Genomic DNA, 111503 nt, shown 5'->3' with positions numbered 1-111503 from the left:
ATCAGCGTCGAATCCACCCAGCCGCCGGCATAACCGGAGACGGTGCCAACGATCAGGCCGATCGGCGCCGAGATGACGGCGACGAGCACGACAACCAGCAGCGTCAAACGCGATCCGTAGATCAGCCGCGAAAGGATATCACGGCCCTGGTCGTCGGTGCCGAGCAGGAATTCACCCGTTCCCGGCGGCAGCAGCCGGGCATTGCGCAGATCGCCGACGACGGGATTGTGTGTGGCGATGATATCGGCGAAGGCAGCGATGAAAAGCAGCGCCACGATAATCAGCAGGCCGACGGCGGCAAGCCGGTTTGCGGTGAACTGCCGCCAGGTGACATAGGCGCGGCCGAGGCGCGCCTGCATCCGCGATTGCGGCCGGTCGGACAGCAGCCAGTCGCGGCGGCTCATCGTCGGCGATGGGCTGGCGGGAGCCGTCATCGGTTTCGCGTCCTCGGGTCGAGCGTCCGGTAGAGAAGATCGGACAGAAGATTGATGGCGATGAAAACCGTGCCGATGACGATCGTGCCGCCGAGCACGGCGTTCATATCGGCATTCTGCAGCGAGTTGGTGATGTAGAGCCCGATGCCCGGCCAGGAGAAGACGGTCTCGGTCAGCACCGATCCTTCGAGCAGGCCGGCATAGGAAAGCGCGATGACGGTGACGAGCGGCACGGCGGCGTTGCGCAGCGCATGGCCCCAGATCACCCGCGTTTCCGAAAGCCCCTTGGCGCGCGCGGCAACGATATATTCTTGCGACAGCTCGTTCAGCATGAAGCTGCGAGTCATGCGGCTGATATAGGCGAGCGAGAAATAGCCGAGCAGCGAGGCGGGCAGGATGATGTGGCGGAAGACGTCGTAGAAGACGTCCCATTGCCCCTGCCAGGCGCTGTCGAGGAGGTAGAAGCCGGTGATCGGCGTGAACGTATATTCGAAGACGATGTCGATGCGGCCGGGAAAGGCCACCCAGCGCAGCTGCGCATAGAAGATGACGAGCGAGATCAGCGCCAGCCAGAAGATCGGCACCGAGTAGCCGATCAGGCCGATGACGCGCACCGCCTGGTCGGCGATGCTGCCGCGACGCACGGCGGCGAGAACGCCGAGCGGCACGCCGACGCAGGCGCCGATCAACGTTCCAAGTGTGGCAAGCTCGATCGTCGCCGGCATGACGCGGCGGATGTCGACCATCACAGGGTTGGTCGTCAGCACCGAATTGCCGAAATCGCCGGACAGCACGCCTTTGACATAGATGTAAAACTGCTCATAGAGCGGCAGATTAAAGCCCATTTCCCGGCGCACACGCTCAACGACATGGGTGGGCGCGCGGTCGCCGAGAATGGCGAGCACCGGATCGATCGGCACGACGCGGCCGATAAAGAAGGTGACGGCCAAAAGGCCAAGATAGGTGGTGACGGCGGCGAACAGGAACCGCCCGATCGCCTTGGCGAGCGTGCTGGCACCGCCCTTGCGGGGCCGTGCCGCCACCTGTGTTGTTTCAATGGTGCTCAAGCGACCAATCCTGCCGGATCATTCCTTGGCAATCGGACCGACGAAATTGGTATCGAAGCTCGGACCCAGTTTGAAGTCCTTCAAATTCTTGCGGTAGCCTGCCACTTCGGTCTGCTGGAAGATGATGACGAAGGGGCTGTCGGCGAGGAACTTCCTTTGAATATCCTCGTACATGGCCGCACGCTTCTCACCGTCACGTTCCAGCAGCGCCGCCTTGGCTTGCTTGTCGAGCTCCGGCGACTCCCAGGCATTGCGCCATGCGAGCGTCTTCACCGTGCCGGCGTCGGAATTGTCGGGATTGCTGGTGAACGTATCGGCATTGGAATTCGGATCGAAATAGTCCGAACCCCAATTGCCGATATAGATATCGTGGGTGCGGGCACGATATTTGGTCAGCGTCTGTTTGCCGTCGCCAGGAATGATCTCCAGCTTCACGCCGGCCTGCGCCAGCGTCTGCTGCATCGATTCGGCAATGCCGGTCACCGGCTGGGTGTTGCGCACGTCCATGGTCACCGAGAATCCGTCCGGGACGCCGGCCTTGGCCAGCAGTTCCTTGGCCTTGCCGACATCGAGCTTGTAGGGGTTCTCGTCGAGCGCGCCGAGCTGGCCCTCCGGCAGGAAGGTCTGGTGGATCTCGCCGATGCCCTTGATCAGCGTTGCGCCGATCGCATCGTAGTCGACCAGATATTTGAAGGCTTCCTGGACTTCCGGCTTCTTCAGGTTCTCATTCTTGTTGTTCAGGCTGACGTAGTAGATCGTGCCCTTCGGCGCACTGGTCGTCGCCAGATCGGCTTTCTTGGATACGGCGTCGATGTCGCCGGGCTCGAGGTTACGGGCGATGTCGATATCGCCTGCTTCGAGCGCCAGCCGCTGGGCCGAGCTTTCCTTCATATAGCGGTAGATAACACGATTGAGCTTTGGCTTGTCGCCGTAATAATTGTCGTTGCGCTCCAGCACGACGACTTCGTTAGCCCGCCATTCGCGCAGCTTGAAGGCGCCGGAACCGGCGTAGCCAGTCTTCAGCCACTCATTGCCGAAATCATTGTCGTATTTGTGCTCGGCATCGGGCGTCACCGCCTTCACATGGTCAAGCACCAGTTTCTTGTCGACTACGGAAGCAACCGTCGCCGTCAGGCAGTTGAGCACGAAGCTCGGCGCGTAGGCCTTGTCGACCGTGAAGACGAACGTATTGGCATCGGCCGCCTTGGCTTTTTCGGTGACGTTGTCGCCGGTCAGGCCGAACTGGGTGAGGATGAAGGCGGGGCTCTTGTCGAGCTTGACGGCGCGCTCGAACGACCAGGCGACATCTTCGGCGGTGATCGGATTGCCGGAGGCGAATTTCAGGCCGGGTTTCAGCTTGAACGTATAGGTGAGACCGTCATCGGAAACGGTCCAGCTTTCGGCGAGATCGCCCTTCACCTTGGACGTATCGTTGAGGTCGAGACGAACGAGGAGGCTATAGGTGTTGGAAGTGACTTCGGCGGTCGAAAGCTCGAAGGCTTCGCCGGGATCCATGGTGATGATGTCGTCGATGGCAAAACCCTCGACCAGCGTGTCTTTGGGCGTTTCGGCAAAGGCGGCGGGGGCCGCCATCATCAGGAGCGAAAGGGCGGCTCCTGCGGAAAGCAGGCGGAAATTGCGGCTGAGCTTGGCGATCATCATGGTCTGTTCCCCTGTTCTTGATTGATTACGAAGCGTTTTGTCAGTCATATCCCATTAAAACTATTGTCCCTTTTCAGGGCGTCCAGAGGCGCGCGGCACTTTAGGCGTGGTCCTCCCGCCAAGCTTGCGCCAGAATACGAAGCCAATTTTCACGGGCAAGTTTCGTGAGATCGGCCTCACCATATCCAACCTCCCGGAGAGCAGCAATCAGCTTCTGATTGCCGGCCGCGTCGCCGATTTCTTCCGGAATGGTTGCGCCGTCGAAGTCCGATCCGAGACCGACGCAATCGATGCCGATGCGGTTCACCAGATAGTCGATGTGGCGGATCATATCGGCAAGCGGTGTGTCGCTGTCCGAGCGGCCGTCGTCACGCAGCATGGCCGTCGCATAATTGATCCCGACAAGCCCGCGGCTTTCGCGGATCGCGTCGAGTTGCCTGTCCGTCAGGTTGCGCGCGACCGGCGTCAGCGCATGCGCATTGGAATGGCTGGCAACCAGCGGCTGATCCGTCGTCTTCGCCACGTCCCAGAAACCCTTCTCGGTGATATGAGCAAGATCGATCAGGATGCCGAGGCGATTGCATTCCCGCACCAGCTCGAAACCGGCCTCGGTAAGGCCGGGCGCCGTGTCCGGCGACATCGGGAAAGCGAAGGGCACGCCATGGCCGAAGACGTTGTGCCGGCTCCAGACCGGGCCAAGCGATCGCAGTCCCGCTGCATAGAATACTTCGAGCGCCGAAAGGTCGGCGCTGATCGCCTCGCAGCCTTCCATATGCATGACCGCGGCGAACATCTCCTCCGCCATGGCGCCGCGGATGTCCTTGACCGTGCGGCAGAGACGCCAAGCGCCGGCCTGGTCGAGCCGCAGCGCGATCGCCGCCATTTCAGTGGCGATCGCAAGGGACGGAAGCGGATCAAGCGGGTCGGCCATCGGCGTGACATAACGGCCGTCGGCATCCGGATTGGCGAAGACGAGATCGCCCGATGGAATATAGATGGCGCAGAGACCACCGGACAGACCGCCCGCTTTCGCCCGGCGCGCATCGATATGGCCGACCGTCGTGCCGTCCGAAAATTCCGCGATAGGGTCGCTGCCGTCTTTTGAATGTGTCCAGAGTCGAAGGAGAACGTCGTTGTGACCGTCAAATACGAATTGCATCTGTCTTCCTGCACTGCCCCAGGCGGGCGAATGAAGTGGCAGAATAGAAAAGCTGACGGAATTCGCCATCTCTTTTTTTGAAAATCGGCCATCGGCGCGAAAACGTAAACGGGGGCCGAAGCCCCCGTAAAATCATGAATGATGCCGGCAGAGATCAGTGCTTGCGGCGCTTCTTCTGTCTGTAGACGTCGATCACAACGGCCGCGACGATGATGAAGCCTTTGACGATCTCCTGGTAATAGGCATCGATTCTGAGGAAGGTGAAGCCAGATGTCATGACGCCGAGGATGATGGTGCCGATGACGGTGCCGGTGATGCGGCCGACGCCGCCGGTCAGCGAGGTGCCGCCGATGACGGTCGCGGCAATCGCATCGAGCTCATATCCGACGCCCATGCTGGCCTGCGCGGTTTCGGCGCGTGCTGCCGTGACGATGCCGGCAAGGCCGGCGAGTAATCCGGCGATCACATAGACCTTGACGAGATGCGCCTCGATGTTGATGCCCGAAACGCGTGCCGCCTGCGGGTTGGCGCCGATGGCATACGTAAACTTGCCGTAGCGTGTGTAGCGTAGCGCAATATGGAAGATCAGCGCGACGACCAGGAAGACGACGACCGGCCAGGCCTTGGTGCCGATGAAGTGAAACTGCTCGGTGATGCCGGAAACCGGCTGTCCCTTGGTATACCACTTCGCCACGCCGCGGGCCGACACGAACATGCCGAGCGTTGCGATGAAGGGCGGGATTTTCGTATAGGCGATGAGTGCGCCATTCGCCAGACCCGCAGCCGCCCCGATCAGCAGGCCGACCATGATCGGCACCACAGCCGGCAGATCGGTCAGCGAGGGGAAGACTGCCCGTCCCCAGGTGGAGGACTGGGCGAAGCTTGTCGCGATCATCGCCGTCATGCCGACGACGGAGCCGGATGAAAGATCGATGCCGCCTGTGATGATGACCTGCGTGACGCCGACGGCGATGATGCCGATGACCGAGACCTGCAGGATCATGATCGTCAGACGCTGCGAATTCATCAGAAAGCTTTGGCCGATGAACATCCAGCCGAGCGCTTCATAGATGAGTGCTATGCCGACGAGCACGAGGAAAATGCTGAGCTCGGTCGGTAAGCGCCGCCGCCGTTGCCGGGTTGCGAGCGGAGCCGCGCCCTCTGCTGCCTTGGTACTCATGTCAAACCTCCCTTGGGCGATTGCAGACGGCGCATCACTGCGCAGCCAGCTCCATCACCTTGATCTGCGTTGCTTCATCGCGATTGAGGAAACCGGTCACGCGTCCTTCATGCATGACCATGATGCGGTCGCTCATCCCGAGAACCTCGGGCATCTCGGACGAGATCATGATGACTGCCACGCCGTTTCGCGCCATTTCGGTGACCAGCCGGTGAATTTCCGCCTTGGCGCCGACATCGATGCCGCGCGTCGGCTCGTCGAGAATGAGGATTCGCGGATTGGTGAGCAGCCAGCGGCCGATCAGCACCTTCTGCTGATTGCCGCCCGAAAGATTCTCCACGCGCTCGTACAGATTGGGCGTCTTCACCCGCAGCTTTTTCGCCATGTCTTCGCAGGTCGCCTCGATTGCGCCCTGCTGCACGAAGCCGCCCTTGACATATCTGTCCTGCAGAACGGCGATCTGCATGTTCTCGAGAATATCGAGGATCAGCAGACAGCCAGTGTCCTTCCGGTCCTCGGTCAGGAACGCCATCCGGTTGCGGATGGCCTCGGTCGGCGAAGAAATCGTCACCGGCTTGCCGTAGAGCTCGATTGAGCCGGAGCTTGCCGGCGTCACGCCGAAGAGCGTTTCGGCGACATTCGACCGCCCGGAGCCGACGAGGCCGGCCACCCCGAGAATCTCGCCGGCCCTGACCTCGAAGGAGACATTGCGGAAGACGCCGTTGAGGCAGAGATCCTTGACGGAGAGCACGACCTCGCCGATCGGCACCTCTTCCTTGGGGAACATCTGGGTGATCTCGCGCCCGACCATCATGCGGATGATGTCATCGCGGGTGACGTCGGTCGAGGCATGGGTGCCGATATAGCGGCCGTCGCGGAAGACGGAAAACTCGTCGGCGATCTCGAAAAGCTCATTCATCTTGTGGGTGATGTAGACGATGCCGATGCCTTGCGCCCTGAGGTCGCGGATAATGCGGAAAAGATGCTCGACCTCGCGCTCCGTCAGCGCCGAAGTCGGCTCGTCCATGATCAGCACGTCGGAATTATAGGAAACCGCCTTGGCGATCTCGACCATCTGGCGGTTTGCGACGGAGAGATACCGGACCTCGATATCGGGATCGATTGATATGTTGAGCCGGTCAAACAGCTCTTCGGTCATGCGATGCATCACGCCGTGATCGACGAAGCCGAAGCGGTTCTTCGGTTCGCGGCGGATCCAGATATTTTCCGCGACCGTCATGAACGGCATCAGGTTCAGTTCCTGATGGATCATGGCAATGCCGTTCTCCAACGCGTCGAGCGGAGATTTCAGCTGGATTTCGATCCCTTTCAGGCGGATATCGCCTTTATCGGGCGTGTAGATGCCGGCCAGGATCTTCATCAATGTCGATTTGCCGGCGCCGTTTTCGCCCATCAGCGCATGCACGGAGGCGCGCTTCAGCCGGAACTGCACGTCGTCGAGTGCGACGACGCCTGGAAATTCCTTGCGAACACCTTCGGCGCTCAACAGATATTCCGCATTCGGAACTGCGCCGCTTGCGCGCACGGCGGCCATGGTTGTCGGGCTGACGGCCATATCATCTCCTCCGGATACGGGCAGGCGAAAAGGATGCGGACAAAGCCCGCATCCCGTTTGGCGTTCGCCTCAGTTCTTGGTGACGAAGTCCTTGACGTTTTCAGGGGTGACGAGCTGGAAGGGAATATAGACCTTCTTCTCGACCGTTTCGCCCTTGGCGATCTTCAGCGCCGTATCGAGCGCGCCCTTGCCCTGGCCGGCGGCATCCTGGAACACGGTCACGTCAAGATCGCCCGCCTGCATGGCGGCAAGCGCGTCCTGTGTGGCGTCGACGCCGCCGATGACGACCTTGCTCATATCCTTGCCGGCTGCCTTCAGCGCCTGGATGGCGCCGATCGCCATTTCGTCGTTGTTGGAGATGACAGCGTCGAACTCGATGCCGCTGGAGAGCCAATTGGTCATCAGGTCGGCGCCCTGGGTGCGGTCCCAGTTGGCCGTCTGCTCTTCGACGATCTCGATGCCTTTGCACTCATCGGTCTTGATGACGTCATGGATATCCTGGGTGCGCATGCGCGCAGCCTGGTTGGAAAGTTCGCCCATGATGACGACGGCCTTGCCCTTGCCACCGAGAATGCGGCAAATTTCCTTGGTTTCCAGCGTGCCGGATTCCTGCTCGTTGGATGCGACGAAGGCCTGTTTGTCCGGCAGCGTGTCGACATTGACCGGCTGACGGTTGACATAGACCAGCGGAATGCCGGCATCTGCGGCGAGCTTCGACATTGCCGTCGTCGCATCGGTATCAACAGGGTTGACGATGATTGCGTCGACCTTGGAGGCGATGAAATTCTGGATCTGGCTCTGCTGCTTGGAAACGTCGTTCTGTGCGTCTTCGACCTGCAGCGTCACACCGCTCAGCGTCTTGGCGTAATCGGTCATGCCGTTGCGCAGAACGGTCAGAAAGTTGTCGTCGAACTTCGCCATCGAGACGCCGACGGTTTCTGCGTGAGCGGCCGCCGACATGACGAGCGCCATCGCAGTGCCCAGGATAAACTTTTTCATTTTACTTCCTCCACAAACGGTGCCCGGCTGCACCCTCCTCACGCCGGAGCCCCAGGCATTTGCCCTGAAGCCGCAATTCGCTCGTGCCGCCTCTCCCGCGGCGTCCCGTAAAAACGGAACAAACAAACCGTAAAATCTGCTCTTCGGAATATTCATTCCATTTTCTGCGAACGGCGTCAAGCCTCTTTAGCGGCGACGAGATATGGACCGGGCGCGCGATGCCACGGTGCCTTATGCCGGCACCTGCATTCGCTGCATTGCGGAAGCCCAAGGGAGCCTCCATCTATGAGGGGTCGAAGGCAGGTGTACCGTCGCAGGCGCCCTCGATCTCTCGCTGCGGCCTGATTATTTGAAGATTTTGGAGACAGGACAGATGTCCATTTCGATCTATCGCCTCACCGTTCCGATGTTCCAGCGGGGCCTCGCCAGCCTGAAAACCTACCTCGACAAGGCCGAAGCCTATGCGAGGGAAAAGAATGTCGATCCCGCCATATTGGTCGCTGCACGCCTTGCGCCGGACATGCTGCCGCTTTCCGGCCAGTATCAGCGCGCCAGCGACAGCGCCAAATTCACCCTGGCTCGACTGACCGGCACCGACGCCCCGAAATTCGAAGACAATGAAAAGACGTTCGACGAGTTGCGCGAGCGCCTGGCAAAGACCGAAGCCTATCTCGCCACATTTTCGGCGCAGGCGCTGGAAGGCGTGGAAGGCCGCCAGATCACCCTGCCCGGCAGCAGCGGCATCGTGCTTCCGGGCGAAGAATATGTCACCACCTTCGCGCTGCCGAACTTCTATTTCCACGTGGCGACCGCCCACGCCATCCTGCGCAATCAGGGTGCGCCGATCGGCAAGCGTGATTATCTCGGGTAAAAGAGATCAGGGCCGGCGCGTCACCGGCCCTTTTTCGGTCAACTCCGTATAGGCAAGCGTCTGATCCAGATGCTGCGCCCTCAGCGACAGCAGCTTTTCGGCATATTCAAGCCGGATGGCCGCATAGGCCGGATCCTCCGCGACATTGTTGAGCTCCATCGGATCGTCGCGAAGATTGAAGAGCAGCGGCGGCAGTGCGGCAAAATGCACATATTTGAACCGCGCATCGCGGATCACCGCGAGATTGCATTGGTTGGACCGCGACCGGAAATGCCGTTCCGCCTCGCCAGCGGCGATATCACGGAAATCAAATTCCCAGAACGCCGCATCCCGCCATCCCGGCTCGCTCCCGCCATTGACGAACGGCATGAGCGACCGGCCGTCGAGCCCGTTTTTTGCCTCGGTGCCTAGCTTTTCGCACAATGTCGGAAAAATATCCGCGGCGCTGGTGAAATCGTCGACGCACCCGCCTGCGGCACTGCTTGCGGGATCGCGGATGACAAGCGGAACATGATAGCTGCCGTCGAAGAAACCGCCCTTGCCGAGCGTCCAGTGATCGCCCGCCATCTCGGCGTGATCAGAAGTGAAGACGATAAGCGTTTTCTCCCAGGCCCCCGCACTCTTCAGCGCCTGCCAGATGCGGCCGAGTTGCGCGTCGACCTCAGCTATCATGCCGTAATAGATCGCACGGATCGCAGCGAAATCTCCGCCATTCCAGCCGCTGAGCGGCCCGGTGGCGCCGTGAATGAAATTGCCCTTGCCGGTGCGCGGCATGGCATAGGCGAGATAAGGATGACTCGCCTCTTCCGCTTGAGCGTTTGTCGCGCGCGCAAAAGCCGGTCCGTCACCCGGCCCGAACATGCGGTTGAATGGCTCCGGCACGGAAAACGGCGGATGCGGACGCAAAAAAGAGACATGCGCAAACCACGGCCCGTCCTGCTCGCTCATCCAGCGGATGAATTCGCCAGCCAGGAAAGCGGTCTGGGTCTCGTCGCGGGAATAGGCCGGCGCCGCATTGGAAATTTCGCCGGCTTGCGCACCGACGGGAATATGGATGTCGCGGCTGACTGCATGCGTGTGGCCACGCGACCTCAGCCAGGAGAGCCATTGTTTTTCATGCTCGGGCAGAAGCTGGCGTGCGGTAAAACCGGGCAACACGCCTTCATAGGTCGTCAAATGCGGGTCGGCCGCATCCATGCCGCGCGGATCGGGCGCCGTGTCGGTATAGCCGAACAGCGTCGGATCGTATCCCGCCCGCCGGGCGGCCAGCGCCAGATTGTCGAAGCGGGCATCCAGCGGCGAACCATTGCGACAGACACGATGGTTCATCTGGTAAAGGCCGGTATAGAGCGTCGCTCGCGCCGGCGAGCAGGGGGCAGCCCCGGCATAATGCCGCCGGAACAGCGTGCCTTCGCGCGCCAGCGCATCGATATTTGGCGTTTTCACACACGCATGACCGGCGGCCGACAGGCAATCGCCGCGCCATTGGTCCGCAGTTATCAGCAGAATGTTCGGTCTAGCGCCTTTTTCAATGCTGGTTGGATCTTGCATGCCAGTTCCAGGCGGAGCGGATGATCTCGGAGAGATCATATTGCGGCACCCAGCCGAGCACGTCGCGCGCCTTGTCGTTATTGGCGACCAGCGTATGCGAATCGCCCTCGCGGCGGCCGATATATTCGACCGGGAACGGCCGGTTCGACACGTCCTCGATCGCGCCGAGCAATTCCTTGACGGTCGTGCCGGTACCGGTGCCGAGGTTGAGCGCGACGGACTCTCCGCCCTTCAGGAGATATTCGACGGCGCGCACATGCGCATCGGCAAGATCCAGCACGTGGATATAATCGCGCACGCAGGTGCCGTCGCGCGTCTCGTAATCGCTGCCGAACACCTTGAAGCCCTGGCGGCGGCCGAGCGCGGCATCGATCGCCAGCGGGATCGCGTGCGTCTCAGGCTGGTGCCATTCGCCGATCCGGCCTTCGAAATCGGCGCCGGCGGCGTTGAAATAACGCAACACCACTGAGCGCAGGCTCTTATACTGGTCGTAATCGGCAAGCGCCTGTTCGACGATATATTTCGTCCGCCCATAGGGGTTGATCGGCACCTGTCGGTGCGTCTCGTCGAGCGGCACGCTCTGCGGCAGGCCGTAGGTGGCGCAGGTGGAGGAGAAGACAAAGGCGTTGATGCCGGCAGCCTGTGCCGCCGAAAGCAGCGTCAAGGTGCCGATCACATTATTCTCATAGAAGGAAACCGGATCCTTGACCGATTCGCCGACCTCGATCAAGGCCGCGAAATGCAGGATCGCCGCCGGCTTGTGCGTGGCGAGCACCTCGTCCAGCCGGGCGCGATCGCGAATATCGCCTTCCTCGGCCGGCCCCCATTTGACGAACTCGCGATGGCCGTTGGAAAAATTATCGAAGACGACAGGCTTGTAGCCCTTGTTCGCCAAGTCAAGGCACGTATGCGAGCCGATATAACCGGCGCCGCCGACCACAAGAACCGTTTCACCTGCCATACACCACCCTTGTTGTTTCTGAGAGACGGGAGAAACCTAGACGAGATGCGCCGCAATAAAAAGAAGGAAATGCGGCGGACGTGAATGGACACCGGTCCAACTCCGAACCGCCAGGCGCCCCGTAACGATTTGTGCCGGATCGGCAATTCGTGAATTATTCGCGTGATTTGCATAACGGCCCATTTTAAGGGCTTTCACACCACGTGATGCAACGGTCCGCACAATCAGCCAGGGAGCGCGTGAATGAGGAAGGCATTGGTCGTTTGGGGCGGCTGGCAGGGTCATGAGCCGGAGCAATGCGCCCATATCGTCGCCGATCTCCTGCGCGAGGTCGGCTTTGCAGTCGAGGTGACCGGCGATCTCGGCATATTCGGATCTCCGACGCTCGCGAAAGCTGATCTGCTGGTGCCGATCATCACTGGCGAAAAGCTTGAGAAGGATCATGCCCTTGGCCTGGTCGAAGCGGTGCGCGGCGGGCTCGGGCTTGCCGGCCATCACGGTGCGCTTGCCACTTCCTTCAAGGAAAGCGCGCCTTTCCGCTATGTCTCCGGCGTCACATGGGTCGCCCATCCCGGCAACATTATCGACTTCCGCGTCGCGGTCAGCCGTCAGGACGATCCGATCATGGAGGGCATTCCCGATTTCGACTACCATTCGGAGCAATATTACCTGCATTACGATCCCACCGTCGAAATCCTGGCGACCACGACCTTCACCGGCGCATACGATCCGGCGGCCCGCAATGTCGTGATGCCTGTTGTCTTCAAGCGCCATTTCGGCGCCGGCCGCATCTTCTATTCTGCTCTCGGCCATGTCGCGGCCGAATTCGACCATCCCTACATGCCGCTGATCCTGCGGCGCGGCCTCGGATGGGCCGCCCGCCGGTAGATTTGGGAGAGGCCACAAGGACGGCCGCTTGCCGGTCGCCCGCCTGCGCCATAACTTGCCGGCATGCCGGATCGCTTCTCTTTCGTCCTTGCCACTGCCGATCTCCTGACCGATATCGAATCGATCTTCGACGATTGTGTGGGGGGGCGGAATTGCCGCTGCGCCTACTGGTATCTTCCAAATGCCGATTACAAGGCGGGATGGGGTGAGTGAAATCGCAGCTGGTTTCGGGATCTTGTCACCTAGCCGCGTCCGCCGGGCATTCTCGGCTATCACGACGACGAGCCGGCCGGATGGTGCGGTGTGGCGCCGCGCGCGGTGTTCGACCGGCTGCGCCGGTCAAAACCCTTCACTCCGGTGATGACAGGCCGGTCTGGTCGATCAATTGCTTCATCGTCCGCAAACCGTTCCGGCGGCAGGGCCTGTCTCGTTTGCTTTTGAAACAGGCCGTCGAATTTGCCCGGGCAAACGGGGCTGAATGTCTCGAGACCTATCCCGTCGACCAGATCCGCGCGTCGGGGCAAGCGACCTTTACCCCGGAACGCTTTCGATATTTCTGGATGCCGGTTTCGTCGAAGTCGCAAGACGACTGCCGACGAGGCCGGTCATGCGCCTGGATTGCCGCTGACTATTTCGGCGCACGGGAATTGGCAATCGCCTAACGCGCCGCTTTCAGCTGCAGGCCGTTCTCAGCAGGGGGCACAACTCGCATCAGCCGCCCGGCGGCCTTCAGCTTCTCGATGAGATCGTTTCCGTCGGGCGAAGCCTTCGTCAGCTCCAGCTGCTCGAATTCCTTGAGCGCCTGCGCCCAATGGCTTTCCCCGCGCCCATCCGGCCGGCCTTCCGATTCCCACAGCGAATAAGCGCGCTGGCTGACCCAGGCGTCCTTAGTGTGACTCATAACCAACCCCAGCCGAAAAATTTGGAAGCAAATATCGATGGGCAACAAGGTGCCAAAGCGGGCTTTAGGAGTCGTTACGAGGCAGCGTTATTTTTTGGCTAACGGCCATGATTCGGCGAGACTAACCGCCGATAAAGTCATACGAATTCGCGATACGATATACTTGCGCCCGCCTCGGCACCGTGGACTGATTTGAATACCGGGTTAGGGTCGGCGCGAAACAACAGCGGTGACCCATGGCAGCAAAGACGACTCTCAACGCCAAGAATTTGGAAGCTCTCGGTGCACAACGTCTCGCCGAACTGCTGATCGAAATCAGTACCGGCAGCGCCGCCCATAAACGGCGGCTTCGCATGGAGCTGGCCGGTAGTCAGGGCAGCACCGAGGTCGCGCGTGAGATCCGCAAGCGCCTCGGCAGCATTGCACGAGCGCAGAGCGTCATTGAATGGCATAAGGTAAAAACCGTCAACGCGGACCTCGAAGCGCAACGATCCGCGATCGTCACCATCGTGGCCGCCGACGATCCGAAGGAAGCGTTCGATCTCATCTGGCAATTCCTTGCCGTTGCCGATTCGATATTCCACCGATCCAACAGCAACGACACAGCCTTCATCGAGATGTTTCATCAGGCATGCGCCGATGCCGGCGTCATCGCCAGCTCCGCGGGGATCGGTATCGATGTCCTTGCCGACAAGGTCTTCACTGCGTTGCAGGATAATGACTACGGCCAATATGACCCGCTGATCGCCGAGATGGTTCCGGCGCTGGGCAAGGAAGGCCTGGAACGTTTGAAAAGCCTCCTGGTGCAATGGTCGAACGAAGCGGAGGAGAAGCCCGCCGATGCCGACCGGGAAATTCTCGGCTGGGGCGGCAGCGGTCCGATCTACCAGGACGAGATCTATGCCAAAGATCGGCGACTGACGGCGCGCATGGCTTTGCAGGAAATTGCCGATGCCCAGGATGATGTCGATGCCTTCATCGCCCAGCAGCCGGAAGAGACCTTAAGGGCGCCGATGGTCGCGATCGCGATTTCCGACCGCTTGCTGTTGGCCGGACGCGCCGAGGAAGCATTGAGGATTTTGGACGGCGTCGATCACCGGTTCGAAATGCCTTTTGAATGGCAGGAAGCCCGCGCCGAAACGCTCGAAGCGCTCGGACGGAGGGAGGAAGCGCAGGCGTATCGATGGCAATGCTTCGAGCAGTCGCTGAACGTGGAGCACCTTCGCGCTTTCCTGCGAAAGCTCGCCGATTTCGACGACATCGAGGCCGAGGAGAAAGCATTCGCCTTCGCACACGGCTTTCCCGATGTTCATCGAGCCCTGGCCTTTTTCCTCGCCTGGCCCGCACCTGCCGACGCAGCCAAACTCGTCTCCAGGCGCCAGGCGGAACTGGACGGCGACCTTTATGAACTGATGACGCCGGCCGCCGAAATGCTGCAGGAGAAGCACCCGCTCGCGGCAACGATGCTGCTGCGGTCGATGATCGGCTTCGCTCTCGATTACGGCCGGTCCAGCCGTTACAGGCATGCCGCGCGCCACCTGGCGGAATGCGCCTCGCTCGCGCCTCATATCGACGATTTCGGCAGCGCCCTGCCTCACGATGCCTATATCGCCGAGCTCAAGCGCCAACATGGAACGAAGCATGGCTTCTGGAGCTTGATACGTTAGGCCGGATATGGCGATTTACGAACGGAAAGGACATCGCCATGAGGTGACTGACGCCACCTATGCCGAGAGCAGGCAGCGACGAGCGTTTGGCATAAGACCCATCAGAACGACGTTGTCCATGTCACATGGACAGCCTGCTATCATGTCTTCGGAATGAACCTGGGAAAACTGGAGCGGGCGAAGGGATTCGAACCCTCGACCCCAACCTTGGCAAGGTTGTGCTCTACCCCTGAGCTACACCCGCTCAATCCGCATCGGTCCGGGGTAGTCGTTGGACCGTGGGCGCCGCCTCGTGGCGACGGGCGCTATATGGCCTAACGGATTTTCAAATGCAACAGGGAAATGACGAAGAGAGGAAGAAAAATTCGTGCGGTCGCATGAGGCCGGCGGAAAGGCCGCAAATGTGGGGGGAGGGCGTCGGTGACGAAGATTGCCAAATGATGTGGACGGACTTAATCAGGACGCCTCGCTTTTCATCGCTACCAACGGATTGCCTGATGCCCGAAAACATGCCCAAGACGAAAGACGATCTGTTTGCCTTCCTCGACGGGCTCGGCATTGCCCATAAGACGGTCGATCACGCGCCTGTTTTCACCGTGGCCGAATCGGTTGCGCTGCGCGACGAGATCCCCGGCGGCCACACCAAGAATCTCTTCATCAAGGACAAGAAGGACAGGTATTTTCTCCTGACCGTTGAGGAGAATGCCGAGGTCGACCTCAAGCAGGTGCACACCATCATCGGCGGCTCCGGCCGGGTCTCCTTCGGCAGGGCCGAGAAGCTCATGGAGTATCTCGGCGTCATTCCCGGCGCGGTCACCGCCTTCGGCGCGATCAACGATACGGCAGGAAATGTCACTTTCGTGCTCGATGCCGATCTGATGGCTGAAGAGGTCGTCAACTGCCATCCGCTCGCCAACGATGCGACCACATCGATTGCAAGCGGCGACCTTGTCCGTTTCATGGAGGCGACCGGACATAAGCCGCTTGTCTTGAAAGTGACGTCCTGACATACGATTTTAGCGCTACAATGATGCCGGCAGGATCGGCGCGGCGGGAGATACCTATGAGCGGCAGCAACAACCCCTATAACGGTTCCTTCGGAAATCAGATGTCGGCAACGACAAGCTTCGGCGCTCAGCCTGCACCGGCGGCGGGCGGCAGCTATGTCACCGACACGACGACGGCGAATTTCGGTAAGGACGTCATCGAGGAATCGCGCAAACAGCCGGTGCTGGTCGATTTCTGGGCGCCCTGGTGCGGGCCGTGCAAGCAGCTGACACCGGTCCTGGAGAAGGTTGTCAACGAGGCCAAGGGCCGCGTTCGGCTGGTCAAGATGAACATTGACGACCATCCCTCGATTGCCGGCCAGCTCGGCATCCAATCTATCCCCGCCGTCATCGCCTTCGTCAACGGTCGCCCGGCCGACGGTTTCATGGGCGCGGTGCCGGAAAGCCAGATCACCCAGTTCATCGACCGGATCGCCGGACCGGCCGGCGCCGATGAGGCCGCCGAAATCGAAGCCGTTCTGGCGGAGGCGGCGGAACTGCTTGCCGCCGGCAACCTCAACGAGGCCGCGCAGCTTTACGGCGCCGTCATGCAGGCCGATCCCGAGAATGCCAAGGCGCTTGCCGGAATGGCCGAATGCATGATCGCCGCAAACCAGCACCAGCGGGCGCGCGAAACACTGTCCAATCTGCCGGAGGAACTCGCTAGAGATGCGGGCATCCAGGCGGTCTTGAAGAAGCTCGACCAGATCGAGGAGGCGCGCAAGCTCGGCGATCCCGTAGCGCTCGAGCGTGACCTGGCTGCCAATCCTGACGATCACGAAACGCGGCTGAAGCTCGCCAAGATCCTCAATGTCGAAGGCCGGCGCGACGAGGCGGCCGAACATCTGCTTCAGATCATGCGCAAGGACCGCGGCTTCGACGATGACGGCGCGCGCCGCCAGCTGCTGCAGTTCTTCGAGGTCTGGGGTTTCAAGGATCCGGCGACGGTTGCCGCCCGCCGCAAGCTTTCGGCGATGCTGTTCTCCTAAGATTAGAATATCGGCCCTTGCGTTTTCGGGCGGGGGCACCACATTCTCGTCAGAACGGGCATGCCCGTTTACAAGAATGCGGGACGGTTTCATGCAAGTCGGTAATGCCAGATACCTGAAGCCGGGCGATCTGCCCGATGCCATCGCCGTCTTCCCGCTGCCCGGGGCCCTCCTCCTGCCGGCCGGACAGCTTCCTCTCAACATCTTCGAGCCGCGCTATCTGGCGATGCTGGATGCAGCGCTTGCCGGAAACCGGCTGATCGGCATGGTGCAGCCGGCGCTCGGCGAACATGAGGAAAAGGGGCACGAACCCAGTCTTGCCACCGTCGGTTGCCTCGGGCGAATCACCTCCTTCGCCGAGACCGGCGACGGGCGCTATATCGTGTCGCTGACCGGCGTCTGCCGCTTCCGGCTCCTGGGGGAGAAGGTGACCAGCGATCCCTTCCGCACCTTCCGAATCGCGCCCTTCATCGCCGACCTCTCGGCGGAGAACGAGGAGGAGGCGGTCGATCGCACAGCCCTGCTCACTGCTTTCAAAGCCTACCTCGATGCCAACAAGCTGGAAGCCGACTGGGAAAGCGTCGAGCGGGCGAGCAATCTGACGCTGGTCAATTCGCTCGCCATGATGTCGCCCTTCGGACCGGCCGAAAAACAGGCTCTGCTGGAGGCGCCGGACCTGAAGACGCGGGCCGAGACGCTGATCGCCATTACCGAAATCGTGCTGGCGAGGGTCTTCGGTGACTCCGACACGGTTCTGCAGTAAACTTCGGCCATGGACGAAAAACTGAGCCGCGTCGATCCGAAACTGTTGGAGCTCCTGGTCTGCCCGCTTTCCAAGGGCCGGCTTTCCTATGACCGCGAGCACAATGAGCTCGTTTCGGAAAAGGCGCGCCTTGCCTATCCGATCCGCGACGGCATCCCGATCATGCTGGTGTCCGAGGCGCGGCGCCTCGACGAGTAGCGCTTTTCATCATTGTCTCTAATGCATGTCGCCCGGAAGCGTGCAACGGTTCCGGAATAACGACATGCATCAAAACGAGGGGCTAAAGCGCGTCGCATGAATCATATTTGACGCGACGCGCTTTAGATCGTCTGGCCGGTCAGCAGGCGGGGGTTGTCCTTCGCCGTCGTTCCGGCCGCCTGGCCGATGAAGAAGGATTTGAGGCGCGGCAGCCGGTCGACAATGCCGAGACCGACATCGCGGGCGACGCGGATCGGCATCGCGTCGTTGGAGAAGAGCCGGTTGAGCACGTCGGTCGTCACGCCCATGCGGAAGGTGTCGAAGCGCCGCCAGGTCTGATAGCGCTCGAGAATGTTGATCGAACCGATATCGAGGCCGAGACGATCGGCTTCCACGACGGTTTCCGCCAGCGCCGCCACATCCTTGAAGCCGAGGTTCAAGCCTTGTCCTGAAATCGGATGGATGCCGTGGGCGGCGTCGCCGGCAAGCGCGAAACGCGGGGCGACGAAGGCGCGGGCAAGCGTCAGGCCGAGTGGAAAGGCGCGCTTGTCGCCGATCACCTTCAGCGCCCCGAGCTTGTGGCCGAAACGGCGTTCCAGCTCTTCTTCGAAGACCAGCTCGTCGGCGGCGACCAGCCGGTCGGCATCATGCGTGCGCTCGGTCCAGACCAGGGAAGAACGGTTGTTCTTGAGCGGCAGGATGGCGAAGGGGCCGGCCGGGAGGAAATGCTCCTCGGCGCAGCCGTCATGCGGCCGCTCGTGCTCGACCGTCGCGACAATGCCGGACTGGCCGTAGTCCCAGGTGACGGTCCTGATGCCGGCGAGATCACGCAGCTTCGAGCGCAGACCGTCGCAGGCCACCACCAGCCGCGATTCCAGTATGCTGCCGTCCGAAAGCATGACGGTGGCATGGCTGTCCTCAGTTTTGAGCTCCGTCGCGCCGAGTCCGTGGCGGATGTCGATGCCGAGCCGTTCGCAGGCGCCCCGCAGGGCCGCGACCATGGCGACGTTCGGAATCATGTGGGCGAAAGGCCGGCCTTCGGCCACTTCGCCATCGAAAGTGAGGAAAACTGGGCGCACCGGGTCGGAGGTTCTCGAATCGGTGACGATCATCTTGGTGATCGGCTGAGCTTCCGGCTCGATCTCCTCCCAGATGCCGAAGATTTCGAGCATCTTCACCGCGGCGGCGATGACGGCGGAGGCGCGCGTGTCGTTCTTCCACGCATGCTCGGGTGCGGCCTCGACCACCGAGACTTTCAGATGCGGCGCTGCCTGCTTGACCGCAACGGCAGCGGAAAGGCCGACATAGCCCGCGCCCACAACCAGCATATCAAGCATCACGCCGCTCCCGTCCCTTGTGCCTCAGATGTGATCTATATAGATCATCGCCACTTCACTTCCTACCGCCGGGAGGCATACAAAATGACGCGCGAAACATCAGGGGCTTCGGCGATGGAGAGGCTGCTTGCGACGCTCGACCTGGAGCCGATCGAGGTCGACATCTTCCGCGGCCGCAGTCCTCAGGCCGGCTGGCAGCGGGTCTTCGGCGGGCAGGTGATCGGCCAGGCGCTGATGGCGGCGCAGCGCACCATCGAGGCTGAGCGTTTCGTCCATTCGCTGCATGCCTATTTCATGCGGCCCGGCGATCCCGCAGTGCCGATCATCTATCAGGTGGAGCGGATCCGCGACGGATCGAGCTTCAATACCAGGCGTGTCGTCGCGATCCAGCACGGCAGGGCGATCTTCGCGCTGTCGGCCTCTTTCCAGCTGGAAGAGCCGGGCTTCGACCACCAGATCGCCATGCCCGAGGTGCAGATGCCGGAGGCGCTGCTCGGCGAGCAGCAGATCAAGGAACAATATCTCGCGCATGCGTCGGAGGCGATCCGGGCATACTGGCAGCGCGAGCGGCCGATCGAGATCCGCCCTGTCTCGCTGACCCATTATTTCTCCGACAGGAAGCTCGATCCCAGGCAGGACGTCTGGGTGCGGGCCACCGGGGCGGTTCCCGAAGATCGGCGCTATCAGGCGGCAGTCCTTGCCTATCTCTCCGACATGACGCTGCTCGACACGTCGCTTTATGCGCATGGTACGTCGATCTTCGATCAGAGCCTGCAGGTGGCGAGCCTCGATCACTCCATGTGGTTCCATCGGCCCTGCAAGCTCGACGACTGGCTGCTCTACACGCAGGATAGCCCGTCGGCTTCCGGCGCCAGGGGGCTGACACGCGGGAGCCTGTTTACCCGGTCGGGACTGCTCATCGCCTCGGTCGCCCAGGAGGGTTTGATTCGTAAAAAGGCAAATGAATAAATAATAGGCATATTTCTAAATTTGGGCATTATTTGTGCGCTTATTGGTCAGTCATCTGCCTGTTTATTGGCATCATCTATTTTAATCTTTATTTTTCAATAACTTATATCTTGGCGCGAATCTGGCACGTCCTTTGAATGTATATCGCTGGTCGCTGTTCAGGAACGTCAGCGGCAAGGAGAGTCGGCTCCGCGCCGAGGATAACGAAGGATGGGAAACCAGATGAAAATTGTGATGGCTATTATCAAGCCGTTCAAGCTCGATGAGGTCCGCGAAGCGCTTACGGCGATCGGCATTCAGGGCCTGACCGTGACCGAAGTGAAGGGCTACGGTCGCCAGAAGGGGCATACCGAAATCTATCGCGGCACCGAATATGCGGTCAGCTTCCTGCCGAAGCTCAAGATCGAAATCGCCGTTGCATCGGAACTTGTCGAGAGGGCGGTCGAAGCCATCGCGGCGTCGGCCAAGACCGGCCAGATCGGTGACGGCAAGATCTTCGTCTATTCGATCGACCATGCCGTGCGCATCCGTACGGGCGAAACCGATTCAGAAGCGCTGTAAGAACGGCAGATCAAGGAGCTTTTTCCAATGTCAATTTCGAAGTTTTCCTCCACCTATGCGCGGGTCTGCGCAGCAACGGCTGCGCTTCTTGCGCCGGCGGTCGCTTTTGCGCAGGAGACTGCGCCGGCTGCTGCTGCCGCTGCTCCTGCCTTCACCATGGACAAGGGTGACAATACCTGGATGCTCGTCTCCTCGGCGCTCGTCCTGCTGATGACCATCCCGGGCCTCGCGCTTTTCTACGGCGGTCTCGTCCGCGCCAAGAACATGCTCTCCGTGCTGATGCAGGTCTTCATGATCACCGCCGTCGTGGCGCTGCTCTGGGTGACCTACGGCTATTCGCTCGCCTTCACCGACGGCGGCTCGCTGAACAGCTTCGTCGGCGGCTTCTCCAAGGCCTTCCTTGCCGGCGTCAACACCTCGTCGCTCGCCGAGACCTTCTCCAAGGGCGTCGCCATTCCGGAATATACCTTCATCGTCTTCCAGATGACCTTCGCCTGCATCACGCCCGGCCTGATCGTCGGCGCATTCGCCGAGCGCATCAAGTTCTCGGCCGTCATGCTCTTCGTCGTGCTCTGGGTCACCTTCATCTACTTCCCGATGGCGCACATGGTCTGGTTCTGGGGCGGTCCGAGCTCCTACACCTCGCCGGCCGGCCTGATCTTCTCCTACGGCGCAATCGACTTTGCCGGCGGCACGGTTGTCCACATCAATGCCGGTATCGCCGGCCTCGTTGGCGCCATCATGCTCGGCAAGCGCACCGGCTATAAGAAGGAAATCATGGCTCCGCATTCGATGACGCTGACCATGGTCGGCGCCTCGCTGCTCTGGGTCGGCTGGTTCGGCTTCAACGCCGGCTCCAACCTCGAAGCCAACGCCTATGCCTCGCTCGCCATGATCAACACCTTCGTCGCGACGGCTGCCGCCGCTGTGTCCTGGTGCATCGTCGAAAGCCTCGCCCGCGGCAAGGCCTCGATGCTCGGCGGTGCTTCCGGTGCCGTCGCCGGCCTCGTCGCCATCACGCCGGCGGCAGGTTTTGCCGGCCCGATGGGCTCGATCGTTCTCGGCCTGATCGTCTCGCCGGTCTGCTACTTCTTCGTCGACGTCGTGAAGAACAAGTTCAACTACGACGACAGCCTCGACGTCTTCGGCGTGCATTGCATCGGCGGCATCATCGGCGCTCTCGGCACCGGCATCCTCGTCAACCCGGCGCTGGGCGGTGCAGGCATCGTCGATTATTCGACGGCCGATTTCGCAGCCTCCTATGCCGGCACGGCGACCCAGGTACTCGCCCAGGCCAAGGGCGTGCTGACGACGCTGCTGTGGTCGGGCATCGGCTCGGCGATCCTCTACAAGATCGTCGACGTCGTCGTCGGACTGCGCGTCACAGTCGAGGCCGAGCGCGAAGGCCTCGACCTTTCGACCCACGGTGAAGCCGCCTACCACGCTTCCTGATCATAAGGTTTGCGGCGCCCGGCAGACGGGCGTCGCTTCACGGCCCGTCGCGGCCTACCCAGTATAACCGCATTTGGCCCGAACCCTTTCCAGGTTCGGGCTTTTTTTGATCTCCCCCGTCCGGAATGCCGTCCAAGCACGCATGGTTAACATCGCTTTAACCCGCCTCTGGTTAGGTAGAGCGGAGGCATTTGGCATGGCGAAGCTTCGGTGATTCGCATGCCCTCAGGCATTGGACGGGTTAGACACATGGCAAGAAGCACGTCGCCGGCGATGGATGGCCGTCCGGATCGGTTCTCCTTCTCGGCATTCATGCTGCGGCAGATCCAGGCGCTCATCGGCTTTGCGATCTTTCTGTTGCTGGCGTTCTGCGTCGCGGCGCTGGCGACATGGAACGTCGAGGACCCCAGCTATTCCTACGCCACCGCCAACCTGCCGACGAATATCCTCGGCTATAGCGGTGCGGCCTTTGCCGATATCGTCATGCAGTTCTTCGGACTTGCCAGCGTCGTTTCGATGCTGCCGATCGTCGCCTGGGCGCTGACGATGATCTCGGGTCGCCCCTTCAGCCGCATTCCCGCCCGCATCGGCGCTTGGCTTGCCGGCTCGGTTTTGTCCTCCGCCGTCATCGGCTGTTTCCCGCCGCCGCTCACCTGGCCGATTCCGAACGGCATCGGTGGCGTCGTCGGCGACATGATCCTGCGCTTTCCCGCGCTCTTCGTCGGCGCCTATCCCACCGGCACCTTCGCCATGGTCGTCGGCTGCATCTTTGCCGTGCCGACCGCCTGGATGATGCTCTTTGCATCGGGCCTCGTCGGCCACAGCGAAGCGGATGACGAAATCGAGGACGATTACGTCGAGACGCCAAGTAGGGCACGGGTCGTCGGCGACGAGGACGAGGAGGACGAGTCGCGCTGGGTCGCTTTCAGCGGCGCGGTGACACATGCCTGGTACATGAGCCAAGGGCGGCTGCGCCGGCTCTTCGGCATGGGACCGCGCAAGCGGCGCCAGGGCGATTTCGAATCGCCCTATGATTTCAACGATGATGAGTTCGGCACGCTGAACGAACCGGTCCGCGCCAAGGCGGCCGCCCTGCGCGGCGAGCGCATGGAACCGTCGATGGAGCCCTCAATGGGGGCAAGGGCGGCTTCGCCGCGGCGCGTCGTCGCCGCACCGTCGCTTTCCATCGACGACGAGGATGAGGACGACGATCCGCCCTTCGATACCGACATGCCGCTGCGTCCGGCCGATATCCTGCCCGACGATGATGACGACGACTGGATGATCCGCGCGCCAGCGAAAGCCGCAGGCAAGCCGGAGCCGCGTGTCGTGCCCGCGATCGCACGGCCCAAACCCGGCGCCCGTGTCGAGCGAGAGGCGCAGGGTTCATTCATTCGGTCCGAGGGTTTTCAGCTGCCCTCAATGCACCTGCTCGCCGAGCCGAGGAACGTGGTGCGCGATTCGACGCTGTCGGCCGACGCGCTGGAGCAGAATGCCCGCATGTTGGAGGGCGTGCTCGAAGATTTCGGCGTCAAGGGTGAGATCATCCATGTTCGCCCCGGCCCCGTCGTCACGCTTTACGAACTGGAGCCGGCGCCCGGCATCAAATCGTCGCGCGTCATCGGCCTCGCCGACGATATCGCCCGCTCGATGAGCGCCATTGCCGCCCGCGTTGCCGTCGTGCCGGGCCGCAACGCGATCGGCATCGAACTGCCGAACCAGACGCGCGAGACCGTCTATCTGCGCGAATTGATTGCCTCCCGGGATTTCGACGGCAGCAAGGCGAAGCTTGCCATGGCGCTCGGCAAGACGATCGGCGGCGAAGCCGTCATCGCCGACCTGGCCAAGATGCCGCACCTGCTCGTCGCCGGCACCACCGGCTCGGGCAAGTCGGTCGCCATCAACACGATGATCCTGTCGCTGCTCTACCGCATGACGCCGGAACAGTGCCGGCTGATCATGATCGATCCGAAAATGCTGGAACTCTCCGTCTATGACGGCATTCCGCACCTGCTTTCGCCCGTCGTCACCGATCCGAAAAAGGCGGTCGTCGCGCTGAAATGGACCGTGCGCGAGATGGAAGAGCGCTACAAGAAAATGTCGAAGATCGGTGTGCGCAACATCGACGGCTTCAATACCCGCGTCGAGCAGGCCTTGTCGAAAGGCGAGGCGATCTCGCGCACGGTGCAGACCGGCTTCGACCGCCATACCGGCGAAGCGATGTACGAGACCGAGGAGTTCGACCTCCGGCCGATGCCCTATATCGTCGTCATCATCGACGAAATGGCCGACCTGATGATGGTCGCCGGCAAGGACATCGAAGGCGCCGTCCAGCGCCTGGCGCAGATGGCGCGCGCGGCTGGCATCCATGTGATCATGGCGACGCAGCGCCCGTCGGTCGACGTCATCACCGGCACGATCAAGGCAAACTTCCCGACCCGCATTTCCTTCCAGGTCACTTCGAAGATCGACAGCCGCACCATTCTCGGCGAACAGGGCGCCGAGCAGCTGCTCGGCATGGGCGACATGCTCTACATGGCGGGCGGTGGGCGTATCCAGCGTGTGCACGGCCCGTTCGTCTCGGATGTCGAGGTCGAAGAGATCGTCTCCTACCTGAAGACGCAGGGCTCGCCGCAATATCTCGATGCGATCACCGCCGATGACGACGAGGACGGCGATTATGGCGGCGGTGGCGGCGGCCCGGCCGGCACGTCGAACCTTGCGGATTCGGAAGATCCCTATGATCAGGCCGTCGCCGTCGTGCTGCGCGACGGCAAGGCCTCGACCTCCTATGTGCAGCGCCGGCTCGGCATCGGCTATAACAGAGCCGCCTCACTGATCGAGCGGATGGAGAAGGAGGGCATCATCGGGCCGGCCAACCATGCCGGCAAACGCGAAATCCTCGTTCCCACAGAAGACGACATCCTCGACCGCTGACATAACAGCCATATATTTCAGATGGGGCTGCTTTTGCGGAAACCTGATCGCAGCAAAGCCGTTTCCTCTCGCGGGCCGATCGCAACGCCTTGAAGACGCCGCCTTTCGGCAGCATGCAGATCGCATAAAGGAGATTTAGATGCGTAACTCCGATTCCTTCCTCTCCGGCCTGACGATGACGCGGCGCGATCTTCTCGGCGCTTTCGCCGTCGCTGCGATGGCAAGCGCCATTCCCTTCGGTGCTCTCGCGCAGGCGGCGGCGCCTGCCTCCGGCACGGCGCAGGCGATTGCCGACCATTTCTCCGGCGTCACGACGATGCAGGGCGAATTCGTGCAGTTCGGCCCCCGCGGCGAGCAGACCGGCGGCAAATTTTTCATCCAGCGCCCCGGCAAGCTGCGTTTCAACTATGACGAGCCGTCACCGATGCGGGTGATCGCCGACGGCAAGAATGTCGCCATCGGCAATACCAAGCTCAAGACCTGGGATCTCTATCCGCTCTCCAAGACCCCGCTCAGTCTGCTGCTGGCGCAGCATATCGACCTGTCGGCCGGCATGGTGAAGGGCGTCAAGGAAGAGTCGGACCTGACGACGATCGCGCTCGGCAACAATACGGTGTTCGGAAACTCGACCATCACCATGATGTTCGACCCGAAAACCTATGACCTGCGTCAGTGGACGATCACCGACAATCAAGGCAAGGACACCTCGGTGATGATCTTCAACGTCAAGACAGGCGTGCAGTTCGACGACCGTGTCTTCCGGGTTCCCTATGAGAGCATTCCGGGCACGCCGCAATCGCGCGACTGAGCCTTTTCGGTTGATCTGCTGACGCTTTTGCACGCGGCCCGGTTCCCTCCGGTCCGCCTTTGTTCTAAAGCCCTTTCATGAAAGCGTGAAAGGGCTTGCCGCATGGGCTTTTCGATTACGACCTGGAATATCAATTCGGTACGGCTGCGCATGCCAATCGTCGAGCAGCTCGTCCTCAAGCACAGCCCCGATATTCTCTGCCTCCAGGAAACCAAGGTGCCGAACGAGCTCTTTCCCGCCGCGCCCTTGCGGGCCATGGGCTACGATCACATCATCATCCACGGTCAGAAGGGCTATCACGGCGTGGCGATCGCTTCGCGCATTCCGCTGACCGAAGATCACCGGCAGGATTATTGCGGCGTCGGCGACGCCCGCCACATATCGGCAATCTTCGAACGCGGCAATCGCCGCATCCGGCTGCATAATTTCTACGTCCCGGCCGGCGGCGACGAGCCGGACCGGACGATCAATCCGAAATTCGGCCATAAACTCGATTTCATCGAGGAGATGAAGCTGCTGAAGGCCAATGGCGAGGCCAATACCTCGGCCATCCTGGTGGGTGACCTCAACATCGCCCCGCTCGAACACGACGTCTGGTCGCACAAGCAGCTGCTGAAGATCGTCAGCCACACGCCCGTCGAAACCGACGGGCTGCTCGAGGTGATGAAGCGCGGCGCCTGGCTCGATCTCATGCGCCAGCACGTACCTGCGAGCGAGAAGCTCTATACCTGGTGGAGCTACCGCGCCAAGGACTGGGAAGCGGCCGACCGCGGCCGCCGGCTCGACCACATCTGGTCCTCATCGGATCTCGGGCCGCACCTGAAGCGGATCGAGATCCTGAAGGAAGCGCGCGGCTGGGACCGGCCCTCCGACCATGTGCCGGTGACGGCGCATTTCGACTTGTGATGCAGTGGATTCTCCAAGAGTTCGAGGACACGCACAAACTGGCCGAGGCACTCGACCGGCTCGGTATCCCCTACAGTTGGCACAAGGTTGTGCCGTTCATCGGCGAGCTCATTCCCGAGCCGGTTGTCGCCGATCCCAGCGCCGTGGTGATGTTCGGTTCCTATACGCTGTGGAGAAACGCGGAGGCGAACGGCTACCGGCCGGGCATGTTCAAGTTGCGTCCCTTTGTCGAGGAAAAGGTGTGGCATCCCTACCTTCTCAACGGCGCCGATGCGTTATTCCTGACGCTGCGAGAGGTTCCCGCGTGTCTGGCTGACGATGGGCGGGAATGGTTTTTGCGTCCGGTCGACGAGCCCGGCAACGTGAAATCGGCCGGCGAGATCATCCGCATGGTCGAGAGGGTCCTCGCGCTCGACGAAGATGAAATCCCGGCGGGATCGCTACGGCATGACACGCTGCTGATGTTCACCAAGCCTGTCCGCATCCTGCGCGAATGGCGTCTCTGGGCCGTCAACGACAGGATCGTCACCTATTCGCTTTACAAAGAAGGATCGCGCGTCATCCACCGCCATGAGATCGATGACGACGCGCTCGAATTCGGGCGGAGGATGGTCGACCTCAATCCCGGCTACTCTCCGGCCTATGTCATTGACGTCTGCCGTACGGAAGGGGGCTTGAGGCTGCTCGAGACGAACTGTCTCAATGCTGCCGGCTTCTACGCCGCCGACCTCACAAAGCTCGCCGCAGCGATCGACGGCCTCGTCTACGACTGACGCGTCTCTGATCGCACCCATGTGGATCAGCTGAACCGATGGAACTGGCTTGCGGCCTTAGCCGCAAGTTCGGCGAGATTATCGCGGATGCGGTTTTCGATCAGACGAGCCGCGTCCGGATATTCCTCGATCAGCCGGTGGAACAGTGCGCGGGTGATGCGGATGATGGTGGTGTCTTCGCGCGCGATCGCGGTGAACTTGCGCTCGACCAACGTCACCAGCGCCAGCTCGGAAATCAGCGTGCCGCGGCCGGCAACGGCATCAGCCCGCTGCATGCCGTCGCTGCTCGTTGTGCGGAGTTCCAGGCTGCCGCTCAAGACGACATAGGCGCTCTCGGCCGGCGCGCCCTGGCGAAACAGCATCTGGCCGGCGGCGATCATGCGCCGGTCGGCGCCGAAAGCGATCAGTCGCAGCTGGTCCTCGCTCATGTCCTTGAACAGCGGAAGCTGCGAGAGCAGATGAATGTCGTCCGTCAGCGCCATACGGGCTTTTCGCCTTAGAGCAACTCCAACAAAAACTGCGTAGCGGTTTGCGTGCGGAACTGCGTGAAAATAAAGAGATAGAGCATTTCCGTGATTCGGAGAAACCGAGATGCTCTAGGGTATGATCTTGTAGCCGCCGTTTTCCGTCACCAGGATTTCGGCATTGGAGGGATCGCGCTCGATCTTCTGGCGCAACCGGTAGACATGGGTTTCCAGCGTATGCGTGGTCACGCCGGAATTATAGCCCCAGACCTCTTCGAGAAGCACGTCACGGGTGACGACTTTCTGTTCGGCGCGGTAGAGGTAGCGGATGATTGCCGCTTCCTTTTCCGTCAGGCGGATCTTCTGGCCGTTATCGGTGGTGAGCAGCTTCTGGCTCGGCTTGAAGAGGTAGGGGCCGACGGTGAATGTCGCGTCCTCGCTCTGCTCGTGCTGGCGCAGTTGCACGCGGATGCGCGCGAGCAGCACGGCGAAGCGAAAGGGCTTGGTGACGTAATCGTTGGCGCCGGCTTCGAGGCCGAGGATCGTATCGGAATCGGTATCATGGCCGGTCAGCATGATGATCGGCGCCTTGAAGCCGCCCTTGCGCAGGAGCTTCACCGCTTCGCGGCCGTCCATATCGGGCAGGCCGACGTCCATGATCAAGAGGTCGACCGGTGTCGAACGGGCGGTCGCAACGCCCTTGCCGGCGTTGGCTTCCTGCAGAACCGTGAATTCCTCGTAAAGCGACAATTGCTCTGTCAGCGTCTGCCGAAGGTCCTCGTCGTCATCCACCAGAAGAATGGTGCGTGCGGTCATGCCGTTGCGTCCTCATGTTAGGTCCCCTAGTCCTACGCCAAATTGCGGGTTTGGCAAGGATCGGCCGGCGGTGCTGTTGCCGGGCAGGTTTTCATATGATTTCAATCAAAGCCTCAAGCAATGCAAGACTCGCGAGAAAAATGGAAAAAGCAAGGCGGAGCCGGGGAATGAAGCCGTCCACGGTGGTGGTGCGCCCGGCGCCGGGAAAGAAGAGCCGGGCGATCGTGCGCATTGGCACGATCACTGTTCCGGCTGCCATCGGTCGCTCCGGCCGCACAGTGATGAAACGCGAGGGCGACGGCGCGACGCCGATCACATCGATGAAACTGCTATCAGGCTTCCGGCGCGGCGAGCGGAACGGCCGGCTCGCCACTGCGCTTCCCATCCACCGGATCCGCGCCGATATGCTCTGGTGCGATCAGTCCGGCAATGCCAACTACAACCGCCTCGTCAGGGCGCCGTTCGGCGCCGGCCACGAGGAGATGCGGCGCAGCGACGGGCTCTACGATATCTGCCTGGTGATGGACTGGAACATCTCCTGCCGGGCGCGCAACCGCGGTTCGGCGATTTTCTTCCATCTCATCCGGCCGGGCTACGAGCCGACGGCCGGCTGCGTGGCGGTGAGTCTCGGCGACATGCGCCGCCTCCTGCCGCATCTTCGCAAGGGGACGATTGTCCGTGTGGTCTGATTGTCTTCCGGATGCGGCTGCCTATATCTTTCCGGTGACCGAACGCTCAGGCTGAGATGCGTTCCGGGACGCCCCGAGTGCGGGCGCAAATCATGCCTCGTCCAATTCTTCAAAATCCCGGAGATATATTGTGACCGCTCAACCCATCATCACTTTCCATGACGGACATTCCATTCCGCAGGTCGGGCTCGGCGTTTGGCAGACGCCGCAGGAGATTGCCGCTCCGACGGTGCGCACTGCCATTGCCGCCGGTTATCGTCATATCGATACGGCGTCCGGTTACGACAACGAGGAGGGTGTCGGCGAAGGCATCCGCTCCTCCGGCCTCGACCGCAAGGACATCTTCGTCACTACCAAGCTCAGGAACACAGACCAAGGCTACGACAATACGCTGCGTGCCTTCGACGGCAGCCTGAAAAAGCTCGGCTCCGACTATGTCGACCTCTATCTCGTTCACTGGCCGTCGCCGCATCGCGGCCTCTACACCGAAACCTGGAAGGCGTTCGTTCGCCTAAGGGAAGAGGGGCGCGCGCGTTCGATCGGTGTGTCGAATTTTTATCCCGAGCATCTGGAGCGGATCATCGGCGAAACCGGCGTCGTTCCTGTCATCAACCAGATCGAGCTGCATCCCGACTTCCAGCAGAAGGCGGCGCAAGGGGTTCACAAGAAACTCAACATCGCCACCGAATCCTGGAGCCCGCTCGGCCAGGGGAAATTTATCTCGAATCCCGCGATCGGTGAGATTGCCAAGAAGCATCGGAAGACGCCGGCTCAGGTCATCATTCGCTGGCATATCGATACCGGCCTCGTCGTCATCCCGAAGTCGGTGACGCCGTCGCGCATCGAGGAGAACTTCCGGGTGTTCGATTTCGAGCTCGATGCCGACGACATGGCGGCGATCGCTAAGCTCGACAATGCCGGCGCCCGCATGGGGCCGGATCCGATGACGGCAGCTTTCTGATTGCCGGTTGCGAGGATGCCGCCGATCGGCTGTCGGGGTCGCAATATAGCAGCCGCCCGATGCGCTGATGCGCATCGGGCGGCTTTATCCTTCATTCCTTCGGACGGATCAGTTCCATTCGCGGATATCGACGAAGTGCCCGGCAATCGCGGCGGCGGCGGCCATGGCCGGTGAGACGAGATGCGTGCGCCCCTTGAAACCCTGACGGCCTTCGAAATTGCGGTTCGACGTGGAGGCGCAACGCTCACCTGGCTTCAGGCGGTCATCGTTCATGGCAAGGCACATGGAGCAGCCCGGCTCACGCCAGTCGAAGCCCGCGGCCTTGAAGATCTTGTCGAGGCCTTCGGCTTCCGCCTGTTCCTTGACGAGGCCGGAGCCCGGAACGATCATGGCGTTGACGGTCGAGGCAACGGTCTTGCCCTCGACGACCTTGGCAGCGGCGCGCAGGTCTTCGATGCGGCCGTTGGTGCAGGAGCCGATGAAGACGCGATCGACTGCGATGTCGGTCATTTTCGTGCCCGGCTTGAGGCCCATATAATCAAGGGCGCGCCACTTTGAGGCACGCTTCGTTTCGTCTTGGATTTCATCCGGATTCGGTACGATGCCCTGGACGGAGACGACGTCCTCAGGCGAGGAGCCCCAGGAGACGATCGGCGGCAGTTCGGCGGCGTTCAGTTTGACGACGCGGTCGAAATGAGCGCCTTCGTCTGATTTCAGCGTCTTCCAATAGGCGATCGCCTGTTCCAGCGCTTCGCCCTTCGGCGCGCGCGGCTTGCCCTTGATATATTCGAAGGTGACTTCGTCGGGGGCGATCAGGCCGGCGCGGGCGCCGCCTTCGATCGACATGTTGCAGATCGTCATGCGGCCTTCCATCGACAGCGCGCGGATCGCTTCGCCGGCATATTCGATGACGTAGCCGGTGCCGCCCGCCGTGCCGATCTCGCCGATGATGGCAAGAACGATGTCCTTGGCGGTGACGCCTGCCGGCAGCTGGCCGTCGACCTGCACCAGCATGTTCTTGGCTTTCTTCTGGATCAGCGTCTGGGTGGCGAGAACGTGCTCGACCTCAGACGTGCCGATACCATGAGCGAGCGAGCCGAAGGCGCCGTGGGTCGAGGTGTGGCTGTCGCCACAGACGATCGTCATGCCGGGCAGAGTGAAGCCCTGTTCCGGCCCGATGATGTGCACGATGCCCTGGCGCTTGTCGTTCTCGGAATAATATTCGACGTTGAACTCGGCGGCATTCTTGGCGAGCTGCTCGACCTGGATGCGGCTTTCTTCGTTCTTGATGCCGAGATGGCGGTCGGCCGATGTCGGAACATTGTGGTCGACGACGGCGAGCGTCTTTTCCGGCGCGCGGACCTTGCGGCCGCTCATGCGCAGGCCTTCGAAGGCCTGCGGCGAGGTGACCTCGTGGACCAGGTGGCGGTCGATGTAGAGAAGACAGGTTCCGTCGGCCTGTTCGTCGACCAGGTGGTCGTCCCAGATCTTGTCGTAGAGGGTACGCGGTGCGCTCATGGCGGTAAGTCCGTTTTTGGATGCTTTGGAAAATCGGGAAAAAGCGGATCAGGCTCCGCCGGCCGTCATTCGATCAACGAAGTCGGCTGTTGAGCGCACCGGATACGCATGCAAAGAACCGCGCCGGCAGGCGATAATGGTCCTGCAGCACGAAAATATGCGCGCCAGTGCATCTGAACTTGGATTCCATCGCCCGCATATAGCGATTTTTGAACGAAACGGCAATTCGAATCGTGCTGTGGCTCAGCGCGGCTTCTGCTTCATCTTCTTTTCAATGCGCCGCAGCGCCAGTGACAGGCCGATCGTCAGGATCAGGTAGATATAGGTGACGATCGAATAAGTCTCGAAGAAGCGGAAGGAGCCGGAGGCGTAGACCTTGCCCATCTGGGTAATGTCGGCCACGCCGAGAACCGAGACAAGAGACGAATCCTTCACCATCGAGACGAAGTCGTTGGAAAGCGGCGGGAAGATGACTCGGATCGCCTGCGGGAAGACGACGAGCCGGAAGCGGCGGTAGCGCGACAGGCCGAGGGATTTGGCCGCCTCGATCTGGCCGATATCGACCGACTGGAAGCCGGCGCGGAAGATCTCGGCAATGAAGGAGGAATAGCCGATCATCAGCGCGATGATAGCGCGCCACATCAGCGAAAGGTCGCGCACGAGGATCGGTTCGGCGACGCCGCTCGTCACCAGTGGCGTGATGATGAAGTTATAGGCCGCGACAAGACCCGGCGCGCCGACGAAAGCGATGTAGAAGAGCAGCACCAGGATCGGGATGCCGCGGATGATCTCGATATAGAAGCGGGCGAGCTGGCGCAGCACGATGCTGTCGGCCAGGCCGAGCAGCGCGATGCCGAGACCAAGCACTGTCGCCAGCATGAAGGCGACGAGCGTCACGAACACGGTGATGCCGGCGCCATTCACCACGGTCCGGAAGACCTGCGTGTAAATGTCGTTGGTGATGATAACGACGGCGAGAACGAGGCCGATCAGAACAAGGACGACCAGCCACCAGGGACGGTCGTCCTTCTCATGTCGCAGGGATGGTTGTGGCGCCATCTGCGATCGCTCGGGGTTATTCGCCCATCTTGTAGTCGAGGAACCACTTCTTGTTCAGCGCATCAAAGGTGCCGTCCGCCTTCAGATCTGCGATAGCGGCATTGACGGGGCCGACGAGATCCGACCCCTTCGGGAAGATGAAGCCGAAGTCCTCGGTGCCGAGCGCTTCGCCGACCACCTTCAGCCCGCCATTCGAGGAATCGACATAGCCCTTGGCCGCGACGCTGTCGGTCAGCACGAGGTCGACGTCGCCGGTCTTCAGCGCCTGCACGGTCGCGCCGAAGGTTTCGAAAAGCTTGATGCGCGGGTTCTGTTCGTTGCCATCGAGGATTTCATAAACGGCAGTATAAAAAGGCGAGGTGCCGGGTTGGGCGCCAATCAGGCCGGCGTTGAAGGCGGCAAAGCTCTTGGCGTCGGTGAAGCGCTTCTCGTCGCCGCGCACCAGCATGAACTGTTGTGAGCGCATATAGGGATCGGAGAAATCGACCTTCTGCTTGCGGTCGTCCTTGATGGTAATGCCGGTCATGCCGATATTGTACTGGCCGTCTGAGACCGCCTGGATCATCGCGTCCCAGCTGGTGTTCTGATATTCGACCTTGAAGTTCAGCCGCTTGGCGATCTCGTTCATCGCATCATATTCCCAGCCGATCGCCTTGCCGGATTTCGGATCGACGAACTGCAGCGGCGGATAGGCATTTTCGGTGACGACGACGACGCTCTTGCCGCCGAGATCGGGCAGTTCGGCTGCCGACACGGTTAAAGGAGCGAGCGCAAGGGCGGCAAAGCCCGCAAGAACGGTACGACGAAACAGCATGGAATGGCTCCCGGATTGAACGCGAAAATTGTCACGGAAGACCTGCCGAAGGCAAGGCCGCCGCGGCGCGGGCGCGCAAAAAAGAGAAAAGGCGATCCGAAGACCGCCTTTCCAGAAATAGAATTTTTCGCAGATATTATTCTGCTGCCGTTTCCGCGGCGGCTGCTGCTTCAGCAGCGGCCTTGGCTTCGGCGGCTTCTGCTGCTGCCTTTTCGGCGGCGAGCGCCTGAGCGGCTGCAACCTTTTCAGCTTCGATGCGTGCCTTTTCCTCGGCAACGGCGGCGCGTTCGGCGTCGTTGAGCTTGCGGGCGCGGACGCCGGTGTCTTCAACGATACGGGCGGACTTGCCGCGACGGTCGCGCAGGTAGTAGAGCTTGGCGCGACGGACCTTACCGCGGCGGACGACGTCGACGCTTTCGATCATCGGCGAGTAAACCGGGAATACGCGCTCGACGCCTTCGCCGTAGGAGATCTTGCGAACGGTGAAGTTTTCCTGCAGGCCGCCGCCGGAGCGGGCGATGCAGACGCCTTCATAGGCCTGAACGCGGGTACGGTTGCCTTCCGTGACCTTCACGTTGACGCGGACGGTATCGCCTGGGGAGAATTCGGGGAGGGTGCGCTTGGCTTCGATCTTGGCGGCCTGTTCGGCCTCAAGCTGCTGAATGATGTTCATCGTCTTAACCTTTGGTTCTTCTGAAACAGCCAGAGCGCTCGGCACAGATCCCTTGGGTGAGCCTCAGGATTTTGCCCCTTCGGGGCGGGAGCGGATTCGCCATTCTTTGTTTGCTGGCAGACGGGGCTAACCCCATTTCCGCGTGCGCCAATACACGAAAGGCCGGGCCTTGTCATCCCTCGCACGACAATTTTGTGAAGGGGAGGGTGGAATCAGCCGATTTTCTTAGGCTCAGCCTTTTCGAAGAGATCCGGCCGCCGCTCCCGCGTCAGGCGCACCGCCTCCTCGTGGCGCCACTTTTCGATGGCGCCGTGGTTGCCCGACGTCAGGATGGGGGGGATTTCCCGGCCTTCCCACTCCTGCGGCCTCGTATAATGCGGATGTTCCAGCAGTCCGCCTTCGAAGCTTTCATGCAGGCCGGAAAGATCGTTGCCCATGACGCCGGGCAGGATGCGGATGATCGCATCGAGCACAATCAACGCCGCCGGTTCGCCGCCCGACAGCACGTAGTCGCCGACCGAGACCTCTTCCAGCCCCCGTGCTTCGATCACCCGCTGGTCGACGCCCTCGAAGCGGCCGCAGACGATGACGACGCCGTCGCCCGCCGCCAGTTCGCGCACGCGCTGCTGCGTCAGCGGCCGCCCACGCGGGCTCATCAGCAGGCGCGGGCGAGTATCGTTTTGACAGGTACTGTCGATGGCGCGGGCGAGCACGTCGGGTTTCAGCACCATGCCGGCGCCGCCGCCGGCCGGGGTGTCGTCGACGGTGCGATGTTTGTCGGTGGCGAAATCGCGAATCTGCACGGCGTCCAGCGACCATTGCCCGCGCTGCATCGCCTTGCCGGCGAGCGAAAAGCCCAGATGCCCCGGAAATATTTCCGGATAGAGTGTCAGCACGCTCGCCCGGAAAGCCATCACTTCTTCTTTTTCGGTTTGTCCGGGGTGAATTTCGAAATCTCTTCGGGATTGTCGATCAAACCCGCCGCCAGCGGATCGATCAGCAATGTGCCGGCTTCGAGGTCGATTTCCAGCACTGAGGCTTCCGAGAAGGGGATAAGCACCGGGCGCTTGCCCGGACCTTTGAGTTCCAGAAGATCGCCGGCGCCGAAATCGAAGACGCCGGTGACGGTGCCGTAGCTGACGCCCTGATCGTCCTGCGCCTCGAGTCCTTCGAGATCGGCATAGTAGAACTCGTCGTCCTCCAACTCCTCGTCGGGCAGATTGTCGCGCTCGATGTAGAGTTCCAGGCCGTTCAGCGCCTCGGCGGCGTTGCGGTCGTTAATGCCGCGGAAACGGACCACCACGACATTCTTCATCTCGCGGATTTCGAGGATTTCGAAGCTGCGTCCGTCCATGCTGTGCAGATGGCCGTAATCGCCGAGCGCCGTCGGGTCGGCGGTGTAGGCCTTGGCGCGCACTTCACCGCGCAGGCCCTGCGCGCCGCCGATCGTCGCCATCAGAACGGGGTTTTCAAGCTTTGTCATGGGTTCCTTCATGTGAAGCCGGAAAGACAGGCTTCTCATAAACGAAGTGCAGGTAATTGGAAACGAAAACGGGCGGCATGTCGCCATGCCGCCCGTTCGATTGGGGAAGGTCCCGATTATTCCGCAGCGTCGGCAGCAGCAGCGGCGGCGTCAGCGGCCTTCTGCGCCTTTTCAGCGGCGCGTTCTTGGGCGCGCTTGCCGGGCTTTGCCTTGACCGGGTTGTTCTTGGCTTCGCGCTTGGCAACGCCAGCTTCATCGAGGAAGCGCAGAACGCGGTCGGTCGGCTGGGCGCCGTTATCGAGCCAGTGCTTGATGCGCTCGGCATTCAGCTGAACGCGCTTCTCGTCGTCCTTGGCGAGCATCGGGTTCCAGGAACCGAGGTTTTCGAGGAAGCGGCCGTCACGCGGGCTGCGCGCATCGGCGAGAACGACGTGGTAGTACGGACGCTTCTTGGAGCCACCGCGGGCGAGACGAATTTTCAGTGCCATGTTCTTTACTCCTTAGGCTTTTCTTGACCGCTTCGTGAGGCGGTATGGTTATCGGGCTGCGGCGCTCTGTTCAGCGTGATCCGCAGCGATCTGCTCATGATGCCGGATGACTTCCTTGATGACGAAGTTCAGGAACTTCTCGGCGAAATCCGGGTCCAGATTGGCCGCTTTCGCCAGCTGGCGAAGGCGTTCGATCTGGTATTCCTCGCGCGCCGGATCGGCCGGCGGCAGATTGTATTTGGCCTTCAGCACGCCGACCTCTTTGGTGCAGCGGAAGCGTTCGGCCAGCATGTGCACGAGAGCGGCATCGATGTTGTCGATCGACTGACGGTAGCTCGCGAGCTGGGCTTTGACGTCCGGATCAATCATGGGGCAAACGATCCTTTCACTTCTTCTTCGGCAAACCGGGCAATCCCGGGAAACCACCGCCGAGGCCCGGCAGCTTGGCGCCGCCGAGGCCCGGCAAACCACCCGGCAGACCGCCGAGACCGGGCATACCCCCACCCGGCTTTCCAAGCCCCGCCGCTTCGGCCTGCTTCTGCAGGGCTTCGAGCTGCTTAGGGTCGATATTCGAGAGATCGGGCATGCCGCCGCCCATACCGCCCAGGCCGCCAAGCCCCATCTTGCCGGCAAGGCCGCCCATCATCTGCTTCATCATGCCGCCTTTGCCCTTGCCGCCCATCATCTTCATCATGTCAGCCATCTGGCGGTGCATCTTCAGAAGCTTGTTGATGGCGGCGGCATCGGTGCCGGAGCCGGCGGCGATGCGCTTCTTGCGCGAATGCTTGAGCAGGTCTGGATTGGCGCGCTCGGCCTTGGTCATCGACTGGATGATGGCGATCTGGCGGCCGAAAAGCTTGTCGTCGAGGCCGGCGGCGGCCATTTTGTCCTTCATGCCTGCCATGCCGGGCATCATGCCCATGATGCCGCCCATGCCGCCCATCTTCTGCATCTGGCGCAGCTGGTCGGCGAGGTCGTCGAGATCGAACTTGCCCTTGGCCATCTTGGCGGCCATGGCAGCCGCCTTCTCGGCGTCGATATTTTCCGCCGCGCGCTCGACGAGCGAGACGATGTCGCCCATGCCGAGAATGCGGTCGGCGATGCGGCGGGGATGGAACTCCTCGAGCTCGCTCATCTTCTCGCCGACGCCGATCAGCTTGATCGGCTTGCCGGTGACGGCGCGCATCGAAAGGGCGGCGCCGCCGCGGCCGTCGCCGTCCATGCGGGTCAGCACGAGGCCGGTGATGCCGACGCGTTCGTCGAAATTGCGGGCGAGGTTGACGGCATCCTGACCGGTCAAGCTGTCGGCGACCAGCAGGATTTCATGCGGGTTCGAACGCTTCTTGATGTCGGCCATCTCGACCATCAAGGGTTCGTCGATATGGGTGCGGCCGGCAGTGTCGAGGATGACGACGTCATGGCCGCCGAGCTTGGCCGCCTGCACCGCACGGGCAGCGATATCGGTCGGCGACTGGCCAGCGATAACAGGCAGCGTGTCGATGCTGGCCTGGGCGCCGAGCTGGCGAAGCTGCTCCTGGGCTGCCGGACGGCGCGTGTCGAGCGACGCCATCAGCACTTTCTTCTTCTCGCGCGTCGACAGCCGATGGGCGATCTTGGCTGACGTCGTCGTCTTGCCGGAGCCCTGCAGGCCGACCATCATGACGACGACGGGAGCGGGCGCATGCAGGTCGATGCCGACGCCTTCGCCGCCCAGCATCTCGATCAGTTCGTCATGGACGATCTTGACCACCATCTGGCCGGGCTTGATCGACTTCAGGATCTCGGCGCCGACGGCCTTTTCACGCACGCGGTCGGTAAAGGAACGCACGACGTCGAGCGCGACGTCGGCCTCCAGCAGCGCACGGCGAACCTCGCGCAGCGCTGCGGAAACATCGGCTTCCGAAAGCGCGCCACGGCCTGTCAGTCCATTCAGAATGGATCCAAGACGGTCCTGGAGGTTTTCAAACATCGGCTCTTCCTTGATACGTTTCGGGCGGGTTCGATCTGCCCGGAAACGTCGTGCTTTTCCTTGACGAAAACAAGACGCAAAGCCAAAAGGCACCCGAGGGCGCATCGCGCTGTCGGGTGTTGACCTCCGGGATCTCAGGTCCCGGTCGGCGGCTCGGAGTCATGCGGCTCGTCGCGGATTGGGCGCGATAAACAGGAAAGCCGCGCGAAAGTCAAGGCGAATGCGTGGGATGGTCGCCTCGCGGAAGTTTCGGATGCCCTTTCGCGTATATGTCACAGTAAAAATTCCGGCCGGCGGCCCCAATTCGCGATGGAGCCCAGTTGCAAAATATTCCACTTGTGATTCTACTTTCTACTTAACTGCATCCTGTAAAATGATTCGTGAATATCCTTGATGCCGGATGATCCGGCGGAGATATCGAATGATCAATGCTGATATTGAGAGCTGGGCACTGGCGCGGGCTCATCATATTGTTCTGAATGAAGGCCTTAGTCTTGCAAAGGCGGCACAGAATCTGGATCGCAAACGATCCCGCTCGCTGGTCTACGAGCTGAGAAAGGTCATCACTGCCGCCATCGTCGAGGCGCATGCGGTGTCCTTCAATTCCAACGGTACTGAGCGGTAAAGCCGGACTGCCTCGCAAGGGCGGCCGGCGGCAATGGCTGCCCGGCACTCACCCACTGGTAATTCCTTCGCATTTCCGCCATATACAGCGGAAACACGGACGGAATGATACTATGAGCGCAACGGTCGAATTCGCGAGGATGAACGGGCTTGGCAACAAGATCCTGGTCGTCGACATGCGTGGCCGGCCGGACAAGGTGACGCCCGCGGCGGCGGTCGCGCTCAATGCCGATCCTGAGACCGAGTTCGACCAGATCATGGCGATCCATGATCCGAAGGCCGATGGCACCGATGCCTTCATCGATATCCTGAATTCCGATGGTTCGAAGGCGCAGGCCTGCGGTAACGGCACACGCTGCGTCGTGCAGGCGCTTGCCGCCGAGACCGGCCGGAAGGCCTTCACCTTCCAGACGGTCGCCGGCATCCTCAATGCCGTCGAGCACGAGGACGGGACGATTTCCGTCGATATGGGCCGGCCGGTCTTCGATTGGGACAAGATCCCGCTGGCCGAAGAATTCCACGATACCAGCCGCATCGAGCTGCAGATCGGCCCGATCGACAATCCGGTGCTGCATTCGCCTTCGGCCATGTCGATGGGCAACCCGCATGCGATCTTCTGGGTGGACAAGGACGTGATGTCCTATGATCTCGCCCGCTTCGGGCCACTGCTCGAAAACCATCCGATGTTTCCCGAGCGCGCCAATATAACACTCGCGCAGGTGACCTCGCCGACATCCTTGACGACGCGCACCTGGGAGCGCGGCGCGGGATTGACGCTTGCCTGCGGTTCGGCCGCCTGTTCCGCCGCCGTCAGCGCCGCGCGCACCGGCCGCACCGGCCGCACGGTGACGATCAATGTGGCAAGCGCCAAGCCGCCGGCGACACTTTCGATCGAATGGCGCGAGCGCGACGATCACGTCATCATGACCGGTCCGGCCGAGTGGGAATGGTCGGGCAGGCTCGATCCTTCAACCGGCCTCTGGTCGCGCGATGATACCCGAGGGGCGGAGGCGCAGTGAGCGGCATCGAGGTCATTACCTTCGGCTGCCGCCTCAACACATATGAATCCGAAGTGATGAAGGCGCAGGCCGAGAAGGCCGGGCTCAACAATGCCATCCTGGTCAATACCTGCGCGGTGACCGGAGAGGCCGTGCGCCAGGCTCGCCAGGCGATCCGCCGAGCGCGGCGCGACAATCCGCATGCCCGCATCATCGTCACCGGCTGCGCCGCGCAGACGGAAAAACAGACCTTTGCCGAAATGGCAGAGGTCGATGCGGTGCTCGGCAATGAGGAGAAGCTTTCGAGCGCTTCCTATCGCAGCCTGCCGGATTTCGGCGTTTCGGCCGAAGAGAAGTTGCGCGTCAACGACATCATGAGCGTCAAGGCGACGGCGCCGCAGATGGTCAGGCACATCGACGGCCACGTGCGTGCCTTCATCCAGGTGCAGAACGGCTGCGACCACCGCTGCACCTTCTGCATCATCCCCTATGGCCGCGGCAATTCCCGCTCCGTGCCGATGGGAGCCGTCGTCGATCAGGCCCGCAAGCTCGCCGACAGCGGTTATCGCGAGATCGTCCTGACCGGCGTCGATGCCACCAGCTATGGCGGCGACCTGCCGGGAGCGCCGACGCTCGGGCTTCTGGCGAAGACGCTCTTGAAGCAGATCCCGGATATTCGCCGTCTCAGGCTTTCCTCGATCGACAGCATCGAGGCCGATGCTCATCTGATGGATCTCATCGCCGAAGAATCGCGTTTCATGCCGCATTTGCATCTGTCGCTGCAGCATGGCGACGACATGATTCTGAAGCGGATGAAGCGCCGGCATTCGCGCGCCGATGCGCTGCGCTTCATCGAGGATGCGCGGCGTCTCCGCCCCGAAATGAGCTTCGGCGCCGATATGATCGCCGGCTTCCCGACGGAAACCGAGGAAATGTTCGGCAATGCGGTGCGGCTCGCCGAAGAAGCCGGCATCGCGCATCTGCATGTTTTCCCCTACAGCCCGCGTCCCGGCACGCCGGCCGCCCGCATGCCGCAGCTCGACCGATCGCTGGTCAAGGATCGTGCCGCACGGCTGCGCGCCACTGGACATAAGCTCCATCAATCCCATCTCGACGGCATGATCGGAACCCGGCAGTGGCTGCTCGTCGAAAACAACGGCCTGGCGCATACCGAGAACTTCACGCTGGTTGCAGCCGCCGGCCTCTGCCCCGGCGAACTTGTGCCGGCCACCATCACCGGCCACAATGGCAAGCATCTCGACATGCAATTGACGGCCGCAGCGGCCTGACTTTCACGGAATTCTCATGGCGCTCAGTTTCATCAAAAAGGTCTTTACCTTCGGCAAGCCGGCTGAAGAGCCCGTGCCCGATGCCGTGGAAAGGGAACTCGAGCCGCGCTCGCGCGACGAAGATCTGCCGGTCACCGACGATCCCGTTCTTTCCGAGAAGTTGGATACCGCGGGTGGACCGGCGGCGGATGTCGGCGAGGCCGAGGAATTAAACATCCTCGATGAGTCGTTGCCTTTGCCTCCCGCAGATCAGATGAGCGAGTTCGGGCTGGTGCCGCTTTCACTGCTGGAGGCCGAAGCTGAAGCAGAGACGCAGGCAATTGCCGAGAGCGAGGTGGAAGCACCCGTCTCTGTCCCTTCGGGACATCTCCCCGACAAGGGGGGAGATCGTTTGGAGGCTGACATGCTGGCTTCGGTCGAAGAGACCGCCGAGGTAATAGAAGCGCTCTCGGAGGAAACCCCTGCTGAGATCGATGCGGAAAAAGACATCGCCGTTCAGCCGATCTCCCCCCTTGTCGAGGAGATGCGCGGCAGGGCAGAGGGGGGTATCTCACCTGGCGAGCCCTCCGAAGCTGCTGCGGAACAGCCAAAGCCTGAATCTCCGATCCTCCCTAAAGGCTTCGCCACCGGCCCTGCGATCGTCGAACCGCAGCCTATCGCTCCGCAGGCGAAACTCAGCTGGTTCCAGCGACTGCGCAACGGCCTTGCGCGCACCTCCTCGCAGCTCACCAACCAGATCACTGCGCTCTTCACCAAGCGCAAGCTCGACGACGAGACGCTGCAGGATCTCGAAGACCTGCTGATCCAGGCTGATCTCGGCGTCGAGACGGCGCTTCGCGTTACCGATACACTCGCTTCCGAACGCTACGGCAAGGATGTGACCGGCGAGGATGTCAGTCGCATCATGGCATCCGAAATTGCCAAAGTGCTGAAGCCGGTCGCCAAGCCGCTGCAGCTCGACCTCTCGCACAAGCCGCATGTCATTCTCGTTGTCGGCGTCAACGGCACCGGCAAGACGACGACGATCGGCAAGCTCGCGGCGAAGCTTTCAGGCGCCGGGCTGAAGGTGATGCTGGCTGCCGGCGATACATTCCGCGCGGCGGCGATCGAGCAGCTGAAGATCTGGGCCGAGCGGACCAATTCCGAATTCGTCGGCACCAAGCTCGGCGCCGATGCCGCCGGTCTTGCCTATGACGCATTCGAACAGGCGAAGGCGAAAAAATGCGACGTGCTGATCGTCGATACCGCCGGTCGCCTGCAGAACAAGGCCGAACTGATGGCCGAGCTCGAGAAGATTGTGCGCGTGCTCGGCAAACTTGATCCTGATGCGCCCCATACGGTGCTGCAGACGCTCGACGCCACGACGGGGCAGAATGCGCTGAGCCAGGTCGAGATCTTCCGCAATGTCGCCGGCGTCAACGGGCTGATCATGACCAAACTCGACGGCACGGCGCGCGGCGGCATTCTCGTCGCGATCTCCGCCAAGCACAAGCTGCCGGTCTATTTCATCGGCGTCGGCGAAGGGGTCGACGATCTCGAGCCGTTCGAGGCAGAGGATTTCGCCCATGCCATTGCCGGGCTTCCGCAATGATGCCACAGATAAGCCGCCGAAAGCCTGCAAGGGACGGTCGGGAAACGAATTTTCAGGAATAGCAGGTTCGAAGAACGCATGACCACCGAAAGCGATATCACGCCGAGCGCGGCCGACCGCCATCATCCGATGCTGAAACTGGCGCTGGAACTCGGGCCGCTGATGGTCTTCTTTTTTGCCAATCTGCGCGGTCAATGGCTGGTGGAAAGATTTCCTGCCCTTTCGGAACTGGGCGGTCCTCTGTTCGTCGCGACCGCGCTTTTTATGGCAGCGACGGTCACTTCGCTGATTGTGTCGAAGATCGTGCTCGGCCATTTGCCGATCATGCCCTTTGTCTCCGGCATCGTCGTCGTTATCTTCGGCTCTCTGTCGATCTGGCTGCAGAACGAGACCTTCATCAAAATGAAGCCGACCATCGTCAATGCGCTCTTCGGAGTCGCGCTGCTGGGCGGGCTCGCCTTCGGCCGCTCGCTGCTCGGTTATGTCTTCAACGCTGCCTTCCAGCTCGATGCAGAGGGCTGGCGCAAGCTTACCATCCGCTGGGGCGTCTTCTTCCTATTCCTAGCCGTGCTCAACGAAGTCGTCTGGCGCAATTTTTCCGACGATACCTGGGTCGCCTTCAAAGTCTGGGGCACGATGCCGATCACCATCATCTTCACGCTAGCGCAGATGCCGCTGGTGCTGAAACATAGCGTCAACCTGGAAACGGACGGTGAGACGTGAGCACAGCGGACGCCGGATTTCGTGTCAGACACCAGAGCTTCTGGCTGGTCGCCTGTCTTGCGGTGCTGGTCGCCCAGGTCGTCGCCGAATATCTGATGGGCCGGGTGCCGATCTGCGCCTGCGGTTATGTCAAGCTTTGGGAAGGCGGGGTCAATACCAGCGGCAATTCGCAGCATCTTTCCGACTGGTACACGCCGTCGCACATCATCCACGGCTTCCTGTTTTACGGGCTCGGCCACCTGGTTCTGCGCCACAAGCCGCTTGCGGCGCGGCTGCTCCTGGCGCTGGTGATCGAATCCGGCTGGGAACTGCTCGAAAATTCGCCGCTGATCATCGACCGCTACCGCACGGCGACGATCGCACTCGATTATTACGGCGACAGCATCGTGAATTCGGCAATGGACACCGCCTTCATGTGCCTCGGCTTCTTTTTCGCCTCACGGGTGCCCGTGGCGGTCACGGTGGCGATCGCCATCTTCTTTGAGATTTTCACCGGCTATGTCATCCGCGATAATCTGACGCTGAACGTGCTGATGCTGGTCTGGCCTGTGGAGGCGATCAAGGTCTGGCAGGGTGGAGCTTAACCTGCCTCGATATCCTCCTTGTGCGGAGGGTCTTTCTTGACTTACGAAGCCGGCTTCGCCAGCGCCTTTTCCATCGCCGGAAACAGCCCTTCCTTCAGGCTAATATCGTCGAAGGGACCGACGCGCTTGTAGAGGATCGTGCCGTCGGCGCCGACCAGATAGCTTTCCGGGATACCGTAGACACCCCAGTCGATTGCCGCCTTGCCGTTCGGATCGATGCCGATCGCCCGATAGGGATTCCCGAGTTCGCCGAGGAAACGCAGGGCGTTGTCGTTCTTGTCCTTGTAATTGATGGCGACGATGTTGAGCCGACCGTCTTTCGCCAGTTCCTTCAAGATCGGATGTTCGTCCCTGCAGGGAAGGCACCAGGAAGCGAAAACGTTGACGAGGGTCAGCTTGCCCTTGATCGCCGCATCGGTGAGCGCCGGCAGGTTTGCCCCGTCGAGCGGCGGAAGATTCAGCGCCGGCGTCTTGGTGCCGATCAGGGCCGAGGGGATTTCGGCGATGGTCTTGCCATGGAAATCCTGGTCGTAGAGCATCTTTGCGGCGGTCGCGGCTATGGCGCCGAAGACGATCAGTGGCAGAAGCGCCAGAGCGTAGCGGCCAAGTCCGCGCGGCCTGACGGTTCTGGTTTCGGGGGTCTCGTTCATTCGCCGTCCCTCGTGCGCGCCGAGCGGCGGCGAATGCCTGCGGCTTCGAGCGCTGCAAGTTCGCGGCGGCGCGCCCGACCGTCGGCCCAGGTCCAGAAGGTGACGGCGACCGTCACGAGGGCCGCAAAGCCGTAGGAGGCGTAGACGTAGAAGGCGTGCGTCATGACCTATTCCTCCCGGCTCGCCATGCGGGCGGCAAGGCGGCGCTGGGCGGCGATGCGGCGGCGCCAGATCTCGTTCCTCATCGCCATGATGTGCAAGGTGAAGAAGAGGAGGGTGAAGGCGATCGCCATGACGAGGAGCGGGCGCAGGAATTCCGGATCGATCGCCGGACCGCCGACCCGCAGCACGCTTGCCGACTGGTGCAGCGTGTTCCACCATTCGACAGAGAACTTGATGATCGGAATATTGACGAAGCCGACGAGGATGAGCACGGCGCAGACCCGTGCGGCCTTCGACGGATCGTCGATGGCGCGGCTCAGCGCAATCAGGCCGAGATACATCAGAAAGAGAATGAAGACCGAGGTCAGCCGCGCGTCCCACACCCACCAGGTGCCCCACATCGGCTTGCCCCAGAGCGAGCCGGTGACGAGCGCCAGCAGAGTGAAGGTGGCGCCGAGCGGGGCTGCGGTCTTGGCGGAGACGTCGGCCAGCGGATGGCGCCAGACCAGCGTGCCGATCGCCGAGATGCTCATGATCGTGTAGCATAGCATCGAAAGCCAGGCGGCAGGCACATGGACATACATGATGCGCACCGTCTCGCCCTGCTGGTAATCGCCTTCGGTGGAAAAGCTGAGAAAGAGGCCGACCGCGAAACAGAGGGCGGTGAAACCGGCCAGCCACGGAATGACGCGTGCCGCCAGCGCCAGAAACCGTGTCGGGTTGGCGAGATCGCTGAATTTACTGATCGCAAGGCTCGGTTCACTCATGACCGCTTCCTTATCTTGATCCGGCTTTTCCCGCAATCGAATGCCAGTCACTCCGCCGTGTTTCGCAGCGCAAGGGCGGCGGCAGCCGGGCCAATGACGGCGAAGAACAGCGTGAGCGCGATAAGGATGAGAAAAGGCGGCAGGAACAGTGCGGGATCCTCGACCGCGGCATAGGTGGCGCTGACCCCGAAGATCAACACCGGGATCGTCAGCGGCAGCACCAGGATCGAGACCAGCAGGCCGCCGCGGGGGAGCGCCACGGCAACGGCGGCGCCGACGGCGCCGATGAAGGTGATGGCCGGCGAGCCGACAAGCAGCGTCAGCGCGGTCGCGCCGATCGCCGTCTCGTCCATATTCATGAAGAGGCCGAGCAGCGGCGAGGCGATGACCAAAGGCAGGCTGGTGGACGTCCAGTGGGCACAGCATTTGATCAGGACGGTGAGGACAAGCGGTGTTTCCTGCGTCAGCATCAGGTCGAGCGATCCATCGTCGCGCTCGGCCTGGAACAGGCGGTCGAGGCCAAGAAGGGCTGCAAGCAGGGCGCCGATCCAGACGATGGCGGGGCCGATGCGGGAGAGAAGCTTGAGATCCGGCCCGACGCCGAAGGGGATGACGGCAACGACGGTCAGGAAGAACAGCACGCCGATCAGCGCGCCGCCGCCGGCGCGGATCGAGAGCTTGAGATCGCGGAGGAAGAGGGCGGTCATCCCCACACCCCCTGATCCACCCCGGCAAAGCCCGTCATCTTCAATTCCTGCACATTCTTCAACCCCAGCGGCTGATGCGTCGCCGCCACCACGATGCCGCCCCTTCTCAGATGCGTTTCGATTAATCCTGCGAATAGCTGGTCGGCGCTGGCATCGAGTGCCGCGGTGGGTTCGTCGAGGATCCAGACGGGCCGGCGGGCGACGAGCAGCTTGGCAAAGGCGAATCGGCGCTGCTGGCCGGCGGAGAGATAGGCGAAGGGAAGGTGACTAATTCCGGCAAGGCCGACGGCCTCGGCGGCGTCCTCGGTGGAGAGGCCCGCGTTGCCGAGAAAGCTCCGCCAGAAATCCAGATTCTCTGCAACCGTAAGTTCATTCTTCATTGCATTTCGATGGCCGAGGTAGTGGCAGACCTCGCCGGGATGCCGGCCTTCCCGGCTGCCGTCGCCATGAAAGACGACAGCGCCCCTTTCAGGCCTGAGGAGGCCGGCGACAACGCGCAGCAAAGTGGACTTTCCCGATCCATTTCTGCCCGTAAGAACGAGTGCTTCGCCGGCTGCCAAGTGAAAGGAAATATTAACGAAAATGAGATCGTCACCGCGCCTTGCGGCCAGACTTTCGGCGGTGAGATGCATGCATCGGCTCTTTCTTCGTTTCGGCTTCGGAGGGGTCAAAAAATGTCGGATTTTGACCGTTTCCGGGTATGGCAAGTTTTTACGAAATTATCTATAAGACCTGCAACCACGCCAGCGGTCGGCGTGAATTTCATCCTTGCGCCGAACTTGGAGCGTCTGTTCCACGTGCGGACAGCGGAAATGGCCGTACCCGCATCCTGATGTGCATTAAGTGCATAGGCGTTCGCACGACTGTGTTGGCTATCAGAAACGGGGTCTCTCGTGTCTAAATCTCTTGACAGTTTCAATTGTCGTTCCACGCTTTCGGTAAACGGGAAGGACTATGTCTATTACAGCCTGCCCAAGGCTGAGGCAAACGGTCTGCCCGGCGTCTCGAAGCTTCCCTATTCGATGAAGGTGCTGCTCGAAAACCTGCTGCGCTTCGAAGACGGCCAGTCGGTCACCAAGGAGCACATCCTGGCCGTTGCCGAATGGCTGAACAACAAGGGTGCGGTCGAAAACGAAATCGCCTATCGCCCGGCGCGCGTGCTGATGCAGGACTTCACCGGCGTTCCCGCCGTCGTCGATCTTGCCGCGATGCGCGACGCGATGGTGTCGCTCGGCGGCAATCCCGAGAAAATCAACCCGCTCGTTCCCGTCGACCTCGTCATCGACCACTCCGTCATCGTCGATGAATTCGGCACGCCGCAGGCCTTCGCCAAGAACGTCGAGCTGGAATATCAGCGCAACGGCGAGCGCTACCGCTTCCTGAAGTGGGGCCAGCAGGCCTTCAAGAACTTTCGCGTCGTGCCTCCCGGCACCGGCATCTGTCACCAGGTCAACCTCGAATATCTCGGCCAGACAGTCTGGACCAAGGAAGAGGACGGCGAGACGATCGCCTATCCGGATACCTGCGTCGGCACCGACAGCCATACGACGATGATCAACGGTCTCGGCGTACTCGGCTGGGGCGTGGGCGGTATCGAAGCAGAAGCAGCCATGCTCGGCCAGCCTGTTTCCATGCTTCTTCCCGAAGTCATCGGCTTCAAGCTGACCGGCAAGCTCAAGGAAGGCGTCACCGCGACCGACCTCGTTCTGACCGTCGTGCAGATGCTGCGCAAGAAGGGCGTCGTTTCCAAGTTCGTCGAATTTTTCGGCCCCGGCATGGACAACATGCCGCTCGCCGACCGTGCGACGATCGGCAACATGGGTCCGGAATATGGCGCCACCTGCGGCTTCTTCCCTGTTGACGGCGAAACCATCAACTACCTCACCATGTCCGGCCGCACGCATGACCGGATCGCGCTGGTCGAAGCCTATTCGAAGGCCCAGGGCATGTGGCGCGAAGGCGATGGTTCCGATCTCGTCTTCACCGATACGCTGGAACTCGATCTCAGTGACGTCGTGCCGTCGATGGCCGGCCCGAAGCGTCCGGAAGGCCGCATCGCGCTCGAGAACATCGCTTCCGGCTTCGCTGGCTCGATGGAAGCCGACTACAAGAAGCCCGGGCAGCTCAACAACCGCTACGCTGTCGAGGGCACCGATTTCGACCTCGGCCATGGTGATGTCGCGATTGCCGCCATCACCTCCTGCACCAACACCTCCAACCCGTCGGTTCTGATCGCTGCCGGCCTGCTTGCCCGCAACGCCGTTGCCAAGGGCCTGAAGACCAAGCCGTGGGTCAAGACTTCGCTGGCACCGGGATCGCAGGTGGTCGGCGAATATCTCGCCAAGTCCGGTTTGCAGGCCGATCTCGACAAGCTCGGCTTCAACCTTGTCGGCTTCGGCTGCACCACCTGCATCGGCAATTCCGGCCCGCTTCCGGCGCCGATCTCGAAGACGATCAACGACAAGGGCCTAATCGTATCCGGCGTGCTCTCCGGCAACCGTAACTTCGAAGGCCGTATCTCGCCTGACGTCCAGGCGAACTACCTCGCTTCGCCACCGCTCGTCGTTGCTTACGCGCTTGCCGGCACGGTTCAGAAGGACCTGACGAAGGAGCCGATCGGCGAAGACCAGGACGGCAACCCCGTCTACCTCAAGGACATCTGGCCGACCTCGCAAGAGGTGCAGGAATTCATCCTGAAATACGTGACCCGCGAGCTCTATGAAAGCAAGTACGCCGACGTCTTCAAGGGCGACGTAAACTGGCAGGCCGTTCAGGTTCCGCCGGGCCAGACCTATGCCTGGGACGACAATTCGACCTATGTCCAGAACCCACCTTACTTCGTCGGCATGGGCAAGAAGGGCACCGGCGTCTCGGACATCAAGGGTGCGCGCGTCCTCGGTCTGTTCGGTGACAAGATCACCACCGACCACATCTCTCCGGCCGGTTCGATCAAGGCGGCATCGCCGGCTGGCGCCTATCTGATCGGTCATGACGTTGCGGTTGCCGACTTCAACCAATACGGCACGCGCCGCGGCAACCATGAAGTGATGATGCGCGGCACCTTCGCCAATATCCGCATCCGCAACCACATGCTCGGCCCGAACGGTAAGGAAGGTGGCTACACCATTCACTATCCGTCGAAGGAAGAGACCTCGATCTACGACGCGGCGATGCAGTACAAGTCCGAAGGCGTGCCGCTCGTCATCTTCGCCGGTGTCGAATACGGCAACGGCTCCTCGCGCGACTGGGCGGCCAAGGGCACCAACCTGCTCGGCGTCAAGGCGGTGATCGCCCAGTCGTTCGAGCGCATCCATCGCTCGAACCTGGTCGGCATGGGCGTCATCCCCTTCGTCTTCGAAGAGGGCACGACCTGGCAGAGCCTTGGCCTCAAGGGCGACGAACTTGTCACCATCGAGGGCCTGGACAAGATCAAGCCGCGCGAGCGGAAGATCGCCAAGATCACCTATAGCGACGGCACCGTGAAGGACGTTCCGCTGCTGTCGCGTGTCGATACGCTCGACGAGGTAATCTACCTCAACAATGGCGGCATCCTGCAGACGGTCCTGCGCGATCTCGCTGCCTGACCGTTACGAGCCCGACATGATCATGGCCGCCGGAAAGCAATTTCCGGCGGCTTTCTTATGCAGCGGCAGTCATCGAGCGAACTCACGATGATTTGTTTTCCGCGGCTTCCGGTCGTGCCGCGTCTCACCCGTTCGTGACTTTTCGTTTGGACCCGGAAGGATTATTCGTACGTTCATATCTCAGCGCCGTTGGTTCCAATACGCCGTCGGCGCTGAAAAAGAGGTGCATGAATGTCCCCCCGATTCTTGATCCCGCTATTGGCCGCTGTTGTTCTCGCAGGCCCGCTGCGTGCCGAAGACGACACGCCGAAAGGCGTCGTCGAACTCTTCACGGCGCAGGGCTGCTCCTCCTGTCCCCCCGCTGATGCGGCTTTCCGCAAGCTGGTGAATCAGGGCGATGTCATCGCGCTCGCCTATCACGTCGATTACTGGAATTATCTCGGCTGGGCCGATACGCTGAGCTCGAAGGAAAACACCGAGCGGCAATATGGCTATGCCAGGACGATGGGCCGCAGCAACGTCTACACGCCGCAGGCGATCGTCAACGGGCGCGGGCATCTGGCCGGCGCCGATCTCAACGGCATCAACAGCAAGATCGACACCTATAGCGGCGAAGGCAACGGCCTGACCGTTCCCGTCAGTGCGTCGATGCGCGGTGACGAATTGGAGATCAAGATCGGCGCAGGGCAGGGCAAAGCCAATGTCGTCATGGTCTATTTCGACAAGGAAAAGACGATTGAGGTCGAAAAAGGCGAGAACAGCGGCAAGAAGCTCTCCTATCTGCACAGCGTCACCAACGTCGAAACCGTCGGCATGTGGGATGGCAAGGCGACCAATCTGACGCTGCCGGCAAGCGTGCTGCAGCGGCCGCAGCTAGAGGGTTGCGCTATCCTGCTGCAGTCGGCGACCGCAAACGGCGATCCGGCCGCGATCCTTGGCGCGACCGTGGTGATGGCGGGCAAAAATATCTGAAATTTCATTCTGATGCGGATGAAAGTCCGGGCGGCCCGGCTGAGCGTATTCGGGGCTGGGGTTAAGGTCGATACGCTCCGCCGGGCCCTTTGGCGCGCTGGCGCCAAACCGGGATGCATAATTCCCCTGCAAATGAGGCGCTGTTTTGACTGAAATGCGGCGCCGCAGAGAAAGCGTCGTGTCTTCCACTGCGGCCGAATGTGACGGACCGCACTCTTGCAATTTGTGTCGGCTCGGGCAAACTGTCATTCTCCTGTCACAAGCGGAGGCCTCGGGAGACTGATGACAGATCAGCCGGATTTGCGACACGGCGAAAGCCGCTTCGTCGACAATAGTTCTTCAGTCGTCGTCGATCTCAGGGAATACAAACAAAGCAAAGACCCGCTTCCGGTGACTTTCCATAGGCGCGAACTCGACGCGATCCTGCGGATCTACGGCCGCATGGTCGGGGAGGGCGAATGGCGCGATTACGCCATCGATCACCTGAAAGACAGGGCGGTGTTTTCCGTCTTCAAGCGCTCCGGCGAAATGCCGCTCTTCCGAATCGAAAAGAACCCGAAGCTCGCCGCCAAGCAAGGTGCCTATTCCGTCATCAACGTCAACGGCATGATCCTGAAGCGCGGACACGAGCTGAACCTGGTGCTGAAAGTGTTCGACAAGGCTCTGAAGCTGGTCGACAAGTAGGCTTGATCAGCCTGCAAACAGCGTCCCGGGATAGGCGGATGGATCCGGATCGGTTGTCATGCCCTGGCCGAGGCTGCGCTGCATGAGCATCGTGTCGAGCCAGCGGCCGTGCTTGTAGCCCGTGCCTTGCATCAGGCCAACCTCCAAGAAGCCCGCCTTGAGATGAAGCGCGATCGAGGCGGGACTTGCGCCGCCGATGACGGCCACCATCTGACGAAAACCAAGGGCGGTGCAGCGATCGATCAATTCGCTCATCAGCGCCTTGCCGATGCCGCGGCCGCGCGCTTCGGGCGCCAAGTAAATAGAATCCTCCACCATCCAGCGATAGGCCGGGCGGGTGCGAAAGGCCGAGGCATAGGCGTAGCCGAGGAAGTTTTCGGCCTCATCGACTGCGGCGATATAGGGATATTGCTGGCCGGCGATCGCAGCAAAACGCTGCGCCATCTCGGCCTCGGAGGGCGGTATTATCTCGTAACTCGCAACACCGTTCAGGACGGAGTCGCGATAAATCCCGGTAATGGCGGGGATATCGGCTTGAGAGGCGTCGCGCAAAAGGAAGGACATCGAGGAGCTGCTCCAACGGCGAGGCAGAGCTCCTCTAAAACCATTCCTTCGAAAATAGCGCAACAAAAAAGGCGGCCGAAGCCGCCTTTTTCGATCTTGATGGACCTGCTTATTTACGGTTGCCCATGAACTGCAGCAGGAACATGAAGAGGTTGATGAAGTCGAGATAGAGCGTCAGCGCGCCCATGATCGCCTTGCGGCCGGCAACAGCGACGTCATCAGCTTCGTAGTAGAGCTCCTTGATCCGCTGCGTGTCGTAGGCGGTAAGACCTGCGAAGATCAGCACGCCGATCACCGAGATTGCGAACTGCATCGCGGACGAGGCCAGGAAGACATTGACGATCGACGCGATGATCAGGCCGAACAGACCCATGATCAGGAACGAGCCGATTGCCGACAGGTCACGCTTCGTCGTGTAGCCGTAAAGCGACAGCGCGCCGAAGGAGGCGGCGGTGACGAAGAAGGTCTGAACGACGCTCTGACCGGTATAGATCAGGAAGATCGACGAGAGCGACAGGCCGACAAGCGCGGCATAGATCGCGAAGGTCGTCTGGGCGGCGCTCACCGTCATGCTCTGGATCCGGAAGCTCAGGAAGAACACCAGAGCCAGCGGCGCCAGAATGACCACCCATTTCAGCGGGCTCAGATAGATCGCCTGGCCGAAAGCGGTAATCTCGCCATTGGCGAAAGCGAGTTGGAACGACAGATATGCGGCCACACCGGTGATCGCCAGACCCAGCGCCATCAGGTTGTAGACCTTGAGCATATAAGCGCGCAGGCCTTGATCAATCATCTCGCCGGTCTGAGCGCGGCTTTGATAGTTACGAAGATCAGCCATAGTTTCCTCTTACAAGCTCCGATAGAGATACGGTGTCGGGGTTTTCGACCCGGGCGCCGCTGCGGAGCTCCAGCATGCCTGCAGACAATATGAGGCCTTCGCTCCTTGCAAACAAGAGGCTTGCAAAGGCCCGGCCGGTTAAATCGCCGTAAGGTGAAGGGTTTGGCGTGCCCCTTCGGTCAAAGCTCGCGCAGGACGGGGGCCGCCTTCTGTCCGAGGATGCGCCAGGTGCCGATGAGGCCGATGCCGACGGTCAGGACGAGCGCCGTCACCAGCGTCAGTCCCGCCACATCGGGTAGGAAGGCCGAGGGCAGGTGCATGATGCGGGCGACGATGAACCAGGCGGCGATCGCGCCGGCGAAAACCGCGAAGATCGCGGTTGCGAGCCCGAGGATCAGATATTCGTAACTGAAGGCGCGGATCAGCATGGCCCGGGTGGCGCCGAGGGTCTTCAGCACCACCGCATCGTGGGTGCGCGCCCGGTTGCCGGCGGCAAGCGCTCCAGCGAGAACGAGGATCGAGGCGATCAGGGCCACCGATGCCGCGGCGCGAATCGCGGTCGCAAGCTGTGCAACGAGCTGGTTGACGATATCGATCGCATCCTTGACGCGCACGCTGGTGATCGTGGGATAGGTGTTGGTGACGGATTTCAGGATCGCCGCGTCTTCGGCCTGCGTCGAAGAGGGATCGGTCAGGGTCGCGAGCCAGGCGTGAGGGGCGCCGCGGAAGGTGTTCGGCGAGAAGACCATGACGAAATTGATCGACAGTGATTCCCACTGGACGCGGCGCAGATTGGCGATCTTGGCCGTGATATTGCGTCCGAGCACATTGACGGTGACGGTGTCGCCGATCTTCAGGCCGAGTTCATGGGCTTCTTCCGAGGAGAAGGAGACGAGCGGCTCGCCGCTGTAATCCTTGTCCCACCAGCTGCCTTCGGTCAGCGCAGCGTTTTCCGGCACAGTGTCGGAATAGGTGATGCCGCGATCGCCGTTCAGTACCCAGCGGCCGGCGGCCGGCACGTTCATCTTGGTGACGTCCTCGCCGTTGAAGGCGACGATACGGCCGCGCAGCATCGGCACCTCCATGAGCTTGCCCTTCGGCGCCTGCGCCTGGACCAGGGTGCGGAATGCGTCGACCTCGGCGCTCTGGATATCGACGAAGAAGAAGTTCGGCGCGCCCTCGTTCATACGGCCGGTCAGCTGCTGGCGCAGGTTTCCGTCGATCAAGGTCAGTGTCACCAGTAACGCCAGGCCGAGGCCGAGCGACAGCACCACCGACGGCGTCAGGGCGCCGGGACGGTGGATGTTGCCGATCGCGAGCCTGAGCGCCGGCGAGTTGACGCGCGGGCTGCGGCGCGCGAGCCAGGCGATCAGGGCGGCGACGAGGCGCAGCACGACAAAGGCGAACACGATCGCACCAACGAAGACGATGGCGATGAAACGGTCATAGGCAGTGAGGATGGCGAGGGCGGCAAGCGCCGCCATGAAGAGGGCGGCCAGCAGGATATAGGGCCAGGAGGGTAGGCGGCGGGCCTCGAAACCCTGCTCGCGGAAGAGCGCCGTCGCCGGCACTTCGCGGGCATGGCCGAGCGGCAGGATGGCGAAAGCGAGCGTCGTCAGGATGCCGAAGAGCGCCGCAAGCAGCAGGGCGCCGGGATAGAGCGTCGGCGCCGTCGACACCGGCAGGAACTGCGCCAGAAACTGCGCGGCGAAGATCGGCGACAGGGCGCCGATGACGAGCCCGATCATGATGCCGCCAAGCGCAATGATGGTGATCTGAAAGAGATAGATCAGCACGACGACGGCGGCCGGCGCACCCAGGCATTTGAAGCTGGCGATAGTGGTGCGCTTGGAATCGAGGAAGGCACGCACCGCATTGGCGACGCCGACGCCGCCGACGATCAGAGCGGTGAGGCCGACCAGAGTCAGAAACTGCGAGAAGCGGGTGATGTTTTCGGTAAGCGAGGGTGCGGCCCGGTCGCTGGTGCGGATCGACCAGCCGGCGGAAGGGAATTCCCTGGATGCGCGCGCCTGAATGCCCGATATCGCGCGCTTGTCCTGCAGCCGGATCTTGTATGCATGTTCAACGAGGCTTCCGGTCTGGATCAGGCCCGAAGCTTCAAGCGCCCGGCGGCTGACGAGCAGGCGCGGCGCAAAGCCGAAACCTTCAGAGAGGGCGTCCGGCTCGGTCTTGACGGTGCCGGTGATGCTGAGTTTGACATTGCCGAGCAGCAATTCGTCGCCGACCGCAAGTCCAAGCCGATCGAGCAGCAGCGGAGCTGCGACCGCGCCATAGGTGCCGCTTTGGGCCGAAAGCAGGGCTGCAAGCGGATAATCCGGCTCGGCCGCGAAGCTGCCGTAGAGCGGGTAGGCGTCGTCGACCGCCTTGACCTCGACCAGGGCCTGGTCGGAACCATCAGGCTTGCGCGCCATCGAGCGCAGACCTGTTGACACCGAGACGGTGCCGAGACTTTCGAGGAAGGCCATCTCCTCAGGTGTGGCTTCGCGGTTGTTGAGCTCGAAGCGAACGTCGCCGGCCAAGAGCTCCTGCCCCTGCGAGGCGATCGTGTCGGTGATCGACTGCGAAACGGAATTGACGGCGGCAATCGCACCCGTGCCGAGGGCGATGCAGGCAAGAAAGATGTAGAAGCCGCGGATACCGCCGCGCAGCTCACGGAGCGCCAGGCGAAAAGCCAGCGCGGTGCGCGGCGTGATCATTCTCATGCGATCGCAGCCTCGCTGCGGCGGGCGGCGCTGTCGCCCTCGATCCGGCCGGAGCGGACGCGGATCTGGCGCGAGCAGCGGTTCGCAAGCGAGACGTCGTGGGTGACGAGAAGTAGAGTCATGCCGCGTTCGGCCTGTTTGGAAAACAGCAGGTCGGCGATCTGACGGCCGGTCTCGGTATCGAGATTGCCTGTTGGCTCGTCAGCGATCAGCAAAGCGGGCGAGGGGGCGAGCGCCCTGGCGATCGCCACGCGCTGCTGTTCGCCGCCGGAAAGCTGGCCGGGATAGTGGTTCAACCGTTCGCCAAGGCCGACCGAATTCAGCTCGCGATGGGCGATTTCGAAAGCGTTGCGGACATTGGCGAGTTCCAGCGGCACGGCGACGTTTTCAAGTGCCGTCATATTGGCGATCAGGTGGAAGGACTGGAAGACGATGCCGATGTTACGGCCGCGGAAATCGGCGACCTCGTCCTCGCTGAGCGCATGGAGCGGCGTCTCGTTGATGTTGATTTCGCCGCTGTCGAGCTTCTCCAATCCGGCAAGCACCATCAGCAGCGTCGACTTGCCGGAACCGGAAGGGCCGACGATGCCGACGGATTCGCCGGCTGATATATCGAGGTCGATGCCCTTCAGCACATGGACGGAAGCGGCTGCACTGCCAAGGGTCAGATCGGCGCCCTTCAACTCGATGATGGTTTTTGCCAATAGAAATCGCCCTATATAAATCTCTAACCGAATGGCCGCATGACGGCACCTCGCCAATCTAGGGAAAGCAGGATGAGATTTAAAGTTGCCGCCCTTCAATTCACCGTCATTGCCGTCTCGTTGATTTTTACCGGTGCCGCCGCGGCCCGGACGATCAATCTCGTCGGTTTTGGGGACAGCCTTATGGCGGGTTATCAGCTGCCGCCCGGGAACGGCTTTCCGGAGAAGCTGCAAGCCGCTTTGAAGGCGAAGGGGCTCGACGTCGCCATTGCCAATGCGGGCGTCTCGGGCGACACGACGACAGGGGGGCTTGCCCGGATCGACTGGTCAGTGCCGGACGGCACCGACGGCGTCATCCTGGAGCTCGGCGCCAATGATGCGCTGCGTGGCATCCCGCCCGAAGAGAGCGAGAAGAACCTCGACCAGATGATTTCCCGGCTGAAGCAGCGCGGCATCGCCGTGCTGCTCGTCGGCATGGTGGCGCCCCCCAATATGGGGGCGGACTACGCCGCACGCTTCAATCCGATTTATCGGAAACTTTCCGAGAAACATGGAGTTCGGCTTTATGCCTTCTTCCTGGACGGGGTGGCGCTCGATGCCGGGCTGAAACTCGACGACGGGATGCATCCGAATGCAAGAGGCGTCGACGTCATTGTCGAAAAGATGGAAGCCGATGTCACAAATTTCGTCGGGACGATTTCTACTGTGAAGAAATAGGGGCTTGCGCGGTCATTAATTGCGTGATTCCGTGTAAGCACCTGCAAAAGATTCGGGGAGTGCTCGTTATGCCGAGACTGTTTACCGCCCTCGAAATTCCGCGCAATGCGGCGATGAGCCTTTCATTGCTGCGCGGCGGCCTCCCCGGAGCACGATGGATCGATGTGGAGAATTACCACATCACCTTGCGCTTCATCGGTGATGTCGACGGCCGCACCGCCGATGAAATCGTCGAACGCCTCGACCGGATCGACCGGCCGGAATTCCAGTTCCGCCTAGAAGGCATCGGTTCCTTCGGCTCGAAGAAACCGCATTCGGTCTGGGCCGGCGTCTCGCAATCGCCCGAGATGTACGCCCTGCAGGGTGAGATCGAGCGCATTTGCCAGCGCATCGGCCTGCCGCCGGATCCCCGCAAATTCATGCCGCATGTGACGCTGGCGCGGCTCAAATCGTCGCGGCTCGACGATGTCGTGCAATATCTGGCCGGGCGCGGCAACTTCCACACCGCAACCTTCACGGCGCCGCGCTTCGTGCTGCTTTCATCGCGCGAATCGGTGGGCGGCGGGCCTTACCTGACCGAGGAAGTGTTTCCGCTGCACGAGGCCCGGTCGACGCCCAGCGTTTCGAGCAGCTTGCTGCAGCCGGCCAAGAGCCTGGTATAGACCAGCTCAAAGCCATCGGGGCCGCCATAATAGGGATCGGGAATATCCTCTCCCGTTCCTAGCGCGGCATCGCCGAAGAGCCGGATATTCGCCTTGGGCGGCGCGATCTTGCCAAGCGTTGCCAGATTGTCGCGGTCCATGGCGAGGATCAGATCGAGACCGTTGAAATCAGTTGGTCGGATGCGGCGGGCGCGCTGCGCCGCTATGTCGATGCCATGGCTTTGGGCGGTGGCGATCGAACGCTGGTCGGGCGGCTCGCCTTCATGCCAGCTGCCGGTGCCGGCGGAATCGACGGTGAAACGGCCGGTGAGGCCAGCCTCGGTGACGAGATGACGAAAAATTCCCTCGGCAAGCGGAGAACGGCATATATTGCCCATGCAAACGAAGAGGATACTGATAGGCGTCATCGGTAGACCTGTCGGAAGAACAAGAGGAGCATGGCATGAAATGGGAAAGACTGGACCGGGCAGCAGTCGAGGCGCAACTGGCGGAGCTTGCCGGCTGGACCCTCAATGACGCGTCCTCCTCGATCTCGAAGACATTCACGTTTTTGAATTTTATCGAGGCCTTCGGCTTCATGACGGAGGCAGCGATCACGGCCGAGAAGCTCAACCATCATCCCGAATGGTTCAACGTCTATTCCCGAGTAGATGTGACGCTGAACACGCATGATGCTGGCGGACTGACGGAGCTGGATTTCAAGCTCGCCAAGGCGATGGAGAAAGCGGCGGCACGACGTCTCGGCTGAAGGTGTTGTCGATTGAACGGGGCCGATTGAAAGGGGCCGATTGAAAGGGGCCGATTGAAAGCCTGGGCGCCATCACCATATGTTCGCAGGGACGAAAGGATGTCAGGGATGGACGAGGTCAAATTCGGGGAAATCCTTCTGCCGGGCGACGAGGACACCCAGAGCCGGCGGGAGAAGACGGTGCGGCAGAAGTTCTGGCCGACTTTCCGCCGCGCCGTGCGGCAGATCCCGTTCTCGCGCGACGTCGTCGCCGGCTTCTACTGCGCGCTCGATCCGCAAACGCCGATCAAGGTGCGCGGTGTGCTGCTCGCAGCACTCGCCTATTTCGTCATGCCGGTCGACATCGTCCCGGATATTTTCGCCGTCATCGGCTTTTCTGACGACGTCGCCGTGCTTTCCGCCGCCTTCGCCATGGTGCGCGGCCATATCCGGCCAGGCCATTATGACGCCGCGGACCGCGTCCTCGCCGACCCGCCAGCGGATACGATGAAAACGATTTGAAGGGGCCGGCGCGGTTCAGCCGAGTTCCTGCTCCAGCACCTTGCGGAGTTTCGCCGAAGGCAAGCCGGATCCGTGATTTCACCGCCGAGCGGCAGCCCGGTCGCTTCAGCGATCTCTGCGATTGGCCGAGAAAAAAGGCGGCACGCAGCATGTCGCGCTGTTCCTGCGGCAGCTGGCCGACGGCGGCACGGATCTTGGCGTCGGGGTCATTGACGATGATTTCCTCGGCGCCGATGTCGGCCGGCGGCTGCAGGGCCGGGTCCCGTCGAAGATGCGGGCGTCGGCGCGGTGGTTGCGGGCAATGCGAAGGAGCCAGGTCGAGAGTGAAGACCGCGTGGCATCGTAGAGCTTTGTGCCAGAGCACGATCATGATCTGCTGAACCAGCTCCTCGGCTTCGCCTGACGTCATCTTCCGGCGCATCAGCCAGGTCTTCAGACGCGGGCGAAATAGTCGAACAGGATGGAGAAGGCCTGCTGGTCGCGATCGTCTGCGACAGCCTTTGCGAGGGCAGTGAAACGCCGTCCTTCCTCGGCATCCATGTCGTCTCACGAGCCCCCTGCGGTCGAAATTTCGCCCCGGATTTCCAAAGTCTTAATGAGGTACGACGGATTTTTGAAAGGTCAAACTCTTGCCTGAATCTTTGTGTCTTAGATTCACCCGAACGGCCGGCCGGTGCCATTGGCGCACCGGCGTCGCAGCCGATTTCGGCAAGGGGCAAAAGTCGTGGTCGAGCTGAAATGACACAGGCACATACAAATCGCAGCTATTGTTGACCATTTGGTAACCTGAATTAAGTCAAAATAAAGCAGATCGTGATTATGCGCCGCCCGCTATGATCGCTTCGGGCCTTGAATCGCAAGAACCGGCAGGAATCCATGTTTGTAAAAAGTATCGTATCCGCCCTCGCACTCACCCTTGTTATGGCCGGAGTTGCGACAGCGCAGCAAGCCGCGCCGACCCGCATTCAACAGTTCCAGGCATGGGGCGCCTATTCCTACAAGTCTGGCGCCAGCACCGTCTGCTACGTGCTGTCCGTGCCGACGGCAAAGCAGCCGGCAAGCGTCGATCACGGCGACAATTTCTTCATCGTCTCGCAGCGCCCCGGCCAGAACATCTCCTACGAGCCACAGGCGATGATGGGCTATACTGTGAAGGAAAATTCGAAGATCAACGTCGTCATCGACAACAAGACCTTCGTGATGTTCACCAAGGACAAGGCCGGCTGGGTCGAGAACGCGGCTCAGGAGCCGGCCCTCGTCGCGGCGATGAAGACCGGTCATTCGATGACGGTCAATGCGGTCTCGCGCAAGGGCACGGGCACGTCTTACAGCTATTCGCTCTCGGGCATCTCGGCGGCGCTGAAGCAGATCGAAAGCTGCAAGTAAGCGCCTTTTTGGCCAACGGAATTTCAAGGGCCGGCCTTGCGCCGGCCCTTGCTGTTTTCCATCTGTAGTGACGCGCCGGCAAAATGATGCTAAAGGCCGGGGCCAACAGCGGACAGATCGCGATATCAGTCGCCGTTCCGCCATTCAATTTCTGCCAATGTGCCGTCATGCGCCTCACCTCTTCTGGCTTGCTCCTGAAGTCCGCGGGGCTTGCGGGGGCGGTTACGTGTTCGAATTCGGGATCTAAAGACCATGTCCGTCATGGATGCGATTGATGTCACCAAGCCACGGGCGCCGAACGCCTCTTCCGGCGCCGAAAAGCCTTCCCTGATCGGGCTGTCGCGGGAGGAAATGGCGGCGGTGCTCAGGGAAAAAGGCGTGGCCGAGAAGCAGATCAAGATGCGCGTCGCGCAGCTCTGGAACTGGATCTATGTGCGGGGCGTCTCCGATTTCGACCATATGACGAATGTCGCCAAGGACATGCGTGAAATGCTGAAGCAGCATTTCACCATCGCGCGTCCCGAAATCGTCGAGGAGCAGGTCTCCAATGACGGCACCCGCAAATGGCTGCTGCGCTTTCCCGCGCGGGGCGCAGGCCGCCCGGTCGAGATCGAAGCCGTCTACATTCCGGAAGAGGGCCGCGGCACACTGTGCATTTCCAGCCAGGTCGGCTGCACGCTGACCTGTTCCTTCTGTCACACCGGCACGCAGCGGCTGGTGCGCAACCTGACGGCGGAGGAAATCCTGTCGCAGCTGCTGCTCGCCCGCGACCGGCTCGGCGACTTCCCAGATCGCGAAGCGCCGCAAGGCACGATCATGCCGGCCGAAGGCCGCAAGGTCAGCAATATCGTGATGATGGGCATGGGCGAGCCGCTCTATAATTTCGATGCCGTCAAACAAGCCCTGCTGATCGCTACGGATGGCGACGGCCTGTCACTGTCCAAACGTCGCGTGACGCTTTCCACCTCCGGTGTCGTGCCGGAAATCTTCCGCACCGGCGAGGAGATCGGCGTCATGCTGGCAATTTCGCTGCATGCGGTCCGCGACGACCTGCGCGACATTCTGGTGCCGATCAACAAGAAGTACCCGCTGAAGGAACTGATCGACGCCTGCAAGGCCTATCCCGGCCTTTCCAATGCGCGGCGCATCACCTTCGAATACGTGATGCTGAAGGACGTCAATGACAGCCTGGAAGACGCCAAGGGGCTGATCAAGCTCCTGAAAGGCGTGCCGGCGAAGATCAACCTCATTCCGTTCAATCCCTGGCCCGGCACCAACTACCAGTGTTCCGACTGGGAGCAGATCGAGAAGTTCGCCGATTTCATCAATTCGGCCGGTTATGCCTCGCCGATCCGCACGCCGCGCGGGCGCGACATTCTTGCCGCCTGCGGCCAGCTGAAATCGGAATCAGAACGCATGCGCAAGACTGAGCGGCTGGCCTTCGAAGCGATGATGATCGCCAATCACGGCGCTGACGACTGATCAGCAAGTTTGATCCTCGCAACAATTCTCCGCGATTGATTTCAGGGGGCGCTTTTCCTAATAGTGCCGCCAAAATCATATAGGAGGATACCAATGCGCCCGATTTTACTCGCTCTTGCCGCCAGTTTGGTCCTTTCCCTTCCCGCCAAGGCCGATGACGTGACCATCGCGGTGACGGCGATCGTCGAGCATCCGGCGCTGGATGCGGCCCGCAAAGGGGTTCTCGACGTGCTGACGGCGGCCGGCTACAAGGAAGGCGAGAACCTGAAATTCGTGTTCGAATCGGCGCAGGGCAATCCGGCGACCGCAGCCCAGATCGCCCGCCAGTTCGCCGGCGACGAGCCCAATGTCATCGTGCCGATCTCCACGCCGTCGGCCCAGGCCGTCGTCTCTGCGACGCGCGACATTCCCGTCGTCTTCACCGCCGTATCGGATCCGCTCGGCGCCCAGCTCGTCAAGAACATGGACAAGCCGGGCGGCAATGTCACCGGCCTTTCCGACATGTCCCCGGTCGGCGAGCACCTGGCGCTGATCAAGGAAATCGTGCCAAAGGCGAAGACCATCGGCTATCTCTATAATTCAGGTGAGGCGAATTCCGTTTCGCTGCTCGCCGTGCTGAAGGCAGAAGCCGAAAAGGCCGGGCTGAAGGTCGTCGAATCGGCCGCCACCAAATCGGCCGAGGTTCAGGGCGCTGCCCGCGCCCTCGTCGGCCGCGCCGACGCGATCTACATTCCGACCGACAACACGATCATCTCGGCGCTCGAAGGCGCCGTCGCCGTTGCCGAAGAAAGCAAGCTGCCGCTCTTCACCGCCGATACGGATTCGGTTTCGCGCAGTTCGGTCGCTGCCCTTGGCTTCAACTATTACGATGTCGGCAAGCAGACGGGCGAAATCGTTGTGCGCGTGCTGAAGGGCGAGAATCCCGGCGATATCGCGGTGAAGACCGCCGCCGGCAGCGATCTTGTCGTCAACAAGGCGGCAGCTGCCAAGATGGGTGTCACGCTGCCCGAGAGCGTGCTTTCGCGGGCCAACAAAGTCATCGACTGATCGGCCGTAGGTCCACCGACTGGTCACGTTCAGCCGCTCCCGTTTGCACGGGGGCGGCTGTAGTATTACAAGGCTCCGGTTTCGCGACGGGCGGAACGGAAACAAAAAGGGGCTGAAAGCCTTGAGCCAAATCGCATTCTGGGGGGCCGTCGAGCTCGGCCTGGTCTATTCCTTCGTCGCTCTCGGCGTCTATCTCGCCTTCCGCGTCCTCGATTTTCCCGACCTGACCGTCGACGGTTCCTTTCCGCTGGGTGCAGCGGTCACGGCTGTGCTGATCATCGCCGGCGTCAATGCCTGGCTCGCGGCGCTGATCGCCATGGCCGCGGGTGCGGCTGCGGGCATGGTGACGGCGCTGCTCAATGTGCGCTTCAAGATCCTCAACCTGCTCGCCTCGATCCTGACGATGATCGCCCTGTTCTCCGTCAATCTAAGGGTGATGGGCAAACCCAATGTCGCCCTCATCAATGCCGATACGATGATCAGTCCATTCTTCGGCCATGGCCTTCGCGATTTCTACGTGCGGCCGCTCTTCGTCGGCGTTCTCGTCATCGTCGCGCTCGTCCTGGTCTGGCGCTTCCTCGAAAGCGACGCCGGGCTGGCCATGCGCGCGACCGGCGCCAATGCCAGGATGGCGCGAGCCCAGGGCGTCGACACCAGCCGGCAGATCTATCTCGGCATGGCGATCTCGAATGCGCTGGTGGCGTTCGGCGGTGCCTTGTTTGCCCAGACCAACGGTTTTGCCGACGTCACCTCCGGCGTCGGCACCATCGTCGTCGGTCTTGCCGCCGTCATCATCGGCGAGACCTTGCTCGGGCGGCGCGGGCTATTGATCGCGCTCGTCGGCTGCGTGCTCGGTTCGATCCTCTATCGCATTGCCATCCAGCTGGCGCTGTCGAGCGACGTCATCGGTCTGCAGGCCTCCGATCTCAATTTCGTGACGGCCGTGCTGGTGACCGTGGCACTCATTCTTCCCCGCCTTCGCAGAGGTGCCGCATCGTGATCAGCGTCAAGGATATCAAGGTCGTTTTCGGACGAGGCACGCCGCTGCAGAAACAGGCGCTGAACGGCGTCAGCCTGACCATCGAGCAGGGCTCCTTCGTGACCGTCATCGGTTCGAACGGCGCCGGCAAATCCACGCTGCTCGGCGTGCTCGCCGGTGACGTCCTGCCGAGCGAGGGACAGGTGCTGATCGGCAAGAATGAGGTGACGCGCAAGTCGACGGCGGCGCGCGCCGGTCTGGTGGCACGCGTCTTCCAGGATCCGCTGACAGGAAGCTGCGGCTCATTGTCTATCGAGGAGAATCTCGCTCTCGCCGCCCGCCGCGGTGAGAAGCGCGGGCTTGTCCCGGCGCTCGGCGGCAAGAGGCGCGATTATTTCAAGGAGCGGATCGCCGAGCTCAATCTCGGGCTGGAAAACCGGCTGAAGGACCGCATGGATCTGCTTTCCGGCGGGCAGCGACAGGCCGTTTCGCTTGTCATGGCGACGCTTGCCGGGTCGGAGGTACTGCTGCTCGACGAACACACGGCAGCGCTCGATCCTGGGATGGCCGAGTTCGTGATGAACCTCACGCAGAAGATCGTGGCCGAGCGCAAGCTGACGACGATGATGGTGACCCATTCCATGCGCCAGGCGCTGGATTACGGCCACCGCACGATCATGCTGCATGGCGGCGAGATCGTTCTCGACGTTGCGGGTGACAACCGAAAGAACCTGCAGGTCGAGGACCTGATCGCCATGTTCCGCAGGATGCGCGGCCAGACGCTGGATGACGATGCTTTGCTGATCGGCTGAATCCGACAGCGTGCTGATTGGCTAAGCCAACAGCGGGCTGATCGGCTGAATTCGGCCTATCGAGCCTGGGTGAGCAGGATCTTGGCGGCGAAGATCGAGAAGACGCCGGCGAAGGTATAGTCCATGCCGCGCAGCACCTTTCTGTTGTTCTGCAGCCAGGAGGCCAGCCAGTCGGCGGCAAAGACGACGGCGGCATTAACCGGCATGCCGATCAGGATGAAGCAAAATCCGAGGAAAAGCAGCTTCTGCGTGACGGCCGGGTCGCCGGCGCTGACGAACTGCGGCAGGAAGGTCATGAAGAAGATGATGACCTTGGGGTTCAGGAGGTTGACCCAGAAGCCCGAGGAGATGTTCGAAAGGGTGGTGCCCTTCTGCTCCTCGACCTTGGCGATGGTGAGCTTCGAGCCGAAGCGGATCGCCTGCACCGCCAGCCAGAGCAGATAGGCGGCGCCGCCAGTCTTCAGAGTCAGGAAGGCGGTCGGTGAGGCGGTGATCAGCGCCGAAATGCCGAAGGCAACCAGCATGGTGTGGACGACGATGCCGAGGCTGGTGCCGACGACGACGAAAAGAGCCGCCTTCTTGCCCTGGGCAAGCGCGCGGCTGATCGACAGCGTCATGTCGGGACCCGGGGTTGCCGCAAGTAGCAGCGTCGCGGCGGCAAAGGCGAGAAGGGTCGGCAGGCTGGGCAGAAAGTCCATGGCACACTCGGAAGCCGGAAAGATCTCGCAATCTCTTATCCGGCTTCCGGAAAATTACCAATCAAACCTTCTGATGGCCTCCATTACGTCTGGTCGAGGAAGACCTTGAACTTGTCGGCATAGTCCCTGTGCCAGCGCGACAGCGGCGGCCGGTTCTCGATGATGTCGCCCATCGCCCAGGCCATGCGTCGCTCGTCGACCCCGCGGCTCACATCGTTGTCGGGGCAGAGGATATAGAAATCGCCGCGTGCGAGGCTTTCGACCATGAAATCGACCGTTTGCTCCGGCGTCCAGGCGCCGGCGGGTTTTTCCGCGCGGTCGCCCTTGGTCAGGCCGGTGAAGACGAAGCCCGGGATGAGCAGATGGGCGGAGATTTTTCCACCTTCGATATTACGAAGCTCGTGCTCGAGCGCTTCGGTGAAGACTTTCACGCCGGCCTTCGAGATATTGTAGGCCGGGTTGCCGGGCGGCGTGGTGATGCCCTGCTTCGAGCCGGTGTTGATGATCAGGCCGGGCTCGCCGTGCGACAGCATCTTCGGGCCGAAGACGCGCGTGCCGTTGACAACGCCCATCAGATTGACCGCGAAGATATGATCCCAGTTCGCCTGCGGGCTGAAGATCGAGGTCTCCGGACCAATGCCGGCATTGTTCATCAGCACATGCACGCGGCCGAAACGCTGGAGCACGGCGCGTTCGAGCGCCTCCAGAGAGCCCTTGCTGGCGACGTCGGTCTCAACCGTCATCACATTTTCTTCGCCGGCAATGGCCTTGAGTTCGTCGGCGGCGGCGGCCAGCCGATCGCCGCCGAGATCGGCGATGACGACGCTCATGCCTTGGCCGGCGAAATATTTCGCCGCGGCCAGGCCGATGCCCGACGCGCCGCCGGTGACGACCGCAACATTGGATTTCTTGAAAATGTCTTGAATATTCGTCACGGGCAGCCTCTCCTCGAGCATTGTTCGGACGATGGCGAATATGGGCTCCGCTTTCGCGCTGTCAAACGCTATCGCGCCGGTGGCGCCGCACTTGCCCTTGCGTCACGCGCCAATCTCGCTAAAAGTGCCGCGACACCGGGTTTTCGCCGGCCTTTTATGCAACGGACCTCATCACCATGGCATCATACAAAGACGTGAAGAAAGTCGTGCTCGCCTATTCCGGCGGCCTCGACACCTCGATCATCCTGAAGTGGCTGCAGACGGAACTCGGCGCCGAAGTCGTCACCTTCACCGCCGATCTCGGCCAGGGCGAAGAGCTGGAGCCGGCGCGCAAGAAAGCTGAAATGCTCGGCATCAAGGAGATCTACATCGAGGATGTGCGCGAGGAATTCGTGCGCGATTTCGTCTTCCCGATGTTCCGTGCCAATGCCGTCTACGAAGGCGTCTATCTGCTAGGCACCTCGATCGCCCGGCCGCTGATTTCCAAGCATCTGATCGATATCGCCCGCAAGACCGGCGCCGATGCGATCGCCCACGGCGCGACCGGCAAGGGCAACGACCAGGTTCGTTTCGAGCTGTCCGCCTATGCTTTGAATCCCGACATCAAGATCATCGCGCCGTGGCGCGACTGGGCGTTCAAGAGCCGCACGGAACTGCTGGCCTTCGCCGAACAGCATCAGATCCCGGTCGCCAAGGACAAAAAGGGCGAGGCGCCGTTCTCCGTCGACGCCAACCTGCTGCACTCCTCCTCCGAGGGCAAGGTTCTCGAGGACCCCGCCCAGGAGGCGCCGGAATATGTGCATATGCGCACGATCTCTCCGGAAGCCGCGCCTGATAAGGCGACGGTGATCAAGGTCGGCTTCCGCAAGGGCGACGCCGTCTCGATCAACGGTGTCGAGATGTCGCCGGCGACGCTGCTGGCGACCCTCAACACCTATGGCCGCGACAACGGCATCGGCCGTCTCGACCTCGTCGAGAACCGCTTCGTCGGCATGAAGTCGCGCGGCGTCTACGAAACGCCCGGCGGCACGATTCTGCTTTCGGCGCACCGCGCCATCGAATCGATCACCCTCGACCGCGGGGCCGCTCATCTCAAGGACGAGATCATGCCGCGTTACGCAGAGCTCATCTATTACGGTTTCTGGTTCTCGCCGGAGCGTGAGATGCTGCAGGCGCTGATCGACAAGAGCCAGGAGCATGTCGAAGGTGAAGTGACGCTGAAGCTCTACAAGGGCAATGTCATGGTCATTGGCCGCGAAAGCGAAAAGTCGCTCTATTCCGACAAGCTCGTCACTTTCGAGGACGACCAGGGCGCCTACGATCAGAAGGACGCAGCCGGCTTCATCAAGCTCAATGCGCTGCGCCTGCGCACCCTCGGCAAACGGAACCTTGCGAAGTAAACTTGCCTCGCTTTTGAACTGGTCATGCGCCCGCCGGCTTTGTCGCGCGGGCGTTTTCATGGAAGCGGTAGCAAGCCTCACCTAAACTGAGCCGCCGAAATGGCGGACGCCTCGTCGTACAGACAGACACGCCGCGCTGAATGCTGAGAAAAGATCAGTTCAGCACGTCAACGCCTGTCGTCGTCCCGCTCTCGTCCACGAAATCCGCGGCAACGATGTCAAAGCGTGACGGCCATGTGGCGGAACTCGATTACCAGTGGCGTGGGCAAATTGAACAAAAATAGGGTCGACGCCTTTATCTGCCTTGAAGGGCTACAAAGGCCGGAACCATGGATGTCAGGCAGACGATCGACGCGTTCGAACAGTGGTTCCGAACGTTTGTCTTCAGCGAATGGACACTCTACCAATTCGGGATTATCGCCGTCGGTTACGTCGCAGCGTCGTTCTTGGCATCACGCACGGAACCCGCGTTGGAAGCGAAGGCCAGGCGCATCAAAGGCAATCCGGACCTCTTGCGCGTCATAATCGCCTTCATGCGGCGCTTGAAGTGGCTCTTTCTTGCGGTATGGCTGTGGCTTGCCAACGTCGTTCTCACTCAAAACACCTGGCCGTCGCAACGATGGCTCGTCTCGACTGCCCTGACGCTGACGGCAGCGTGGTTCATCGTCTCGGTACTGACCAAGATCATCCATAATCCTACCTTGTCGCGTGCGGTGGCAATTGTCAGTTGGAGCTACGTCGCGTTGTACGCGCTCCGCCTTGACGGTCCGGTGCTTTCCGCGCTCGATGGCCTGGCTGTCAATCTGGGGGCCGTGCGGCTTTCACTCCTTCTTGTGCTGAAAGCGGTCGTCTTGGCTGTCGCGCTCATCTGGGTGGCGGTTCTCGTCGGCAATGTCCTGTCCCGTTGGGTGCAGAGGTCGGGCGATCTTTCGCCATCGATCAAGGTCCTGATCAGCAAGTTCATAAAAATCGGCTTGATCATGATCGCCGGCGCAATTGCCTTATCAGCGACCGGCATCGACCTTACCGCATTGACGGTTTTTTCCGGCGCGGTCGGCGTCGGAATAGGTTTCGGTCTTCAGAAAGTCGTATCGAATTTCATCTCGGGCATCATTATCCTGCTCGATAAATCCATAAAGCCTGGCGACACCATCACGCTCGGCGATACTTTCGGTTCGATCCGCGACTTGCGCTCGCGATTCGTCTCGGTGATCACGCGTGACGGCAAAGAATACCTGATCCCCAACGAGGACTTCATTTCTCAACAGGTCGTCAACTGGTCGTTCTCCAGTGACTACGTCAGGATCGATGTCGACTTCGGTACGGCTTATGACAGCGATCCACATGAAGTCGCTCGAATCGCAATCGCGACTGCCTCTACGGTCGATCGCGTCGCTAACGATTACCGGGCGCCGGTATGCTGGCTTACCTGCTTTGGCGCTTCGTCGCTTGATTTCCGGCTCCGCTTCTGGATCTCCGATCCCGCAAATGGTCTGACGAATGTCAGGGGCCAGGTGCTGATGGCGCTTTGGGACGCATTCAAGGAAGCCGGCGTGTCGATCCCGTTCCCGCACCGGGAAATCATCATGAGGACGCCTGTCGAGATCAAGCAGTCGCGCCAGGACTAAGCGACGATAGTGAGCCCACCGGCAAATGCCGCGCGGGCCTTATTGCGTCGTGAGTGACGCGACGGCTGCTTCGAGATAGAGCTTGACATCACGGCGACGCGGTCCCCAGCTCTCGGCCCAGAGCGGCAGGCCGACGAGACCGGCTATATCAGGCGCGGCCTTGGCAGGATCAAGCCGGATTACTTCCTCTTGATCGGTGACAGCAAAGCCGTCTTCCGTCTGATCGAGACAGGTTACCGCCAGCCCGGCTTTGACCGCAATACCGCTCCGATCCGAGGTCAGATCATCTGCGATGGCCTCGCGGAGCGTAAAAAGATCAAGCGGCGCGAGCCTTAGGCTACCTTGCCATTCGTTCGGTGCGTTGGTGGGGTCGACGACATTGACGCCAAGGAGCGTGGGAACCTCCCCCTTGAGGGGGCCTGCGCCGTGGCGGGTGGTATAGCAGCGCGTCGCATATAACGCGTCCAACTCTGTGACACCAGCCTCGGCGGCGATCGCGCGTATATTTGCCAGCCCGGTGTTCGAACGGGTGACGTGAGGAAATGCGCCCCGGTTTTGATCGAGGCATAGGCCTTGTGCCGCCTCGAAGATGACCGCGCCGCGTTCGCACAGCCGTCGGTCGGGCCAGAGGGTGACGTGGTCGAGATAGGCGGCGCAATCCGCTTCGAAGCCGGCGATGGTGATTTCGTCAGCCAATACGGCAGCCAGTTCTTCGGGTAAGGCGGCGATGCCGAGCGCGGCGAGCCGTCCAGGCACCCAGCTGTCGCGGATCGAAACAAGACGGGCGTGCAGATCGGGTCGGAACAGATCCTTTGTCGAAAGGGCGAATTGGGGCTGCAGGTTGCGCTCGATAGTCTCGCCGAAACCGAGGCCGCAGCTTCCGTGGCGGGCCGCGCCCCGCGCCAGTTCCACAGCCTGGTTGATCAGGATGTCGAAAGGCGTGGTGATCAGGGCGCGCGGGTCGCTACTGATCTGAGGCTTCGCACCCCGCTCGTTGAGAGCGGACAGCTCGTCGAGAAACAGCATCGGGTGAGCAACGAAGAAGCGGCTGAAATGCGTGGAAGCTCCGGCGAAGCTGCCCGAGCCGATGTGATGGAAGACATGGCGGCGGCCGGCGGGATCGACCACGGTGTGGCCAGCCTGAGCGCCGCCATTGCTGCGAACCACCACGCCCCCCGGCGTGGCTGCGGCAAGGCGGTCGACCATCAGCCCCTTGCCTTCGTCGCCATAAAGCGCGCCGATCACGGCTTGTGCTTGGATACTCATCATTCTGCTCCTCAATGGCCTCGGAGCGTCGCGCCGGGGCAGATAGAGTACCTGGCTTAGAAGAATGGCAGCAGACGCCGGTTCGGGCGTTCGCCGATGGCCTTGGCGACCACTGCCGCCGCCGCGTCCGGCCAGCTCGCGGCCACATCGGCGGCCTCGCGGCCTTCGGTAATTTCAATGATGGAAACTACCAATTCGGCAATGCGCCTGTGATCATCGAGTACGAAGGTTCGGCCGGGCAGCAAGGGTTGCCAGCTCTGCAGCACCCGGTTGAGCCGGGTGGCCGCATAACCTTCACGGATGACGATGTGAAAGACTTCATAGGATCTTTGCGCCATCGCAAGACATTCTTGTGCACTCAGGCCGCGCGGCGGTTCGACGCCGAAGATGCGAGAAATCTGATGGGCGGCCAGGCCATTGTGAATCGGTTCGTCGCCGATGGTGAAGAGATAACCCTTGCGGCCGCGCCTTTCGAAGGCATCGGTCGAGGTTTTGAGGGCCGCGAGCAGGTGAGCGGCGCTATAGCTTTCGCCGTCATTGCCGCCCCCATTGCCTTCCAGCCATAAGGCACGGATCTGGCTGGCAAGCGAGATATCGGCTTCGAACTGGGTGGCCTGCAGAGGGGCGGCATCGGTGAACGCGTCTCCGACTGCTGCGACCATGATGTGCGGATCGGATACCGGCCGGCGATCGTAGATCTCCGATGTCAGGGTGATGAGCCCGCCGCGCATCAGCTCATGGGCGATCATGCCCATCGAGCCGGTGACGTCCGCGGCCAGAATAATCGGAGTCGATTGCGGGTTGTAGGCGCTGTCGCGGCTCTCTCGAGTGGAAAAGCGCGCCGGGTCGAACCGCGGATCGATGCCGGTGGCGCCGAATACTTCGGCTCGACTGCGGCCATCCACATGGCGTGCGTTATAGGCCGCCCAGTCGGCCGTGCTGAAACGTCCCATCCCCATGACATACTCCTTTGCTGTTGCCTGGTAAGCGGCGCGGCCCTTTTGTCCGCCGTCCCGCCTACTCTCTATATAGAATTGCAATTTGCATTTTGCAAGTTGCTATTTGCGAATTGTGATTTCTTCGAGTGGCCGCTATGAGGGATGAGAGGACGGCAGGGACATAGAGATGGCAGGGGCTGAATTCGCACGACCGATCGTGACGGTCGACATCGTCTTGCTGACGCTGCAGGAAGGAAAGCTATGCGTGGCGTTGCTTCCGCGTCCTGGCGAGCCGTTTGCCGGTATTCCGGCGCTGATCGGCGGCTATGTGCACACAGACGAGGACGCCGACGCCGAGGCGGCGGTCCAGCGCATCCTCAGTTCCAAGGCCGGCCTTGAGGGCATATTCTTCGAGCAGCTCCGGACCTTCGCATCGGCGCGACGAGATCCTCGCGACTGGTCGGTATCGATCGCGTATTTTGCGCTGGTCCCGCGGGGAGCTTTAGAAGACAGTGCCAGTACGCTGGAGTTGCGGCCAGTCGAAGCCGCGGGCAAGCTGCCCTTCGACCACAATGAAATCGTGGATGCCGCGGTGGAGCGGCTGCGCGGCAAAGGCGCCTATTCGACCCTTCCGGCGAGGCTGCTTCCCGCGGTCTTTACGATGTCGGAACTGCAGGCGATTTATGAAACGGTGATGGGCGAACGGCTGGATCCAAGTGCCTTTCGCCGCAAGATCAACGACCTGGATCTGCTCGAAGTGGTCGAGGGCGAGAAGCGACAGACCGAGCGGGCCCGGCGACCAACGACGCTCTACCGGCTGAAAATGCCAGTTGCCGTGTTCGACCGAAAAATTTGAACGGGTCGGTCACCGATTCGATCGTGGGGCGAGCATGGTGAAAACATCGGCTTCGGGCGAGACCCCGCAGTCCCTTGACGAGTTGCCACGACCGCTTATTCTGCCTCATCCCCTCACTGCTGCGCAAGCAATGTCTTTCCCGATGCAAATTGGCGACCGTAGAAAATCCGTACCGACAGAACGACGCCGGCGATCAGAACAACCACACCAGCGACTTCGATCGGCGTTGGCCAACGGGCATGCACGACAAGTCCCCCGATGACACCAAAGGCTGTTTCCGAAACGATCAATTGCGCGGCCAGGGCGACGGGCAGGCTGCGTGAGGCAATGTTCCAGGCCCAGACACCGCCTACGGTTGCCAGCAGCGCCAAAGATGCTCCCCAAAGATACAAGCTGCCGGCAGCAGTCCAGCTGAATCCCAACGCTGGCAGCTTAAAGAGGTCCATCGCGGCGCCGACGGGGTAAAAGGCAAGCATCAGTACGCAACCGCCCACCAGTATCAGCGCCGACCACACGCCTGAGGGCATTTCAGGTCGGGCGGCGAGGGCAGCCTGATTGGCAAGAGCGAACCAGACCCAGAGTCCCACGGCAGCAAGCGCCAGCGGCACGCCGACCCACAAGGAGCCGACGGAGTTCAATCCTTCAGCGGTGAATACCGTGCCATTGACTAGAACAAGGCCGATGAGCACCAGCGCCAGAGGCGCCACAAGGGACCGCCATGGCAAGGATCCCTGACGCTGATTGCCAATGACCATCAAGACGATCGGTACCAGGCCGAGGAAGGCTGGCGCAATGACAGGGCCGGCAAAGATGGCCGCCCCCGTTACCGTCAGGAAGTAACCGACATATCCCACGAAGGCGAGCCAAAGGGCCTGCAGAACGTTCCGGAGGGTGAGATGGCGCGCGACGTGCTTCTCCGAAAATAGGATGAACAGGCCGACTAGGGCCGAGACGAGATGACGGATGAGAGCGAAATCGAAGGTGGAATAGTCGCCAATGATGAAGGGCACGATAAAGTTGAGCGAAAAGGCAAAGGCCGCAAAGAGAGCGGCCGACACACCGATATAGAAAGATCTGTCCATAATCTTCACCCCTTTGACGTTGCGCGCTCTGAGCTTTGCCTCCGTCACGCCGAATTTTCTGATCGAATAGCTGGAATTTACTGGCCGAGAGCCTTGGCCGGTACTTGGTGAAAATGAGAGCCACCCTCTCGATGCTCATCGATCGGGCGTCGTGTGCGGTGCGCCCCAGCGGCCGTCGCGCTAGAGGAATACGCTTCAATCGAACAGCCGCAACGCCTATCCAGCAGAACCGATTTTTCATATCCTCGATCATCACGGCTTCTAATCGTCGGGGCGTTATGGATCGGCTTGATGCAATGCGGGTTCTGCTTGCGGTGGTTGATGCCGGGAGCTTGTCGGCGGGCAGTCGGAAGCTGAACGCCCCGCTGCCGAGCGTCAGCCGCAAGGTCGCCGATCTGGAGCGATATCTCGGCACCAACCTCATCATCCGAACAAGCCGCAACCTTCAGCTCACAGATGCTGGTCGCGACTATGTCGAGGCGGCGCGCAAGATTATCGCCGATCTGGAGGAGGTCGAACGCAGGGCATCGGGCGAGTATCAGATGCCGCGGGGGCTGTTGACCATCACGATGCCGATCGAATTCGGCCACCGCTATGTTCTGCCGATCGCACTTGAGTTCGCGAACAAGCATCCGGAGGTGACGCTGAACATTCTTTCACTCGACACTTCCGTTCATCTGATCAATGAGCAGGTCGACGTCGCTATCCGACTTGGTGAGTTGGTCGACAGTTCGCTCTACGCCGTCAAGGCCGGCGAGTTCCGTCTGCTGACCTGCGCCAGCCCGGCCTATCTGGAACGGCATGGCATGCCGCAGCATCCCACCGAGCTCGCCAATCACGATGGGATCATGTTTCACAAGCGGTCGTTCTTTTGGAGTTTCGAGATCGACGGAAAGACCGTCGAGGTCATGCCACGCAGCCGAATTGAGGTGAACACGGCGGCCAATTGCGTTGCCGCCGCACTGAATGGGGTCGGGATCGCCCGCCTGTTCGACTACCAAGTTCCGGAGGAGGTGTCCTCGGGCGCGCTCGTGCAGATCTTGAAGGAGTATGACGGCGAGCCCAAGCCGATCCACATCGTCTATTTGCGTCAGGGCTTACTCGCTCTGAAGGTGCGCGCCTTCATCGATTGGGCGCTCCCCCGGCTTCGCGCGGCTTGCGGCAGCTATGGCGATGTGCCGTCACCGAAATGAAGCGCCTACTTCTTTGACGATGGCCGCGGCGAAGCGTGGCCATCGTCACATTGATGGTTGCTCTTCCGCGTCACGGATAACGCGATCGATTTGCGCCTGAAGGCGAGGACCGATCAGCAGGATGGCGGGGATGACGATGAGATAGGCAATGCTCCACGAGCGCAGCCATGTCAGGACGAAACCCTTCGAGAATCCCAGATTGAGCGCGAGCAGCGTGAAAGAGATAAGCCCTGTCGTCACGACTCCCATCGACAGAGCGAAGACGATCTTGCGTTTGAAATGCGTGTTCATGTCGGTCTCCCGGACGGATGTGAAAGTGGGATCGCTTCAGCGGTCGCGATTTCGGTTTGGTGCCCTAAAGATCGCGTAACTCCGGCACCGGCGGTAGCGAGAGAAAATGAGAGGCTCACTCTCGCTTCTACTCGCTACCGGGGTGGTATTCCGAGGCTCATCTTCCCATCATCGCAGTCCAACACCCATTGATCCTGGGCGCGCAAGTCGGCCGCCGCAACACCGCCGGCTGAAATCCGGCAAGGAGTATCCGAATGTCGACAGTCATCTACACAGGTAAAACCAGCACGGCCGGCGGGCGCGACGGCGCGTCGCGCAGCTCCGATGGACGTCTCGACGTGACATTGTCCCCGCCCGGTTCCTCGGGTGTAGGCACCAATCCCGAGCAGCTCTTCGCTGCGGGTTGGTCCGCCCGTTTCCTCGGCGCGATCGGAAGAGCCGCCGCGGAGCGCCAGCTTCGCGTGCCCGCCGCCGATGCCATCAATGCCGAGATCGACTTGGTCTCGAATGACGGCGGCTATCTGCTGCAGGCGCGGCTGAATGCGAAGCTGCCGGGCATCGAGCCGGATCTCGCTAGGTCTCTGGTCGGGCGTGCCCACCAGCTCTGCCCTTATTCCGAGGCCACCCGCGGCAATATCGCCGTCGAACTCAACGTCGCTTGATCTGTCTCCGATTTAAGCGTTCCAACCCGATATCGCGCCAGCGTCCCGAGAAGATGTGGGCCAGGACCGGCGCGAACACCAGAGGATATTGTCATGACCACGATCGCAAAAGCCTTCGCAGCGGCAGCTTTACTGCTTGCCGCTGGCACGCCCATCCACGCGCAAACGGCAACGCAGTTCCTTCCCATCAAGAATGAGCCCGCACCCAAACTCGTCGTGGATCAGCCGCTTCCGGGACCGCTCGCGGCGAGAGCGGTGGCCATCATTCCGTATCGAACCGAAAATTTCCGCATCCTGCCGATCTTTGGCGCCAGCGCCAGCGACGTCTCGCCGAGGGCCGGTCACCTTCATGTCAGCATCGACGGCCTGCCTTGGCGGTGGGCCGATGCGGGCGGCACCGGCGCTATCGTCCTCACCGCCCTGCCGCCAGGCGAGCACAAGGTGCTCATCGAAATGGCCACGCCGGAACATGAAGTGCTGGGCGGAAAGGTCGTGAAGTTTATCGTACCGGTAATCAACAGCGCGCATCATTAGAGCCAATTCGGTGATGGCTACTAAAGCTGGAAGCCGCCGCCATGCCCTTGACGGATGCCGGGGATGACTTACTCTGCCTCGATCACCTCGGAGCATTTCCATGACGCAGCCCCTGCTCTTCGGCGCCTTCCTGGCGGCGCTCTTCTACGTGCTCATCCCCGGACCCGCTTTCCTGCAGCTGCTCGGCATCGGCGCCGGGCAGGGGCGCAAGGCCGGGGCCTTCTTCATGATGGGGCATCTGGTCGGAGATCTGATCTGGTCGTCGCTGGCGCTGATCGCGATCGTCGGCGCGAAGACGATCGGCACCTTCATCTTCGATCTGCTCGGCCTCGCTTGCGGTTTCTATCTTGCCTGGATCGGCTGGAGCGCGGTCAACGCAAAGCCGAAAGCGGAAGGGCGGTCGCTGGTCGTGGTCGAGCGGCCGTTCCGGCGCGGCCTGATCTTCGGTGTCACCAATCCGAAGGGGTATCCGGTGGCGCTCGCCACCTTCACGGCGCTGGTTGCGGGCTCCGCCGGCGCGCTCGATTTCGAGGCGCTGCCGGCGCTTCTCGGCGTGTCCTTCGTGGGTTTCGTGACTGCCGACATCATCTTGATCGGCATTATCGGTGCCGGCGCGGTGCGACGCTTCTATCGCGCCCATGAACGGCTGATCGTGCGCTGCTCCGGCGTCCTCTTCATGGGTTTTGCCGCCCAGGCGCTATGGCACGCGACGCCCGGCCTCATCGGCTGGCGCAAGGCCTGATTCAGCCGTCCAGGAAATTGACGACCGATTTCAGCGTCTGAACGTCGCTGGGATCGCCGATCGACATGGCGACCTGCAGCTGGTTCTTGTAGTAATCGAGGAAATTGAAGCTCGTGCCGTCGGTAACGTTGGAGAGGTCGATAACATTGCCGAGCGGATCGATCGCATGCATCGGCAACGGCTCGGAGATCGCGGCGTAGGTGCTCTGATCGATCACGCCGCTGTCGAAGCTTTGGCGCGCGTAGGAGCGCAACTCTCCGGGGCTGACGGCAGTAAAATCGAGCCCCTCATCGAGGCCGCCTTCGATCTGGAACGAGACGGGGGTCGGAGCCTTTGTCTCGATGTGAATATCGGCAGTCTTCGAACTTTTTGCGTTATTAGGGTTGTTTTTAAATAGCAAACTCTGAGAAGACCGCAGGGAAAAAATTTCCATGACGCATGTCCCCTGGCAGGAAGATCACCCGGAAACTAGCGCTTGCGCCTGATTCGCGTCAATCGTTAACAAATGGTTAATTTTTACGCGTCAATTTTTGTCCACCAGATTTTACGGATGTCCACCGGCAGGCGAGGCAAAAGGCCAGCCTGCGACATACCAATTGTCAGGCCGCTCTCCTATATTGACGATCCATTCGCATGCCAAAAAGGAATTCTCCGATGCCTTCTCTCCATGATTTCAATCCGGCGCTCACCAACTGGGACGGCCTGCACGGCCTGCCGCGTTTCGACGCCATCGATGACAGCGATTTTGCTGCCGCCTTCGATGCGGCGCTGGCCGCGCATGAACAGGAGATCGACGAGATCGTCGGGAACAGCGATCAGCCGACCTTCGACAATACGGTCACGGCACTGGAGATTGCCGGCGATGCGCTGTCGCGCGTTTCGGCGCTGTTCTGGAACAAGGCGGGTGCGCATACCAATGATGTGATCCAGGCGCTGGAGCGGGAGATCTCGCCGAAGATGTCGCGCCACTATTCGAAGATCGGCATGAATGCCGCGCTTTTTGCCCGCATCGATACGCTCTGGCAGAAGCGCGAGAGCCTTGGCCTGACGTTGGAACAGACGCGGGTGTTGGAACGCCATTGGAAGGGCTTCGTCAAATCGGGCGCCAAGCTCGAGAAGGCCGAGCAGGAGAAGCTTGCCGAGATCAACGAAAGGCTTGCCGGCCTCGGGACGCAATTCGGCCAGAATGTGCTGGCCGACGAAAAGGCCTGGGCCTTGGTGCTTTCCGATGGGCCAGAGCTCGACGGGTTGCCGGAATTCCTGCGCGACGCGATGGCTGCGGCGGCGCGCGAGCGCGGCGAGGAGGGCAGATTTGCGGTGACATTGTCACGTTCGATCATCGAGCCGTTCCTCACCTTCTCGGAGCGCCGAGATTTGCGCGAGCAGGCCTTCAAGGCCTGGGTGGCGCGCGGCGAAAACGGCGGAGAGACGGACAATCGCGCAGTCATTCGGGAAACGCTGGCGCTGCGCCATCAGGTTGCGAGCTTGCTCGGCTACGGCAATTTCGCCGAGCTGAAGCTCGACAACACCATGGCGAAGACGGCCGAAGCGGTGAACGGCCTGCTGAAAGCGGTCTGGGCGCGGGCGGTGAAGCGCGCCGGCGAGGAAGAGATCGATATCGCGGCGCTGATCGCCGAAGAGGGCCGGAACCACGAGGTGATGCCTTGGGACTGGCGCCACTATTCCGAGAAGATCCGGGCCCGGAAGTTCGATTTCTCCGAGGCCGAGCTCAAGCCTTATCTGCAGCTCGAGAAGATCATCGAGGCCTGCTTCGACGTCGCCGGCCGGCTGTTCGGCATCCGTGCGGTCGAGAAGAAGGGCGTCGCCGCCTATCACCCTGACGTCAGAGTGTTCGAAATCAGGGACCGCGAGGACAGGCTGGTCGCCCTGTTCCTCGGCGACTATTTCGCCCGCGGTTCGAAACGGTCCGGCGCCTGGATGAGCTCGCTGCAATCGCAGCACAAGCTCAAACTGAAGAACGGCCGCCACGGCGAATTGCCGATCATCTACAATGTCTGCAATTTCGCCAAGCCGGCCGAGGGCAAGCCGGCGCTGCTGTCGCTCGACGATGCCCGCACACTGTTCCACGAATTCGGCCATGCGCTGCATGGCATGCTTTCTGATGTCACCTATCCCTCGGTTTCCGGCACCAGCGTCTCGCGCGATTTCGTGGAACTGCCGTCGCAGCTCTACGAACATTGGCTGACGGTGCCCGCCATCCTCAAAGAATACGCCGTGCATTTCGAAACCGGCGAGCCGATGCCGCAGACCCTGCTCGACAAGGTGCTGGCGGCCCGCACCTTCAATGCCGGCTTCAACACCGTCGAGTTCACCTCGTCGGCGCTGGTCGACATGGCCTTCCATACGCGCGAGGTGGTCGAGGACCCGATGGCGGTGCAGGCGGAGGTGCTGGCTGAGATCGACATGCCGAGTTCTATCGTCATGCGCCATGCGACACCGCACTTCCAGCACGTCTTCTCCGGCGGCTATTCGGCCGGCTACTATTCCTACATGTGGTCCGAGGTGCTCGACGCCGACGCCTTCGCCGCCTTCGAGGAGACGGGGGACGCCTTCAACGGCGAGATGGCGAAAAGGCTAAAGGAAAACATCTATTCCGTCGGCGGCTCGGTCGATCCGGAGGATGCCTACAAGGCCTTCCGCGGCAAGCTGCCGAGCCCGGATGCGATGCTCGTCAAAAAGGGACTTTCGACCTTCGAGGAATTGACAGGCAGCGACGCCTAAGACAATTTGATGACAAGCTGTGATGCGGCGGGGCGACGGCCTTGCCGCAGCTTTTGCGCGTTCCCCTCTTTCGCAAACGCAAAAAAAACTGTATGGACGCCCCAAACCAATAGGCGCGTCCTCAAGAGCGTGCGCCGCAGCCTCAGAGATTTCACATATGGCACTTCGCAATATCGCGATCATCGCGCACGTTGACCATGGCAAGACGACCCTGGTGGATGAGCTTCTCAAGCAGTCCGGCTCGTTCCGCGAAAATCAGCGCGTTGCCGAACGCGTGATGGACTCGAACGATCTCGAAAAAGAACGCGGCATCACCATTCTCGCCAAGGCAACCTCAGTCGAGTGGAAGGGTGTCCGCATCAACATCGTCGATACCCCCGGCCACGCCGACTTCGGCGGTGAGGTCGAGCGCATTCTGTCGATGGTGGATGGCGCGATCGTTCTCGTCGATGCGTCCGAAGGCCCGATGCCGCAGACCAAGTTCGTCGTCGGCAAGGCGCTGAAGGTCGGCCTTCGTCCGATCGTCGCGATCAACAAGATCGACCGTCCGGACGGCCGCCATGAAGAAGTCATCAACGAAGTCTTCGACCTCTTCGCCAATCTCGACGCGACCGACGAACAGCTCGACTTCCCGATCCTCTACGGTTCGGGCCGCGACGGCTGGATGAACGTCAATCCTGAGGGACCGAAGGATCAGGGTCTTGCGCCGCTTCTCGACCTGGTTCTCAAGCATGTTCCGGAGCCGACCGTCGAGGAAGGCCCGTTCCGCATGATCGGCACGATCCTCGAAGCCAACCCCTTCCTCGGCCGCATCATCACCGGCCGCATCGCATCGGGCTCGATCAAGCCGAACCAGGCGGTCAAGGTTCTCGGCCAGGACGGCAAGCTGATCGAAACCGGGCGAATCTCCAAGATCCTCGCCTTCCGCGGCATCGAGCGCACGGCAATCGATGAAGCTCATGCGGGCGACATCGTCGCGATCGCCGGCCTCTCCAAGGGTACCGTTGCCGACACCTTCTGCGATCCGGCCGTTTCGGAAGCCATGAAGGCGCAGCCGATCGACCCGCCGACGGTGACCATGTCCTTCATCGTCAACGACAGCCCGTTGGCAGGCACCGAGGGCGACAAGGTGACTTCACGCGTGATCCGCGACCGTCTCTTCAAGGAAGCGGAAGGCAACGTCGCCCTGAAGATCGAAGAAGCCGAAGGCAAGGATTCGTTCTACGTCTCCGGCCGCGGCGAACTTCAGCTCGCCGTTCTCATCGAAACCATGCGTCGCGAAGGCTTCGAGCTTGCCGTTTCGCGTCCGCGCGTCGTGATGCACAAGGATGAAAGCGGCCAACTGCTGGAGCCGATCGAGGAAGTCGTCGTCGACGTCGACGAAGAACATTCCGGTGTCGTCGTGCAGAAGATGTCGGAGCGCAAGGCCGAAATGGTCGAGCTGCGTCCGTCGGGCGGCAATCGTCTTCGCCTGCGTTTCTATGCACCGACCCGCGGTCTGATCGGCTACCAGTCGGAGCTGCTGACGGATACGCGCGGCACGGCGATCATGAACCGGCTGTTCCACGACTACCAGCCCTATAAGGGTGCGATCGGCGGCCGCGTCAATGGCGTGCTGCTCGCCAACGCCGCCGGTGAAGCCGTCGCCTATGCGATGTTCAACCTGGAGGATCGCGGCCCGATGATCATCGAGCCGGGCGAAAAGGTCTATGCCGGCATGATCATCGGCATCCATTCGCGCGACAATGACCTTGAAGTCAACGTCCTGAAGGGCAAGCAGCTCACCAACATCCGCGCCGCCGGCAAGGATGAAGCGGTGAAGCTGACGCCGCCGATCCGCATGACGCTCGATCGCGCGCTCTCCTGGATCCAGGACGACGAGCTGATGGAAGTGACGCCGAAGAATATTCGTCTGCGCAAGATGTATCTCGACGCAAACGACCGCAAGCGGTTCGAAAAGTCCAAAGCGGCTCTCTGAGAATTCGGAGATACCCTTAAGAACCCCGGCCTTAGAGCCGGGGTTTTTTTATTGTGCGCTGCGTTGATTCCGACTTGTGACAATCGTTAAAAAAGCGTTAAATTTTATTCGTCGTCCACATATCAAGTCTGTGGGCAATCGAGCCGAATGCGTCATCGCGTATGGTTAATTGCCTCCGGCAGGACCAGAGTAAACGTTATGAAGACGTTGTCGATCGATGTCCGGCGGGCTGAACCGCACGATGCCCGAGCCATTTCGGAAACCCATAGGCTCGCCTGGCAGCACACTTACGCAGGCATCATTCCGCATCGCGCCCTGACGCAGATGATCGAGCGACGCGGGGAAAACTGGTGGCGCAGGGCAACGCGCGGACCTGCGACATTGCTGGTTCTCGATGTCGCGGGAACGGTCGCCGGCTATGCGACCCTCGGCCTCAACCGCGCCCGCGCTTTGCCGCAGGAAGGCGAGATCTACGAGCTCTATCTTCGCCCGGAGTATCAGGGCATCGGTCTCGGCCGTATGCTGTTCGGTGAGGCGCGCCGGCTGTTGAAGTCACTCGGCTGCAACGGGCTTGTCGTCTGGTGCCTCGAGGAAAACGAGACCGCCAGCCGCTTCTACCGCCATCACGGCGGGATCGATTTCTGCGAAGGCATGGAAAATTTCGACCAAAAGCAGTTGAAGAAAATCGGCTTCATCTGGAACTGATCGGTTCTGGTCAGCAATCACCTATTCGGCAGGTTAGACCTCTTTGCGCCGGTGGATCACGCATTGGTGATGTCAAATGTTGCGTTGCCGCATGAAACCGATTATCTGGCTGCGAGCAATTCAACCTCGCAGGAGTTTCGTATGCGCATCGACGCCGTTTCCATCGGTAATAATCCCCCTGAAGACGTCAACGTTATTGTCGAGGTTCCGGTCGGCGGTCATCCGATCAAGTATGAAATGGATAAGGACGCCGGCACGCTGGTCGTCGATCGCTTCCTCTATACGCCGATGACCTATCCGGGCAATTACGGTTTCGTGCCGCACACGCTGTCGGAAGACGGCGACCCGATCGACGTGCTGATCGCGAGCACCCGCCCGCTCGTTCCGGGCTGCGTCATCAACGTGCGCCCGATCGGCGTTCTGAAGATGGAAGACAATTCGGGTAAGGATGAGAAGATCATTGCGGTGCCGTCGCCGAAGCTGACGCTGCGCTATGAGAAGGTGAAGGATTATATCGATCTTCCCGAGATCACGCTGAAGCAGATCGAGCACTTCTTCGAGCACTACAAGGATCTGGAGCCCGGCAAGTGGGTGAAGATCTTCGGCTGGGGCGATTCCGGCGAAGCCGGCGCCCTTATCCTCGAGGCTATCGAGCGCGCCAAGAAGGCGAAAGGCTGATCGTTTAGCCTGAAAGCGTTTCGAGCTTTTTTGCCAAATCCTCCGGGTCACCCTCGATCCGGAGGATTTTTTTGCGCGCGGTTTCGCCGGAAACGAGGCTGACGCGGGATTTGGCAACGCCGACCGATTTGGAAACGAGCGCGATCAGGGCCTTATTGGCCTTTCCCTTTTCCGGAACGGCGGTGACGCGCGCCTTCAGATAAGTCTCGCCTTCGCTGTCCGTCTCAATGCCGTCGAACGCGTCTCGCCCTCCATTCGGCGTCAGCCGAACAGTCAGGCGCAGATGATCAGCGAAGAGCCTCCAGGGAGAGCTCAAGCGACCAGCGGATAAAGGGTGGTCCAGAGGAAGGTGCGCAGGAAGAAGATGATCACCAGCAGGATGATCGGTGAAATGTCGATGCCGCCGAGGTTCGGCAGCCGACGACGGATCGGCTTCAGCACCGGCTCGGTGACATTATAGAGGAACATCCCGACCGAATTGACGAACTGGTTGCTGGAATTGATGACGTTGAACGCATAGAGCCAGGAGAAAACGGCGCTGGCAATCAGGATCCACGTATAAATATTCAAAACCAAATCAATGGTTTGAAACAAGGCAAACATCGTCGTCTCCAATTGGTTGTTGACAGACATGTAGACATTGGCAACTAAACGAGCAAGTGCCGTGTGGGAACGCAGGGCAATTCATGTTTAACGGGCGGCCTCGCAGCCATTCCGGCGCCCGCTTCCTCGGACAAGGCTCATGTCGTTTTCGCCCACCGGAGACCGTTTTGCCGCGTTCCGGCATTCGTCTTACACCCGCTTCTTCTTCGCCCGCTTTCTGCTCTCCTTTTCGCAGCAGATCGTCAGCGTCGCCGTCGGCTGGCAGATGTACGATCAGACCGGCAAGGCGATCTATCTCGGCTTGATCGGCCTCGTGCAGTTCCTCCCGTCGCTGCTGCTCATTCTCGTCACCGGTTCGGTGGCCGACCGATACAACCGCCGGGCCATCGCAGCGCTGTGTTCGCTGGTGAGCGCGCTCTGCACACTGGCGCTGCTGATCATGACGGCGACCGACACCTTCGCGCCCTGGCCTGTGTTTGCGGTGCTACTGATCTTCGGCATCGAACGTGCCTTCATGTCGCCGGCGGTGCAGTCTCTAGCGCCCAACCTTGTGCCGGAGGACGCTCTTTCCAATGCGATCGCCTGGAATTCCTCGTCCTGGCAGCTTGCGGCGATCACCGGGCCAGTGATCGGCGGCCTGCTCTATGATGTCAGCGCGACGACCGCCTATACGGTAGCGGTGATCTTTTCCATTCTCGGCGCGGGCCTTCTCTTCATGATCCCGAAGCCGGAGCAGAAGACGGTCGGTGAGGCCAAGAGCTGGGCGATGATCCTCGGCGGCTTCAGTTTCATCCGCGCCGAAAAGGTGGTGCTCGGCGCGATTTCGCTCGATCTCTTTGCCGTATTGCTCGGGGGCGCCACCGCGCTGATGCCGATCTTCGCCCGTGATATTCTGACGCTTGGCCCCTGGGGCCTCGGACTGTTGCGCGGAGCACCGGGGGTTGGCGCCATCGTCATGGCGATTTTCCTGGCCGCCTATCCGCTAAAGCACCGTGCCGGCATCTACATGTTCATCGGCGTCGCCCTGTTCGGCGTCGGAACCATCATCTTCGGGGTCTCGACCAACACCGAAGTCTCGATCGCCGCATTGGCGCTGATGGGGGCGGCGGACATGGTGTCGGTCTATGTGCGCGAGAGCCTGATTGCACTGTGGACACCGGATCAGCTGCGCGGCCGCGTCAATGCGGTCAACATGGTCTTCGTCGGCGCCTCGAACGAGCTTGGGGAATTCAGGGCCGGCACGATGGCCTCGATCTTCGGCGCGGTGCCGGCAGTCGTCATCGGCGGCATCGGAACCCTGGTCGTCGCAGCGATCTGGGCTTCGAGCTTCCCGAAACTGCGCAGGATCGACACGCTCGACGCTCCGGCCTAATGCATGTCGCCTGGAAGTGTGCAGCGGTTCCGGGACAACGACATGCATAAAACAAAGGGCCTTAGCATGAGAACGGTCACATTCGGCTGGGAAGCTCTTATGCAGGAAGCGTGATAGGGTGCGCCGCTTTCGCGGCCTTTCCCTCGAAGACGAGATCGAGGAATTCGGTCAACCAGGCTCTCAGCGGCGCGTCGAACAGCATGCGGCCTTCCAGATGTTCGCGGCCCTGCTGGGCGTTCGGCAGAATGAAGCGATGGGCGCCATGCACGACCCAGCGATGCATCATCACTCGGGTAAGTTCGGCATGGAACTGCAGACCCCAGGCATTACCGTCGTAACGGAAGGCCTGGTTCGGGTAGGCATCGCCTTCGGCCAGCAGATCGGCGCCGTGCGGCAGCTCGAAGCCTTCTCGGTGAAAATGATAGACCATCTTCGGCCAGTGCATCAGCAGACGGCCCTTCTCGGTCGGGTGCAGCGGATACCAGCCGATCTCCGTCGAGCCATCGGTATTCGCCTGCACCTTGCCGCCAAGATGATGCACTAGCATCTGAGCGCCGAGGCAGATACCGAGAAAGGGACGTTTCTCGCGCAGCGGAACCTGGATCCAGTCGATCTCCTTCTTGATGAACTCATCGGGATCATTGGCGCTCATCGGCCCGCCGAAGACGACGGCGCCGGCATGGTCTTCGAGCGTTGCCGGAAGCGGCTCGCCGAGCACCGGTCGGCGGATGTCGAGGCGGTAGCCCTTTTCGACGAGCAGCTGACCGACGCGGCCCGGGCTCGATCGCTCCTGATGCAGGACGATGAGGATCGGACGTTCGTCGCGGTGCTGAATTCGCTCAGTCGGCATCATCTTGTAAAACCTGGACATCCGTCACCCTGGCGGCGGCCTCCTGCCGTTTCTGGATACGCTCGCGCGCGGAAACGCCCAGCAGATCGGCGATCCGCCAGATCACATGATCTTCCATCTCGCTGCGTTCACCATCGGCATAGACGATGTCCCAGAGGATGCCGATCAACTCCAGCCGTTGCTCGGTGTTCAGGTGCCGCTTCAGGTCGGATGTGAAGCGATAATAGTCGACCGCGGAGCTTTCGGCCTCGAGGCCGGCCGCCATCAGGGCTTCGAGCTGTTTGCCGTCGAGCGCATACTGTTCCTTCAGCAGCTTGCGCAGCCGCTTCTTCTCGCTGGCCTTGATCTGCCCGTCGGCCTCCATGACCTGCATGCACAGCGCCGCCACTGCGATGCGCGGATCATCCGGGGCGAAACCCTTCCTGGGATGATCGGCAGTGAGCTTCTGAAAGAATGCCTGAAAGCGTTCGAACATGCGGTTTTCATTCCATTTCAGAAAAGGCGAAGCCGGGTCTTGGGTTCCGGTTCCGCCCTGGAATCGCGAACGCCGGGATCATCCGGCAGTCCACCAAAGAAGGGCTTTGCTTCGTTCGGCACCGGCGCTTTATCGCCGGCGACCGGTTCGACGGGCTTCGGCTTTGCCGGCGCCGGCACGGGGCGCACGGCCTCAGCGATCGTCGCGGCGCGTTCCAGCTCGATGATGCGGTGATCGTTGACCGGGCTTTCCGGCCGGACGTCACGCAGCGGTGGCAGGGTCTTCAGGGCAGTTTCGATCGCGGCGGGCGCCGAACCGTCTTCGAGCGGACCCTCGATTTGGCCGAATGGCGCCTTCCATTCGAAGGCATCGAGACGGCCGGTGACCGGTGACACCGGCAGCCATTTGTCGGAGACGAAGCCGTCCGCCACCCAGGCCGGATCGCGCGGGGCTTTCAACGCCTGGGCCAGCCAGTGGCGCACGCGGCCCTGATCGCCGGTCTCGGCCTCCTCGATGTCGGCGAGCAGCAGGAAGGCGGCTTCACGCGGCTCGATGCGCGCCGCCGCTTCCGCCTTGGTGCGGGCCTTGGCGAATTCCTGCGCGTCGAGCGCGGCCTGGGCGACGACGAGGAAGGATTCGACATTGTTCGGGCGCAACGCCTCCAGCCGCTCGGCGCGCTTCAGCCGGTCGAGCGTGGAATCACCGCTGCGTGCTCTGACATAGGTCTGGCCGATTTCGGGATGCGGCGCCGATTTCCATGCCTGTTCGAGGATCGAAGCGGCCTTGCGCAGGCCGCCTTCGCGGAACAAGGCCTTGGCGGCGATGAGGGCGGCCGGGACGAAGTCAGCGGCGAGCTTCAGCGCCTGCAGCGCGTCATCGCGGGCGCCGGCCGGATTGCCTTCGAGCTTCTCGGCAGCGCGAGCCGTCAGCAGCACGGCGTGCAGGCGGTTGGCTTCGGCCTTATCGACAACGCGGGCAGCCTTCTGCTGTTCGAGCAGCCGGATCGCATCGTCCCAACGGCCGGCCTGGCTGCGATATTCGAGCGTCGCTTGGGCGGCCCAGGGCAGATAAGGCGCGTTATCGGCGGCCTTTTCGGCATATTGGCGGGCGGCCTCGTTGGCGCCGAGACGGCGGGCTTCGAGATAGAGGCCGCGCAGGCCGAGCTCGCGCGTTTCCGGGTCGTTGGCCATGGCCTCGAACTTGGCGCGCGCCTCGTCGTGGCGGCCTTCGATCAGTGCTGCCTGGGCTTCGAGCAGGTTGATCAGCGGCTCCTGATCGGCGCGGATGAGGCCGCGCGAGCGGGCCGCCATCTTGCGGGCAAGCAGCGCATTGCCGGCGCCGGCGGCGATCAGCCCGGTCGACAGCGCCTGATAGCCGCGGTCGCGCTTGCGGGCGCGGAAATAGCGCGTCATCGAATGCGGCGAGGTCCAGATCAGCCGAACGAACCACCAGACGATCATCACGGCGGCGATCAGAGCGATGATCGCGCTCACCGCGACGATCAGCTTCGTCTGATAGATCTGGCCTTCCCAGATCAGCGAGAGATCGCCGGGGCGATCGGCGAACCAGGAGAAGCCATAGGCGAGAAGCAGCACCAGGACGGCGAAGACGACGAGTCTGATCATGCTCTCACCCCTCCTTGCCCGTGCCGGTGACGGCCTTCGACAGCGCCCCGTCGACCAGCTCCTCGACGCGGATGCGCGCCTCCAGCGACTGCTTGAAGGCGGCGGACGCCTGCTTTCCCGGAGCCGGCAGAGCATTCCATTCGGCGGAAGCTCCGGCCAAGTCGCCGTTCTTCACCTTATCCTCCATGCGGGCGGCGATCGCTTCGACGCTTTCGCCCTCGATATTGCCGACGGGACGGACGGTCACCAGCGATTTTGCGCTCGCCATCAGCCGGTCCGACCAGCTCTGGTTCGGATCCGGCTGGTTGACGGCTTCGACGATCGCGGTCGCAACGTCGGGAACCTGACGCACGAGCTCGGTGCGCGAGGGAATGCCGGTCTCGGCAAAGCTACGCAGGTCGGCTATGGCGGGATCGTCGGGCGCGACGCCAGCGAAAGTATCGAGTTCGGCAAGGAAGGGGCCGCCGCGATCGATCGCCGACTTGAGGGCGGCTGCCGCGATCGCCCGGGCGACGGCGACGTCCTGGCGCGGTTCGTTCAGCTTCTTTTCGGCCTCGTCGAGGCGCTTGGCGATATCGGCGCCATTGCTCGTCTGCTGCTCAGAGGACTGAGCAAGTGTGGCGCGCAACTGATCGACCTGGCCGCTCAGCTCGGCAATCTTCTGGTTGAGCGCCTCGACATTTGCCGAATCGGCCGGCGTCGCCGCTGCGGGGTTTTTCGCAGCCGCTTCCAGCACCGCGAGGCGTGTCTCAAGCGCGCCGTCGCCGGTGCCTGCGGGATTGGCGGCCAGATTGGCGACGGTCTGTTTCAGGCCGTCGATCTCACCGGAAAGATCGGCCATGTCGGGCGATGTCGTCTGCGGCGCAGAGGTACCCGGAAGGTGTCCGGCATATTGAATGGCGCCTGCGCCAAGCAACGCCACGAGGCCGCCGAAGATGCCGGCAGCGATGAGACCGGAGGTGCCGGGGCCCCGCGGCGCCTGCTGCTGTGGGGCAGGCGTGAAGGAAGGCTCCGGAGCTGCCGGTTCCTCTTCTCGCGCGTCCGTCCCGGGCTGGCCTTCGAATTCCGGCTGTAGCTGTTCGGCGCGTTCATGCTCGGTCAATGACGCCGCTTCGGTTTCGGGGGTCACGCCGGCCTCGGCGGGGCTGTTGTCGGTACCGCCATCATTTTCCGCCGGCTTTTCGGTATCGGCTGCAGAGGCGAAATCCTGTGCTTCAAGGTCGATCGTGACCGGCTCGTCGGCGCTCTTTGAATGGCGTGGCGGGTTTCCCGATACCATGACGTCCTCTTTATCCTGCATTGCAACGAAACTAGACAGTGATGCCAATTAAGGGAAGAGGTTAGATCAAATTTGGGCGGCTCGGGCATTCAAAGCAGCGACAAAAGGCTCATCTCATCCGGCATCGGTGCAATCGTCACGCTTCTTTTCAGAAAGGTCGGAATGGCCTGCGCCACGGCCGCGCTGAGGCAGAGGAGGCGGATTCCACCCTGTTCGGAGAGAGCTGATCGCAGGGCCGACACTTGAAAGAAATCCTCGGCCGTCTGCCGGGAATAGAACAGAACGGCGTCCGGGCGACGATCTGAAAAAATCGCCTCGGTGTCGGCCGGGTCGGGAGCGACCGGCTGCATGCGATAGCATTCAGCGACGGAAAAACGGGTGCCGAGTTCGCGCAATCTGCCTTCGAAGGTTTCGGCACGCGGCATGCCGGCGAGATAGAGCAACGGCTCCGCATTCTGCGCTGCGACGAGATCGGCGAGATCGCGGCCGTTGCCCGAAGAGGCGGTGACGGACCGGAAGCCAAGGCGCCGCGCCGCTTGCGCCGTCATCTCGCCGACCGCAAAAATCGGGCGGTCTAGGTGCGGACCAAGTGTCTCGCCGAGAGCCGACAGGACCCTCATGGCCTCGGCGCTGGTCACCGCGATCGCGCCGCTGGTAGCGGCAAGCGCGCCGGCGGCTGCGGCACTGTCATGTTGTGGTCGACGCAGCGGCAGCAGCAGCGGTTCGTGGCCCATGTCGCGCAGACGTTGCGCGGTTTTCTCGGCCGAATGCGCGGGGCGGGTGACGAGCACGCGCATGGCCGCTTCAGTGCCAGTCGTCGAAGAAGGCGCTGCCGGCCCTTGCGCGCACGTCCTGGCCGGCGCGGGTGCCGAGGGCGGCGGCATCGCGGCGATGCCCGTCAGTCGTCACGGCATGCTGGCTGCGGCCGTCCGGTGTGATGATCAGGCCGGAGAAGCGGATGAGGTCGCCCTCGCAGACGGCATAGCCGCCGATCGGCGTGCGGCAGGAACCGTCGAGGGCGGCGAGGAAAGCGCGCTCGCAGGAGACGGTGTCGAAGGTCGCCGAGTCGTTGACCGCCGCCAGCAGGTCCTCGATCCTCGTATCGCCGACGCGGCTTTCAATGCAGATCGCTCCCTGGGCCGGCGCCGGCGGGAAGGTGTCGGGATCGAGGATATCGGTCAGCACCTCGACCTTACCAAGACGTTTGAGGCCGGCAAGCGCCAGCAGGGTTGCATCCACCTGACCTTCTTCGAGCTTGCGCAGCCGGGTTTCGACCGAACCGCGGAAAGTTATGACGTTGATGTCGGGCCGCATGCGGCGGATCAGCGCCTGGCGGCGCAGCGACGAGGAGCCGACGGTGGCGCCATGCGGCAGGTCGATCAGCTTGGGCGCGGTGCGGCCGACGACGGCGTCGCGGATATCCTCGCGCGGCAGATAGGCGGAGAGATGGAGACCGTCCGGTAGGTGCGTCGGCATGTCCTTGGTGGAGTGCACGGCGAAATCCAGCTCGCCCGCGACAAGCTTCTGTTCAAGCTCCTCGGTGAAGAGGCCTTTGCCGCCGATCTCGGCCAGCGGCCGGTCGGTGATGCGATCGCCCTTAGTCGACAGCACGACGATCTCGAACATCTCTTCGGGCAGGCCATGCGCCGCCATCAGCCTGTCGCGGGCCTCATGCGCCTGGGCGAGCGCCAGCGGGCTGCCCCGCGTGCCGATCCGGAAAGGTTTTATTTGCATCCGCTCTATTCCGTTGTTACCGGAGTTCTCGTAACTGGGTTTCGGCCCCATCGCAATCAACGAACAGGCCTTATGGTTCCCTTTCTGCGCATCCTTGGCATCGAGACGAGCTGTGACGAGACCGCCGCGGCGATCGTCGAGCGCGATGCGGAGGGGCATTCCAGAATACTCTCCGACGTGGTGCTTTCCCAGCTCGACGAGCACAGCGCCTATGGCGGCGTCGTGCCGGAGATCGCCGCGCGCGCCCATGTCGAGGCGCTGGACGAGCTGATCGAGGCGGCGCTGAAGCGCGCCAATGTGTCGCTGGCCGACGTCGATGCCATCGCCGCCACGTCGGGGCCGGGGCTGATCGGCGGGCTGCTGGTGGGATTGATGACCGGCAAGGCGATCGCGAAGGCCGCCGGCAAGCCGCTCTATGCGGTCAATCATCTCGAAGGCCATGCGCTGACGGCGCGGCTGACCGACGGGCTTTCCTTTCCCTATCTGATGCTGCTCGTCTCCGGCGGTCATACCCAGCTCATCCTGGTGCGCGGCGTCGGAGATTACGACCGCTGGGGCACGACGATCGACGATGCGCTCGGCGAAGCCTTCGACAAGACGGCGAAACTGCTCGGCCTGCCCTATCCCGGCGGCCCGGCAGTGGAACGCATGGCGCGGGAGGGCAATGCCGGCCGCTTCGATTTTCCGCGGCCGTTGGTCGGTGAGGCAAGGCTCGACTTCTCCTTCTCCGGTCTGAAGACGGCCGTGCGGCAGGCGGCACAGGAGATCGCGCCGCTCAGCGATCAGGACGTGGCGGATATCTGCGCTTCGTTCCAGCGGGCGATCTCACGGACGCTGAAGGACCGCATCGGCCGCGGCCTGCAGCGGTTCAAGGCGGAATTTTCGCCCACCGCAGAAAAGCCGGCGCTGGTCGTTGCCGGCGGTGTCGCCGCCAATCTCGAACTGCGGGCTACATTGCAGGGGCTTTGCGACAAGAACGGCTTCCGCTTCATCGCGCCGCCGCTGAGCCTCTGCACCGACAATGCGGTGATGATCGCCTGGGCAGGCCTGGAGCGGATGGCGATAGGTATTGCGCCCGATCCGCTCGACGTGCAGCCGCGCTCGCGCTGGCCGCTCGATGCTAATGCCGAAAGGCTGATCGGCTTTGGAAAGAGAGGAGCCAAGGCATGAGCGAAAAAATCGCCGTCATCGGATCGGGCGCTTTCGGAACGGCGCTTGCCGCCGTCATCGCCCTTGCCGGCCGCAGCGCGGTGATACTCGTCGGACGCAATCCGTCATTGATGGCCGATCTCAAGGCCGACCGTCTGCATGATGCCGTGCTGCCCGGCATTGCCCTGCCGGAATCACTCGAATTTTCCGCCGAGGCGGAGGCGATCGCCGGCGCCTCCATCGTGCTTTTTGCGATGCCGTCGCAGGCGCAGGCCGATGCGGCGCGCCAATATGGCCCGTATCTGTCGAAGGATGCCATTGTCGTCACCTGCGCCAAGGGCATCGAGCGGGCGACGGGCAATCTGTTGACCGACATGCTGGAGCGGGAGTTGCCGGACCATCCGGTGGCGGTGCTCTCCGGCCCCGGTTTTGCCGCCGACATCGCCAAAGGCCTGCCGACGGCGATGGCGATCGCGGCGGCGGATATGGAGACTGCCGAGCGGCTCGCCCAGGCGATATCGGGCCGGACCTTCCGGCTCTACGCCTCCAGCGACCGCATCGGCGTGCAGCTCGGCGGTGCCCTGAAGAATGTGCTGGCGATCGCCTGCGGCATCGTCGAGGGCCGCGGCATAGGCGAATCCGCCCGCGCTGCGTTAATTGCCCGTGGCCTTGCGGAAATGTCGCGCTTCGTCGTCGCCAAAGGCGGCCAGACGGATACGGTGCGCGGGCTCTCCGGCCTCGGCGATCTGGTGCTGACGGCGACCAGCCATCAATCGCGCAACCTGCGCTTCGGCATCGCGCTCGGGCGCGACGAAAAGGCCGACCCGCTGCAGGGCGCGCTGGTGGAAGGTGCGCTCGCCGCCTCGGTCGCCTCGCGGCTTGCCGCGGAGCTTTCGATCAGCATGCCGATCACCGACGCTGTTTCCGCCATCATCGACGGCAGGCTCGATATTTCGGACGCCATCGAGCAGTTGATGACGCGTCCCATCACCACCGAATAGGAGAACAGACATGCTTTTCGCCCTGCTCTGCAAGGACAAGCCGGGACATTTGGACGTCCGCATGGAGACGCGGCCGACGCATCTTGCTTATCTCGACAAGCTCAATGCAGAAGGCAAGCTCTCGATGGCCGGTCCGTTCCTCGACGACGAAGGCAAGGCCTGCGGCAGTCTGGTGCTCGTCAAGGCGGAGACTGCGCAGGAGGCAAAGACGCTCGCCGATGCCGACCCCTACACCCAGGCCGGGCTTTTCGAAAGCGTTGAGATCAAGCCCTTCAACTGGGTCTTCAACAAGCCGGAGGCTTAAAGCATGGCGCATTGGCTCTATAAGTCCGAACCTGCCTCCTGGTCCTGGGAGCAGCAGAAGGCCGCCGGCGAAAAAGGCACGGAATGGACGGGCGTGCGAAATTATCTGGCGCGCAACAATATGCGGGCGATGCAGATCGGCGACAAGGGGTTCTTCTATCACTCCAATGACGGGCTGGAGATCGTCGGCATCGTCGAAGTCTGTGCACTGTCGCATCCCGATTCTACCGCCAAGGGCGATCCGAAGTGGGATTGCGTCGACATCCGCGCCGTCATGGACATGCCGAAGCCGGTGACGCTGAAGGACATCAAGGCGAGCGAGAAGCTTGCCAAGATGTCGCTCGTCACCTCCATGCGCCTTTCCGTGCAGCCGGTGACCGACGAAGAGTGGGCCGAAGTCTGCCGCATGGGCGGGCTCGACAATCCGCCGCGCTGACGACCTTTGAAAACCGATCCCGAAGCCTTCATCCGGGCCAATACCAGTCTGATGGCGCCGCCGCATGTGCCGGAGATTTCACTTCATCTGGCAAGCGAGGCGCATGAGCTCTGGCTGAAAACGGAAGAGGAGTTGGAAGCCATCGGCCTGCCGCCGCCTTTCTGGGCTTTTGCCTGGGCGGGCGGGCAGGGATTGGCGCGCTACATCCTCGATCATCCGGACATGGTGCGCGACAAGCGCGTGCTGGATTTTGCCAGCGGCTCCGGCCTCGTCGGCATTGCAGCTGTCATGGCCGGTGCGCGTGAGGCGACGGCCGCCGATATCGACCCCTGGGCGGAAACGGCGATCCGGCTGAACGCCAAGGCAAACGGCGTTTCTCTCAGATTTACCGGCGCCGATCTGATCGGACAGGATATCGACGCCGATATTGTGCTTGCCGGCGACGTCTTCTACGACCGTGCCTTCGCCAGCGCGCTCGTTCCCTGGCTGATGAGGCTGACGGGGGAAGGCATATCGGTTCTGGTCGGCGATCCCGGGAGAAGTTATCTGCCACGGGAACAGCTGGAATTCTGTGCGACTTATCAGGTGCCGGTGACGCGGGCGCTGGAGGATAGCGAAATCAAGAAGACGACGGTCTGGCGCTTCAGCTCAAGATCTTAGGGCCGGATCACGCAGACATTGGCCTCGTAGCTGCAGGGATCGTCCTGGACGGCGACGTCGATGACCTTCGCTTTCGGCGCCTGGGAGGCGAGCCGCGAGGCCGGATAATACCCGTAGCCGTTGCCGCCGACATAAGTCCCGCCATTGATCTGATAGGCGTAGGAGCCGGCATAGGTGTCGCCGCTGCCGCCACCCGGCGGCTGCGGTGCGAAGATGACCAGGCTGCTGCGGGCGACGCGATTTGTCGCCGGAGATGAAAACTGCTTCAGGAACGGCATCCGCTCCCTGCCATGTCGGCGAATATAGGCGCTTTCGAAACTGATGCCGCGATCGCGCCAGCCGAGACGTTGGCCGAGAAACAAGCCGTTGTGCAAGGCGTGGCGGTGGCCATGGAAACGATGATCGGCGAAGCGATGGTCGAAACGGCGCTCGCCGGCGGAGGCAGGCAAGGCGACAAGCGCGGCGAGTGCAAGCAAGGCGACTGCAGATGGACTGCGAAACATGGATGCCGGCCTCCGAAATTCCCGATCGTTAACAAATCGTTAATGTCAGACTGCGCCAAAAGCCGTGGCTTGTCCATGTGCATGGGAAGAACGGCATGAATATTGAGCCGAAAGACGAGTTTTCGTTGGCGGTTCCGCTTTTCGCCGAAGCGCAGAACCGCTCTAACCTTTTGTTCTTACGCAATTCCGGGTGAAAAACCGCGTCGCAGCTTTTCTGGAGCTGCTCCCGCCCGCAAACTTCCCGGTAACCCGAATCGATTAAATTAAAAGCAGACAGCGATTGTGCTTGTCGTCGGGCTTTCCGGTGAGTAAACGTCGCAATTGATGCAACGCACACAGAGAATTTTGTCATTCGTGTGGTTGACTGAGCATGCTCCGAAATCCGGGAGCGCAGAGAAGCCGCCGCGAGGTTCTGATGGCGAACGTGACAAATAACCGGCCCTTGTCGCCGCATTTGCAAGTCTACAAACTAATTCCCACCATGGTCATGTCCATCGTCCACCGCATTACGGGTGGGGCGCTCTATGTCGGCACGCTGCTCGTCGCCTGGTGGCTGATCGCGGCGGCAAGCGGCCAGAGTTCCTACGACTGGGCCAACTGGGTGCTCGGCAGCCTTCTCGGCAAGCTCGTGCTGCTCGGCTACACCTGGGCATTGCTGCACCACATGCTCGGCGGTTTCCGCCACCTCATGTGGGATCTCGGCTACGGCTTCGAGAAAGAAGTCTCGACGAAGCTTGCCATCGCCAACATCATCGGGTCGCTCTGTCTGACCGTGCTGGTCTGGGTGATCGCCTTCCTCATTCGCTTCTGAAGGTCCTCTCATGGATATGCGCACCCCACTCGGCAAGGTTCGCGGGCTCGGCTCCGCCAAGGAAGGCACGAGCCATTTCTGGCGTCAGCGGCTGACCGCCGTCTCCAACATTCCGTTGATCCTCTTCTTCGTCATCTTCATGATCGCCTATGCCGGCGCACCCTATGCGGAGGTGGTTCGCGCGCTGTCGAACCCGTTTGTCGCCGTTGTCATGGGGCTGATGGTGATATCGGGCGTCATCCATATGAAACTCGGCATGCAGGTTATCATCGAGGATTACGTGCATGGCGAGTTCGGCAAGATCGCTCTCTTGATGCTGAATACCTTCTTCGCGATCGTCATCGCCGGCCTCTGTCTCTTCGCCATTCTGAAAATCGCATTCGTAGGATAAGCTCGATATGGCACCGACTTCACCCGCCCAGAATGGCAAGGCCTACAATTATGTCGACCACTCCTATGACGTGATCGTCGTCGGCGCCGGCGGCGCCGGGCTGCGCGCCACGCTCGGCATGGCCGAGCAGGGTTTCCGCACCGCCTGCATCACCAAGGTGTTCCCGACCCGCTCGCACACGGTTGCGGCGCAGGGCGGCATCGCCGCGTCGCTGCGCAACATGACGCCTGACAGCTGGCAATGGCACCTCTACGACACCGTCAAAGGCTCCGACTGGCTCGGCGACGTCGACGCCATGCAGTATCTGACCATGGAGGCGCCGAAGGCGGTCTATGAGCTCGAACATTACGGCGTGCCGTTCTCCCGCAACGAGGAAGGCAAGATCTACCAGCGCCCGTTCGGCGGCCACATGCAGAATTACGGCGAAGGCCCGCCGGTGCAGCGCACCTGCGCCGTTGCCGACCGCACCGGTCACGCCATCCTGCACACGCTGTACGGCCAGTCGCTGCGCCACAACGCCGAATTCTTCATTGAATATTTTGCGCTCGACCTGATCATGTCGGAGGACGGGAGCCGTTGCACCGGCGTCGTCGCCTGGTGTCTCGATGATGGCACGATCCATCGCTTCTCTGCCAAGATGGTGGTGCTGGCGACCGGCGGCTACGGCCGCGCCTATTTCTCGGCGACCTCGGCCCATACCTGCACCGGCGACGGCGGCGGCATGGTGGCGCGCGCCGGCCTGCCGCTGCAGGACATGGAATTCGTCCAGTTCCATCCGACCGGCATCTACGGTTCGGGCTGTCTGATCACCGAAGGTGCGCGCGGCGAAGGCGGCTACCTCGTCAATTCCGAGGGCGAGCGCTTCATGGAGCGTTATGCGCCGTCGGCCAAGGACCTTGCCTCGCGCGACGTTGTATCGCGCTGCATGACGCTGGAGATCCGCGAAGGCCGCGGCGTCGGCAAGAACAAGGATCACATCTTCCTGCATCTCGACCACCTCGACCCGGCCGTTCTGCATGAGCGGCTGCCAGGGATTTCCGAGAGCGCCAAGATCTTTGCCGGCGTCGACGTCACGCGCGAGCCGATCCCGGTTCTACCGACCGTCCATTACAATATGGGCGGCATTCCGACGAATTATTGGGGCGAAGTGCTGAACGCCGACGGCGCCAATCCGGAGCGGATCATCCCCGGCCTGATGGCTGTGGGCGAAGCCGGCTGCGCCTCGGTGCACGGCGCCAACCGCCTCGGCTCCAACTCGCTGATCGACCTCGTGGTCTTCGGCCGTGCCGCCGCGATCCGCGCCGGCGAGGTGATCGACCGCGCAGCGCCGGTCCCGCATCTCAACGTTACGGCCTGCGACAAGATCATGGACCGCTTCGACGGTCTGCGCCACGCCAGCGGCGGCACGCCCACGGCTGTGCTGCGCGAGAAGATGCAGCGCGCCATGCAGGAAGACGCCGCCGTCTTCCGCACGCAGGAATCGCTGGAATCCGGTTGCCGGCGCATTTCGGCGATCTGGCAGGAAATGCGTGACATCAAGGTCACGGACCGGTCGATGGTCTGGAACTCGGATCTGGTGGAAACGCTGGAGCTGCAGAACCTGATGGCCAACGCCATCACGACGATCTACGGCGCCGAGGCCCGCAAGGAGAGCCGCGGTTCGCACGCCCGCGAGGATTACACCGAGGGCGCCTTCGCCGGCCGCGACGACGTCAACTGGCGCAAGCATACGCTTGCCTGGGTCAACGAGGCAGGCGACGTCAAGCTCGATTACCGCCCGGTTCACACCGAGCTGATCGCGGAAGGCATCGATCCGCACAAGATCGAGCCGAAAGCTCGCGTATACTGATTTCAAGAGGAACCTAATATGGTTGAACTCGCTCTCCCCAAGAATTCTCAGATGCGCGAAGGCAAGGTCTGGCCGAAGCCGGCGGGTGCGACAAACATCCGCGAATTCCGCGTCTACCGCTGGAGCCCGGATGACGGCCAGAACCCGTCGATCGACACTTTTTACATCGATGTCGACGACTGTGGTCCGATGGTGCTCGACGGCCTGCTCTACATCAAGAACAAGATCGACCCGACGCTGACGCTGCGCCGGTCATGTCGCGAAGGCATCTGCGGCTCCTGCGCGATGAATATCGACGGCACCAACACGCTGGCCTGCACCAAGGGCCTCGATGATATCAAGGGCGCGGTGAAGATCTATCCGCTGCCGCATTTGCCCGTCGTCAAGGATCTGGTGCCTGACCTCACCAACTTCTACGCCCAGCATCGTTCGATCGAACCCTGGCTGAAGACTGTGTCGCCCGCGCCGGCCAAGGAGTGGAAGCAGAGCCATGAGGACCGGCAGAAGCTCGACGGCCTGTATGAATGCATTCTGTGCGCCTGCTGTTCGACATCCTGTCCGAGCTACTGGTGGAATGGCGACCGCTATCTCGGTCCGGCCGTTCTGCTGCAGGCCTATCGCTGGCTGATCGATTCCAGAGACGAGGCGACCGGCGAGCGTCTCGACAATCTCGAGGATCCGTTCCGCCTCTATCGCTGCCACACGATCATGAACTGTGCGCAGACCTGCCCCAAGGGCCTCAACCCGGCCAAGGCGATCGCCGAAATCAAGAAGATGATGGTCGAGCGCCGGGTTTGACCGGCGCGCATGCCGATCATGCGATGGACGGCTTCGATCCGAAGCCGTCGCGGCTGCGATGCGATCTTTCCAGGACATTGCGGGAGTTCGGCAGGGATCCTTGCCGAGATGAACCGCACAACACCTTGCTGACAAATTCCATGTGCAGGAAGTTTTGCAGCGGGACAGTTGAACTGTATCGTGTTTCGATTAGGCGTTGTCACGGGCAATTTATGCAGTCCGACTTGATTAACCAAAGCGAATTACGGTAATCGAACTTGTCTCACGCCCTTTTCTCTGCGGCGACAGCCGAATTCAGGAGTATGATGATGCAGTTGCGATATGCGGTGACAGGTTTGGTAGTGACTCTCGCGCTAGCCGGTTGTCAGCCTACGGCATATGATTACAGCTCCAACTCTCCCAGTGCCGCGCCGGCGCCACTGACGGCGCAGCCAGTTCCTTCCGTTCAAGGCGGGCAGCTTCCGCCCCCGAGCGGCAGCTCGCAGTTCCCGGCCGCGCCGGCGTCGGCTTCGTCGATGCCGGGTGCGCAGCCGGCTGTTGCGGCGAATGCGCTCGACGTCACGAAGGAATCGATGGTCGGAAGCTGGCGCGTCAACGGCAGCTGCGACATGTTCCTGACGCTCACCAATCTCGGCAGCGGTTCGCGCGGCGGTACGCGCGGCTGCGTCGGCGAGCTGACGGCGATGGGTTCTTGGGAGGTCGCCGGCAAGCAGGTTCTGCTCAAGGACCGCTCGGGCAACGCGATCGGCAGCGTCTACAAGACAGCCGACAATCGCTTCCAGGGCCAGACGAATACAGGTCAGCCGATCAGCCTCAGCCGGTAAAGGAACCGGCGCGGTAACCGATCCGGCGGTGCCCCGCCGATGACCGACAGGCGGACATGCCCTCATGCAGCCAATGCCAGATTATGCGCTCAGCGTCTGCGAACAGCTTAAAACGCTGACGCTTTCCGGTGCCTTGCAAGTCGATTCCGCCCAGATGGAAGTGGCCAAAAGCCTGGATCGGGTGCTCGCTGGCTTGAAGCAGCAACGACCGGCGGCGAAATCGAGCGCGCTCGGTTGGCTGTTTGCCTCAAAGAAGAAGGCCGCAGGCGGCATCAAGGGGCTTTATATCCACGGCAGCGTCGGACGCGGCAAGACCATGCTGATGGACATGTTCTTCTCGATGGCGCCGTGCCGGAAGAAGCGGCGGGCGCATTTCCATGAATTCATGGCGGATGTGCACAACCGTATCGCGGCGCACCGGCTGAAACTCAAGAACGGTGAGACGAAGCACGCTGATCCGATGCCGCCGGTCGCCGCAGCCCTTTACGAGGAAGCAGAACTGCTCTGCTTCGATGAATTCACCGTCACCGACATTGCCGATGCGATGATCCTGTCGCGGCTGTTTTCCGAACTCTTCGCGCGGGGATGCGTTCTGGTCGCGACGTCGAATGTCGAGCCGGACAATCTCTACAAGGACGGTCTCAACCGCGGCCTGTTCCTGCCCTTCGTCGCGCTGCTCAGGCAGCATGTCGATGTCGTCACGCTGGATTCGCCGACCGATTACCGGATGGAGAAGCTCAACAGCCAGCCGGTCTATCTGGTACCGATCAACGAACATAACGACATGGCGATGGAGGCGTCCTGGACGCAGGCGCTGCATGGGCGCAAGGCGCAGCCACTCGATATTCCGATGAAGGGGCGCGCCATCCATGTGCCGCTCGCCGCCGACCGCATGGCGCGGTTCTCTTTCGCCGATCTTTGCGAGAAGCCGCTCGGTGCTGCCGACTTCCTGGCAATCGCCAAACGCTTCGATATCGTCTTCGTCGATCACGTTCCCCTGCTCGGACCAGAAAAACGGAACCAGATCAAGCGACTCATCATTCTTGTCGATACGTTCTACGATCATGCCGTACGGCTTTATATATCGGCGGCGGCGATGCCGGAGGACCTGCTCGTCGGTCGCAGGGGCACCGAGGGCTTCGAATTCGCCCGCACGGCGTCGCGTCTCTTTGAAATGCGCAGCGCTGAGTATCTTGCGCTGCACCATGACAAACGCGCCGCCGAATAACGACCAAGTGACGAATTGGCTTACGTTTACGTAAGAACTTTAGTATCTAAACGATTGAAAACGCTACATCAAAATTAATGGATTGCCATTTTTGGGCTTTGGGTCTATGCGAGTTCGTCATTGAGCGGTGCCTAAGCGTCGTTCGACGAATTTGATCGCAAAGGAAACAGCGAAATGGCGCGTAACAAGATCGCACTCATTGGTTCTGGCATGATTGGTGGCACGCTGGCGCATCTCGCCGGCCTGAAGGAGCTGGGCGATATCGTCCTCTTCGACATCGCTGACGGCATTCCCCAGGGCAAGGGCCTCGATATCGCACAGTCCTCCCCGGTCGAAGGTTTCGACGCCAATCTGACCGGCGCCAGCGATTATTCCGCCATCGAAGGCGCTGACGTCTGCATCGTCACCGCCGGCGTTCCGCGCAAGCCGGGCATGAGCCGCGACGATCTTCTCGGCATCAACCTCAAGGTCATGGAGCAGGTCGGCGCCGGCATCAAGAAGTATGCGCCCAACGCCTTCGTCATTTGCATCACCAACCCGCTCGACGCCATGGTCTGGGCGCTGCAGAAGTTTTCCGGCCTTCCGGCCAACAAGGTGGTCGGCATGGCCGGCGTTCTCGACTCTTCGCGTTTTCGCCTCTTCCTCGCCAAGGAATTCAACGTCTCCGTTCAGGACGTGACGGCCTTCGTTCTTGGCGGCCACGGCGACACAATGGTGCCGCTCGCCCGCTACTCGACGGTCGGCGGCATTCCGCTCACCGATCTCGTCAACATGGGCTGGGTCACCAAGGAGCGCCTGGAAGAGATCATCCAGCGCACCCGTGACGGCGGCGCCGAAATTGTCGGCCTGCTGAAGACCGGCTCGGCCTATTACGCGCCGGCCGCCTCGGCGATCGAGATGGCCGAGTCCTACCTCAAGGACAAGAAGCGCGTTCTGCCCTGCGCTGCCCATCTCACCGGGCAGTACGGCGTCAAGGACATGTATGTCGGCGTTCCCACCGTCATCGGCGCCGGCGGCGTCGAGCGCGTCATCGAGATCGACCTCAACAAGACCGAGAAGGAAGCCTTCGACAAGTCCGTCGGCGCCGTCGCCGGTCTTTGCGAAGCCTGCATCAACATCGCGCCTGCCCTCAAGTAATCGGCGCCGAAGTCATCGAAACAGGGATAAACCCATGAACATTCATGAATATCAAGCCAAGGCTCTGCTGAAGGGCTATGGCGCACCGGTTGCCGAGGGTGTGGCTGTCCTCAAGGTCGAAGAGGCCGAGGCTGCCGCCAAGTCGCTTCCCGGCCCGCTCTATGTGGTCAAGAGCCAGATCCATGCCGGCGGCCGCGGCAAGGGCAAATTCAAGGAACTGTCGCCGGAAGCCAAAGGCGGCGTGCGTCTCGCCAAGTCGATCGACGAAGTGGTCGCTCACGCAAAGGAAATGCTAGGCAACACGCTGGTGACGGCGCAGACGGGCGAAGCCGGCAAGCAGGTTAACCGTCTGTATATCGAGGACGGCGCCGACATCGCTCGCGAGCTTTATTGCTCGCTGCTGGTCGACCGCTCGGTCGGCCGCGTGGCCTTCGTCGTTTCCACCGAAGGCGGCATGGACATCGAAGCTGTCGCCCATGACACGCCCGAAAAAATCCAGACGATCGCCATCGATCCGGAAGCCGGTGTGACGGCTGCCGACGTCGCAGCGATCTCCAAGGCGCTGGCGCTCGAGGGCGCCGCTGCACAAGACGCCAAGTCACTCTTCCCGGCGCTCTACAAGGCCTTCAACGAGAAGGACATGGCGCTGCTCGAGGTCAATCCGCTGATCGTCATGAAGGATGGCCATCTGCGCGTTCTCGACGCCAAAATGTCGTTCGACGGCAACGCGCTCTTCCGCCACGACGACGTCAGGACGCTGCGCGACGAGACCGAAGAGGACGCCAAGGAAATCGAGGCTTCCAAGTGGGACCTCGCCTATGTCGCGCTCGATGGCAATATCGGTTGCATGGTCAACGGCGCAGGCCTTGCCATGGCGACGATGGACATCATCAAGCTCTACGGCAAGGAGCCGGCCAACTTCTGCGACGTCGGCGGCGGCGCCGGCAAGGAGAAGGTCGCTGCGGCCTTCAAGATCATCACTGCCGATCCCAAGGTCGAGGGCATTCTCGTCAACATCTTCGGCGGCATCATGAAGTGCGATGTCATTGCCGAGGGCGTCATTGCCGCGGTCAAGGAAGTCGGCCTCAAGGTTCCGCTTGTCGTGCGCCTTGAAGGCACGAATGTCGAGCTCGGCAAGAAGATCCTGAACGAGTCGGGTCTCGCGATCACCGCGGCCGACGACTTGGACGATGCGGCCAAGAAGATTGTCGCGGCGATCAACGGCTGAGAACCATCATGGCCTTCCAGTCCACACCATCCGCCGCTCATTTCCGCCTCAGCGCCTTTGCCGGCGCCTGGGAAGGAGAGGAGCATGTGGCGGCGTCGGCGTGGACGAGTGAAGGCAAGGCCAGCGCCGCGCTTTCCGGCGAGGCGCTGTTCGGCGGGTTCTTCCTGGAGCAGCACTATCGCCAGATGCGTGAGGGCGCGGTCTCTTTCGAAGCCCGCAATGTCTTCGGCTTCGATGGTTCGGATCAGGCTTACAAGCTTTACCAGTTCGATAGCGCCGGTTTTGCTCCGCCTTCGCCAGCTTCCGGCGAATGGAATGGCAATGAACTCGTGCTGACGAAGACTTCGCCGCGCGGCAGACAGCGCACTGCATTCACATTCGAAAATGAAGACTGCTACCGGATGGGCGTCAGCTTTTCGCCTGCAGGCAGCGATACTTGGCAGGAGGTGGTCAGCGGCATCTATCGTCGCGCCGCCCTCACGTCTTCCAACCTCTCCTAAACAAAGGCCTCGCATGTCCATTCTCGTTAACAAAGACACCAAGGTTCTCGTTCAGGGCCTGACCGGTAAGACCGGGACCTTCCACACCGAACAGGCGCTTGCCTATTACGGCACCCAGATGGTCGGCGGTATCCACCCGAAGAAGGGTGGAGAAACCTGGACCGGCTCAAAGGGCGAAAGCCTGCCGATCTTCGCCACCGTCGCCGAAGGCAAGGAAAAGACCGGCGCCGACGCGACCGTCATCTATGTTCCGCCGGCCGGTGCGGCTGACGCCATCATCGAGGCGATCGACGCCGAAATCCCGTTCATCACCTGCATCACCGAGGGCATACCCGTCATGGACATGGTGCGCGTCAAGGCGCGCCTCGACCGCTCCAAGTCGCGCCTGCTTGGCCCCAACTGCCCTGGTATTCTGACGCCGGAAGAATGCAAAATCGGCATCATGCCGGGTTCGATCTTCCGCAAGGGTTCGGTCGGCATCGTCTCCCGTTCGGGCACGCTGACCTATGAAGCGGTGTTCCAGACCTCCAACGAAGGCCTTGGCCAGACGACGGCCGTCGGCATCGGCGGCGACCCGGTGAAGGGCACCGAGTTCATCGACGTCTTGGAAATGTTCCTCGCCGACGAAGCCACCCAGTCGATCATCATGATCGGTGAAATCGGCGGCTCGGCAGAAGAAGACGCTGCGCAGTACCTCAAGGACGAAGCCAAGAAGGGCCGCAAGAAGCCGATGGCCGGCTTCATTGCCGGCCGCACGGCGCCGAAGGGCCGCACCATGGGCCATGCCGGCGCCGTGGTATCCGGCGGCAAGGGCGATGCGGAATCGAAGATCGCAGCGATGGAATCGGCGGGCATTCGCGTCTCGCCGTCTCCGGCCCGCCTCGGCAAGACCTTGGTTGAAGTCCTCAAGGGCTAAGCCAGCCATATAGACCGGGCGGAAGAACGGCATCTGCGTTTCCGCCCGGTGTGACAGCACGAGACCAGCAGATGCGCCGCGGACAGGCGGCAATCGGAATGCGGCAGCCGGTGACGAAGCCGGCAAATTCATCAAAGTCAGGAGGCGGACGGAAGCGTCCGCATATCACCATGGCACGGCAAGAAGCCAACGAGCAGTTTCAGATCACCTCGTTTCTGGATGGCGCCAACGCGGCCTATATCGAGCAGCTTTATGCGCGCTACGAAGAGGATCCCGCATCGGTCGACGACCAGTGGCGCGCCTTCTTCAAGGCACTGGAAGACGATCCTGTCGATGTGAAGAAGGCGGCCAAGGGAGCCTCCTGGCGCAAGAAGAACTGGCCGCTGCCGGCCGGCGGCGATCTGGTGTCGGCACTCGACGGCAATTGGGGCATCGTCGAGAAGGCGATCGAAACCAAGGTGAAGGCGAAGGCCGAAGCCGCAGGCAAGCCCACTGATACCACCGACGTGCTGCAGGCGACCCGCGATTCTGTGCGCGCCATCATGATGATCCGCGCCTATCGCATGCGCGGCCATCTGCACGCCAAGCTCGATCCGCTCGGCATCGCCGCTGCCGTCGACGACTATCGTGAGCTGTCGCCGGAAAATTACGGCTTCACCGCCGCCGATTACGATCGCAAGATCTTCATCGACAACGTGCTCGGCCTGGAATACGCAACCATCCGCGAGATGATCGAAATCCTCGAGCGCACCTACTGCTCGACGCTCGGCGTCGAATTCATGCATATCTCCAATCCCGAGGAGAAAGCCTGGATCCAGGAGCGCATCGAAGGGCCCGACAAGGGCGTGGCCTTCTCGGCCGAAGGCAAGAAGGCGATCCTTGCCAAGCTCATCGAGGCCGAAGGGTACGAGCAGTTCCTCGACGTCAAGTTCAAGGGCACCAAGCGCTTCGGTCTCGACGGCGGCGAATCGCTGATCCCGGCGCTCGAACAAATCCTGAAGCGCGGCGGCCATCTCGGGCTCAAGGAAGCGGTGTTCGGCATGGCCCATCGCGGCCGCCTGAACGTGCTCTCCCAGGTGATGGGCAAGCCGCATCGCGCCATCTTCCACGAGTTCAAGGGCGGTTCCTATGCGCCCGACGAAGTAGAAGGTTCCGGCGACGTGAAGTACCATCTGGGCGCTTCCTCCGACCGCGAATTCGACGGCAACAAGGTGCACGTCTCGCTGACGGCAAATCCGTCGCATCTCGAAATCGTCGACCCTGTCGTCATGGGCAAGGCTCGCGCCAAGCAGGACATGAGCGCTACTGTATGGGAAGGCGATATCATTCCGCTGTCTGAGCGCTCCAAGGTGCTGCCGCTGCTGATCCACGGCGATGCGGCCTTCGCCGGCCAGGGCGTCATTGCCGAAATTCTCGGTCTCTCCGGCCTGCGCGGCCACCGCGTCGCCGGCACCATGCACGTCATCATCAACAACCAGATCGGCTTCACCACGAACCCGGCCTTTTCGCGCTCGTCGCCCTATCCGTCGGACGTCGCCAAGATGATCGAGGCACCGATCCTGCACGTCAACGGTGATGATCCGGAAGCCGTGGTCTACGCCGCCAAGGTGGCGACCGAATTCCGCATGAAGTTCCACAAGCCGGTTGTGGTCGATATGTTCTGCTATCGCCGCTACGGCCATAACGAAGGCGATGAGCCGTCCTTCACCCAGCCGAAGATGTACAAGGTCATCCGCGGCCACAAGACGGTGCTGCAGCTTTATGCAGAGCGTCTGGTTCGTGAGGGCCTGCTTACGGATGGTGAAGTCGAAAAGATGAAGGCCGACTGGCGCGCCCATCTTGAGCAGGAGTTCGAGGCCGGCCAGCACTACAAGCCGAACAAGGCCGACTGGCTGGACGGCGAGTGGTCGGGCCTGCGCACCGCCGACAATGCCGACGAGCAGCGCCGCGGCAAGACCGCCGTGCCGATGAAGACGCTGAAGGAGATCGGCCGCAAGCTGTCCGAGATTCCGGCCGGATTCAATGCGCATCGCACGATCCAGCGCTTCATGGAAAACCGCGCCAACATGATAGCCACCGGCGAAGGCCTCGACTGGGCGATGGCCGAAGCACTGGCCTTCGGTTCGCTCTGCCTGGAAGGCCATAAGATTCGCCTGTCGGGTCAGGATTGCGAACGCGGCACCTTCTCGCAGCGTCATTCGGTTCTCTATGATCAGGAGACGGAAGAGCGCTACATTCCGCTCGCCAACCTGTCGCCGACGCAGGCCCGCTACGAAGTCATCAACTCGATGCTATCAGAAGAGGCCGTGCTCGGCTTCGAATATGGCTACTCGTTGGCCCGCCCGAATGCGCTGACCCTCTGGGAAGCCCAGTTCGGCGACTTCGCCAACGGGGCGCAGGTCGTCTTCGACCAGTTCATCTCGTCGGGCGAACGCAAGTGGCTGCGCATGTCGGGCCTCGTCTGCCTGCTGCCGCACGGCTATGAAGGACAGGGGCCGGAGCACTCCTCGGCTCGCTTGGAGCGCTTCCTGCAGCTTTGCGCAGAAGACAACATGCAGGTTGCCAATGTCACGACTCCGGCGAACTACTTCCACATCCTGCGCCGGCAGCTGAAGCGCGACTTCCGCAAGCCGCTGATCCTGATGACGCCGAAGTCGCTGCTTCGCCACAAGCGGGCAGTCTCGACGCTGGCCGAGCTGGCCGGCGAATCGGCCTTCCATCGCCTGCTCTGGGACGATGCGGAAGTGATCAAGGACGGCCCGATCAAGTTGCAGAAGGACAACAAGATCCGCCGCGTCGTCATGTGCTCCGGCAAGGTCTATTACGATCTTCTCGAAGAGCGCGAAAAGCGCGGTATCGACGATATCTACCTGTTGCGCGTCGAACAGCTTTATCCGTTCCCGGCAAAGGCGCTCATCAACGAGTTGTCGCGCTTCCGCAACGCCGAAATGGTGTGGTGCCAGGAAGAGCCGAAAAACATGGGCGCTTGGTCGTTCATCGACCCCTTCCTCGAATGGGTGCTTGCCCATATCGATGCGAAGTACCAGCGCGTCCGCTATACCGGCCGTCCGGCCGCCGCTTCGCCGGCGACCGGCCTGATGTCGAAGCATCTGTCACAGCTCGCCGCATTCCTCGAGGATGCCTTGGGCGGTTAAATCAAGGGGGCGCAATGGCTTATTTCTTTTTGAGACTGCTGCCGCCGCGCCCCACTTTCCCGCATGACGGGAGCGGGGAGGAAATGGCGGCGATGAAACGCCACGTCGAATACTGGCATCGGAATGCGCTTGCGGGATCGGCGATCGTCGTCGGTCCCGTGTTCGAAGGTGAAGGCGCCTTCGGCATGGCGGTCGTCGAAGTCGAGGATCACGCGGCCGCGCTGGCTCTTGCCGACGGCGACCCGATCATCGCTTCCGGTTTCGGTTTCCGTTTCGATGTCCTGCCGATGCCCTCAATAATCTTGCGGCCGCCCGCCGTCTGAAACGCTTAAAAACGAACACACACGAAATCAGGATCTGAACAATGGCCACAGAAATCCGCGTTCCAACTCTCGGTGAATCCGTCAGCGAGGCAACCGTCGGCACCTGGTTCAAGAAGGTCGGCGACGCCATCAAGGCCGACGAGCCGATTCTCGAGCTTGAAACCGACAAGGTGACCATCGAAGTTCCGGCACCCGTCTCCGGCACGCTTTTGGAAATCGTCGCTGCCGCCGGCGAAACCGTCGGTCTCGGCGCGCTGCTCGGCCAGATCGCCGAAGGTGCCGTCGCTGCCGCCGCGCCGGCAGCTGCTGCACCGGCCGCCGCTCCTGCCCAGCCAGCTGCGGCTGCTCCTGCTCAGCCGGCACCGATCGCCGCTGCGGCTGCATCCTCGTCGAGCGCTTCCGTTTCCACCATGCCGCCGGCCCCGGCGGCTGCAAAGATGCTGGCCGAGAGCAATCTCTCCGCCGGTCAGGTCGACGGCAGCGGCAAGCGCGGCCAGGTGCTGAAGGGCGATGTCATTGCCGCCGTCGCCAAGGGTATTTCCGCTCCCGCAGCCGCCCCGGCGGCAGCACCCGCCGCTGCGCGGGGCCCGTCGACGGTCGAGGATGCCTCGCGCGAAGAGCGCGTGAAGATGACGCGCCTGCGCCAGACGATCGCCAAGCGCCTCAAGGACGCGCAGAATACCGCCGCCATGCTCACCACCTATAACGAGGTGGACATGAAGGCAGTCATGGACCTGCGCAACAAGTACAAGGACATTTTCGAGAAGAAGCACGGCGTCAAGCTTGGCTTCATGGGCTTCTTCACCAAGGCGGTAACGCATGCGCTGAAGGAATTGCCGGCGGTCAATGCCGAGATCGACGGCACCGATGTCATCTACAAGAACTACTGCCATGTCGGCATGGCCGTCGGCACCGACAAGGGTCTCGTCGTTCCTGTCATCCGCGATGCCGACCAGATGTCGATCGCCGAAATCGAGAAAGACCTCGGCCGACTTGCCAAGGCAGCCCGTGACGGCTCGCTCTCCATGGCCGATATGCAGGGTGGCACCTTCACCATCACCAACGGTGGGGTTTACGGCTCGCTGATGTCCTCGCCGATCCTCAACGCACCGCAGTCCGGCATTCTCGGCATGCACAAGATCCAGGAACGGCCGGTTGCAATCGGCGGCCAGGTGGTCATCCGTCCGATGATGTATCTGGCGCTTTCATATGATCACCGCATCGTTGACGGCAAGGAAGCGGTCACCTTCCTCGTGCGCGTCAAGGAAAGCCTGGAAGATCCGGAACGGCTGGTTCTCGATCTCTAAGGAGCTTTTTCATGCGGAACCGGATCATGCGAGCGGCGCGCCTTGTTCTTTGCGCTGCCGCCGCGCATGCTCCGGTTTCTGCATCGGCGGCTGGCTTAGATATCAGCAAGGCCAGCAGCAATTTCGAGCTGGTGACGCTCGGTGACGCCGAGCTTTCCGAACGTTCGATCGGCGTGATCCACATGGGCAATGTCGAGCTGACCTCGGGGCGCATCGTCGCCGCCGATCCGCTCGCCCAGCCCGATCGGCCGGCACTCGCCAGGAGGGTTGCACCGGGCGACTATCCGGTGACGCTCTACCAGGCCTTCGGGCGGATCGCTGCCGCCGGCATGCGGTTTGCCGAGGGCAAGCCGGATCATTGGGAGCTTGCCGTTCTGCCCGGGCAAGACGTAGCGACGCTGAAGGACGGTGAGATCTTCGGCTACCCCGTCGACGCCGGTCTCGGCTGCTATATGGATGCCGATACGCTGGCGTTGATCGAAGAGCGCGAAGCGCAGGTCCAAGCGCAGAAGCCGGACGCCGACATCAATTATTACGACGACGTGCTGGCTTCGGACCTCGATGCCAACAAGGGCCATTATGCACTGCACCGTCCGATGGCCGGCAAGAAGGGTAATGTCGCCGTGTTCTGGAGCGGCTGGGGCGATGGTTTCTATCCCGTCTTCTGGGGCCTCGACAAGGATGGCCGCCCGCTGGCGCTGTTGACGGATTTCGGTTTGATCGAGAATGCCGACGGACGGCGAGAGCCGAAGGTGCAATGAGCGGGACGATCGGGATCATGGCAGGACGGAAGGGCGTGGCTGCGATTGCAGCCGCGGTATTTTTCGTCATTCCGGTTGCCGCGTTCGCTATCGATTGCAAACAGGAGCAGGCCGTCTACACCGACCGTGACGGCGCCTATGAACTGCGCTTCGCGCCGCTGAATTCTCCTTCGGCTGCCGCCAGCAACCAGTTCAAGGTGAGCGCGCTCAAGACATCCGTCGTCATGGAAGGCTATGTCATGCCGTCGGAGGATCCGGTCCGCGCCATCGGCATCCTGATGTTCAACTGTCCTGAGGGCGATGTGACCGGCGCCGATCTCGACGCCTGCACGGTTTGGCAGGGCGCCGTCTACGGCATGGATGCCAAGGGCGAGATGGATAATCTGCAGCCGGAAGGCGCTGCGGCCGCCGAAAAGCTTGTGCTCCCCGGGCTTGGTCCCGCCATTCGCGAATCCAGCGCCTGGGGTGAGGGCAAAGCTTCGGTGGCGCCGTGGGATGTGCTGACATTCAAGGAGTGTGCGACATGAGCGATACACCTGTTGTTCTCGTGACCGGCGGAAGCCGGGGCATCGGCGCGGCCGTCTGCCGCCTTGCCGCGCGTCAGGGCTGGCGCGTCGCGGTCAATTACGCCGCCAACCGGCAAGCGGCGGATGCCGTCGTTGCGGCGATCACAGAAAGCGGCGGCGAGGCCGTGGCGATCCCGGGCGATGTCGGCAAGGCCGCGGATATCGCCGCAATGTTCACCGCGGTCGATGGTCATTTCGGCCGGCTCGACGGACTGGTCAACAATGCCGGCATCGTCGACTATCCGCAGCGGGTCGACGAGATGTCGGTCGAGCGGATCGAGCGCATGCTGCGCGTCAATGTGAC

Annotated in this window: 115 protein-coding genes, 1 tRNA gene and 2 pseudogenes (2 of these 118 running past the window's edge); 68 read left to right on the top strand and 50 right to left on the bottom strand. The window is 61.6% G+C overall.

The features are described 5' to 3' along the window. From GGI60_RS18335 to GGI60_RS18305, 7 genes are all read right to left on the bottom strand, one after another. On the bottom strand, positions 1-434 hold the beginning of the coding sequence (locus GGI60_RS18335) for an ABC transporter permease (protein WP_183917491.1). The gene continues 502 nt to the left of window position 1, outside the view; only the first 434 of its 936 coding nucleotides appear in the window; its start codon is at positions 432-434; the stop codon falls past the left edge of the window. Beyond that, complete coding sequence (locus tag GGI60_RS18330) at positions 431-1501, bottom strand: ABC transporter permease (protein ID WP_183917489.1); 1071 nt, start codon at positions 1499-1501, stop codon at positions 431-433. Before GGI60_RS18330 ends, GGI60_RS18335 begins: the two co-directional genes overlap by 4 nt. 18 nt (positions 1502-1519) lie before the next feature. Further along, positions 1520-3163, bottom strand: coding sequence for an ABC transporter substrate-binding protein (locus GGI60_RS18325; RefSeq protein ID WP_183917487.1), 1644 nt, complete (start codon positions 3161-3163; stop codon positions 1520-1522). 100 nt (positions 3164-3263) lie between these two features. Next, on the bottom strand, positions 3264-4322 hold the full coding sequence (locus GGI60_RS18320; RefSeq protein ID WP_183917485.1) for a dipeptidase: 1059 nt from the start codon (positions 4320-4322) through the stop codon (positions 3264-3266). 154 nt (positions 4323-4476) lie between these two features. After that, the gene (locus GGI60_RS18315) at positions 4477-5502 is read right to left on the bottom strand and encodes an ABC transporter permease (protein WP_097580528.1); all 1026 of its coding nucleotides are present in this window, start codon (positions 5500-5502) and stop codon (positions 4477-4479) included. Between the two features lie 34 nt (positions 5503-5536). Beyond that, the gene (locus tag GGI60_RS18310) at positions 5537-7078 is read right to left on the bottom strand and encodes a sugar ABC transporter ATP-binding protein (RefSeq protein WP_183917483.1); all 1542 of its coding nucleotides are present in this window, start codon (positions 7076-7078) and stop codon (positions 5537-5539) included. A gap of 69 nt (positions 7079-7147) precedes the next feature. Continuing rightward, complete coding sequence (locus GGI60_RS18305; protein WP_183917481.1) at positions 7148-8077, bottom strand: sugar ABC transporter substrate-binding protein; 930 nt, start codon at positions 8075-8077, stop codon at positions 7148-7150. Between the two features lie 373 nt (positions 8078-8450). Here GGI60_RS18305 and GGI60_RS18300 point away from each other — a divergent pair, with 373 nt between their 5' ends. Next, positions 8451-8948 carry a DUF1993 family protein gene (locus tag GGI60_RS18300; protein WP_183917479.1) on the top strand — a complete coding sequence of 166 codons (498 nt, stop codon included), beginning with the start codon at positions 8451-8453 and terminating at the stop codon, positions 8946-8948. A gap of 6 nt (positions 8949-8954) precedes the next feature. On the opposite strand, the gene GGI60_RS18295 is transcribed toward GGI60_RS18300, so the two are convergent. Together GGI60_RS18295 and galE are read right to left on the bottom strand one after the other, a co-directional pair. Continuing rightward, complete coding sequence (locus GGI60_RS18295; RefSeq protein WP_183917477.1) at positions 8955-10499, bottom strand: alkaline phosphatase family protein; 1545 nt, start codon at positions 10497-10499, stop codon at positions 8955-8957. Then, positions 10477-11460, bottom strand: a complete 984-nt coding sequence (gene galE, locus GGI60_RS18290) for a UDP-glucose 4-epimerase GalE (protein WP_183917475.1) — start codon at positions 11458-11460, stop codon at positions 10477-10479. The genes GGI60_RS18295 and galE overlap by 23 nt, the downstream gene beginning before the upstream one ends. Before the next feature lie 243 nt (positions 11461-11703). Here galE and GGI60_RS18285 point away from each other — a divergent pair, with 243 nt between their 5' ends. Next, complete coding sequence (locus GGI60_RS18285) at positions 11704-12348, top strand: ThuA domain-containing protein (protein ID WP_183917473.1); 645 nt, start codon at positions 11704-11706, stop codon at positions 12346-12348. A gap of 63 nt (positions 12349-12411) precedes the next feature. After that, positions 12412-12976 (top strand): annotated as a pseudogene (locus GGI60_RS18280) (GNAT family N-acetyltransferase). A 30-nt stretch (positions 12977-13006) separates the two neighbouring features. On the opposite strand, the gene GGI60_RS18275 reads toward GGI60_RS18280, so the two are convergent. Then, positions 13007-13249: a DUF2934 domain-containing protein gene (locus tag GGI60_RS18275; RefSeq protein ID WP_183917471.1), complete on the bottom strand. Its 243-nt coding sequence runs from the start codon at positions 13247-13249 to the stop codon at positions 13007-13009. 236 nt (positions 13250-13485) lie between these two features. Here GGI60_RS18275 and GGI60_RS18270 point away from each other — a divergent pair, with 236 nt between their 5' ends. Beyond that, the gene (locus GGI60_RS18270) at positions 13486-14916 is read left to right on the top strand and encodes a DUF6880 family protein (RefSeq protein WP_183917469.1); all 1431 of its coding nucleotides are present in this window, start codon (positions 13486-13488) and stop codon (positions 14914-14916) included. 169 nt (positions 14917-15085) lie between these two features. Here GGI60_RS18270 and GGI60_RS18265 read toward each other — a convergent pair. Next, positions 15086-15160: transfer RNA gene (locus GGI60_RS18265), tRNA-Gly, on the bottom strand. Positions 15161-15413: 253 nt separating this feature from the next. Between GGI60_RS18265 and GGI60_RS18260 the strand changes: the two genes are divergently transcribed. From GGI60_RS18260 to GGI60_RS18245, 4 genes are all read left to right on the top strand, one after another. After that, positions 15414-15923, top strand: a complete 510-nt coding sequence (locus GGI60_RS18260) for a prolyl-tRNA synthetase associated domain-containing protein (protein ID WP_183917467.1) — start codon at positions 15414-15416, stop codon at positions 15921-15923. Between the two features lie 56 nt (positions 15924-15979). Then, a complete protein-coding gene (gene trxA / locus GGI60_RS18255; protein ID WP_183917464.1) occupies positions 15980-16951 on the top strand; it encodes a thioredoxin in 972 nt (323 codons plus the stop codon). 76 nt (positions 16952-17027) lie between these two features. Next, positions 17028-17714, top strand: a complete 687-nt coding sequence (locus GGI60_RS18250) for an LON peptidase substrate-binding domain-containing protein (protein WP_183917462.1) — start codon at positions 17028-17030, stop codon at positions 17712-17714. 9 nt (positions 17715-17723) lie between these two features. Next, positions 17724-17912 (top strand): Trm112 family protein, encoded by a 189-nt coding sequence (locus GGI60_RS18245; protein WP_010034724.1) that lies wholly within the window; start codon positions 17724-17726, stop codon positions 17910-17912. A 122-nt stretch (positions 17913-18034) separates the two neighbouring features. On the opposite strand, the gene GGI60_RS18240 is transcribed toward GGI60_RS18245, so the two are convergent. Continuing rightward, positions 18035-19249 carry a ubiquinone biosynthesis hydroxylase gene (locus tag GGI60_RS18240; RefSeq protein ID WP_183917460.1) on the bottom strand — a complete coding sequence of 405 codons (1215 nt, stop codon included), beginning with the start codon at positions 19247-19249 and terminating at the stop codon, positions 18035-18037. An 84-nt stretch (positions 19250-19333) separates the two neighbouring features. Between GGI60_RS18240 and tesB the strand changes: the two genes are divergently transcribed. The 7 genes from tesB (at position 19334) to GGI60_RS18205 (ending at position 27655) form a co-directional block, all read left to right on the top strand. Continuing rightward, a complete protein-coding gene (gene tesB, locus GGI60_RS18235) occupies positions 19334-20218 on the top strand; it encodes an acyl-CoA thioesterase II (protein WP_183917458.1) in 885 nt (294 codons plus the stop codon). Between the two features lie 210 nt (positions 20219-20428). Then, entirely contained in the window at positions 20429-20779 is a 351-nt protein-coding gene (locus GGI60_RS18230) for a P-II family nitrogen regulator (protein ID WP_275619775.1), read from the top strand. Between the two features lie 27 nt (positions 20780-20806). Continuing rightward, complete coding sequence (locus GGI60_RS18225) at positions 20807-22231, top strand: ammonium transporter (protein WP_183917455.1); 1425 nt, start codon at positions 20807-20809, stop codon at positions 22229-22231. A 249-nt stretch (positions 22232-22480) separates the two neighbouring features. After that, positions 22481-25168: an FtsK/SpoIIIE family DNA translocase gene (locus GGI60_RS18220; protein ID WP_183917453.1), complete on the top strand. Its 2688-nt coding sequence runs from the start codon at positions 22481-22483 to the stop codon at positions 25166-25168. A gap of 139 nt (positions 25169-25307) precedes the next feature. Continuing rightward, positions 25308-25976: an outer membrane lipoprotein carrier protein LolA gene (locus GGI60_RS18215; protein WP_183917450.1), complete on the top strand. Its 669-nt coding sequence runs from the start codon at positions 25308-25310 to the stop codon at positions 25974-25976. Positions 25977-26078: 102 nt separating this feature from the next. Next, positions 26079-26882: an exodeoxyribonuclease III gene (locus GGI60_RS18210; RefSeq protein WP_183917449.1), complete on the top strand. Its 804-nt coding sequence runs from the start codon at positions 26079-26081 to the stop codon at positions 26880-26882. Beyond that, entirely contained in the window at positions 26882-27655 is a 774-nt protein-coding gene (locus tag GGI60_RS18205) for an ATP-grasp domain-containing protein (protein WP_183917446.1), read from the top strand. Before GGI60_RS18210 ends, GGI60_RS18205 begins: the two co-directional genes overlap by 1 nt. A gap of 26 nt (positions 27656-27681) precedes the next feature. Here GGI60_RS18205 and GGI60_RS18200 read toward each other — a convergent pair whose 3' ends face one another. Both GGI60_RS18200 and GGI60_RS18195 read right to left on the bottom strand, forming a co-directional pair. Continuing rightward, complete coding sequence (locus tag GGI60_RS18200; protein ID WP_183917444.1) at positions 27682-28137, bottom strand: cyclic nucleotide-binding domain-containing protein; 456 nt, start codon at positions 28135-28137, stop codon at positions 27682-27684. 114 nt (positions 28138-28251) lie between these two features. Further along, the gene (locus tag GGI60_RS18195; protein WP_011427159.1) at positions 28252-28935 is read right to left on the bottom strand and encodes a response regulator transcription factor; all 684 of its coding nucleotides are present in this window, start codon (positions 28933-28935) and stop codon (positions 28252-28254) included. Positions 28936-29102: 167 nt separating this feature from the next. Here GGI60_RS18195 and GGI60_RS18190 point away from each other — a divergent pair, with 167 nt between their 5' ends. Both GGI60_RS18190 and GGI60_RS18185 read left to right on the top strand, forming a co-directional pair. Then, positions 29103-29624, top strand: a complete 522-nt coding sequence (locus tag GGI60_RS18190) for a L,D-transpeptidase (protein WP_183917442.1) — start codon at positions 29103-29105, stop codon at positions 29622-29624. Positions 29625-29754: 130 nt separating this feature from the next. Further along, entirely contained in the window at positions 29755-30585 is an 831-nt protein-coding gene (locus GGI60_RS18185; RefSeq protein WP_183917440.1) for an aldo/keto reductase, read from the top strand. A gap of 108 nt (positions 30586-30693) precedes the next feature. Here the strand turns inward: GGI60_RS18185 and leuC are convergent, their stop codons facing one another. The 9 genes from leuC to ffh form a co-directional block, all read right to left on the bottom strand. After that, positions 30694-32103, bottom strand: a complete 1410-nt coding sequence (gene leuC / locus GGI60_RS18180) for a 3-isopropylmalate dehydratase large subunit (RefSeq protein WP_183917438.1) — start codon at positions 32101-32103, stop codon at positions 30694-30696. Between the two features lie 243 nt (positions 32104-32346). Continuing rightward, on the bottom strand, positions 32347-33162 hold the full coding sequence (locus GGI60_RS18175; protein ID WP_183917436.1) for an amino acid ABC transporter permease: 816 nt from the start codon (positions 33160-33162) through the stop codon (positions 32347-32349). A 16-nt stretch (positions 33163-33178) separates the two neighbouring features. Next, on the bottom strand, positions 33179-33976 hold the full coding sequence (locus GGI60_RS18170; protein WP_183917434.1) for a transporter substrate-binding domain-containing protein: 798 nt from the start codon (positions 33974-33976) through the stop codon (positions 33179-33181). 136 nt (positions 33977-34112) lie between these two features. Beyond that, complete coding sequence (gene rplS / locus GGI60_RS18165; RefSeq protein ID WP_183917432.1) at positions 34113-34649, bottom strand: 50S ribosomal protein L19; 537 nt, start codon at positions 34647-34649, stop codon at positions 34113-34115. Positions 34650-34861: 212 nt separating this feature from the next. Further along, on the bottom strand, positions 34862-35563 hold the full coding sequence (trmD, locus tag GGI60_RS18160; protein ID WP_183917430.1) for a tRNA (guanosine(37)-N1)-methyltransferase TrmD: 702 nt from the start codon (positions 35561-35563) through the stop codon (positions 34862-34864). Further along, a complete protein-coding gene (gene rimM / locus GGI60_RS18155) occupies positions 35563-36132 on the bottom strand; it encodes a ribosome maturation factor RimM (protein ID WP_183917428.1) in 570 nt (189 codons plus the stop codon). Before rimM ends, trmD begins: the two co-directional genes overlap by 1 nt. 116 nt (positions 36133-36248) lie before the next feature. Next, the gene (gene rpsP / locus GGI60_RS18150) at positions 36249-36620 is read right to left on the bottom strand and encodes a 30S ribosomal protein S16 (protein ID WP_037116834.1); all 372 of its coding nucleotides are present in this window, start codon (positions 36618-36620) and stop codon (positions 36249-36251) included. A 48-nt stretch (positions 36621-36668) separates the two neighbouring features. Next, entirely contained in the window at positions 36669-36989 is a 321-nt protein-coding gene (locus tag GGI60_RS18145; RefSeq protein WP_011427149.1) for a chorismate mutase, read from the bottom strand. Positions 36990-37005: 16 nt separating this feature from the next. Then, complete coding sequence (ffh, locus tag GGI60_RS18140; protein WP_183917426.1) at positions 37006-38589, bottom strand: signal recognition particle protein; 1584 nt, start codon at positions 38587-38589, stop codon at positions 37006-37008. A gap of 400 nt (positions 38590-38989) precedes the next feature. On the opposite strand from ffh, the gene GGI60_RS18135 reads away from it, so the two are divergent. From GGI60_RS18135 to GGI60_RS18110, 6 genes are all read left to right on the top strand, one after another. Continuing rightward, positions 38990-39214, top strand: coding sequence for a hypothetical protein (locus tag GGI60_RS18135; protein ID WP_183917424.1), 225 nt, complete (start codon positions 38990-38992; stop codon positions 39212-39214). Positions 39215-39326: 112 nt separating this feature from the next. Next, complete coding sequence (dapF, locus tag GGI60_RS18130) at positions 39327-40232, top strand: diaminopimelate epimerase (protein ID WP_183917422.1); 906 nt, start codon at positions 39327-39329, stop codon at positions 40230-40232. Then, positions 40229-41500, top strand: a complete 1272-nt coding sequence (gene mtaB / locus GGI60_RS18125; RefSeq protein ID WP_183917420.1) for a tRNA (N(6)-L-threonylcarbamoyladenosine(37)-C(2))-methylthiotransferase MtaB — start codon at positions 40229-40231, stop codon at positions 41498-41500. The genes dapF and mtaB overlap by 4 nt, the downstream gene beginning before the upstream one ends. A 16-nt stretch (positions 41501-41516) precedes the next feature. After that, positions 41517-43091, top strand: a complete 1575-nt coding sequence (ftsY, locus tag GGI60_RS18120; protein WP_183917418.1) for a signal recognition particle-docking protein FtsY — start codon at positions 41517-41519, stop codon at positions 43089-43091. Between the two features lie 78 nt (positions 43092-43169). Next, positions 43170-43814, top strand: a complete 645-nt coding sequence (locus tag GGI60_RS18115; RefSeq protein WP_183917416.1) for a septation protein A — start codon at positions 43170-43172, stop codon at positions 43812-43814. Continuing rightward, positions 43811-44398: a DUF2585 domain-containing protein gene (locus GGI60_RS18110; RefSeq protein ID WP_183917414.1), complete on the top strand. Its 588-nt coding sequence runs from the start codon at positions 43811-43813 to the stop codon at positions 44396-44398. The genes GGI60_RS18115 and GGI60_RS18110 overlap by 4 nt, the downstream gene beginning before the upstream one ends. Before the next feature lie 41 nt (positions 44399-44439). On the opposite strand, the gene GGI60_RS18105 is transcribed toward GGI60_RS18110, so the two are convergent. From GGI60_RS18105 to ccmA, 5 genes are read right to left on the bottom strand one after another with little or no spacing between them, the layout of a single operon-like run. Beyond that, positions 44440-45048 (bottom strand): DsbE family thiol:disulfide interchange protein, encoded by a 609-nt coding sequence (locus GGI60_RS18105; protein WP_183917412.1) that lies wholly within the window; start codon positions 45046-45048, stop codon positions 44440-44442. Beyond that, positions 45045-45212 (bottom strand): heme exporter protein CcmD, encoded by a 168-nt coding sequence (gene ccmD, locus GGI60_RS18100; RefSeq protein WP_183917410.1) that lies wholly within the window; start codon positions 45210-45212, stop codon positions 45045-45047. Before ccmD ends, GGI60_RS18105 begins: the two co-directional genes overlap by 4 nt. A gap of 3 nt (positions 45213-45215) precedes the next feature. Next, positions 45216-45977 (bottom strand): heme ABC transporter permease, encoded by a 762-nt coding sequence (locus tag GGI60_RS18095; protein WP_183917408.1) that lies wholly within the window; start codon positions 45975-45977, stop codon positions 45216-45218. 47 nt (positions 45978-46024) lie between these two features. After that, on the bottom strand, positions 46025-46684 hold the full coding sequence (gene ccmB, locus GGI60_RS18090; protein ID WP_183917406.1) for a heme exporter protein CcmB: 660 nt from the start codon (positions 46682-46684) through the stop codon (positions 46025-46027). Beyond that, complete coding sequence (gene ccmA / locus GGI60_RS18085) at positions 46681-47316, bottom strand: heme ABC exporter ATP-binding protein CcmA (protein ID WP_183917404.1); 636 nt, start codon at positions 47314-47316, stop codon at positions 46681-46683. Before ccmA ends, ccmB begins: the two co-directional genes overlap by 4 nt. 261 nt (positions 47317-47577) lie before the next feature. Between ccmA and acnA the strand changes: the two genes are divergently transcribed. From acnA to GGI60_RS18070, 3 genes are all read left to right on the top strand, one after another. Continuing rightward, entirely contained in the window at positions 47578-50268 is a 2691-nt protein-coding gene (gene acnA / locus GGI60_RS18080; RefSeq protein WP_183917402.1) for an aconitate hydratase AcnA, read from the top strand. A gap of 231 nt (positions 50269-50499) precedes the next feature. After that, on the top strand, positions 50500-51240 hold the full coding sequence (locus GGI60_RS18075) for a thioredoxin family protein (RefSeq protein ID WP_183917401.1): 741 nt from the start codon (positions 50500-50502) through the stop codon (positions 51238-51240). Positions 51241-51522: 282 nt separating this feature from the next. Further along, the gene (locus GGI60_RS18070) at positions 51523-51924 is read left to right on the top strand and encodes a DUF2794 domain-containing protein (RefSeq protein WP_183917399.1); all 402 of its coding nucleotides are present in this window, start codon (positions 51523-51525) and stop codon (positions 51922-51924) included. 6 nt (positions 51925-51930) lie between these two features. On the opposite strand, the gene GGI60_RS18065 is transcribed toward GGI60_RS18070, so the two are convergent. The 4 genes from GGI60_RS18065 to GGI60_RS18050 all read right to left on the bottom strand — a co-directional run bounded on the left by GGI60_RS18065 (position 51931) and on the right by GGI60_RS18050 (position 56753). Continuing rightward, complete coding sequence (locus tag GGI60_RS18065; protein ID WP_183917397.1) at positions 51931-52488, bottom strand: GNAT family N-acetyltransferase; 558 nt, start codon at positions 52486-52488, stop codon at positions 51931-51933. A 109-nt stretch (positions 52489-52597) separates the two neighbouring features. Next, entirely contained in the window at positions 52598-53326 is a 729-nt protein-coding gene (locus tag GGI60_RS18060; RefSeq protein ID WP_183917395.1) for a Bax inhibitor-1/YccA family protein, read from the bottom strand. Positions 53327-53505: 179 nt separating this feature from the next. After that, positions 53506-56049, bottom strand: a complete 2544-nt coding sequence (locus GGI60_RS18055; protein ID WP_183917393.1) for an ABC transporter permease — start codon at positions 56047-56049, stop codon at positions 53506-53508. Beyond that, a complete protein-coding gene (locus GGI60_RS18050; protein ID WP_183917391.1) occupies positions 56046-56753 on the bottom strand; it encodes an ABC transporter ATP-binding protein in 708 nt (235 codons plus the stop codon). Before GGI60_RS18050 ends, GGI60_RS18055 begins: the two co-directional genes overlap by 4 nt. A gap of 72 nt (positions 56754-56825) precedes the next feature. On the opposite strand from GGI60_RS18050, the gene GGI60_RS18045 reads away from it, so the two are divergent. Further along, positions 56826-57470 (top strand): arylesterase, encoded by a 645-nt coding sequence (locus GGI60_RS18045; RefSeq protein ID WP_183917390.1) that lies wholly within the window; start codon positions 56826-56828, stop codon positions 57468-57470. A 68-nt stretch (positions 57471-57538) separates the two neighbouring features. Beyond that, the gene (gene thpR / locus GGI60_RS18040; protein ID WP_183917388.1) at positions 57539-58132 is read left to right on the top strand and encodes an RNA 2',3'-cyclic phosphodiesterase; all 594 of its coding nucleotides are present in this window, start codon (positions 57539-57541) and stop codon (positions 58130-58132) included. Here thpR and GGI60_RS18035 read toward each other — a convergent pair. Next, positions 58039-58539, bottom strand: a complete 501-nt coding sequence (locus tag GGI60_RS18035) for a low molecular weight protein-tyrosine-phosphatase (RefSeq protein ID WP_183917386.1) — start codon at positions 58537-58539, stop codon at positions 58039-58041. The genes thpR and GGI60_RS18035 overlap by 94 nt on opposite strands. 35 nt (positions 58540-58574) lie before the next feature. Here GGI60_RS18035 and GGI60_RS18030 point away from each other — a divergent pair, with 35 nt between their 5' ends. Both GGI60_RS18030 and GGI60_RS18025 read left to right on the top strand, forming a co-directional pair. After that, positions 58575-58880: a 4a-hydroxytetrahydrobiopterin dehydratase gene (locus tag GGI60_RS18030; RefSeq protein ID WP_183917384.1), complete on the top strand. Its 306-nt coding sequence runs from the start codon at positions 58575-58577 to the stop codon at positions 58878-58880. A gap of 108 nt (positions 58881-58988) precedes the next feature. Next, a complete protein-coding gene (locus GGI60_RS18025) occupies positions 58989-59381 on the top strand; it encodes a YkvA family protein (protein ID WP_183917382.1) in 393 nt (130 codons plus the stop codon). Positions 59382-59396: 15 nt separating this feature from the next. Here the strand turns inward: GGI60_RS18025 and GGI60_RS18020 are convergent. Then, positions 59397-59921: pseudogene (locus tag GGI60_RS18020) on the bottom strand (sigma factor). A 336-nt stretch (positions 59922-60257) separates the two neighbouring features. On the opposite strand from GGI60_RS18020, the gene GGI60_RS18015 reads away from it, so the two are divergent. The 5 genes from GGI60_RS18015 (at position 60258) to GGI60_RS17995 (ending at position 65087) form a co-directional block, all read left to right on the top strand. After that, positions 60258-60767, top strand: a complete 510-nt coding sequence (locus GGI60_RS18015; protein WP_183917381.1) for an invasion associated locus B family protein — start codon at positions 60258-60260, stop codon at positions 60765-60767. Positions 60768-61019: 252 nt separating this feature from the next. Continuing rightward, complete coding sequence (gene rlmN / locus GGI60_RS18010; protein ID WP_183917379.1) at positions 61020-62249, top strand: 23S rRNA (adenine(2503)-C(2))-methyltransferase RlmN; 1230 nt, start codon at positions 61020-61022, stop codon at positions 62247-62249. A gap of 93 nt (positions 62250-62342) precedes the next feature. Next, on the top strand, positions 62343-63296 hold the full coding sequence (locus tag GGI60_RS18005) for an ABC transporter substrate-binding protein (protein ID WP_183917377.1): 954 nt from the start codon (positions 62343-62345) through the stop codon (positions 63294-63296). Between the two features lie 121 nt (positions 63297-63417). Beyond that, entirely contained in the window at positions 63418-64296 is an 879-nt protein-coding gene (locus GGI60_RS18000) for an ABC transporter permease (RefSeq protein ID WP_183917375.1), read from the top strand. Beyond that, positions 64293-65087: an ABC transporter ATP-binding protein gene (locus GGI60_RS17995; RefSeq protein ID WP_183917373.1), complete on the top strand. Its 795-nt coding sequence runs from the start codon at positions 64293-64295 to the stop codon at positions 65085-65087. Before GGI60_RS18000 ends, GGI60_RS17995 begins: the two co-directional genes overlap by 4 nt. 56 nt (positions 65088-65143) lie before the next feature. Here GGI60_RS17995 and GGI60_RS17990 read toward each other — a convergent pair whose 3' ends face one another. Beyond that, entirely contained in the window at positions 65144-65785 is a 642-nt protein-coding gene (locus GGI60_RS17990) for a LysE family translocator (protein ID WP_183917371.1), read from the bottom strand. 83 nt (positions 65786-65868) lie between these two features. After that, positions 65869-66720, bottom strand: coding sequence for an SDR family NAD(P)-dependent oxidoreductase (locus GGI60_RS17985; protein ID WP_183917369.1), 852 nt, complete (start codon positions 66718-66720; stop codon positions 65869-65871). Positions 66721-66896: 176 nt separating this feature from the next. On the opposite strand from GGI60_RS17985, the gene GGI60_RS17980 reads away from it, so the two are divergent. Next, on the top strand, positions 66897-68120 hold the full coding sequence (locus GGI60_RS17980) for an argininosuccinate synthase (protein ID WP_038692790.1): 1224 nt from the start codon (positions 66897-66899) through the stop codon (positions 68118-68120). Positions 68121-68449: 329 nt separating this feature from the next. After that, positions 68450-69748 carry a mechanosensitive ion channel family protein gene (locus tag GGI60_RS17975; protein ID WP_183917367.1) on the top strand — a complete coding sequence of 433 codons (1299 nt, stop codon included), beginning with the start codon at positions 68450-68452 and terminating at the stop codon, positions 69746-69748. Positions 69749-69787: 39 nt separating this feature from the next. Here GGI60_RS17975 and GGI60_RS17970 read toward each other — a convergent pair whose 3' ends face one another. Then, a complete protein-coding gene (locus tag GGI60_RS17970) occupies positions 69788-71014 on the bottom strand; it encodes an adenylosuccinate synthetase (protein ID WP_183934843.1) in 1227 nt (408 codons plus the stop codon). A 56-nt stretch (positions 71015-71070) separates the two neighbouring features. Next, positions 71071-71973, bottom strand: coding sequence for a hypothetical protein (locus tag GGI60_RS17965; RefSeq protein WP_183917363.1), 903 nt, complete (start codon positions 71971-71973; stop codon positions 71071-71073). Positions 71974-72139: 166 nt separating this feature from the next. On the opposite strand from GGI60_RS17965, the gene GGI60_RS17960 reads away from it, so the two are divergent. Further along, positions 72140-72808: an NUDIX hydrolase gene (locus GGI60_RS17960; protein ID WP_183917361.1), complete on the top strand. Its 669-nt coding sequence runs from the start codon at positions 72140-72142 to the stop codon at positions 72806-72808. A 113-nt stretch (positions 72809-72921) separates the two neighbouring features. Here GGI60_RS17960 and GGI60_RS17955 read toward each other — a convergent pair whose 3' ends face one another. After that, positions 72922-73890, bottom strand: a complete 969-nt coding sequence (locus GGI60_RS17955; protein WP_183917708.1) for a DMT family transporter — start codon at positions 73888-73890, stop codon at positions 72922-72924. A gap of 278 nt (positions 73891-74168) precedes the next feature. Here GGI60_RS17955 and GGI60_RS17950 point away from each other — a divergent pair, with 278 nt between their 5' ends. Further along, positions 74169-75083: a LysR family transcriptional regulator gene (locus GGI60_RS17950; RefSeq protein WP_183917359.1), complete on the top strand. Its 915-nt coding sequence runs from the start codon at positions 74169-74171 to the stop codon at positions 75081-75083. A gap of 45 nt (positions 75084-75128) precedes the next feature. Here the strand turns inward: GGI60_RS17950 and GGI60_RS17945 are convergent, their stop codons facing one another. Next, positions 75129-75374, bottom strand: coding sequence for a DUF2798 domain-containing protein (locus GGI60_RS17945; RefSeq protein ID WP_183917357.1), 246 nt, complete (start codon positions 75372-75374; stop codon positions 75129-75131). A 254-nt stretch (positions 75375-75628) separates the two neighbouring features. On the opposite strand from GGI60_RS17945, the gene GGI60_RS17940 reads away from it, so the two are divergent. From GGI60_RS17940 to GGI60_RS17930, 3 genes are all read left to right on the top strand, one after another. Next, positions 75629-76036 carry an organic hydroperoxide resistance protein gene (locus GGI60_RS17940; protein WP_183917355.1) on the top strand — a complete coding sequence of 136 codons (408 nt, stop codon included), beginning with the start codon at positions 75629-75631 and terminating at the stop codon, positions 76034-76036. Between the two features lie 93 nt (positions 76037-76129). After that, the gene (locus GGI60_RS17935; protein WP_183917353.1) at positions 76130-76570 is read left to right on the top strand and encodes a DUF6130 family protein; all 441 of its coding nucleotides are present in this window, start codon (positions 76130-76132) and stop codon (positions 76568-76570) included. A gap of 100 nt (positions 76571-76670) precedes the next feature. Beyond that, positions 76671-77312 (top strand): LysE family translocator, encoded by a 642-nt coding sequence (locus tag GGI60_RS17930; RefSeq protein ID WP_183917351.1) that lies wholly within the window; start codon positions 76671-76673, stop codon positions 77310-77312. Between the two features lies 1 nt (position 77313). On the opposite strand, the gene GGI60_RS17925 is transcribed toward GGI60_RS17930, so the two are convergent. Further along, entirely contained in the window at positions 77314-77745 is a 432-nt protein-coding gene (locus tag GGI60_RS17925) for a hypothetical protein (protein WP_183917349.1), read from the bottom strand. A 221-nt stretch (positions 77746-77966) separates the two neighbouring features. On the opposite strand from GGI60_RS17925, the gene GGI60_RS17920 reads away from it, so the two are divergent. From GGI60_RS17920 to ppa, 4 genes are all read left to right on the top strand, one after another. Further along, entirely contained in the window at positions 77967-80054 is a 2088-nt protein-coding gene (locus GGI60_RS17920; RefSeq protein WP_183917348.1) for a M3 family metallopeptidase, read from the top strand. A 157-nt stretch (positions 80055-80211) separates the two neighbouring features. After that, positions 80212-82032 (top strand): translational GTPase TypA, encoded by a 1821-nt coding sequence (typA, locus tag GGI60_RS17915; protein ID WP_012485506.1) that lies wholly within the window; start codon positions 80212-80214, stop codon positions 82030-82032. 198 nt (positions 82033-82230) lie between these two features. Further along, a complete protein-coding gene (locus GGI60_RS17910) occupies positions 82231-82737 on the top strand; it encodes a GNAT family N-acetyltransferase (protein WP_183917346.1) in 507 nt (168 codons plus the stop codon). Between the two features lie 141 nt (positions 82738-82878). Beyond that, positions 82879-83415 carry an inorganic diphosphatase gene (gene ppa / locus GGI60_RS17905; RefSeq protein WP_183917344.1) on the top strand — a complete coding sequence of 179 codons (537 nt, stop codon included), beginning with the start codon at positions 82879-82881 and terminating at the stop codon, positions 83413-83415. Between the two features lie 4 nt (positions 83416-83419). On the opposite strand, the gene GGI60_RS17900 is transcribed toward ppa, so the two are convergent. Further along, positions 83420-83731, bottom strand: coding sequence for a DUF167 domain-containing protein (locus tag GGI60_RS17900; RefSeq protein ID WP_183917342.1), 312 nt, complete (start codon positions 83729-83731; stop codon positions 83420-83422). After that, positions 83728-84018 carry a YggT family protein gene (locus GGI60_RS17895; RefSeq protein ID WP_246720434.1) on the bottom strand — a complete coding sequence of 97 codons (291 nt, stop codon included), beginning with the start codon at positions 84016-84018 and terminating at the stop codon, positions 83728-83730. Before GGI60_RS17895 ends, GGI60_RS17900 begins: the two co-directional genes overlap by 4 nt. Positions 84019-84157: 139 nt before the next feature. On the opposite strand from GGI60_RS17895, the gene GGI60_RS17890 reads away from it, so the two are divergent. After that, entirely contained in the window at positions 84158-85390 is a 1233-nt protein-coding gene (locus GGI60_RS17890) for an MFS transporter (protein ID WP_183917338.1), read from the top strand. A gap of 97 nt (positions 85391-85487) precedes the next feature. Here the strand turns inward: GGI60_RS17890 and GGI60_RS17885 are convergent, their stop codons facing one another. The 6 genes from GGI60_RS17885 to hemC form a co-directional block, all read right to left on the bottom strand. After that, positions 85488-86243, bottom strand: coding sequence for a glutamine amidotransferase (locus GGI60_RS17885; RefSeq protein WP_183917706.1), 756 nt, complete (start codon positions 86241-86243; stop codon positions 85488-85490). Then, on the bottom strand, positions 86230-86715 hold the full coding sequence (locus GGI60_RS17880; protein ID WP_183917337.1) for a TerB family tellurite resistance protein: 486 nt from the start codon (positions 86713-86715) through the stop codon (positions 86230-86232). The genes GGI60_RS17885 and GGI60_RS17880 overlap by 14 nt, the downstream gene beginning before the upstream one ends. 17 nt (positions 86716-86732) lie before the next feature. Next, the gene (locus tag GGI60_RS17875) at positions 86733-88340 is read right to left on the bottom strand and encodes a heme biosynthesis protein HemY (RefSeq protein WP_183917335.1); all 1608 of its coding nucleotides are present in this window, start codon (positions 88338-88340) and stop codon (positions 86733-86735) included. Between the two features lie 4 nt (positions 88341-88344). Continuing rightward, positions 88345-89640 carry a COG4223 family protein gene (locus GGI60_RS17870; protein ID WP_183917333.1) on the bottom strand — a complete coding sequence of 432 codons (1296 nt, stop codon included), beginning with the start codon at positions 89638-89640 and terminating at the stop codon, positions 88345-88347. Positions 89641-89708: 68 nt separating this feature from the next. Next, positions 89709-90416: a uroporphyrinogen-III synthase gene (locus tag GGI60_RS17865; protein ID WP_183917331.1), complete on the bottom strand. Its 708-nt coding sequence runs from the start codon at positions 90414-90416 to the stop codon at positions 89709-89711. A gap of 7 nt (positions 90417-90423) precedes the next feature. Continuing rightward, the gene (hemC, locus tag GGI60_RS17860) at positions 90424-91353 is read right to left on the bottom strand and encodes a hydroxymethylbilane synthase (RefSeq protein WP_183917329.1); all 930 of its coding nucleotides are present in this window, start codon (positions 91351-91353) and stop codon (positions 90424-90426) included. A 72-nt stretch (positions 91354-91425) separates the two neighbouring features. On the opposite strand from hemC, the gene tsaD reads away from it, so the two are divergent. The 5 genes from tsaD to GGI60_RS17835 are packed head-to-tail and all read left to right on the top strand — an operon-like array spanning position 91426 to position 94902. Next, positions 91426-92523, top strand: a complete 1098-nt coding sequence (gene tsaD / locus GGI60_RS17855) for a tRNA (adenosine(37)-N6)-threonylcarbamoyltransferase complex transferase subunit TsaD (RefSeq protein WP_183917327.1) — start codon at positions 91426-91428, stop codon at positions 92521-92523. Then, complete coding sequence (locus GGI60_RS17850; protein WP_183917325.1) at positions 92520-93503, top strand: NAD(P)H-dependent glycerol-3-phosphate dehydrogenase; 984 nt, start codon at positions 92520-92522, stop codon at positions 93501-93503. The genes tsaD and GGI60_RS17850 overlap by 4 nt, the downstream gene beginning before the upstream one ends. 10 nt (positions 93504-93513) lie before the next feature. Next, a complete protein-coding gene (locus GGI60_RS17845; protein ID WP_183917323.1) occupies positions 93514-93807 on the top strand; it encodes a YciI-like protein in 294 nt (97 codons plus the stop codon). 3 nt (positions 93808-93810) lie between these two features. Continuing rightward, complete coding sequence (locus tag GGI60_RS17840; protein ID WP_183917321.1) at positions 93811-94242, top strand: EVE domain-containing protein; 432 nt, start codon at positions 93811-93813, stop codon at positions 94240-94242. 6 nt (positions 94243-94248) lie between these two features. Then, complete coding sequence (locus GGI60_RS17835; RefSeq protein ID WP_183917319.1) at positions 94249-94902, top strand: class I SAM-dependent methyltransferase; 654 nt, start codon at positions 94249-94251, stop codon at positions 94900-94902. Here GGI60_RS17835 and GGI60_RS17830 read toward each other — a convergent pair. Then, on the bottom strand, positions 94899-95405 hold the full coding sequence (locus tag GGI60_RS17830) for a hypothetical protein (protein ID WP_183917318.1): 507 nt from the start codon (positions 95403-95405) through the stop codon (positions 94899-94901). The two genes, GGI60_RS17835 and GGI60_RS17830, sit on opposite strands and share 4 nt — an antisense overlap. Before the next feature lie 415 nt (positions 95406-95820). On the opposite strand from GGI60_RS17830, the gene sdhC reads away from it, so the two are divergent. The 16 genes from sdhC to GGI60_RS17750 form a co-directional block, all read left to right on the top strand. After that, positions 95821-96216: a succinate dehydrogenase, cytochrome b556 subunit gene (gene sdhC / locus GGI60_RS17825; protein WP_183917317.1), complete on the top strand. Its 396-nt coding sequence runs from the start codon at positions 95821-95823 to the stop codon at positions 96214-96216. Positions 96217-96226: 10 nt separating this feature from the next. Continuing rightward, on the top strand, positions 96227-96607 hold the full coding sequence (sdhD, locus tag GGI60_RS17820; RefSeq protein WP_183917316.1) for a succinate dehydrogenase, hydrophobic membrane anchor protein: 381 nt from the start codon (positions 96227-96229) through the stop codon (positions 96605-96607). A 7-nt stretch (positions 96608-96614) separates the two neighbouring features. Further along, positions 96615-98456 (top strand): succinate dehydrogenase flavoprotein subunit, encoded by a 1842-nt coding sequence (gene sdhA / locus GGI60_RS17815; protein WP_183917315.1) that lies wholly within the window; start codon positions 96615-96617, stop codon positions 98454-98456. A gap of 18 nt (positions 98457-98474) precedes the next feature. Next, a complete protein-coding gene (locus GGI60_RS17810) occupies positions 98475-99254 on the top strand; it encodes a succinate dehydrogenase iron-sulfur subunit (protein WP_183917314.1) in 780 nt (259 codons plus the stop codon). A 308-nt stretch (positions 99255-99562) separates the two neighbouring features. Beyond that, positions 99563-100078, top strand: coding sequence for a protease inhibitor Inh/omp19 family protein (locus GGI60_RS17805; protein ID WP_183917313.1), 516 nt, complete (start codon positions 99563-99565; stop codon positions 100076-100078). A 64-nt stretch (positions 100079-100142) separates the two neighbouring features. Beyond that, positions 100143-101306, top strand: coding sequence for a cell division protein ZapE (gene zapE / locus GGI60_RS17800; protein ID WP_183917311.1), 1164 nt, complete (start codon positions 100143-100145; stop codon positions 101304-101306). 174 nt (positions 101307-101480) lie between these two features. After that, complete coding sequence (mdh, locus tag GGI60_RS17795; RefSeq protein ID WP_183917308.1) at positions 101481-102443, top strand: malate dehydrogenase; 963 nt, start codon at positions 101481-101483, stop codon at positions 102441-102443. 34 nt (positions 102444-102477) lie between these two features. Further along, complete coding sequence (gene sucC, locus GGI60_RS17790) at positions 102478-103671, top strand: ADP-forming succinate--CoA ligase subunit beta (protein WP_183917306.1); 1194 nt, start codon at positions 102478-102480, stop codon at positions 103669-103671. Positions 103672-103679: 8 nt separating this feature from the next. Then, entirely contained in the window at positions 103680-104171 is a 492-nt protein-coding gene (locus tag GGI60_RS17785) for a DUF1579 family protein (protein ID WP_183917304.1), read from the top strand. A 13-nt stretch (positions 104172-104184) separates the two neighbouring features. After that, a complete protein-coding gene (sucD, locus tag GGI60_RS17780) occupies positions 104185-105087 on the top strand; it encodes a succinate--CoA ligase subunit alpha (protein ID WP_183917302.1) in 903 nt (300 codons plus the stop codon). Between the two features lie 170 nt (positions 105088-105257). Next, positions 105258-108242 (top strand): 2-oxoglutarate dehydrogenase E1 component, encoded by a 2985-nt coding sequence (locus tag GGI60_RS17775; protein ID WP_183917300.1) that lies wholly within the window; start codon positions 105258-105260, stop codon positions 108240-108242. A 14-nt stretch (positions 108243-108256) separates the two neighbouring features. Next, positions 108257-108565 (top strand): YciI family protein, encoded by a 309-nt coding sequence (locus GGI60_RS17770; protein WP_183917298.1) that lies wholly within the window; start codon positions 108257-108259, stop codon positions 108563-108565. A gap of 41 nt (positions 108566-108606) precedes the next feature. Further along, complete coding sequence (gene odhB, locus GGI60_RS17765; protein WP_183917296.1) at positions 108607-109872, top strand: 2-oxoglutarate dehydrogenase complex dihydrolipoyllysine-residue succinyltransferase; 1266 nt, start codon at positions 108607-108609, stop codon at positions 109870-109872. An 11-nt stretch (positions 109873-109883) separates the two neighbouring features. Beyond that, positions 109884-110633 carry a DUF4241 domain-containing protein gene (locus GGI60_RS17760; RefSeq protein WP_183917295.1) on the top strand — a complete coding sequence of 250 codons (750 nt, stop codon included), beginning with the start codon at positions 109884-109886 and terminating at the stop codon, positions 110631-110633. Then, positions 110630-111160: a hypothetical protein gene (locus GGI60_RS17755; protein ID WP_183917293.1), complete on the top strand. Its 531-nt coding sequence runs from the start codon at positions 110630-110632 to the stop codon at positions 111158-111160. The genes GGI60_RS17760 and GGI60_RS17755 overlap by 4 nt, the downstream gene beginning before the upstream one ends. Next, positions 111157-111503, top strand: the start of a protein-coding gene (locus GGI60_RS17750) for an SDR family oxidoreductase (RefSeq protein WP_183917291.1). Its footprint extends 406 nt past the window's final position; only the first 347 of its 753 coding nucleotides appear in the window; its start codon is at positions 111157-111159; the stop codon falls past the right edge of the window. The genes GGI60_RS17755 and GGI60_RS17750 overlap by 4 nt, the downstream gene beginning before the upstream one ends.

It is taken from the genome of Rhizobium lentis, assembly GCF_014200175.1.
Taxonomy (GTDB): domain Bacteria; phylum Pseudomonadota; class Alphaproteobacteria; order Rhizobiales; family Rhizobiaceae; genus Rhizobium; species Rhizobium mulingense.
Note: the sequence above shows the minus strand (reverse complement) of the source record. Positions and strands in the feature narration are given on the sequence as shown.

Bases quoted from the DNA above. Each gene is read 5' to 3' on its own strand.
- tesB (WP_183917458.1), top strand. From the start codon at position 19,334: ATGACGCGCGAAACATCAGGGGCTTCGGCGATGGAGAGGCTGCTTGCG.
- GGI60_RS18030 (WP_183917384.1), top strand. From the start codon at position 58,575: ATGAAATGGGAAAGACTGGACCGGGCAGCAGTCGAGGCGCAACTGGCG.
- GGI60_RS17925 (WP_183917349.1), bottom strand. From the start codon at position 77,745: ATGGAAATTTTTTCCCTGCGGTCTTCTCAGAGTTTGCTATTTAAAAAC.
- GGI60_RS18225 (WP_183917455.1), top strand. From the start codon at position 20,807: ATGTCAATTTCGAAGTTTTCCTCCACCTATGCGCGGGTCTGCGCAGCA.
- GGI60_RS17920 (WP_183917348.1), top strand. From the start codon at position 77,967: ATGCCTTCTCTCCATGATTTCAATCCGGCGCTCACCAACTGGGACGGC.
- GGI60_RS17865 (WP_183917331.1), bottom strand. From the start codon at position 90,416: ATGCGCGTGCTCGTCACCCGCCCCGCGCATTCGGCCGAGAAAACCGCG.
- ccmA (WP_183917404.1), bottom strand. From the start codon at position 47,316: ATGCATCTCACCGCCGAAAGTCTGGCCGCAAGGCGCGGTGACGATCTC.
- GGI60_RS18115 (WP_183917416.1), top strand. From the start codon at position 43,170: ATGACCACCGAAAGCGATATCACGCCGAGCGCGGCCGACCGCCATCAT.
- GGI60_RS17810 (WP_183917314.1), top strand. From the start codon at position 98,475: ATGGTTGAACTCGCTCTCCCCAAGAATTCTCAGATGCGCGAAGGCAAG.
- GGI60_RS17760 (WP_183917295.1), top strand. From the start codon at position 109,884: ATGCGGAACCGGATCATGCGAGCGGCGCGCCTTGTTCTTTGCGCTGCC.
- galE (WP_183917475.1), bottom strand. From the start codon at position 11,460: ATGGCAGGTGAAACGGTTCTTGTGGTCGGCGGCGCCGGTTATATCGGC.
- GGI60_RS18305 (WP_183917481.1), bottom strand. From the start codon at position 8,077: ATGAAAAAGTTTATCCTGGGCACTGCGATGGCGCTCGTCATGTCGGCG.
- trxA (WP_183917464.1), top strand. From the start codon at position 15,980: ATGAGCGGCAGCAACAACCCCTATAACGGTTCCTTCGGAAATCAGATG.
- GGI60_RS17830 (WP_183917318.1), bottom strand. From the start codon at position 95,405: ATGTTTCGCAGTCCATCTGCAGTCGCCTTGCTTGCACTCGCCGCGCTT.
- GGI60_RS18220 (WP_183917453.1), top strand. From the start codon at position 22,481: ATGGCAAGAAGCACGTCGCCGGCGATGGATGGCCGTCCGGATCGGTTC.
- sdhC (WP_183917317.1), top strand. From the start codon at position 95,821: ATGGCGAACGTGACAAATAACCGGCCCTTGTCGCCGCATTTGCAAGTC.
- GGI60_RS18190 (WP_183917442.1), top strand. From the start codon at position 29,103: ATGAAGCCGTCCACGGTGGTGGTGCGCCCGGCGCCGGGAAAGAAGAGC.
- GGI60_RS17940 (WP_183917355.1), top strand. From the start codon at position 75,629: ATGTCGACAGTCATCTACACAGGTAAAACCAGCACGGCCGGCGGGCGC.
- GGI60_RS18035 (WP_183917386.1), bottom strand. From the start codon at position 58,539: ATGACGCCTATCAGTATCCTCTTCGTTTGCATGGGCAATATATGCCGT.
- tsaD (WP_183917327.1), top strand. From the start codon at position 91,426: ATGGTTCCCTTTCTGCGCATCCTTGGCATCGAGACGAGCTGTGACGAG.
- GGI60_RS18200 (WP_183917444.1), bottom strand. From the start codon at position 28,137: ATGGCGCTGACGGACGACATTCATCTGCTCTCGCAGCTTCCGCTGTTC.
- dapF (WP_183917422.1), top strand. From the start codon at position 39,327: ATGAGCGCAACGGTCGAATTCGCGAGGATGAACGGGCTTGGCAACAAG.
- leuC (WP_183917438.1), bottom strand. From the start codon at position 32,103: ATGAGCGCACCGCGTACCCTCTACGACAAGATCTGGGACGACCACCTG.
- ccmB (WP_183917406.1), bottom strand. From the start codon at position 46,684: ATGACCGCCCTCTTCCTCCGCGATCTCAAGCTCTCGATCCGCGCCGGC.
- GGI60_RS18240 (WP_183917460.1), bottom strand. From the start codon at position 19,249: ATGCTTGATATGCTGGTTGTGGGCGCGGGCTATGTCGGCCTTTCCGCT.
- rlmN (WP_183917379.1), top strand. From the start codon at position 61,020: ATGTCCGTCATGGATGCGATTGATGTCACCAAGCCACGGGCGCCGAAC.
- GGI60_RS17805 (WP_183917313.1), top strand. From the start codon at position 99,563: ATGCAGTTGCGATATGCGGTGACAGGTTTGGTAGTGACTCTCGCGCTA.
- thpR (WP_183917388.1), top strand. From the start codon at position 57,539: ATGCCGAGACTGTTTACCGCCCTCGAAATTCCGCGCAATGCGGCGATG.
- sucD (WP_183917302.1), top strand. From the start codon at position 104,185: ATGTCCATTCTCGTTAACAAAGACACCAAGGTTCTCGTTCAGGGCCTG.
- GGI60_RS18075 (WP_183917401.1), top strand. From the start codon at position 50,500: ATGTCCCCCCGATTCTTGATCCCGCTATTGGCCGCTGTTGTTCTCGCA.
- GGI60_RS18015 (WP_183917381.1), top strand. From the start codon at position 60,258: ATGTTTGTAAAAAGTATCGTATCCGCCCTCGCACTCACCCTTGTTATG.
- GGI60_RS18215 (WP_183917450.1), top strand. From the start codon at position 25,308: ATGCGTAACTCCGATTCCTTCCTCTCCGGCCTGACGATGACGCGGCGC.
- GGI60_RS17990 (WP_183917371.1), bottom strand. From the start codon at position 65,785: ATGGACTTTCTGCCCAGCCTGCCGACCCTTCTCGCCTTTGCCGCCGCG.
- GGI60_RS18135 (WP_183917424.1), top strand. From the start codon at position 38,990: ATGATCCGGCGGAGATATCGAATGATCAATGCTGATATTGAGAGCTGG.
- GGI60_RS18260 (WP_183917467.1), top strand. From the start codon at position 15,414: ATGCCCGAAAACATGCCCAAGACGAAAGACGATCTGTTTGCCTTCCTC.
- GGI60_RS17770 (WP_183917298.1), top strand. From the start codon at position 108,257: ATGGCTTATTTCTTTTTGAGACTGCTGCCGCCGCGCCCCACTTTCCCG.
- GGI60_RS17890 (WP_183917338.1), top strand. From the start codon at position 84,158: ATGTCGTTTTCGCCCACCGGAGACCGTTTTGCCGCGTTCCGGCATTCG.
- GGI60_RS17945 (WP_183917357.1), bottom strand. From the start codon at position 75,374: ATGAACACGCATTTCAAACGCAAGATCGTCTTCGCTCTGTCGATGGGA.
- GGI60_RS18275 (WP_183917471.1), bottom strand. From the start codon at position 13,249: ATGAGTCACACTAAGGACGCCTGGGTCAGCCAGCGCGCTTATTCGCTG.
- GGI60_RS18210 (WP_183917449.1), top strand. From the start codon at position 26,079: ATGGGCTTTTCGATTACGACCTGGAATATCAATTCGGTACGGCTGCGC.
- GGI60_RS18145 (WP_011427149.1), bottom strand. From the start codon at position 36,989: ATGATTGATCCGGACGTCAAAGCCCAGCTCGCGAGCTACCGTCAGTCG.
- ppa (WP_183917344.1), top strand. From the start codon at position 82,879: ATGCGCATCGACGCCGTTTCCATCGGTAATAATCCCCCTGAAGACGTC.
- GGI60_RS17775 (WP_183917300.1), top strand. From the start codon at position 105,258: ATGGCACGGCAAGAAGCCAACGAGCAGTTTCAGATCACCTCGTTTCTG.
- ccmD (WP_183917410.1), bottom strand. From the start codon at position 45,212: ATGACGCACGCCTTCTACGTCTACGCCTCCTACGGCTTTGCGGCCCTC.
- rpsP (WP_037116834.1), bottom strand. From the start codon at position 36,620: ATGGCACTGAAAATTCGTCTCGCCCGCGGTGGCTCCAAGAAGCGTCCG.
- GGI60_RS17895 (WP_246720434.1), bottom strand. From the start codon at position 84,018: ATGTTTGCCTTGTTTCAAACCATTGATTTGGTTTTGAATATTTATACG.
- GGI60_RS18270 (WP_183917469.1), top strand. From the start codon at position 13,486: ATGGCAGCAAAGACGACTCTCAACGCCAAGAATTTGGAAGCTCTCGGT.
- GGI60_RS18105 (WP_183917412.1), bottom strand. From the start codon at position 45,048: ATGAACGAGACCCCCGAAACCAGAACCGTCAGGCCGCGCGGACTTGGC.
- rimM (WP_183917428.1), bottom strand. From the start codon at position 36,132: ATGACAAAGCTTGAAAACCCCGTTCTGATGGCGACGATCGGCGGCGCG.
- GGI60_RS18070 (WP_183917399.1), top strand. From the start codon at position 51,523: ATGACAGATCAGCCGGATTTGCGACACGGCGAAAGCCGCTTCGTCGAC.
- sdhD (WP_183917316.1), top strand. From the start codon at position 96,227: ATGGATATGCGCACCCCACTCGGCAAGGTTCGCGGGCTCGGCTCCGCC.
- ftsY (WP_183917418.1), top strand. From the start codon at position 41,517: ATGGCGCTCAGTTTCATCAAAAAGGTCTTTACCTTCGGCAAGCCGGCT.
- GGI60_RS18175 (WP_183917436.1), bottom strand. From the start codon at position 33,162: ATGGCGCCACAACCATCCCTGCGACATGAGAAGGACGACCGTCCCTGG.
- GGI60_RS18005 (WP_183917377.1), top strand. From the start codon at position 62,343: ATGCGCCCGATTTTACTCGCTCTTGCCGCCAGTTTGGTCCTTTCCCTT.
- sucC (WP_183917306.1), top strand. From the start codon at position 102,478: ATGAACATTCATGAATATCAAGCCAAGGCTCTGCTGAAGGGCTATGGC.
- GGI60_RS18285 (WP_183917473.1), top strand. From the start codon at position 11,704: ATGAGGAAGGCATTGGTCGTTTGGGGCGGCTGGCAGGGTCATGAGCCG.
- GGI60_RS17910 (WP_183917346.1), top strand. From the start codon at position 82,231: ATGAAGACGTTGTCGATCGATGTCCGGCGGGCTGAACCGCACGATGCC.
- GGI60_RS17970 (WP_183934843.1), bottom strand. From the start codon at position 71,014: ATGAGTATCCAAGCACAAGCCGTGATCGGCGCGCTTTATGGCGACGAA.
- GGI60_RS18095 (WP_183917408.1), bottom strand. From the start codon at position 45,977: ATGAGTGAACCGAGCCTTGCGATCAGTAAATTCAGCGATCTCGCCAAC.
- GGI60_RS18250 (WP_183917462.1), top strand. From the start codon at position 17,028: ATGCGGGACGGTTTCATGCAAGTCGGTAATGCCAGATACCTGAAGCCG.
- ffh (WP_183917426.1), bottom strand. From the start codon at position 38,589: ATGTTTGAAAACCTCCAGGACCGTCTTGGATCCATTCTGAATGGACTG.
- GGI60_RS18055 (WP_183917393.1), bottom strand. From the start codon at position 56,049: ATGAGAATGATCACGCCGCGCACCGCGCTGGCTTTTCGCCTGGCGCTC.
- trmD (WP_183917430.1), bottom strand. From the start codon at position 35,563: ATGGCTTTCCGGGCGAGCGTGCTGACACTCTATCCGGAAATATTTCCG.
- GGI60_RS18325 (WP_183917487.1), bottom strand. From the start codon at position 3,163: ATGATGATCGCCAAGCTCAGCCGCAATTTCCGCCTGCTTTCCGCAGGA.
- mdh (WP_183917308.1), top strand. From the start codon at position 101,481: ATGGCGCGTAACAAGATCGCACTCATTGGTTCTGGCATGATTGGTGGC.
- GGI60_RS17850 (WP_183917325.1), top strand. From the start codon at position 92,520: ATGAGCGAAAAAATCGCCGTCATCGGATCGGGCGCTTTCGGAACGGCG.
- GGI60_RS18310 (WP_183917483.1), bottom strand. From the start codon at position 7,078: ATGGCCGTCAGCCCGACAACCATGGCCGCCGTGCGCGCAAGCGGCGCA.
- GGI60_RS17935 (WP_183917353.1), top strand. From the start codon at position 76,130: ATGACCACGATCGCAAAAGCCTTCGCAGCGGCAGCTTTACTGCTTGCC.
- odhB (WP_183917296.1), top strand. From the start codon at position 108,607: ATGGCCACAGAAATCCGCGTTCCAACTCTCGGTGAATCCGTCAGCGAG.
- GGI60_RS17845 (WP_183917323.1), top strand. From the start codon at position 93,514: ATGCTTTTCGCCCTGCTCTGCAAGGACAAGCCGGGACATTTGGACGTC.
- GGI60_RS18205 (WP_183917446.1), top strand. From the start codon at position 26,882: ATGCAGTGGATTCTCCAAGAGTTCGAGGACACGCACAAACTGGCCGAG.
- GGI60_RS18025 (WP_183917382.1), top strand. From the start codon at position 58,989: ATGGACGAGGTCAAATTCGGGGAAATCCTTCTGCCGGGCGACGAGGAC.
- GGI60_RS18295 (WP_183917477.1), bottom strand. From the start codon at position 10,499: ATGCAAGATCCAACCAGCATTGAAAAAGGCGCTAGACCGAACATTCTG.
- GGI60_RS17950 (WP_183917359.1), top strand. From the start codon at position 74,169: ATGGATCGGCTTGATGCAATGCGGGTTCTGCTTGCGGTGGTTGATGCC.
- sdhA (WP_183917315.1), top strand. From the start codon at position 96,615: ATGGCACCGACTTCACCCGCCCAGAATGGCAAGGCCTACAATTATGTC.
- GGI60_RS17960 (WP_183917361.1), top strand. From the start codon at position 72,140: ATGGCAGGGGCTGAATTCGCACGACCGATCGTGACGGTCGACATCGTC.
- GGI60_RS17880 (WP_183917337.1), bottom strand. From the start codon at position 86,715: ATGTTCGAACGCTTTCAGGCATTCTTTCAGAAGCTCACTGCCGATCAT.
- GGI60_RS17955 (WP_183917708.1), bottom strand. From the start codon at position 73,890: ATGGACAGATCTTTCTATATCGGTGTGTCGGCCGCTCTCTTTGCGGCC.
- zapE (WP_183917311.1), top strand. From the start codon at position 100,143: ATGCAGCCAATGCCAGATTATGCGCTCAGCGTCTGCGAACAGCTTAAA.
- GGI60_RS17840 (WP_183917321.1), top strand. From the start codon at position 93,811: ATGGCGCATTGGCTCTATAAGTCCGAACCTGCCTCCTGGTCCTGGGAG.
- GGI60_RS17875 (WP_183917335.1), bottom strand. From the start codon at position 88,340: ATGATCAGACTCGTCGTCTTCGCCGTCCTGGTGCTGCTTCTCGCCTAT.
- GGI60_RS17755 (WP_183917293.1), top strand. From the start codon at position 110,630: ATGAGCGGGACGATCGGGATCATGGCAGGACGGAAGGGCGTGGCTGCG.
- typA (WP_012485506.1), top strand. From the start codon at position 80,212: ATGGCACTTCGCAATATCGCGATCATCGCGCACGTTGACCATGGCAAG.
- GGI60_RS17785 (WP_183917304.1), top strand. From the start codon at position 103,680: ATGGCCTTCCAGTCCACACCATCCGCCGCTCATTTCCGCCTCAGCGCC.
- GGI60_RS17965 (WP_183917363.1), bottom strand. From the start codon at position 71,973: ATGGGGATGGGACGTTTCAGCACGGCCGACTGGGCGGCCTATAACGCA.
- GGI60_RS18230 (WP_275619775.1), top strand. From the start codon at position 20,429: ATGGGAAACCAGATGAAAATTGTGATGGCTATTATCAAGCCGTTCAAG.
- GGI60_RS18315 (WP_097580528.1), bottom strand. From the start codon at position 5,502: ATGAGTACCAAGGCAGCAGAGGGCGCGGCTCCGCTCGCAACCCGGCAA.
- GGI60_RS18065 (WP_183917397.1), bottom strand. From the start codon at position 52,488: ATGTCCTTCCTTTTGCGCGACGCCTCTCAAGCCGATATCCCCGCCATT.
- GGI60_RS17930 (WP_183917351.1), top strand. From the start codon at position 76,671: ATGACGCAGCCCCTGCTCTTCGGCGCCTTCCTGGCGGCGCTCTTCTAC.
- GGI60_RS17980 (WP_038692790.1), top strand. From the start codon at position 66,897: ATGGCATCATACAAAGACGTGAAGAAAGTCGTGCTCGCCTATTCCGGC.
- rplS (WP_183917432.1), bottom strand. From the start codon at position 34,649: ATGAACATCATTCAGCAGCTTGAGGCCGAACAGGCCGCCAAGATCGAA.
- GGI60_RS18300 (WP_183917479.1), top strand. From the start codon at position 8,451: ATGTCCATTTCGATCTATCGCCTCACCGTTCCGATGTTCCAGCGGGGC.
- GGI60_RS18195 (WP_011427159.1), bottom strand. From the start codon at position 28,935: ATGACCGCACGCACCATTCTTCTGGTGGATGACGACGAGGACCTTCGG.
- GGI60_RS17885 (WP_183917706.1), bottom strand. From the start codon at position 86,243: ATGATGCCGACTGAGCGAATTCAGCACCGCGACGAACGTCCGATCCTC.
- GGI60_RS17870 (WP_183917333.1), bottom strand. From the start codon at position 89,640: ATGCAGGATAAAGAGGACGTCATGGTATCGGGAAACCCGCCACGCCAT.
- hemC (WP_183917329.1), bottom strand. From the start codon at position 91,353: ATGCAAATAAAACCTTTCCGGATCGGCACGCGGGGCAGCCCGCTGGCG.
- GGI60_RS18170 (WP_183917434.1), bottom strand. From the start codon at position 33,976: ATGCTGTTTCGTCGTACCGTTCTTGCGGGCTTTGCCGCCCTTGCGCTC.
- GGI60_RS18245 (WP_010034724.1), top strand. From the start codon at position 17,724: ATGGACGAAAAACTGAGCCGCGTCGATCCGAAACTGTTGGAGCTCCTG.
- GGI60_RS18320 (WP_183917485.1), bottom strand. From the start codon at position 4,322: ATGCAATTCGTATTTGACGGTCACAACGACGTTCTCCTTCGACTCTGG.
- GGI60_RS18060 (WP_183917395.1), bottom strand. From the start codon at position 53,326: ATGGCTGATCTTCGTAACTATCAAAGCCGCGCTCAGACCGGCGAGATG.
- GGI60_RS17975 (WP_183917367.1), top strand. From the start codon at position 68,450: ATGGATGTCAGGCAGACGATCGACGCGTTCGAACAGTGGTTCCGAACG.
- GGI60_RS18045 (WP_183917390.1), top strand. From the start codon at position 56,826: ATGAGATTTAAAGTTGCCGCCCTTCAATTCACCGTCATTGCCGTCTCG.